The organism is Maricaulis sp. (assembly GCF_048270265.1).
Lineage (GTDB): Bacteria > Pseudomonadota > Alphaproteobacteria > Caulobacterales > Maricaulaceae > Maricaulis.
The window spans coordinates 1-94,559 of record NZ_JBLWTD010000012.1 but is presented as its reverse complement, the minus strand read 5'-3'; the positions used below and the strand labels follow the sequence as shown (position 1 = coordinate 94,559).

The window sequence follows — 94,559 nt, the reverse complement described above, 5'->3', positions numbered from 1 at the left end:
GGTTAGAGCATAGGCAGACGGCGGGAGTGCGCTGGGGGGCAGGAAACGGCCTGCTCGGACTCTCTTGGGAAGGGGCGTACCGTGCAGGCCCACTCCCGCCGTCTGATCCGCCCATCTGAATGGGCGAATTCCGGTCACAGCTCACGCGCCTATTGGGCGGCGTCGCGACTGTCTTCCTCATCTTCATCATCGAACGACAACAGGTCGCCCGGCTGACATCCGAGTTCGCGGCACAGCGCTTCCAGGGTCGAGAAGCGGACGGCCTTGGCCTTGCCTGTCTTGAGGATGGACAGGTTGGCCATTGTGATTCCGACGCGATCGCACAGCTCGGTGAGCGACATGCGGCGCTCCAGCAGCATCCGATCGAGGGTGACGCGAATTGGCATATCTGTCGCTCCCCCTAGATCGTCAATTTTTGTTCTTGGCGCATTTTCGCACCTTCGCGGAACACTTCCGCAAATACCAGCAGGGTTACCACAGCGAACCATGCGCCCAGGCTGATATTCGGCATCAGGCCGAGTTCCGCGCCGCCGATGACCGGCTCCTCCATATCCATCAGGGTGAGGATCATTGCGACCGCCCCCTGGGTGAGGTGCCGCAAGATCTGGTAGGCCGCGATCGCGATCGCAATCACCTGAAGATGACGGGCATTTTCAGGAACGAAGGGATCGCCGGCGATCAGGGTCGCGAACACCCGGCGCAGACGGTCGATGACGACCATCGCGGCCACGATCTCGGCAATCAAAAAGGGATAGATCCAGCCCAGTCTCTGCACAGCATCGAACACTTGCGATGCCGGGCCTGGCGAATACCCCAGAAAATCCATCAGAAAGGCAGCCGCTGCGGCCACCAGAACCAGTGAGGCAAAGGCCAGCAAGGCCCAGCCCAGATACCAGGCTCCGCCCAGTACCATTCGGAGAATCGATGTAATCGATCCGCGTCCCAGCGTCTTCATGCCCACCCCTTCCCAAGGTCATTGGGCGGGCCGGCGGCGGACTGTTCCGCTACCGGCCTCACCTGATGTCAACCATTACGCGACCATTGGCGCAATAGCGTAGAACGTACCGGCGGCGACTGAAATCAGCAGCACCATATTAATCGCGACGGATGCGAACATACGGAAGCCGGAATTCTCGGACCTGACCATCTGACTGTTTCCTTTGTGTTGAATCGAAACCATTACCGTTGTCATTTCTGCTACCAGGACGATGTCTCCCGTCCTTGTTGATTATCGATAAACGCGAACCGAAAAAGACGCAAGCAAAAAATATCGTTTTTCGATATTAATTTCTCGAAAGCCGATAAACTATCGGCAAGGATCAGGTGATGACCGAGCAAGAGACCTGGGTGTTGGCAAGCCACAACCCGGGAAAAATCAAAGAGTTGGAAGCTCTCCTGGCCCCCCGTGGCATTGCCCTGAAAGGGGCTGCAGGACTGGGGCTGGATGAACCGGAAGAAACCGAAACGACATTCGAGGGTAATGCTGCGCTGAAGGCGCGGGCGGCCTGGGCGGCGACCGGGCTGACTTCGCTCTCCGATGATTCCGGCCTGTCCGTGGATGCGCTGGGTGGTGCGCCCGGCGTGCTCTCGGCGCGCTGGGCCGGTGAGCCGCGCGATTTCGACGCCGCCATGCGCCGCGTGCACGAGGCGCTACTGGCGAGCGGCAGTGAGGACCGCGCGGCGCGCTTCGTTTGCGTTGTCGCCCTGTGCGGGGTGGATGGAGAGGTCCGCCACTATCGCGGCGAGGTCGAGGGAGAAATCGTCTGGCCGCCGCGCGGCGAGGGCGGTTTCGGCTATGACGCCATTTTCCAGCCTGCCGGCCATGACCGGACCTTTGCCGAGATGACGGCGGCCGAAAAACGCTCGATGAGCCATCGCGGCCGTGCACTGGCGGCGCTGCTGGCTGCGGAGTTCGGGCGATGACAGCGCTGGCCGACGCGCTCGGCCTCTATGTCCACTGGCCCTATTGCACGCGGATCTGCCCCTATTGTGATTTCAATGTCTACCGGCCCAAGGGCCAGGAAGACGCCCTGCTGGACGCCATCCTCGCCGACATGACCGGCTGGCGCGAGCACACCGGGCCCCGCAGGCTGGCGAGCATTCATTTCGGTGGCGGTACGCCATCCTTGATGACCGGCGCCCAGATCGGCCGCCTGATTGCCCATGCCGAACAGCTCTGGGGGCTGGCCGACGGGGCGGAGATCGGGCTCGAGGCCAATCCCAACAATATCGACAATTTTGCCGACATCATCGCGGCGGGCGTCAACCGGCTCTCGGTCGGGGTCCAGAGCCTGGAGGACGCTGCGCTGACCGCGCTCGGCCGTGATCATGATGGTGCCCTGGCCCGGCGGGCGATCGAGCGGGCCATGGCCCTGTGCGACCGCGTCTCCATCGACATGATCTATGCCCGCGCCGGTCAGACGGCGGCGTCCTGGGAAGCCGAACTGCTTGAAGTCCTCGCTTTCGGCGCCAGCCATCTCTCGCCCTATCAATTGACCATCGAGGCGCGGACCGCCTTTGGCCGCCGCGCCAGCCGGGGCGAGCAGCTCGACAGTCCGGTCGATCTCGCCGCCGATATGTTCGATCTCACACATGATATCTGCGGCGCCCATGGCCTGGCGGCCTATGAGATCTCCAACCATGCCCGCACCGTGGAAGACCAGTCACGCCATAACCGGCTGTACTGGGAGGGCGGCGACTGGATCGGTGTCGGTCCGGGCGCCCATGGCCGCATCGGCGATGCTGCAGCGACGGGGCGTCTGGCCTGCGAGGCGCGGGCGCAGCCCGGGGCCTATATCGACGCCGTGGCGCGGACCGGCAGCGGCTCCGGGGCAACCGAGGCGCTCAGTGCCGCGGATGAACGTGCCGAACGCATCCTGATGGGCATGCGGCTGGATGACGGGCTCGATCTGGAGGTCCTGCAGCGCAAAACCGGTCTGACGATCGATCTTGAAGCGCTGGAACGGCTCGGCTCCCAGGGTCTGGTCGAGCAGCGCGGCGCACGCGTGCGGCTATTGCCGGCCGGCCGCATCTTTGCCGACCGGATTTCCGGTGAACTGGTCCCCGATACGATCTGACGTCTAATAGGCCAGCGGGTCGAAGGTCTGCGGTGCCGGTTCGATTTCGCGGAAGCCGTTGGACTGGACTTCATAGATCGCCAGTCCTCGCTCGATCACGCCGGAATGGGAAAAGCGGAACAGGCCATCAATCCCGAGAAAGCCTTCCGGGTCCTCGATGGCTTCACGGCTGAAGCCAAGCTCGCCGCCCTCGAGATGGGCTGCCAGCGCCACCGCGTCATAGCCGAGGCTGGCGATATTGGAGGCCTCGCTGCCATAGGCGGCTTCATAGGAGTCCTCGAAGCGCTGGTGAGAGGCGCGATCCGGGCCGGCGAACCATCCGCCATGCAGCGCAGGCTCACGCAGCAAGTCCTCGTCATTCCACAGACCGGTACCGAGGAAGCGGACGATCAGCGGGTCCACGGCCTGGGAAATCAACAATGGTCCCAGGGTGCGAAGCCGCGTGCTGCCTTCCGGCAACATGACCGCCTGGAAGGGTGCATCGGCATTGGGAACCCATTCCGAGCGGCGCAGTTCAAGCGCTTCTTCCGGGGTGATCGGTTCGAACACGCCGCGCGCCAACCGTGAGGAGGCGCTGGCCATCGCTTCGACATCGCCGGTGTAGAAGGCTTCGCGTGTCAGGCTGGCGCCGGTCAGTTCGGCATTGGTGCGCAGGGCGTTGTTGACCGCCATGCCATAGCGGCTCTGGGGGCCGAGATAGGCAAAGCGCTCGACGCCGCGGCGCGAGGCATAGTCGACGACACGGGCAACTTCGAGCTCCGGCGGGAAGCTGAGCAGATAGACGCCATTGCCGGCGGTATCGGTATCGGTCGAAAATGCGATGACAGGGATACCGGCGCGGCGGGCGATCTGGCCGACCACGGTGACCGATTGCCCGAACAGCGGCCCGAGAATCAGGTCGGCGCCATCCTCGAAGGCGGCCATGGCAGCCGCGCGGGCGCCCTCAGTGGTGCCTTGTGTGTCCTTGGGGATCAGCAGGAGATTGCTTCCGGCGCGCTCGAACAGGGCCAGTTCGGCGGCGCGCAACAGGCGCAGGGATTCGGCGCGGGCGCCGGAATTTTCACTGGAAAACGGCAACAGGATCGCAACCCGGGCGGTCTGGCGGCCTTCCATGTGCGGGGGCACCAGGCCAACGGCCTCGTCGATAACGGGTTCCTCAACGGGGTCGACCGGCGGCGCGACCTGTGGCGGCAGATCGATCACCACCGGCGGCGGTGGCGGGGTCGATGTCGTGCCGCAGGCACTGAGCGTGGCCGCCGCGATGATCGCGAGCAGGCGCAGGCCGCTTTTTTGTGTCATTCTTCCTGCGGCGCCAAACACGCGCAGTGCTACATCTGATGTCATGACTCAATCACCCAAGGAATTTCAGCCCGAAGCTATCCGCCCAGCCCGCGGCGGGCAAGCTCTCGCGCCCGGTCTTTATCTGGTCGCGACCCCGATCGGCAATCTGCGTGACGTGACTTTGCGTTGCCTGGATGTGCTGGCCGGGGCCGATCGTGTTCTCGCCGAGGATACCCGGGTCACCCGGCGCCTGCTGGATGCCTATGGCATCGAGGCGAAGCTGCAGCCCTATCACGATCATAATGGTGACAAGGTCCGGCCCCGTGTGCTCGAGGCGATTGCCGCCGGCGAGATCATTGCCCTGGTGTCCGATGCCGGAACGCCACTGGTCTCCGATCCGGGCTACAAGCTGGCGCATGCCGTGATCGAGGCGGGGCTGATGGTGACCGCCATCCCCGGCGCTTCCGCCGTGCTCAGCGCCTTGTGTGTCGCCGGCCTGCCGACCGACTGCTTCACCTTCGCCGGCTTTCCGCCACCGAAGACGGCGGCACGCGAGGCCTGGATCAAACCTTTCCGGGAAATTCGCGGCTCGCTGGTGATCTATGAAGGTGCCTCGCGCCTGGCGGCGTCCCTCGCCAGCATGGCCAAAGTGCTCGGGCCCCGCCAGGCGGCGGTGTGCCGTGAGCTGACCAAATTCCACGAGGAAGTCCGGCGCGGCACGCTCGAGGAGCTCGCAGCGCATTACGAAGAGGCCGGTTCGCCGCGCGGGGAAATGGTGATCGTGGTCGGCCCCGGCCCCGAGGATCACTGGGACGAAGCGCGGATCGATGCAGCGCTGAGGCAGGTGATGGCCGAGATGCGCATCAAGGATGCGGCGGCCCGCATTGCCGATGTCTCCGGCTGGAGCAAGCGCGATGTCTATGCCCGCGCCCTCGCCCTGAAGGGAGATGCCCGGTCGGGAGAGGCATCGTGACGGCGCCGCGCCGAGCCGCCGAGGCGCGCGGCCGCTGGGCCGAATGGCTGGCCATGGTCTGGCTCAGCTGCAAGGGGTATCGCCTGCTCGATCATCGCGCCCGCACGGCGGCCGGCGAGATCGACCTGGTGGCGACGCGCGGCGAATATCTGGTCTTCGTCGAGGTCAAGGCGCGCCGGACGCTGGCCGCCGCGCTGGAATCCTTCGGTTCACGCCAGCGCCGCCGCATCATCCGGGCGGCCTCCCTGTGGCGGGCGCGGCATCGCGGCTTCGAAACCCTGCACATGCGCTATGACCTCTTCCTGGTCGCACCCGGCCGCTGGCCAGAGCATCGCCGGGCCGCGTGGGTCCCCGAGCATCGCGAAGCTCTCGATCTTCTCTAGGAAACAGCCTAGCTTGGTGACGTGCCCGGTCATGCCGGGTCAGAAATTGTCTGCGGATCTGCGGATTCGCCTTCCAGACCGACAGGAGTCTGCCGGATGACGGCCCGATTGAAAGCCAGCCTGCTTCTTCCCCTGCTCTGCATGTTCGCGACGCTCGCGGGCTGCGCGGCGATCCAGCCCGAGCGCTCGATCGGACGCGAACTCGACGACACCAATGCCTCGCTCTCGATCAAGGCGGCGATGCTGCGCAGCGAAGGCTTCGCGCTCGACGGTATTGATGTCGAGGTGACCGAAGGGATCGCACTCCTGACCGGCCGCGTGCCGCGCGAGGATGACCGGATGATGGCTGAATGCCTGGCTTGGTCATCGGTTGCGGTGCGATCGGTGGCCAATGAGATCGAGGTCGGTCCGTCTAATGGTTTCCGTGACCGCAGCCGCGACGCCTGGATCACCCAGCGGGTGCGCGGGCAACTCCTGTCCGACCGTGATGTGCGCAGCGTCAATTTCAATGTCGAGACCTATGCCGGAAAGGTCTATTTGCTCGGTGTCGCGCGTTCGCGCGGCGAGCTGGAGCGGGCCAGTGCCCATGCGGCCCTCGTGGGTGGTGTGGTTGAAGTGATCAGCTATGTCCGCATCGCCGGCGTGCCGAGTGATCTGCCGTCGCGCGGCGAGAGACGCGCCGAGGCCTGTGCCGGCGAATCCATGCCGGGCCTTGATTCCGAAGGCAATCTACCCAACTCCACACCACAATTGCTCGGTGCCGCGGGAGATCAGCAGTGAAAATGCGCGTAGCGGTCCAGATGGACCCGATCCAGACCGTCGATATCGATGGCGATACCAGTTTTGCCCTGATGGAAGAGGCGCAGGCCCGCGGGGCCTCGCTCTGGGTCTATCAGCCTGAACACCTGTCCTGGTGCGAGGGCCGGATCACGGCGCGGGCCCGGCCGGTGACCGTGCGGCATGTGCGCGGCGATCACGCCACGCTCGGTGACGAGGTCGAGCTCGACCTGGCCGAGGATATCGATGTCATCCTGATGCGTCAGGATCCGCCCTTCGACATGGCGTATCAGACGGCCGCCCATATCCTTGAAATGCTCAAGGGCCGCACCCTGGTGCTCAACGACCCGGCCTGGGTGCGTTCGAGCCCGGAAAAGATCGTGCCGCTGCTGTTTCCCGATCTGGTGCCGCCGACCCTGATCAGCCGCGATGCAAAAGCGATCGAGGCCTTCCGCGACAAATACCGGGACATCATCATCAAGCCGCTCTACGGCAATGGCGGTGCCGGTGTGTTCCGGCTCAAGCCCGGCGACGGCAATTTCAAGGCCCTGCTGGAGATGTTCTTCGAGAGCAATCGCGAGCCCGTCGTCACCCAGGCCTTCCTGCCGGCTGTGGAGCAGGGCGACAAGCGCGTCATCCTGATCGATGGCGAGGCGGTCGGCGCGATCAATCGCGTGCCCCAGAAGGGCGAAACCCGTTCCAACATGCATGTCGGCGGCAAGGCCGAGGCCTCCAATCTCGATGCCGATGATCTGCGCATCTGCGCCGCCATCGGGCCAATGCTCAAGGAGCGTGGCCTGGTGCTGGTCGGGATCGATGTCATTGGCGGACGGCTGACGGAGATCAATGTCACCTCCCCGACCGGCGTGCAGGAGCTGAAACGCTTCTCCGGGGTCGATTCCTGCGCCCTGTTCTGGGATGCGGCAGCGCGTCGACTCGCATCACAGGGCTGACACACGCTTGACTTGCAGGCGTTGTGGTTTCATTCTGCGTTCCTGCTTTGGACGTGGTTTGTTCTCATGCCTGTGGAAAACTCAATACTCGTAACCGTTTAGCGCAATGCCTGCCTTCGGGGCCGGCGTGAAGGCGGGATGCTATCCGGCTTTCAGTCGCCGATTGACCCCGAAACGGCACAAATCGAAGGGGTCGGCGCCATGGCTGCTCGCACCACATCGGTCGCTTTTGAGGGCGCAGAGGCGCGCATTGTCGATGTGCAGGTCCAGGTCGCGGGCGGGTCGCAACCGATTTTCTCGATTGTCGGGCTGGGCGACAAGGCGGTGACCGAAAGCCGTGAACGGGTCCGCGCCGCCTTTGCCGCGCTGGGGCTGTCGATGCCCTCGCAGCGCCTGATCGTTAATCTCGCGCCGGCTGACCGGCCCAAGGAGGGCTCGCATTTCGACCTGCCGATCGCGCTGAGCGTCCTCGCCGAGCTGGGCGTGGTGCCGCGTGATGTGGTCGAGGAAAATCTCGCTTTCGGCGAACTCGGCGTTGACGCCTCGATCGCCTCCGCACCCGGTGCCCTGCCCGCCGCTGTGGCGGCCCAGGCGGCAGGCCTGTCGCTGATCTGTCCCGAGGCCTGCGGGCCGGAAGCGGCCTGGGCCGGCGGCGATCTGCCGATCCTCGCACCGGCGACGTTGATCCAGCTGATCAATCACTTCAAGGGCACCCAGGTGCTCTCGCGCCCGGCGCCGGGCGAGCTGGTCGAGAGCACCACCATCCCCGATCTCAACCAGGTCAAGGGCCAGGAGAGCGCCAAGCGGGCGCTCGAGATCGCTGCCGCCGGCCACCACAATCTTTTGATGGTCGGCCCGCCCGGTTCCGGCAAGTCGATGATGGCCGAACGGCTTCCCGGCCTCCTGCCGCCACTCTCGGCGGCGGAATTGCTCGATGTCTCGATGATCCATTCTGTCGCCGGCCTGCTGGAGCGCGGCTGTCTCCGGCGCGATCGCCCCTTTCGCGCCCCCCACCATTCCGCCTCGATGGCGGCGATGGTCGGTGGGGGCACCAAGGCCCGGCCGGGTGAGGCGTCGCTGGCGCATCATGGTGTGCTCTTCCTTGATGAATTGCCGGAATTCCATCCGCAGGTCCTCGACAGCCTGCGCCAACCACTCGAGGCCGGGCGGATCACCGTCGCGCGGGCCAATGCGCATATCTCCTATCCGGCCCGCTTCCAGCTCGTCGCGGCGATGAATCCCTGCCGCTGCGGCGGTGGTGGCCAGGATGGCGCCGCCTGCCGCCGTGGCCCGCGCTGTGCCAGCGAATACCAGGCGCGGATTTCCGGCCCCATGCTCGACCGCATCGACCTGCAGATCCAGGTCCCGCCCGTCACACCCGCCGATCTCGCCCTGCCCACCCCGGCCGAGGGCACGGCGGAGGCCGCAGAGCGCGTTGCTGCGGCACGAGCGGTGCAGGCCGAGCGCGGCTGCCTCAATGCCCACCTGCCGCCCGACATACTGGAACACGCCGCCGCGCCAGACCGCGCCGGTGAGGCCCTGCTGAACCAGGCCGCCCAGCAACACAGCCTTACGGCGCGCAGCTATCACCGCGTCCTGCGCGTCGCCCGCACCATCGCCGATCTCGATGGCAGCGATGCCGTGCGCCGGGTGCATATCGCCGAAGCCCTGTCCTGCCGCCGGGGTCTGGCGCAGGCGGCGGCACCGGCACCTGCAGGCACCCGGGTGAGAGGTCTGGCGTGATGCGGGCGACCGGCCTGTCTGCTCGCCACAAACCCCCATCCCGTGACGACAGATCGTTAACCTCATCCCGCTAGCTTTCCCCCTGTCATGACACGCGAAACGCCGCCCGACAGCCGGGCCGGCCCCGAAGCGTCCAAGCCGGGGGCGGACGACGAGACTTTTGCGACTGCGCCCGGGCTGGACGCGGCGGAATTTCTCATATCTGCACTCGATGCCACCGGCGAGCTGATCCTGGTACGCGGCCGCGGCGGGCGTGTGGTTCACGTCAATACGGCCTTCATCGACGCCTTTGGCGGGGTGCGCAATGACTGGGTCGGGCGCTGGTTCTCGGTCGCGCCGCCGGTGACCACGGATGATCCGCGCCGCTACGAAATGCTGATGCGCACCCGCCGCGGCCCGCTCTGGATCGAATGGGATGAGCGGCTTCTGCCCGAGGGACGCGGGGTGATCTCGGTCGGGCGCGATGTCAGTTCGCGTCGTGAGGCCCATGATGATCTGGAGGCTTCGCAGCGCGCCAAATCCCTGTTCTTTGCCGCAGTTACCCATGAAATGCGCACGCCACTGGCCGGTGCACTGGGCATTGCGCGCCTGCTGGAGGCGACGCCCCTGCGCCCGGACCAGGCCGATTATGTCCGCACCCTGGCTCATTCCGCCGAGCATGCCCTGGCGATGGTGGATGATATTCTCGACCTGTCGCGCCTTGAGGCCGGCAAGCTGACCTTGCGGCCCGAGCCCGTCGATATCGCTGCCCTGGTCGGCGAGACCGTCGAGCTTGCTGCGCCGCGGGCCCATGAGAAGGGGCTGGAGATCGGCATCGTCCAGTCTGCCGCCGCGCCGGCACGCATCGAGGGCGACCCGGCCCGCCTGCGCCAGATCCTGTTCAACCTGATCGGCAATGCGGTCAAATTCACGCGCGAGGGCGGTATTCGCGTCGAGATCGGCTGCGCCCCCGCCGGTGACGGCCGGCCCCGCCTCTCGCTCTCGGTCAGCGATACCGGACCGGGGATTTCCGAGCGCGACCAGCAGAACCTGTTTGAACATTTCGAACGCGGTGCGGCCGAACGCGAAGGGGCCGAGGGCGGCGCCGGACTGGGGCTGGCCATGGTGCGCCGTCTGGCCGAGGCGATGAACTCATCGATGGGCGTGGAAAGCCGGCTGGGCGCCGGGGCGAAATTCTGGGTGATTTTCGATTTGCCGGTACTGGCAGGCGGGGTCGGCACACCGCTGGCCGGCCGCGAGCTGGCGGTCGCCAGCGCCGACCCGACCCTGCGCGGGACCCTGGCCGACCAGCTGCGTGAACTCGGCGGCGATGTGGTGGCGATCGACCGCATTGAAAGTCTCACAGCGGCTTCCGGGCGCGAATTGCTGCTCGACCATGCCTGGTCCGGCCATGCCCCGGCAGCAGGCGCGCGCCATGTCTGGCAATTGGTCACGCCGGCCGGCAAGGATGATGTCATCCAGGCCCGGCCCGCCGGTGTCGATGGCTGGCTGGTCAAGCCGGTGCGGCTCACCAGCCTGGTGGAACAGATTACCGGCGCGGTTCCGGCCCGCCGTCCGGCGGCGGCCCCGCAGGCTGACCCGGATCTGCCAGCCCTCGACGGCCTGCAGGTGCTGGTCGCCGAGGATGACCCGGTCAATGCCCTGATCGCCCGCCGCACGCTGGAAAGGCTCGGCGCGCATGTGACGATGGTGGACACCGGCCCGGCCGCCCTGCGTGCCCTCGAGGAGGGGCGTTTCGACGCCGCCCTGCTCGACCAGCGCATGCCCGGCATGAATGGTCCGGAAGTGGCGCGGATGGCGCGAATGAGCGGCCATGACCTGCCGCTGGTCGCCCTGACCGCCAACAGCAGCGAGGATGACCGGATCAATTGCCTCAAGGCCGGGATGAATGACTTCCTGTCCAAACCCGTCGACCCCGATCTCCTCGCCGACACCCTCGCGCGCTTGTGCGCCGCCGGGAAGCAGGCCAGCATGGCGCGAAATACGCCAATGGGCTGAGGAGTTTCAGACACATGACGCAGGCCGACATCGACCGGAAGAAATCCTGGCGCCAGGCGATTGCGGTCTATGGCCGCCCCATCATGCTGGCCATGCTGATCCTCGGCTTCGCCTCCGGCCTGCCCTTGATGATGGTCTTCTCCAAACTGTCCTACTGGCTGCGTGATGTCGGGATTGAACGCTCCACCATCGGCTTCTTCTACTGGATCACCATCTCCTACACGCTCAAACCGCTCTGGGCGCCGATGGTTGACCGCCTCTCCATCCCCTTCCTGACGACAGCGCTGGGCAAGCGCCGCTCCTGGATGATGGTGGCGATTCTGGGCACGATGGTTGGCCTGATCATCATCGCTTTCTCCGACCCGTCGCAGGGCCTGTGGCTGACCCTGGCGGGCGCTTTCATCCTCTCCTATTCCGGCGCCACGCTGGATATTTCCATCGATGCCTGGCGCATTGAATCGGGGCCGCGCGAGGAGCAGGCCAATATGGCCGCCGCCTATGTGCTCGGCTATCGCGGTGCCATCTTCTTCTCCGGCTTCGGCCTGGCGCTCTCCTCCTGGACCAACTGGACCGTCTCCTTCTCCGCCATGGCGCTGACAATGGGGATTTGCGGCCTGCTGGTGCTGGTGATGAAGGAACCGGCCCATGCCGTGCGCCTGCAATCGGTGGGCAGTTTCGGGCAACGCGTCGCTGAAGCGATCATCGAACCCTTCAAGCAATTCGCCACCCGTCTGGGCGTGTGGATCGTGCCGGTCTTCCTGCTGGTCGCCTTCTACCGCCTGAGCGATTTCACCATGGGTGTCATGGCCAGCCCGCTCTATTCCGATATCGGTTTCGACCGCGCCATTGTCGGCGGCATCCAGAGCGGCCCTGGCCTGATCGCCACCATCGCCGGCGGTTTTCTCGGCGGTCTGATTGCCTATAAATTCGGCGTGCTGCGCGCGATGTTCATCGGCGCCTTCATCACCTTCGCCACCAATGGCGCCTATGCCTGGCTCGCGGCCACCGGCACACCCGAAAGTATTGGCCTGCTCGGCCTGGTGATCAGCGGCGACAATATCGCCGCCGGCTTCGTCGGCACCGTCTTCATCGCCTATCTCTCCTCGCTGACCGACCCGATCAACGCCGCCACCCAATACGCCCTCCTGTCCTCGCTCTACGCCCTGATCAACAAATTCGTCGCCGGCTTCTCCGGCGTCATGGCGGATGCGCTGGGTTATGTGAACTTCTTCCTGCTGACGGCCGGGTATGCCCTGCCGGCGGCGGCGCTGGTGATGTTCATCATGATAAAGGGCTCGCCGGCGGCGAAGGGGCTCGTGCGCTATAACGGTGAAGAGGATGGAGCGGTCTAGTTCTCTCATTCCACGAGACTCCGCACCAAAATCTCCACGCGGCTCGCCGCTGGAGGTTTGAGGGTTCCTCCCAGGATTGGGAGGGTGCGGGACGCCGGCGAATGCCGGTAACCGGTAATTTTATTAGCGTGACATTCGAGACGTCCCGCACGTGCAGATTTCCCGGGCTGTCTCCACCCCGTTTCCAATCCAGAAAGGTACTCAGGTCGGTCGTTTAGTGCCATCGGACCTTAATGGACGCCCTGCCAGTGCTCGGGATGTCACCCCTCTGCCCGGACAGGCTGCACGCTCCCGACCGCCGCGAATGACTGAGCTCGTGCCTCCCGTGCGACCGGAACGAGGGGATTATGCGCCAGGCCCACGGGGGTGGGGATAAGTTTGATGATTTAACGTCATCCCGACGAAAGTCGGGACCTCGATAGACCGGGCTCCGCACTTGTCACGTCGAGGTCCTGACTTGCGTCAGGATGAGGTGGGATAATTGGCAGAGGGCGGGGATAAGGACCCGAAACCTGGCACCCGCTATCCAAATCGACCTTCCCCCGGAGGAGCGCAGCGAATTCCGGGAGAAGGGCGGTGCTGCTGATCGCAAGAGGAAACTACTCCCCCATCCCCTCAACCTCATGCTTTTCCGGATCATAGGCCGCCAGCGCTGCCAGCGTGGTGATCTCGCTCACGGATGCGCCGAGGCGGGCGATCTGGACCGGGTGTTCGAAGCCGAGCAGCATCGGGCCGATCACGGTGGCGCCGCCGCCGACGCGCAGGAGTTTGGTGGCGATCGAGGCGGTGTGGATGGCGGGCATCACCAGGACATTGGCGGGGCCGGACAGGCGCGAGAAGGGGTAGAGAAAGCGGTGGGCCGGGTCGAGCGCGACATCGACATTCATCTCGCCCTCGTATTCGAAGTCGACGCCGCGCCGGTCGAGAATATCGACCGCGGCCTGGAGTTTCTGCGAGCGCTCGCCGGCCGGATTGCCGAAGGTGGAATAGGACAGGAAGGCCACGCGCGGGGTGTAGCCGAAGCCCTTGGCCGAGGCGGCGGCCTCGGTGGCGATATCGGCGAGGGCCTCGCTGTCGGGGAATTCGGTGACATTGGTGTCGGCGATGAACAGGGTGCGGCTCTTGGCCAGGGTGATCGACATGCCGATCACGCGCTGTCCCGGCGCCGCATCGAGCACGAGTTTCACATCGCGCAGGGCGGCGTCATAGCTGCGGGTCGTGCCGGTGACGATGCCGTCGGCATCGCCCATCTTGACCATGCAGGCGGAGAAGACATTGCGGTCATTATTGACCAGACGCTGCACGTCACGGCGCAGATAGCCCTGGCGCTGCAGGCGCTTGTAGAGGAAATCGGCATAGTCGGAATTGTGTTCCGACAGGGCGGCATTGACGATTTCGATCGAGTCTTCAGGCACGCCGACCAGGCGCATATTGGCGCGGGTGATATCCTCGCGCCCGACCAGGATCGCCTTGCCAAGCTCCTGGTTCTGGAAGGCATAGGCGGCGCGGATCACGGCCGGTTCCTCGCCCTCGGCGAAGACGATACGGCGGCCCTGGCCCATCACCGCGCCCTGGATGCGCTGCAGCAGGGCGGCGGTCGGGTCGAGGCGGCGGGCCAGCGAGTGGCGATAGGCGGCCATGTCCGGGATCGGCTTGCGTGCGACGCCGGAATCCATCGCCGCCTGGGCGACATAGGGCGGCACATAGGAGATCAGGCGCGGATCGAAGGGCGAGGGGATGATATAGCCGCGGCCGAATTTCGGGCGGGCGCCATGATAGGCGGCGGCGACCTCGTCGGGCACGTCTTCCTTCGCCAGGGCGGCGATGGCGTGCGCCGCGGCGATCTTCATCTCTTCATTGATGGTGCGGGCGCGCACATCCAGCGCACCGCGGAAGATATAGGGGAAGCCGAGGACATTATTGACCTGGTTGGGATAGTCGGAGCGGCCGGTGGCGATGATGGCATCGGAGCGCACGGCCTCGACTTCTTCCGGGGTGATTTCCGGGTCGGGATTGGCCATGGCGAAAATGATCGGATTGTCCGCCATGGACTTGACCATCTCGCCGGTCAGCGCGCCGGCAATCGAAAGACCCAGCACGCAATCGGCACCGTCCAGCGCTTCGGCGAGCGTGCGCTTGTCGGTCTCGACCGCATGGGCGGCCTTCCACTGGTTGAGATCGGTGCGGCCCTTGTGGATGATGCCCTTGCTGTCGCACAGCACGGCGTTGTCGGCATCGACGCCCATCGCCTTGAGCAGTTCGAGCACGGCAATGCCCGCCGCGCCGGCGCCATTGACCACGACCTTGAGGTCGGCCATGCGGCGGCCGGTGATCTCGCAGGCATTGATGATGCCGGCGGCCGAGATGATGGCGGTGCCGTGCTGGTCGTCATGGAAGACCGGGATATCGAGCAGTTCGCGCAGGCGCTGTTCGATGATGAAGCTTTCCGGCGCCTTGATGTCTTCCAGATTGATGCCGCCGAATGTATTGCCGAAACGGCGCACGCACTCGACGAAGGCCTCGCCATCCTCTTCCTCGACCTCGATATCGATCGCGTCGATATCGGCGAAGCGCTTGAACAGGACGGCCTTGCCCTCCATCACCGGCTTCGAGGCCATGGCGCCGAGATTGCCGAGGCCGAGAATGGCGGTGCCATTGGTGATGACGGCGACCATGTTGCCCTTGGAGGTGTAGTCGTAGACCTTGTCCGGATCGGCGGCGATGGCCTTGACGGGCGCGGCAACACCGGGGCTGTAGGCGAGGGAAAGGTCGCGCTGGGTGGCCATCGGCTTGGTCGGTGCGAGGGCCAGTTTGCCCGGCGTCGGCTCGCGGTGGAAGGCCAGGGCTTCCTCGTCATCAACCTTGCTGATTCTGTCGCTCATCACTGCCATCCTTGCCCGCGCGGAATTTTCCCATAGAACTAGGCCTCTAGCCGCTTCGCCCCCTTGCACGCAAGGCGAAACCTCGTCACGGACCCGCCTCGATGAATGCGATGACACAAATGCCGGTTCCGGCCGACCGGCAATTTCCCGACCCGGAAGGCGCCACGCCGATGATGGCGCAATACCTCGCCCTGCGCGCCCAGGCGCCCGGCGATGCGCTGCTGTTTTACCGCATGGGCGACTTCTACGAGCTCTTCTTCGACGATGCCGTGCGCGCATCTGCCGCGCTCGATATCGCCCTGACCAAGCGCGGCGAACACCAGGGCGAGCCGATCCAGATGTGCGGTGTTCCCGCGGCTGCATCCGAGGCCTATCTCGCCCGCCTTATCAAGGCCGGGTTCAAGGTTGCCGTCGGCGAACAGACCGAAGACCCCAAGGCCGCCAAGGCGCGCGGTTCCAAATCCGTCGTCAATCGGGCGATCCGCCGGGTCGTCACGCCGGGCACGCTGACCGAGGACACGCTGCTCGATCCGCGCAGCTCCAACCGCATCGCGGCGCTGGCGCGTCTGGCGAGCGGCGAGAGCGCGATTGCCTGGGCCGAGGTCTCCACGGGCGAGTTTGCGGTGATGGCCGTTGCGCCTGAGAATATCGCCGCCGAGCTCGCCGCCATGAGCCCGGCCGAGCTGCTGGTCGAGGAGACGCGCTTCAAGGAGGGCGGCGAACTGGCGCCGCGCGCGACGGTCACCCCGCTCGCCCGCGCCAAGTTTGATGCGGCCTCGGCCGAGCGGCAATTGAAAGCGCATTTCGGGGTGCAGGAACTGACGGCCTATGGCGATTTCGCCCGCGCCGAACGGGCCGCGCTGGGCGCCCTGCTCGATTATCTTGCCTTGTCCCAGGCCGGCGCCCCGGCCAAGCTGGCGCCGCCGCGCCAGGTCGCCCAGGGCAGTGTGCTGGCGGTCGATCCGGCCACCCGCGCCAGCCTTGAAATCGAGCGCACGCTGAGCGGCCAGCGCAGCGGTTCCCTGCTCGATGCCATCGATCGTACCGTCACCGCACCGGGTGCGCGCTGCCTGGCGGAGCGTCTGGCGCGGCCGCTCACAGATGCGGCCCGGATCGAGCAGCGTCTCGATGCGATTGCCTTCTTCGAATCCGCGTCCGATCTGCGCCGCGAGACCCGCGAGCGGCTGAAATCGGCCGGCGATCCGGAACGCGCCCTGTCGCGCCTTCTGCTCGGCCGTGGCGGGCCGCGCGATCTCAAGGCGCTGTCGGCGGCTTTGGAAGAGGGCGAGGCGCTGGCCACCCGCATCGCCGCCGCCCCGCTCAGCGCCCCGCCGCCAATGATCGCCGCCAGCGTTGCCGCGCTCACCCTGGCCGACAAGCCGGAGCTGGCCGCCCTGATCGGTGATCTCGAGCGCGCCATTGTCGATGAACCGCCCCAGCTGGCCCGCGATGGCGGTTTCGTTGCGGCCGAATGGCGGCCCGAGCTCGACGAGGCGCGCAAGCTGCGTGATGCCTCGCGCCGCATCGTCGCCGGGCTGCAACAGACCTATGCCGAGGCGACCGGCGTTTCGGCCCTGAAGATCCGCCACAACAATGTGCTCGGCTATTTCGTCGAGGTGACGGCCAAGAATGGCGATGCGCTGATGGGGCGCGAGGATTTCATCCACCGCCAGACAATGGCGAATGTGGTGCGCTTCTCGACGGTCGAGCTGGCCGATCTGGAATCGCGCATTTCCAGCGCCGGCGAACGCGCCCTGGCGATGGAGATCGAGGTCTTCCAGGGGCTTTGCCAGCGCGTCGAGGCCCTGGCCGAGGCGATCCGCCAGGCGGCGCGCGCCCTGGCCGAGTTCGATGTCGCGGCCGGGCTCGCCGAATGGGCGGTCGAGACCGAGGCCTGCCGCCCGGTGGTCGAGGACAGTGCCGTCTTTGCCGTTGATGGCGGACGCCACCCGGTGGTCGAGCGGGCCCTGCAGCGCTCGGGCGAGGGCCGGTTCACGCCCAATGACTGCACGCTCGACGGCGCCGGGGCGGCCGGGGCGCGGCTGATGTTTGTCACCGGACCCAACATGGCCGGAAAATCAACCTATCTGCGCCAGAATGCACTGATCCTGATGCTGGCCCAGTCGGGATGTTACGTGCCGGCACGCTCGGCCCGGATCGGCATTGCCGACCGGCTCTATTCGCGTGTGGGTGCCGCCGATGACCTGGCGCGCGGCCGCTCGACCTTCATGGCCGAGATGATCGAGGCCTCGGCGATCCTCAACCAGGCGACGCCGCGCAGTTTCGTCATTCTCGACGAGATCGGCCGTGGCACTGCGACCTTTGACGGTCTGTCGATCGCCTGGGCGGCGGCGGAACATCTGCACGGCGTCAATCAGTGCCGGGCCCTGTTCGCCACCCATTATCACGAGCTGACGCGGCTGGCCGATGATCTCGAGGCGGCCGGCAATTGTTCGCTCAAGGCGCGCGAATGGAAGGGCGAGCTGGTCTTCCTGCACGAGGTCGGCCCCGGCGCGGCCGACCGGTCCTACGGCATCGAGGTTGCGCGCCGTGCCGGTCTGCCAGCGGTCGCGATCCGGCGGGCGAAGACGATCCTGTCGCGGCTGGAATCGGAAGGCGCTCCGGCGGCGGCGCTGGCCGATCTGCCGCTGTTCGCCGTCTCGGAACCGGTTGTCGAAGCACAGGAATCCGCCGTCGAACTGCGCCTTTGCGATATCGAACCGGATGGGCTGGCACCGCGCGAGGCGCTGGAAATCCTGTACGAGCTCAAGGCGATGCTGAAGAATGAGTAACGTGGCACCAGCCGGTGCATTAGGTTGAGACCCAGATGACCCATCCTGCGCTCCCCGCTTCGCTGAATGCCCTGACGCTGCGTGCGCAGCTTGCGGCGGCCATCGCCATCGCCGTTGAGGGCTGGGGCTCGCAGACGGCGCGCGCGACCGCGCTGGCCCATGTTCGCGCGGCGCTGGAACGTTTCCGCGGGCAGGCGGTCGATTGCCTGTCGAAGAGCGGCGGCGGCGCGCTGGCGGCCCAGGCGCTGTGCGACGGGATGAGTGTCAGCCTGCATGCCCTGTTCGATTCCATGGCGGCGGGCGATCCGGAGGGTGCGCGCGGGGTGACACTCTGCGCCCTGGGCGGTTTCGGGGCGGGCGAGCTGGCGCCTTTTTCAGATGTCGACCTGTTGCTGATCAAGCCCGATGATGGCGATGCCGCCACCGATGCCTTCCTGGAGCGCGTGCTCTACGCCCTGTGGGATATCAAGATCGATGTTGGCGGCGGTGCCTGCCGCACGATCGACGAGACCCTGGAAATCACGCGGGAAAACGCTTCCGAGCGGACCGCGCTGCTGAGTCTGCGCTTTCTGGCCGGCGATGAGGCACGGGCGACTGAACTGGCCAGCCGGTTCCGCGAGGAAGTGGTCGCCGGCGACAAGACCGGCTTCGTCGAGGCCAAGCTGCGCGAGCGCGATGCGCGGATCGAGAAGGCCGGGCGCTCGCGCTATACGGTCGAGCCGAATATCAAGTCGGGCAAGGGGGCGCTGCGCGATCTGCAGCTGATGCGCTGGCTGGCGCAATTTCTCTATGGCGCCGATGCCTTCGAACGCTGGGTCGGCAGCCGGCTGCTCTCCGTCGATGATGTGGTGAAATACGTCGCCGCCGATGATTTTCTCTGGACGATCCGCTTTCACCTTCATGACCTGGCCGGCGGCAAGGATGAGCGGCTGACCTTCGACCTGCAGCCGGAAATCGCGGCGCGGATGGGGTTTGAGGATGGCGAGGATGAAAGCGCGGTCGAGCGTTTCATGCGCGCCTATTTCCGGGCGGCGATGGATGTCGGGGCGCTGACGCGTCTGGTGTGCGCCAAGCTGGAGGCCGATGCCTGGAAGTCGAAACCGCGCGGACTGGCGCGCTTCCTGCCGGGGCACGACCCCGAGGAAGATCCCGATCTGGGCAAGTTTGTCCTGCGTGACGGCCGCCTCGACTTCGCCAATCCGACCCAGATCGCCGATGACCCGGTCTGCCTGATCCGCTTCTTCCATGTCGCGGCCTCGCGGCGTCTCGACCTGCATCCCGAAGCCGTGGCCCGGATCGGCCGCACGCTGCACCATGTCGACGAGACCTTCCGCAAGGATCCGCGCGCGGCGCGGGCCTTTTTCGCGGTGCTGCTGGATTCGCCGGCGCCGATGCCGGTGCTGCGCCTGATGACCGAGGCGGGCCTGCTCGGCCGCTATATCCCCGAATATGGCGACATCGTCGCGCGCACCCAGTTCAACATGTATCATCACTATACTGTCGATGAGCACACGCTTCAGGCGCTGGGTATCCTGCGGGAAATCGAGGATGGCCTGCATCCGCTCGATCACCCGCTGACGACGCGTCTGATGCCCCTGATCAAGCAGAGACGGGCCCTGCACCTCGCCGTGCTGTTGCACGATACCGGCAAGGGCGCGGGCGATCAGTGTATCGAGGGCGCCATCCGCGCCCGCACCGCCTGCACCCGTCTCGGGCTGGACGAGACCGAGACCGAACTGGTCGCCTGGCTGATCCAGACCCATTTGCTGCTGAGCGATACGGCGCAGCGGCGCGATCTCAGCGATCCGCAGACCGTGGCCGATTTCGCCGCCGCGGTCGGCTCGGTGGAGCGCCTGCGTCTGCTGACGGTACTCACCGTGGTTGATATCCGCGCGGTCGGGCCGGGTGTGTGGAATGGCTGGAAAGGCCAGCTGATCCGCGATCTCTACTCGGCGACCGAGCAGGTGCTCGAAAGCGAGGGCGGTGGCCTGGAACGGGCCCGCGACACCCTGGCCGAGCGCGCCCGGATATCACGCGACCGGGCGATCCCGCGCCTGGGTCGGGTCAATCCGGAATTTGCACAATGGTGGGCCGCCGAGCTCAATGATGCCTATTGGGTCGCCTTTTCCGAGGAAGACCGGTTCCGCCACGCCGCCTTTGCGCGCCATGTGTACGAGACAGGCCGGGCCTCGGCCGCGGCGGTCCGTGTCGACCGGCGGCGGGCGGCAACGGAAGTGATGATCTGGTCACCCGATCGCGAGCGCGTCTTCGCCGATATTGTCGCAGCCCTGGCCGATATGGGCGCCGATGTTGTTGGTGCAACGATCAATACGACGCGCTCGGGAAATGTATTCGACGTGTTCTATATCCAGGACGCGGCCGGTCAGCCCTATGGCCATCATGACACGCCCCAGCGCGACGCCCTGGTGGCCTATCTGCGTGTCGTGGCGACGGGCGAATTCCCGGCGCGCCGGCGGCGAGCGATCCCGATCAAGCACCGCGATGTCGCCTTCCAGGTGACGCCGCATGTCAGCATTTCCAACGAGCTGGCCGAACATGCCACGGTGATCGAGGCCTCGGGCCGTGACCGGCCGAGCCTGCTCGCCGATCTGGCGGATGTGATCGCGGACGAGAATCTGTCGCTCACCTCGGCCCAGATTGATGGTTATGGCGAACGCGCAACAGATGTGTTCTACGTCACGCATCTGGGCCACAAGCTGGAGGACGCCGCTGTGACAGAACGATTGCATGCGGGGCTGATGGCCGTGTTGAGCGAGAGTGAAACCGCTCTCGACGAGAAGGCCGCCGAGCGCGGCATCGCGCGCGCCCGCGCCAGTGTTCTGAGGTAGTCCATGCGTCTGTTGCGGTCGTCTGCCATCGTGGGCCTGTTCACGTCCGCGAGCCGGGTTCTCGGACTGGTCCGGGAAATGCTGCTGGCGGCGGCGCTCGGGGCCGGGGCCACGACAGACGTGTTCCTGACAGCCTTCCAGTTTCCCAACCTGTTCCGGCGGATTTTCGCCGAGGGTGCGTTCAACTCCGCCTTTGTGCCGCTGTATGCCGGCAAGCTGGAGGGCGACGGGCCGACCGAGGCCCAGCTGTTTGCCCGCCAGGTCCTGTCGCTGCTCTTCACCGCCATGTTTGTCTTCGTCATCGTGGCGCAGCTCGCCATGCCCTGGCTGATGTATCTGCTCGGTCCGGGCTTTGTCGAAGACCCGCAAACCTTTGAGCTCGCGGTCCTGCTGACGCAGATCACCATGCCCTATCTGCTGATGATGTCGCTCTCGGCGATGCTGAGTGGCATCCTCAATTCCCACGGCAAGTTTGCGGCCGCCGCCGCCGCGCCCGTCCTGCTCAACCTGACCCTGATCGGCATCATGCTGTTCTCCGGCGCCGGCGGTGAGGAAATGGCGCTCTATCTGTGCGTGGGCATCACACTGTCCGGCGTGTTGCAGACGGCCTGGCTGTGGTTTTCGGCGCGGCAGCTCGGCGTGCGGCTGAGCCTGCAATTGCCAAGGCTGACGCCGGATACGCGGCGCCTGATCGTGCTCGGGGTTCCCGGCGCGGTGGCGGCGGGGGTCACCCAGATCAATATTCTCGTCACCTCCTCCATTGCGACCCTCGAGGAGGGCGCGCGCTCCTGGCTGTATTATGCGGATCGCCTGTATCAATTCCCGCTCGGCGTGGTCGGTATTGCAATGGGTGTGGTGCTGCTGCCCACACTGTCCGGCCGCCTGCGCTCCGGCGACGTCACCGGCGCGGCCAATGTGATGAATCGCGGCCTCGAGGTCTCGATGGCGCTGACCCTGCCGGCTGCTGCCGCGCTGGCGGTTATCCCGCATTTCATCGTCACGGCGCTCTATCAGAACGGTGCCTTTACCGCCGACGCGGCCGACAAGGTCTCGATGGCCGTGATTGCCTTTGCGGCCGGCTTGCCGGCCTTCGTGCTGATCAAGGTGCTCTCGCCGGGATTCTTTGCCCGCCAGGACACGATGACGCCGATGCGGTTTGCCGCGGTTTCCGTGGCGGTCAATCTCGTGCTCGGCCTGATCCTGTTCTTCGGGCCGCTGAACTTTCTCGGCCTCGCGATCGCGACCACGGTGGCGGGCTGGGTCAATGCCATCCTTTTGGCACTCACCCTGCGCAAGCGCGGCCTGTTGCAGCCCGACGCCCGCCTGCTGAACCGGTTTCCGCGCATCGTCGGCGCCGTGATCCTGATGTCGGCCTTTCTGGCGCTGGCGAACCGGCATACTGCCTGGATCACGGCCCATACCTTTGACCTGCCGCTGCTGGCGCTGGCGCTCGTCTGCGGCGCGGGCGCCGGCGTCTTCGGGATCGCGGCGATCCTGACAGGGGCCCTGCGGGTCTCCGAGCTGCGTGACGCACTCAAGCGGCCTTGAGCGCCGTCGCCGCGCTCGCTAAGACCACCTCTCCCTTTCACCTCCTTCCACCCGAGGCACACCATGAGTGACACTCCGAGCGACTATAACGGCCCTCAGCGCATCTTTTCCGGCATGCAGCCGACCGGCCAGCTGCATCTGGGCAATTATCTCGGGGCGCTCAAGAACTGGGTCTCCCTGCAGGATGAGGGCAGCTGGGAGTGTTTCTATTGCGTGGTCGACATGCACGCGATCACCATGCCGCACGATCCCGCGGCCCTGCCCGGTGCGGTGCGTGGGGCTGCCGCGGCCTATCTCGCGGCCGGGGTCGATCCGGCCAAGAGCGCCGTTTTCGCGCAGTCGGCTGTGCCGGAACATGCCGAGCTGGCCTGGATCCTCAATTGTGTCGCGCGCATGGGCTGGCTCGAGCGCATGACCCAGTTCAAGGACAAGGCCGGCAAGGACAAGGAGCGCGCCTCGGTGGGGCTGTTCACCTATCCGGTGCTGATGGCGGCCGATATCCTGGTCTACAAGGCCACCCACGTGCCGGTCGGTGACGATCAGAAACAGCATCTCGAATTGTGCCGCGATGTCGCCGCTCGCTTCAACCGGGACTATTGCGACGGCAAGACGGTCTTCCCGATCACCGAGCCGGTGATCCAGGGGCCGGGCGCGCGCATCATGAGCCTGCGCGATGGTCTGTCGAAAATGTCCAAATCCGACGTCTCCGACAATTCGCGCATCAATCTGCACGATGATGCCGACACGATCGCCCGCAAGATCCGCAAGGCCAAGACCGATCCCGAGCCCCTGCCCGACACGCTCGAGGCCCTGGATGCGCGGCCGGAAGCGAGCAATCTGGTCGGGATCTACGCCGCGCTCTCCGGGCGCACCAAGGCCGATGTGCTGGCGGAATACGCCGGCCAGGGTTTCGGCGTGTTCAAGCCGGCCCTGGTTGATGTCGCCGTCCAGCATCTCGCACCGATCTCGGACGAGTTCCGCCGCCTGGTGGCCGACCGGGCCGAGATCGACCGCATCCTCACCGACGGGGCCGAGCGGGCACGCGCCGTGGCGGCGCCGGTGCTCAAGGAAGCCAAGCAGATCATCGGCTATTGGAGCTGATGCATCTGCCGGGACAGAAGGCCGCACTGACACGGCCTCTGTTTCAGGCCTAACTGCATCGAGTTTTCCGGAGACGCACCATGTTGAGATTATCCCTTGTCGCGGCCCTGGCCGGCCTGCTTGCCGCCTGCGGCGTGCAGGAAGATGCCGCGCCCGCGATGGATCATGATGGCGGTCATGACATGTCCGGCCATGCGATGAATGACGCGGCGGCTCCGGATGTGCCGGCGCCCCTGCCCGATGACGGCGTCGTGCCGGTGATCGCGGTCAGTGGCAGCTGGATGCGGCCGCACCCGCAGGGCCGCGATGTGACGGCTGCCTATTTCACCGCCCGCCTGGCGGACGGAGCGGCGGATCGCCTGCTGGCGGCACGGATCGACGGGGCTGAGCGCGTCGAGCTGCACGGGCACACCATGGATCCGGAAACCGGCATGATGCAGATGCGGCCGATCGGTCCCCAGGACATCCTGACGGGCGGCTCTCTCAATTTTGCTCCGGGCGGCCATCATCTGATGGTGTTCGGCCTCGCTCCGGTCGTCGAAGGCGCGAGCGTTGACGGTGTGCTGGTGTTTGAGCGTGCCGGCGAGGTGCCGGTGCAATTCGCGGTGCGCTCGACGGCGCCGGATCCGGCAACCGCCACCGAATAGCGGTTCAGCCGGTTTCGGACGGGGCCTTGTCGGGCGCGGTCAGGGGCGCGGCGAGCGCATAGCGGTCCGGGTCATAGGGTTTCGGTGCGCGCGGCCAGAACAGGCGCATCAGCCAGCCGCCGGCAAATACCCCCGCGAGCAGGAACAGGCCGGCCGCGTTTTCCTGCCAGAGGAAGAGCCAGGCAAAACCGGCCAGGCAGACAGCGCCGGTTATGCCGCCGAGCGCAAACATGGCCAGCATGAATCCCGGTTTCGGACCTTCGACAAAGCGGATTGAGTCGCGCCATGGGGTGAGCGCCTGGTGCAGCGCGATCAGCAGGGCGCGAAAAGTGTCGGCCCGCAATTCCCAGGCGCGCGGCCGCACCCAGCTCATCGAGCCGAACACGATTTCACGGCCGGCATCGTCGGTGACATGGCAGACAACCTGGCTCGACGGGCCCGCCATCTCGACATTGAGCCGGAGAGTACGGATGGTGGCAAAGGGCATCGATACCAGGATTTCACCGCTCTCATTCTCCTGAATGAGCGCCTCGGGACCCAGCCCTGTCTTGCGCAGGCCGCTTGTGCCGCTGCGCCGGTCTTGATGCTGAACCATAATCTCTCTCAGATCCCGGAAAACCAAATACTGGACGAGTCCGGTTGAACTCGCCAAACTCCGCCGCAATGTCAAATCGCACCCGAAAATTCCTCACCATCGCCGACGAAAGTCCAGAGTGCCGCAAGGCGCTCTACTTTGCTGCGCGCCGGGCCCATACGCTCGGTGCCAAGGTCGCTATTCTCGCGGCCTATCAGACCGGCGATTTCAATCACTGGATCGGCGTGGCCGAGACCGCCAAGCGCGAGGCCGAGGTTGCGGCCGAGGCTTTGCTGGAATCGCTGGCCGAGGACGCCGAGGCCGTCACCGGCGAGCGTCCGGAGCTGATCCTGCGCCAAGGCGAATGCCGCGCTGTCCTGGCGCAGGTGCTCGAGGAGGATCCGCTGATTTCCTTCCTCGTGCTGGGTGCATCGGTTTCGAGTGAGGGCCCCGGCCCGCTGGTGACCTCGCTGGCGCGTGGCAAGGGCCTGTTCAGTGGCCGCGCCGTGCCGGTGACAGTCGTGCCCGGCGATATGGAGAATTCGGAAATCGACGCCCTGTCCTGATAACCCTGCCGATGAAAGGGTTGAACCGGACCGGATTCAGCGCCAATTGAGGGGCAAGGAGATGCCCGATGTTCATCCAGACCGAATCCACACCCAATCCCAATACGCTCAAATTCCTGCCCGGCCGCGAAATCTCGCCGGACGGACCGCATGAATTCGAGAATGCCGATGCCGCCGAAGCCTCTCCGCTCGCAGCTGATCTCTTCCTGATCCAGGGTGTGACCGGCGTCTTCCTCGGCGAGGATTTTATCGCCATCACCAAGGAAGCCGCAGTCGAGTGGGACCATGTGAAACCCTTCCTGCTCGGCGCAATCATGGACGGGCTGCAATCGGGACGTCCGATCCTGGGCGATGCCGAGACCGAGAGTGGCCATGCGGCCTATGCCGGCGATGATGACGAGATCGTCAAGGAAATCATCGATCTGATCGATACACGTGTGCGTCCGGCCGTGGCCCAGGATGGCGGCGATATCCTGTTCCATTCCTTTATTGCCGAGAGCGGCACGGTGCGGCTGAAAATGCGCGGCGCCTGTTCCGGCTGTCCGTCCTCGACGATGACGCTGAAGGCCGGGATCGAAAACCTGCTCAAGCACTACATTCCGGAGATCCAGTCCGTTGAGGCTGTTGCCTGACGGACTGCGTCCGGGGCGAAGCAAGTCTTTTTCCAAAATGGCATATTAAAGTCGGCTCACCGTCTGTTTATGTCTGCCACAACATCAATTCACGCTGCGGAGACGACACATGTCAGGCGAAGTGACCAGCAAACCCACGAAGAATTCCGTCATTGATGAAGCGGCGATCGCGCAGCTTTTCCTTGATGCCCGCACCTATAATGATTTCGAGCCGACCCCGATTGCAGAAGAAACGCTGAAGCGTTTGTACGACATCACGAAAATGGGCCCGACCAGCGCCAACAACTCGCCGGCCCGCTTTGTGTTTGTCCAGTCTCCCGAGGCCAAGGCGCGCCTGAAACCGTTTCTCAGCGAAGGCAATGTCGAGAAGACGATGAAGGCCCCGGTGACGGTGATTTTCGCCTGGGACGAGAAATACTACGACAAGATTCCCCAACTCATGCCGCACAATCCCGGGGCACGCGAATGGTTTACCGGACCGGGTGCCGAGCTCAATGGCCGCCGCAATTCGGTGCTGCAGGCCGGGTATTTCCTGCTGGCGGCGCGTGCGCTGGGGCTGGATACCGGTCCGATGACGGGCTTTGACGCCGCCGGTGTCGACGCCGAGTTCTTCGCCGGCAAGCCGGGTACGGAAAACTGGAAGTCCGACATCCTGTTCAATCTCGGGGTCGGCACCACCCGGAACCTGTTCCCGCGGCTGCCGCGTCTGAGCTTCGACGAAGCGGCGCAAATCATCTAGACCGCAGACATGGCATTACTGGTGATCGACACGACCGGATCCGATTGCTCCGTGGCGCTGCGCGTCACGGGGCAGGCGGATCTGTGCCGCAGCGACGCCATCGGCCGCGGTCATGCCGAGCATCTGGCGCCCATGGTTGCCGGAATGCTGGAACAGGCCGGCCTCCATCCCTCACAGATTTCGCGCATCGGCGTCACGACCGGCCCGGGCAGCTTTGCCGGCAGCCGCGTCGGTGTTGCCTTTGCCCGCGGTCTGGCCCTGGCCAGTGGCGCCGAGGCGGTCGGGATCGGCAATCTGGCCGTCCTGGCGCAAGGCGCGGCGGTCTCCGGTCCGCTGGCGGTCCTGCATGATGCCAAGCGCGGCGATATTGTCCTGCAGGTCTGGGATGGCGGCACGGCCGATGCGCCCGAATTGCTGACCCTTGATGCTGTGGCCGGTCGCATTCTCCAGCTCGCCGGTTCCTGCGGGCATCTGGCCGGAAGCGGCGCGTCCCTGGTTGAGCTGGACGGTTTTGCGGATCTTGCGATGACGGCCATCAGCCTGCCGGCCCTGCTCGATCTGGCCGAGGGTGTGGATGCGGCAAGCGCGCCGCCCGTGCCTTTCTATGCGCGGCCCCCCGACGCCAAACTGCCCGGCGGTGTGCAGCCGTGAGTGCCTTGCGCATCGAGCGCACCGGCCCGGACTCGGCGGGGCGGATGTCGGACGTCCACGCCGTCTGCTTTCAACCCTTCTGGTCCGCCGGCGAGATCGCCGCGATGATGCAGATGCCGACCACGCTTGGCCTGCTGGCGCGCAAGGGCGATGCGGTGGTCGGGATGGCGCTTTGCCGGATTGCCGCTGACGAGGCCGAATTGCTCACTATCGGTGTCGTGCCGGAGCAGCGCGGCCAGGGTGTCGGCGAGCAGATCCTGGCCCGCGGCGAGACCGAGGCGGCTTCGCGCGGGGCCGGCCGGATGTTTCTTGAGGTTTCCACCCTCAACGCGGCCGGCAAATCATTGTATCTCAAGAGCGGTTATGCCCAGATCGGTTGCCGCCGTGGCTATTATGGCGATGGCAGCGACGCGCTGGTCCTCGAAAAAACGCTCTTCGGCGATGGACAGGGCAGCGGTTCCAAGCTTATCACTCCACTCAGCGAATAGGGGAATTCACATGCCGGACCGGATCGAGAAGCTTTGCGTCGACAAGGGCCTGCGGATGACCGATCAACGCCGGGTGATTGCCCGCGTTCTGTCCGATTCCGATGATCATCCCGATGCCGAGGAACTCCACCGCCGCGCTGTCGCGGAAGACCCGCGCATTTCGCTGGCCACCGTCTATCGCACCGTGCGCCTGTTCGAGGATGCCGGCATTATCGAACGCCATGATTTCCGCGATGGCCGCTCGCGCTATGAGGAAGTCGGCGAGGATCATCACGACCATCTGATCGATCTCAAATCGGGCGAAGTGATCGAATTCGTCAATGAGGAAATCGAACGGCTGCAGGAAGCCGTCGCGCGCAAGCTGGGCTACAAGCTTGTCGATCACCGTATGGAGTTATACGGCGTACCGCTGAAAAGCGCCGGGGAATAGGCGCCCCGATCGAGGAGCGGTCATGACCGCACGCGCACCCGGCAAACACGCCTTTGTCTTCATTTTCATCACCGTGCTGATCGACATGATCGGTTTCGGCATCATCATTCCGGTGATGCCGCAGCTGATCATGCAGCTGACTGGCCAGTCTGTCGAAACCGCTGCGGTGATGGGCGGTTTGCTGATGGGCACTTTCGCCTTCACGCAATTCATCTTCGCCCCGATCATTGGCGGGTTGAGCGACCGATATGGCCGCCGCGGCATCCTGCTGTTCGCCATGCTCGGTTTCACGCTCGACTATCTGATCATGGGCACGGCGACGACCTTTGCCGTCCTGTTCGTCGGCCGCCTGCTGTCGGGCGTGTTCGGGGCGACCTATACGACGGCCAATGCCTATATCGCCGACATCACCGACGCCAAGGATCGCGCCGGCCGTTTCGGGATGATGGGCGCGGCTTTCGGTCTCGGCTTCATTCTCGGCCCGGTGATCGGCGGCCTGCTCGGCGATGTCGATCCGCGCTATCCCTTCTTTGCCGCCGCGGCCCTGGCCGGGGCCAATTTCATCTATGGCTATTTCATCCTGCCCGAGACGCTGAGCGCGGAAAACCGGCGGCCCTTCAACATCCGCCGCGCCAATCCGTTCGGCTCGCTGATCCAGATGCACAAATATCCGGTCGTGTTTGCCATGCTGGCGGCAGCCTTTCTCTTTTTCCTGGGGCATGCCTCCTTCCCGGCGCTCTGGACCTATTTCTCGACCCTGCGCTTCGACTGGACGCCACGCGATATCGGCCTGTCGCTGATGGCGGTCGGACTGGCCTCGGCCATTGTGCAGGGTGGCCTGACCCGCATCATCGTGGCGAAGATCGGCGAGTGGAAATCCTATGCGATCGGTTTCTCGATCGCCGCGCTGGCCTATATCGGCTACGGCCTGGTCAGCGAAGTCTGGGCCTTTTACGTCATCATGGCCTTCGGATCCCTGTCGGGGATTGGCGGCCCGGCGATGCAATCGATCTGCTCGCGTCTCGTGCCGGCCAACAGCCAGGGTGAATTGCAGGGCGCGATGTCGAGCCTGCAGAGCCTGTCCATGGTGATCGGGCCGCTCACCCTGCCGCTGGTGTTTCGCTATTTCACCACCGATGACGCACCGGTCTATTTGCCCGGCGCCGCCTTCCTGCTGGCCGCGGTCCTGACGGTTCTGGCACTGATTGTCGGCCTGTCCTCGCGCAGCAAAGACACCACAACCCTCAAGAATGCAGTGCCTGCCGAGGCGGAGTGAGGCGGCAGGCCTTGCCTTGAGGGCGAGTTTCGCCCATAACCCGCGGCTTCCCCGGCATGGACCGGGACGGAAACAAGTCGACCGGTCGCGGTTGCCCCAGAGTGACGATGAGCTCGACGCGTAAACGCCTTTATATCAAGACCTATGGTTGCCAGATGAATGTCTATGATTCCGAGAGGATGAAGGACGTTCTGACGCCGCTTGGCTATGAGACCTCGGATCAGGCCGAAGGCTCCGATCTGGTCATCATCAATACCTGTCATATCCGCGAGAAGGCGGCGGAAAAACTGTATTCCGACCTCGGTCGCCTGCGCCCCTTCAAGGAGGCGAAGGCCGAGAGCGGCGGCATGACGATCGCCGTCGCCGGCTGTGTCGCCCAGGCCGAGGGTGCCGAGATCATGCGCCGCGCCCCGACGGTCGATCTCGTGGTCGGACCGCAGAGCTATCACAAGCTTCCCGAGCTGATCGCCCGCGCCCATCGCGCCCGCGGCGAGGCGCTCGACACGGAATTCGAGGTCGAGGACAAGTTCGACCTGCTGCCGGCCAAACGTCATGTCGAGGGCTATTCCGCCTTCGTGACGGTGCAGGAAGGTTGCGACAAGTTCTGCACCTTCTGCGTCGTGCCCTATACGCGCGGCGCCGAATGGTCGCGTCCGGTTGACCAGCTGGTCGACGAGATCCGCCGCCTGGCCGCCCAGGGCGTGCGCGAGATCACCTTGCTGGGCCAGAACGTCAATGCCTATCACGGCGCGCCGCCAGCCGGCCGCGAGGCCGACGGGCCGTGGGGTCTGGGCCAGTTGCTGCGCCACCTCGCCCTGATCGGCGGGATCGAGCGTATCCGCTATCTGACCAGCCATCCGCGCGATATGGATGAGACGCTGATCGCCGCCCATCGCGATGAGCCCCGGATCATGCCTTATCTGCACCTGCCGATTCAAAGCGGCTCGGACCGGATCCTGAAGGCGATGAACCGCCAGCACACCTATGCCGAATACGCCGAGATGATCGCCCGCATGCGTGAGGTGCGGCCCGATATCGCGATTTCCGGTGATTTCATTGTTGGTTTCCCCGGTGAAACCGATGCCGATTTCGAGGAGACGATGAATTGCGTCCGTGAAATCGGTTATGCCAGCGCCTTCTCGTTCAAGTATTCGCGCCGTCCCGGAACGCCGGGCGCGGCCATGCCGAACCAGATCGACGAAATCGTGAAGACGGAGCGGCTGCACGCGCTCCAGGCCCTGCTCGATGAGCAACAGACCGGTTTCAACCGCTCCCAGATCGGCCGCACCCTGCCGGTGCTGTTCGAGAAAGCCGGACGGATTGCCGGGCAGCTGCACGGCCGCAGCCCCTATCTCCAGTCGGTGCATGTCGATGGCCCGGCCGAATTGATCGGGCGCATCGGTATGGTCAGGATCGAGGACGCGTCGAGGAACTCCCTGTCAGGTCAGCTGGTGGGTGCGGAGCAAGACGTCGCGTGAAGCCGCCCAAATCCCCCTCGAAAACCCGCGCCGCCAAGCCACGCCGTGAAGTCTCCGAAGGCCTGCATTTCGATGATGTCGAACGGCTGCGCGCCATGGTCGGTGCCGGTGACCGCTTCCTGATCCTGATCGAGGAAGAGCTCGGCGTGCGTCTGAGCGCGCCCGGCGGCGGCCAGATCGTGATCGCGGCCGGCGACCCGCAGGCGCGTGACGATGCCAAACGCGTGCTCAAGGGGCTCTATGCCAGCCTCGCCCACGGCCTGACCTGCGACGAGGCGACGGTTCGCGCCGCCCTGCGCATGCTCGATGGCGGCGATGCTCCGGTCCAGCCCGATGATGGCGTCATCCGCGTGCCGCGCGGCGCCAGCCTGATCGCCCGCACCGAGGGCCAGCGCGCCTATGTCCGCGCGCTGAAAAATGAAAAGGCCTATGACCTGATCTTCGGTGTCGGCCCAGCCGGTACCGGCAAGACCCTGCTGGCCGTGGCCTATGGCGCCTCCATGCTGGTGCAGCGCAAGTTCGAGAAACTCATCATCACCCGCCCGGCCGTCGAGGCCGGCGAGAAGCTCGGCTTCCTGCCCGGCGATCTCAATGAGAAGGTCGACCCGTATCTTCTGCCTGTGTGGGATGCGCTGGCCGATACGCTGGGGCGCGCCGAGCTGGAACGCATGCGCGCCGATGGCCGTATCGAGGTCGCACCGATCGCCTTCATGCGCGGGCGCACGCTCAACCGTGCCTTTGTCATTGTTGACGAGGCCCAGAACACGTCCCGCGCCCAGATGCAGATGGTGCTGACCCGGCTTGGCGAGGGCTCGCGCATGGCGGTCACCGGCGATCCGAGCCAGTGTGACCTGCTGCCGCGCGATCCGTCCGGCCTGCCGCATGCGCTGGAAATTCTCGCCGAGACCAAGGGTGTGGCGGCGATCCGCTTTACCCGGGACGATGTTGTGCGCCATGACCTCGTGGCCCGCATTGTCGCGGCCTATGAAGACGATCTGAACAAGCGAGGCGGAGCCTGAGCGCGATGAATGCTGTCGATGTCATCGTTGAAGACGAGGCCTGGAATGCAATCGAGGGCAAGACCCGTCTGGTCGAACAGGCCATCGCAGCCGCCGGTGCGGAAATCAACGATGCCTTGCCCGGCGTCATTGCGGTGCTGCTGACCGATGATGCGGCGATGAGCGAGCTCAATGGCCGTTTCCGGCAAAAGCCGAACCCTACGAATGTGCTGTCCTTTCCGGCCTCGGAACACACGGTCAACCATCTCGGCGATATCGCCCTGGCCTCCGGTGTGGTCATGCGCGAGGCCGGTGACCGTGCGCTGTCTCCATCCGATCATCTGCGTCATCTGATCGTGCATGGATTCCTGCATCTTCAGGGTTATGATCACCAGGATGATGACGAGGCCCAGGTAATGGAAGAGATCGAGCGCCGGGCTCTGGCGCGGTTGGGTATTGCCGACCCCTATCTCGACACCACGGGCGGCGGGATGGATGCCGATGAGTAGTGTGGACGACAATGCCGACGACGATACCCGGTCATGGTTCGGGCGGATTTTCGGCGGGCCTGATGCCCCGGCCAAGCCGGATGCGCCCACGGATCCGGTCAAACTGCCCACGGCTCCAGCCTTCAAGATCGATCCGGATGCCCTTGATGACCTGCGCGTTGTCGATGTGATGGTGCCGCGCGCCGACATCACCGGGGTCGAGGTTTCCACCCCGCTTGGCGAGCTGGTGCGAACCTTCGCCAAGGCGGCGCATTCACGCCTGCCGGTCTATCGCGAAACCCTCGATGACCCGATCGGCGTCGTGCACATCAAGGACCTCATCGTCCATCTTGCCCCCGATGAAGCGGGCGAGCGCGAGCCGGGCTGGGCTGATCGCCAGGTTCTGCCGGCGATGACGCGGCCGCTGCTGTTCGCTCCGCCTTCGATGCGCGCCACCGATCTGCTGCGCCGCATGCAGGGGCGCCGCATGCATCTGGCCCTGGTTGTCGATGAATATGGCGGCACGGACGGGCTGGTGACCTTCGAGGATCTGATCGAGCCCATCGTCGGTGATATCGAGGATGAGCATGATGACGAGGATGCCCCGGCGATCCGCGCCCGCGGACCGGGCGTCTGGGATGTCGAGGCCCGCGCCGAGATCGACGCCTTCGAACAGGTGGTCGGCGAAGAGATTGCCGGCCCCGACGAGGACGAGGATGTCGACAGTCTCGGCGGTCTCGTCTTTACGCTGACGGGCCGGGTGCCTGAACGCGGCGAGGTGATCCGACACCCCAAGGGTTATGAATTCGAGGTGCTGGAGGCCGATCCGCGCCGGATCAAGCGGATGCGGGTCCGTGCGACACACTGGACCCACGCTGCGGCGGCGATGCCGGACGAGGGAGCCGACCAGTCTTGACCCGCCATGCCTGGTATTCGCCCGGGCGGCTTCGCGCAGGGATCGCCGCCGCAAGTGGCTGGCGATTGGCATTGATACTGTTTGTGGCCGGCGCAATGTCGGCCCTGGCCATGGCGCCGGTCTATGTCTGGCCAATCCTGATCCCGGGCCTGGCGATCCTGCTCTGGACCGTTGATGGCGCCCGCCGCAAGGCCCTGCCATTGCGCAGCGCCTTCTGGCGCGGCTTCCTGTTCGGCTTCGGCTATTTCATCGCAGGCATGTTCTGGCTGGCCTATGCCTTCATCAACCGGGGCCCGGAATACATCCCGTTGATCCCCTTCGCCGTCCCGGCCCTCGCCGCCCTGCTGGCTGCTTTCTGGGGTGGGGCCATGGCAAGCTATGCGTTGCTGGCACAACGTTCCGAGTGGCGGGTGCTGGTGTTTGCCGTATGCCTGGCGGTGTTCGAATGGCTGCGGGGCCACCTGTTCGGCGGCCTGCCGTGGAATCTCCCGGCCTATGCCTGGCCTGCCGGTGGTGCGATCAGCCAGACAGCGTCCTGGTTCGGCGTTTACGGGCTCAGCCTGCTCACGCTTCTGGTCCTGGTCTCGCCCGCCGTTGCGGTCGGGCCGGTGCTGCGGATGAAACGCCTGATGCCCGCCATGGCCGGAGCGGCAATCCTGCTGATCCTGTTCAGTTTCGGTGCCCTGCGGCTGCAGGAGCCCGATCCGGGCGTTGAACCCGGGGTGCGTTTGCGGATCGTGCATGCCGCGATCACCCAGGCCGAGAAATGGGGGGCGAACGGTGCCCTTCTGGCCCGTGATCGCTATCTCGGTCTGACCGCCGCGCCCGGTCTCGACGAGGTCACGCACGTCTTGTGGCCGGAAGGCGCCCTGCCGATCTACATGCTCGAGGATGGTGCTACCCTGAGCCTGATCGGCGAGCTGTTTGCCAATGACCAGATCCTGATGTCCGGTATCAGCCGGCGCGTGGGCGGGCTGGAGGACGACGAGACCTATTACAATTCGCTGGCCGTGCTGCGCTATCAGGGCGGCGCGCCGCGCGATGTCGGCCTCTATGACAAGACATTGCTCGCCCCGTTCGGCGAGAGCATTCCGCTGTCGGGCCTGTTGTCGGCGATCGGTTTTTCCGAGTTCGCCCGATTGCAGTACACGCCCGGCGACGGGCCGATCGTGATGGATGTGCCGGAGGCGCCGCCGATGATGCCGCTCATTTGTTATGAGGGCATCTTCCCCGGTTTCGTCCATGCCGGCACACCGCGGCCATCCTGGTTGTTCAATCTGTCCAACGATGCCTGGTTCGGTGAAACCAGTGGCCCGCAGCAGCATGTCAACCAGACCCGCTACCGCTCGATCGAGACCGGCTTGCCGATGATTCGCTCGGCATCACGCGGTGTTTCGGGCGTTATCGACGCCTTCGGGCGCATGCCGGTCGCGATCGAACCCGCGAGCGAAGGCGCCTATGATGTCGACCTGCCGCGGCCGATCGCCGCCCCGCTTTATGCCTTCTGGGGGGACTGGTTGTTCTGGATTGTGAACGGGTTCGTGATTGCAGGCATCATTTTGCACCGACGTAAAGTGGTAGAAAAATATTTAAACTTCACCCGGTGACCAGATAGTGATGGTGCCGTGCAGCCCTGCCCATGTTAGTTTCTGGCTGCAATCGACGGGCACGAGGCCCGCAAATGAGGTGAATAAATGCAGAAAGTGAACCCCCGCGTCCCGAATCCGGTCGACATGCATGTGGGGTCAAGAATTCGGCTGCGCCGTCAGTTGATGAAAATGAGCCAGGAAAAACTGGGCGATGAGCTGGGCGTGACATTCCAGCAGGTCCAGAAATACGAACGCGGCGCCAACCGCGTCGGTGCAAGCCGGCTCTATCGTCTTTCGCGCGTGCTTGAAGTGCCGGTCCAGTTTTTCTTCGAGGACCTGGCCGACAAGCCGATGGTGTCCGGCATGGCCGAAGGCGACCAGACCCCGATTGTCTACAATTTCATCCAGAGCTCAGATGGTGTTTCGCTTGCCGAGGCGTTTTCCCGGATCAGCGATGCCAAGGTCCGGCGGCGCGTGCTTGAGCTTGTTCGCACGCTCGCGGCTGAAGAAGACGAGCTGGCGCACTGACGTTGCGCGTGCAGGCGGCGAAACAATTCGCTATGCCGTGCGTATGACTGACCAACTCAATGCATCCGGAGATTTCCGGCTGTTCGGACGGGCCAAGGGCAAACCGCTCTCGGCGCGCCAGCAGGCCCTGATTGACAATCTTCTGCCGGCGCTTGATCTGCCGGCGGAGGGTGAAGTCGTGCCAGCCCGGCTGGTCCCCGGAAAGCAGGGCCATGTGCTGGAGATCGGTTTCGGCAGCGGCGAGCATCTCGTCGCCCAGGCCACGGCCCATCCGCAAAACCTCTATATCGGGATCGAACCCTTCCTCAACGGGGTGGCGAAGGCTCTGGCCGGCGTCGATGAGGGCGGCCTGACCAATGTGCGTCTCCATCGCGGTGATGCGCGTGACGCGCTGCCGCGCTTTGCCGATACCTCGATCGACCGGATTTTCCTGCTCTTCCCGGATCCCTGGCACAAGAAACGTCACGCCAAACGCCGTTTCATCCAGCAGTCGACCCGCGACGAGTTTGCCCGCATCCTCAAGCCCGGCGGGCAATTGCGGATTGCGACCGATGTGAAGTCCTATGCCGACCACGTCATGGCCGAATTTGCCGGCGATGACCGCTTCGACTGGACGGCCCGGCAGGCCGATGACTGGCGTATCGCCCCGGGCGATCATGTCCGCACGCGCTACGAGACCAAGAATCTGGGTGATTGCGCGCCGGTCTTCATGGACTTCGTCTGCCGCGGCGGCGCTGTCTTGCCAAACCCGGCCCGGGCGTCTATATAAGCGCCATACACAAGTTCGATCGCATTGGATGATGCTATCGAGCGGTCGCCTAACGGCGGCCGCTCTTTTTGTTACTGCAAACGGAGCCGCTGGCTTGAAGACGAAGACACCACAGGATATCCGCATCCTCAATCTGGCCGAGCCGGTTGCTGCCGAACTCGGGCTGGAGATTGTCCGCGTGCGCGTCCTGTCCGGCAAACGCGCCCGGCTGCAGATCATGGCTGACCGTCCCGAAAGTTCCATTGGCGTTGAGGATTGCGCGCGTCTGTCGCGCGGCATTTCCGGCGCCCTGGAAACCGAAGACCCGATTTCCGGAGAGTATGATCTCGAGGTCTCCTCACCGGGTATCGACCGGCCCCTGACCACCCTGCCGCATTTCGCGCGCTGGGAAGGCAATGAGGCCAAGATCGAGCTCGACCGCCTCGCCGATGGGCGCAAGCGCTTCAGGGGCATGCTGGCCGGTATCGAGGGCGAGAATGTCCTGCTCGATGTCGAGGGCGAAGAAGATACGACGCTGATCCCGTTTGACTGGATCATCGACGCCAAACTGGTTTTGACGGACGCCTTGATCGAGGCGAATTTGAAAGCGCGCGCCGAGGCGCCCGCGACGACCGAAGGAGACGAATGATGTCGCAGTCCATCGTAACGGGGAACTTCCGATGAGCATTGGTGTCAGCGCCAACAGGCTTGAATTGCTGCAGATCGCGCGTGCCGTTGCGGCCGAGAAGTCGATCAGCGAAACGATCGTGATCGAAGCGATTGAAGAAGCGATTCAAAAGGCTGCTAAATCCCGCTACGGCGCCGAAAACGATATCCGGGCCAAGATCGATCCGAAGACCGGCGAGCTGTCGCTGACCCGTTGCATGACGGTCGCCGAAGAAGTCGAGAATGACAGCCAGGAAATCTCTCTCGCCGAAGCGCGCAAGATCGACAAGACCGCCGAGATTGGCACCGTCTTCTCTGATGAGCTGCCTCCGATCGAGTTCGGCCGTGTCGCCTCGCAGACCGCCAAGCAGGTCATCACGCAGAAAGTGCGTGAAGCCGAGCGTGCGCGCCAGTTCGAGGAATACAAGGACCGTGTCGGCGAGATCATCAATGGTATCGTCAAGCGCGTCGAATACGGCAATGTGATCATGGATCTCGGCCGCGCCGAGGGCATTATCCGCCGCGCCGACGGCATCCCGCGCGAGAATTTGCAGACGAATGAGCGCGTGCGTGCCTATATCTATGATGTGCGTGAGGAAGTCCGCGGTCCGCAGATCTTCCTGTCGCGCGCCCATCCGGACTTCATGGCCGCCCTGTTCGCGCAGGAAGTGCCGGAAGTCTACGAAGGCATTATCGAGATCTCGGCTGTTGCCCGTGATCCCGGCAGCCGCGCCAAGATCGCCGTCATCTCCAATGACGCGTCGATCGACCCGGTCGGCGCCTGTGTCGGTATGCGCGGTTCGCGCGTCCAGGCCGTGGTGTCCGAACTGGCTGGCGAAAAGATCGATATCATCCCGTGGTCTGACGATCCGGCGACCTTTATCGTCAACGCGCTGCAGCCGGCCGAAGTGTCCAAGGTCGTCCTCGACGAGGAGGACCGCCGCATTGAAGTCGTGGTGCCTGACGAGCAGCTCTCGCTCGCCATCGGCCGCCGCGGCCAGAATGTCCGCCTGGCGTCGCAACTGACCGGCTGGTCGATCGACATCCTCACCGAGGAAGAAGAATCGGAACGCCGTCAGCGTGAGTTCGCTGAACGCACCGCCCTGTTCACCGGCGCGCTGGATGTCGATGAAGTCATCGCGCAGCTGCTGGCGACCGAAGGCTTCACCGATGTCGCCGACATCGCCTATGTCGGTCTTGGCGAAATCGCCGCGATCGAAGGCTTTGACGACGACACCGCCGAGGAAATCCAGGCGCGTGCCCGTGATTATCTCGAGCGTCTTGCCGGCGAGCAGGATGCGAAGCGCAAGGAGCTCGGCGTCGAGGACGCCCTGCTGGAAGTCGAAGGCATTGATTTGCCGATGGCTGTTGCGCTCGGCGAGAATGACATCAAGACGGTCGAGGATCTGGCCGGTCTCGTGACCGACGATCTGCGCGGCTGGTTTGAAACCGTCAATGGCGAACGTGTTCGTCAGCCCGGCGTGCTGGAGGCTTTCGAGCTTTCCGCGGACGATGCCGAGATGCTGATCATGCGCGCCCGCGTCGTCGCCGGCTGGATCTCCGAGGAGGACCTGCCGGTGCGTGAAGTCGAGGAAGTCGAGGATGAAGATCCTGACGCCCACGTCTTCGACGTCGAGAATATGGATCTGGCAGAGCTGGAAGCCGAGGCCGCGGCATTGGGCCTCGACCTTGACGAGGCTGCTGCCGACGAGGAGGAACAGAAGGCTGACTAATCCGAAGGCGGCGACACAGGCGATCCGGGAGAAGCGTTGTATCGCTTCCGGAGAGGTCAAGGACGAGGCGGAACTTATCCGGCTGGTGGTTGGCCCGGGAGACGAGGTCTTCCCCGACATCGCCGCCAAATTGCCCGGCCGCGGCATCTGGATCAGTGCCGACCGGGCTTCGGTTGAAACGGCCGCCCGCAAGGGTCTGTTCAACCGGTCAGCAGGACGGGCCGTCAAGGTTCCCGACGGGCTGGCCGACACGATTGAGGCGCAGCTTGCCGCCCGTGCATTGAGCCTTCTGGGCCTGGCGCGGCGGGCCGGTGAAGTGGCGCTGGGATTTGATGCGGCTCGCATCGCCCTGAAGGCCGGACGGCCGGCCTGGCGGATCGAGGCGGTCGACGGTGCCGAGGATGGACGGGTCAAACTGGACCGTCTGACCCAGGCAGCCTGGGGTGAGGTTCCGGTTGCCGGCGGTTTTACCGCCGAGCAATTGGGTGAGGCACTCGGGCGCGGCACGGTCGTGCATGGAGTGCTTACCGGTGGTTCGCAGGTGCGGGCTTTCGGGGTGACAATGAGGAAGCTTGAGGGCTTCCGGCCGCCCGCTTCCTGAACCGGGAGCTGCGGCGCATGCCGCAACAGCGGTTGAATACGGGGTGGAGGTCGCTAGGTTAGCGATCCTTCACACCGGAACAGGTATGAACAGCGCGGATTTCCGGCACTCGGCTACCGGAAAAGCCCGTCAAACGATAGCCGAACTTGGAAGGCTCGCATGAGCGACGCAGACGACAATAATTCCTCCGGCCGCCGGCCGCTCTCTCTGAAACGACCCGGTTCGGGCACCGTGCAGCAAAGTTTTGCGCGCGGACGTTCGAAGGCCGTGGTGGTCGAGAAGAAGCGCAAACGTGTGGTAACGCCAGGCAAGGACTCCGGTCCGGCCGGCGGGAGGGGCCCTGGTGGCGCCGGCGCCAGCAAGGGTGAGTCCGCGCTGGCCGCGAAAGCCAGGCAGCTCGGTTTGTCCGAAGAAGAACTCGTATCGCGTCAGCGCGCGATCGCCCGGGCTCGGGCTGAATCGGCTGAACGCGAAGCCAAAAAGAAACAGGAAGAGGCAGAACGCGCCGCACGGGCTGACGCCGAGCGTCAGAATCTTGACGAGCTGAAAGCCCGCGAGGCCGATCAGGCCAAGGAAGCGCAGCGCGAAGCCGAGGCCGCCGCCGAGGCGCGTCGCCTGGCCGAAGCCGATGCCTCCCGCGATACCAGTGATGGCCCGAAAAAGGGTGATGGCGAAGTTCGCCGCAAGCCGGTCGCCGAAAAGCGCCCGCAGCGCCCGCTGGATGGTGCCGATCTGCCGGATCCGGCTGCGACGCTCGACGCTATGGGCGGCCGTGTCAAACGCAAGGGGCCGCCGGTCAGTGCCGGTCCGGTCAAGCCAGGCCAGCAACAGCCGGCCCGCGCCAAGGCTGACAGCCGCCGTCGTGGCAAGCTGACGATCCAGAACATCCTCGAGGGTGATGAAGAGCGTCAACGTTCGCTCGCTTCGGTCCGCCGGGCCCGTGAACGTGAGAAACAACGCCGCAGCGATGGCACGAGCGCACGCGAGAAAATTTCCCGCGAAGTCGTTATCCCGGAATCGATCACCGTGGCCGATCTGGCCAACCGGATGGCCGAGCGTTCCATGGACGTCATCAAATATCTGATGAAGCAGGGCCAGATGGTCCGCATGGATGATGTGCTTGAAGCCGATGATGCGGAACTGATCGTGGAAGACTTCGGTCACACGGTGAAACGCGTCTCCGAATCCGATGTCGAGACCGGCTTTATTGCCAGCGATGATCCGGAAGAGAGCAAGGTCAAGCGCGCGCCGGTCGTGGCCATCATGGGCCATGTCGATCACGGCAAGACCTCGCTGCTTGACGCCCTGCGTTCGACCGATGTTGTCTCGGGCGAAGCCGGTGGCATCACCCAGCATATCGGGGCCTATCAGGTGCAGTTGAAGTCGGGTGAGAAGATCACCTTCCTCGACACGCCGGGCCACGCCGCGTTCTCCGCCATGCGTTCGCGCGGTGCGGAAGCGACCGATATCGTCATCCTTGTGGTCGCTGCCGACGATTCCGTGAAGCCGCAGACCATCGAGGCGATCAAGTTCGCCAAGGCGGCCGGCACACCGATCATCGTTGCGGTCAACAAGATCGACAAGCACGAAGCCGATCCGCAAAAAGTCATCACCGACCTGCTGCAGCAGGACATCGTCGTTGAGGCCATGTCCGGTGACGTTCAGTCCGTCAATGTCTCCGCCAAGAAGCGGATGGGCCTAGATGACCTGACCGACGCCATCCTCCTGCAGGCCGAACTGCTGGACCTGAAAGCCAATCCGGACCGCGATGCCGAAGGCGTCGTGATCGAGAGCAAGATCGACAAGGGCCGCGGCTCTGTCGCGACGGTTCTGGTGCGCCGCGGCACGCTGAAGCGTGGCGATCTGGTTGTGGCGGGTGGCCAGTGGGGCCGTGTCCGCGCCCTGACCAATGAGCGGGGCCAGACGCTGGCCGAGGCCGGACCTTCGGTTCCGGTCGAGGTGCTCGGTCTCGATGGTGCGCCGGATCCGGGCGAGATCTTTGCCGTGGTCGAGAATGAAGGCCGGGCTCGCGAGATTGCGATGTACCGCCAGCGCAAGACCCGCTCTGCGTCGGGCAGCCAGAATGTCGGCCTGGGCACTTCGCTCGAGCAGATGATGGCGCGTCTGCAGGAAAACCAGACCAAGGAAATGCCGCTGCTGATCAAGGCAGACGTGCAAGGTTCCGCCGAGGCCATCAAGCAATCGCTTGAGCGTCTGGGGAATGATGAAGTGCAGGCCAAGATCGTGCTGGCAGCGGCAGGCGGCGTCAATGAAGGCGATGTCCTGCTGGCCAAATCGTCCGGTGCCCCGATCTTCGCCTTCAATGTCCGCGCCAACAAGCAGGCCCGTGACCTGGCCGAGCGTGAGAAAGTCGAAATTCGCTATTACTCGGTGATCTATGATGTCATCGATGATGTGCGCAATACGATGGAAGGCATGCTGGCCCCGGAGAAGCGCGAAAACTTCATCGGTTACGCCGACATCCTGGAAGTCTTCAACATCACCCGCTTCGGCAAGGCTGCCGGTTGCCGCGTGACCGAAGGCGTCGTCAAGCGCGGCTGTGGTGTTCGCCTGCTGCGCAACGACACCGTCGTCCACGAAGGCCATCTCTCGACACTGAAACGCTTCAAGGAAGAAGTGAAGGAAGTGAAAGCCGGCACCGAGTGCGGTATGGGCTTCATCGAGTACCAGGACATCCAGAAGGGCGACAAGATCGAGTGCTTCGAGATCATCGAAGTGCCTCGCAAGCTTGAGAGCAACGGCTAGTCCGGACTTTCTGATGCAGAATATGAAAAGGGCGGCTCCAACGGGCCGCCCTTTTTGCTTTTGTGGTGGCCCGCGGGCCGGTGCGTCCGGGTCTATTGCGCCGGCATCAGGCCCTGCTCGGGCGCGGCGTAGTTGGCGAAATCCTGGTGGTGGACCACCAGCCCGTCGCGCACTGTGATCACGCTGACCTGGTCAGCCCGCCAGCGGAAGACCTGGCCCTCGGTCTCGGTCGGGTAGAGGGCATTGACGTGACCGGTGAAGACGACCCGGTCATTGCTCGCGAAGACGGTATCCCACACGAAGCCGAGCTCGATCGGGTTATAGGTGCCGATGAAGTCTCGCAGCATGGCCAGGCTGGCATCGCGGCCCTCGCGATGAATCCCCTCCGGGCCGAGACCTTCGCCCATCGCCGTCGGGTCATCGAACACCATGTCTTGAGCCATCATGGGCTCCATGGCATCGATATTCGCCGCCGAATAGGCGTCCATATAGGCCCGGGCGATGCTTTCAGCGTCGGGAGCGTCCTGCGCTCCGGCGCCGGCCGACAGGGTGATGATCGCGGCCAGGGCCACCAGAGTGCGTTTCATTTTTCTCTCCTGGTTTGACGGGATGGGGGTGCCGGCAGCTCGCGCGCGCCGGCGAAGTCGGTGTAGTCACGATGCTCGACGACCTTGCCGTCCTGCACGGTGATGATCGTGATGATCGGGTAGATGAAGCGCCTCTCGCCGATCGCGGTCTCATAGCTCACCACTGTGCGGCCATCGAAGATGACGGCGTCCGAGGATTCATAGCTGCGCTCGACCGTGTAATTCAGATGATCGATGCCCCAGCTGGAGATGCCGGCGATGATGGCGTCGGCCCCGCGCCAGTCGATCGGCGCGGTGATCTGTGGGATCGCCAGTGAGGTTGGATCGATGAAGCGCGCGTTTTCGGCATAGAGCGCCCGCATCGCATCATGGTCCTGGCGCTGATACGCCGCGAGATAGGCCTCGGCGATCTCGCGTGAATTGCCCGTTATGCCGGTCGCCATGGCCGGGCCGGCCAAGGTCAGGCAGGCGAGCAGGGAGAGGACAAGTCGGTTCATGGCGGGGCTCCGGCCGGGATGGCAGTGTTCAGGTCGTTTCGCTCCACCCTGTGTGCAGCCTGAGGCCGGTTGATCGCAAGACACGAGCCTGCACGCGGGGGTCACATTTTCGCGTGCTTCTTGAACACGCTGTAATCCGGCCTTCATTGAGGGTGTCGATCCCGGGCTCTTGCATCCCCCGCGCAACCGGCGTACACCCGCGCGCCTTGCCGGTGCAGCGATTTGACGCCTGTGCCGCCGACCTCGGAGAGGTGTTATGGCCCGTAGACCAACCCGCGAACCGAAGACAGCCACGCAGCGCCAACTCCGCGCTGGCGAGATTATCCGGCATGCGCTGGTGACCTTGCTGGCGCGCGGAGACCTGCGCGATCCCGAGCTTGAAAAAGCCCTGATCACGGTCAGCGAAGTGCGCATGAGTTCCGATTTGCGCGTCGCGAAAGTCTATGTCGCACCGCTGGGCCCGGGCGAGCCTGCTGCGCTGGCCAAGGCGCTCAATCGCGGCGCCAGCTTCCTGCGCGGGCGGCTGGGTCGCGAGATCGAGCTGAAATTCACGCCGGAACTGCATTTTCACGCCGACAACAGTTATGAGACCGCCAGCCATGTCGACCGGCTGCTGGCGCGGCCCCAGGTCCAGCGCGACCTGCATTCCGACGATGAGGACGGCAGCGAGGACTGAGACGCCGGGTCCCGGCGGTATCGGGGCCGGCGTCCGGCCATGCCCCGCCTTTGCGAACAGATTTGAGAGACAGACATGGCCCGCAAGAACAAGGGCCAGGACATCCATGGCTGGGTGATCCTGGACAAGCCTTTCGACATGACCTCGACCCAGGCTGTTTCGGCCGTTCGCCGGATCTTCGATGCGAAGAAGGCGGGCCATGCCGGCACGCTGGACCCGCTCGCCACCGGCGTGTTGCCGATCGCCCTCGGCGAGGCGACGAAGACAGTGCCCTTCGCAATGGAGGGCGCCAAGCTCTACCGCTTCACGGTCAGATGGGGTGAGCGCACGGATACGCTCGATTCCGAAGGCAAGCTGGTCGCCTCCTCCGATGTGCGTCCGGAGCGTGCGGCAATCGAGGCTGTCCTGCCGCGCTTTACCGGCGAGATCCAGCAGGTTCCGCCGATCTTTTCCGCGATCCGCGTCAATGGCGAGCGCGCCTATGACCTCGCCCGCGATGGCGAGGAAGTCGAGCTCGAGGCGCGCACGATCCGGATCGATGACCTCACGCTCACCGATTGCCCCGATGCCGATCATGCCGTGTTTGAAATGCGTTGCGGCAAGGGTTCCTATGTCCGCTCCATGGCGCGCGACCTCGCTCACGCCCTGGGTACGGAAGGTCATGTCGTGGCCTTGCGGCGTCTGGTCGTCGGGAGCTTCGCCGAGGCAGAATCCACAACGCTGGACGGATTGCGAGAAATGGCTCATAAGGGCGCCGCTTCGGAAGCTTTGCTCCCGGTACAGACCGCGCTGGACGACATCCCGGCGATGGCCATCACCGAAGAGGAAACATCCAATCTGAAGCTAGGACGGTCGATCGTCCTGCTCCCGCGTCAAGCGCAAGAGCTGAAAGCCAGTCGTCGCCCCCTCACCATTGCGGGCAAGGATTGTAGTTTCATGGCTCTGGCGACCCTGGACGGGCAGGCAGTGGCAATCGGCGAGGCACGGGCCGGAAAGTTCCAGCCTGTGCGTGTTTTCAACTTGCCCCGGTAAGGGGTCGACAGAGTTTAGGAGAACCCGATGTCGATTACGCAAGAGCGCAAATCCGCGCTCATCTCAGAGCATGCCCGTGGTAGCGCAGATACTGGCTCGCCGGAGGTCCAAGTGGCCATCCTGACCGAGCGGATCGCGAACCTCACGGAGCACTTCAAGACCCATAAGAAGGACAACCACTCGCGTCGCGGCCTTCTGAAAATGGTCTCCCAGCGCCGCCGTCTTCTCGATTACGTGAAGAATAAAGACGATGCTCGTTACCGGGCAATCATCGAGAAGCTTGGCTTGCGCCGCTGATCCGCGACCGCATCCGTACGAAAGACGATATGTTCGATATTCAAAAAGAAACGATCGAGTGGGAGGGCCGCCCTCTCACTTTCGAAACCGGGCGAGTAGCCCGTCAGGCCAATGGCTCGGTCATGGTGACCTATGGCGAGACGACTGTTCTCGCCACCGCCGTTGGCGTCAAGACCGTCAAGGAAGGGGCCGACTTCTTCCCTCTCACGGTCAATTACCAGGAAAAAACCTTTGCCGCCGGCAAGATCCCGGGTGGGTTCTTCAAGCGCGAAGGCCGTCCGTCGGAAAAAGAGACGCTGACCTCGCGCCTCATTGACCGCCCGATCCGTCCGCTCTTCCCCAAAGGCTTCAAGAACGAAGTCCAGGTGATGCTGACCGTGCTCTCGCACGACATGGAAAACGATCCTGACATTGTTGGCCTGATCGGCGCTTCTGCCGCCCTGGTCCTGTCGGGTCTGCCCTTCATGGGTCCGATCGGCGCGGCTCGCGTCGGTTATTTCGATGGCGAATACGTCATCAACCCGCCTGTCTATGAAATGGCTGACAGCGCCCTGGACCTCGTGGTCGCGGGCACCGGCGATGCCGTCATGATGGTTGAATCGGAAGCGAAAGAGCTTTCCGAGGAAATCATGCTTGGCGCCGTCATGGCCGGTCACAAGGCTTTCCAGCCGGTGATCGATGCGATCATCCGTCTGGCCGAAAAAGCCGCGAAAGAGCCTTGGGATTACGAGCCGGAAGATCATTCCGCCGTTGAAGCCAAGGTTCGTGAGCTGATTGGTGACGAGCTGGCTACTGCCTATACCAATGTCGACAAGACCGAGCGTTATGCGGCTGTCAACGCAGCCAAGGCCAAGGCTGTCGCAGCCCTGGCCCGTTCCGACGACAATCCTGACGGCATTGCCGGCACGGTTCTCAAGGACGTGATGAAATCGGTTGAAGCCTCCATCGTTCGTGGCGGCATCATCAAGACCGGCAAGCGTATCGATGGCCGTGCCCTCGACCAGGTCCGTCCGATCGTGTCCGAGGCGGGTATCCTGCCTCGCACCCACGGTTCGGCCCTCTTCACCCGGGGTGAAACCCAGGCGATGGTCGTGGCTACGCTCGGCACCGGCGAAGACGAGCAATTCGTCGACGATCTGACGGGGACCTATAAGGAGCGCTTCATGCTCCATTATAACTTCCCGCCATATTCGGTCGGTGAAACCTCCTTCCGCCTGGCTCCGGGCCGTCGCGAAATCGGCCATGGCAAGCTTGCCTGGCGCGCTGTTCGTGCGGTTCTGCCGTCGCATGCCGACTTCCCGTACACGATCCGTCTCGTGTCCGAGATCACCGAATCCAATGGTTCGTCCTCGATGGCCACCGTGTGTGGTGCTTCGCTGGCGATGATGGATGCCGGTGTGCCTCTGACGCGTCCGGTTTCGGGTATCGCCATGGGCCTGATCAAGGATCCTGAAGGCGTTGCCGTGTTGTCCGACATCCTGGGTGATGAAGATCACCTCGGCGATATGGACTTCAAGGTTGCCGGGACGGCCGAAGGTGTCACATCGCTCCAGATGGACATCAAGATCGCCGGTATCGACGAGAAGATCATGCACACAGCCCTCGATCAGGCGAAGGGTGGCCGTATGCACATCCTCGCCGAGATGGCCAAGGCTCTCGACACCTCGCGCTCCGAGCTCGGCGAATTTGCGCCGCGCATCGAAACCATCACCATCCCGACCGACAAGATCCGTGACGTTATCGGAACCGGCGGCAAGGTGATCCGTGAGATCGTCGAAAAGACCGGTGCCAAGGTCGACGTCAATGATGAAGGCGTGATCAAGGTCTCGTCTTCGGATGCGTCCTCGATCAAGGCTGCGCTCGACTGGATCATCGGCCTCACCGCCGAGCCTGAAGAAGGCAAGATCTACAAGGGCAAGGTCGTCAAGGTCATGGATTTTGGTGCCTTCGTGAATTTCTTCGGCCCGAAAGACGGCCTGGTCCACGTTTCCCAGCTCCGCAATGAGCGCGTGAACCACCCGTCCGACCTGCTGAAGGAAGGCGATGAAGTCTACGTCAAACTCCTCGGCTTCGATGATCGCGGCAAGGTTCGCCTGTCGATGAAAGTCGTCGACCAGGAAACCGGTCTCGAAATCGCCAAGGATGCTGCAGAGGCGTAAGCCTCTCCGGTCCTGGTGATCAGATCTGAATGAAGATCCCGCCGGAGCAATCCGGCGGGTTTTTCTATGCCGCGAGCCGGTCGCGATAGCGGCGGCTGCCGGGGACGGTCTCGCCATTGGACAGGGTAATCGTCACATCGCCCTCGCCGGTAGGGACGGTTTGCGCGATCATGTCGCGATTGACCAGCCAGGAGCGGTGAACGCGAACCGAGTCTACTCCCGCCTCGCGCAGGAGCTGGTCCAGTTGATTCAGCGTCATGCGCGCCAGATGTTCACGCGCGCCGAAACGCGCCTCGACATAATTGCCGGCCGCGCGGGCTGTGCTGAAATCGGACGCGGCAAGGTGCATGACACGGCCGCCGCATTTGAGATTGACCCGGTGATGGGTGCGCGCCTCCGTCCGGGCAGCGGCGGCTTCCAGCCGGTGCCATTCAATGGTGCGAAAACCGGTCAGGGTCAGCAGGACCGAGATGTAGCTCAGCACATCCTTGCGCAATTCATAGATGAAGGTCTGCAGCGGGTTCTCGAAGAACTGATAGTCCGTGTTGAACAGGACCGGATACAGCGCGTCGCGCGTGACGCCCATGGCAGTAACGTGCAGGAGCGAGAACACCAGGGCGCCGCCGATATGCGCGGGTAGCCAGCGCGTCCAGCTGGCACCGCCGAGAGGGAAGCGGCGCTCCCACGGTCCCACCGCTGTCCAGCACAGGATCAGCAGGTAAACCGTGCTGCTGCCCTCGAGAAACCACGCTTTCCAGGCATTGAAGCTCTCTCCGTCGCGCGCCTCCTCCATGATGATGGAGGTGGCGTTGACGACCCAGAAGGCCAGCGCCATGGCCGAAAAGGCGAGCAGGGCGTGCAGTGTGGCGCGGCGCTCGGCGTCCTGTTCATTTTGAAAATCGACCGTGTTCATCGCCTGATCATGCCACTGCTACCCGCTGAGGCAAGCCGGGCACTGCGCCGCTTGGCCCCGTTTGCCGCCGCTTGTCCCCGCGCTGCAGCCGCCTGTCACGGCGGGCCGCTATCGATACCGGGGCACTGGCCATCCTGGCGGGCGCTGGCGATGAAGGTGGCCATTCTTCTCTATCCGGGAGTCCAGGAAAATGACCAACCCTGCCAAGGCCATCACGCCCAGCCCCCGCCGCTTCGATCTCGACTGGCTTCGGATCGGTGTGTTCGGACTGCTGATCTTTTATCACATCGGCATGTTCTTCAACACGGAGGGCTGGCACGCCAAGAGCACGCATGTGAATGACGCGATGGAGCCCTTGATGTGGCTCTCCAGCCCGTGGCGGCTGCCCTTGCTGTTCTTCATCTCCGGGGTCGCGATCCGCTTCCTGTCCGACAAGCTCGGCGCAGCGAGTTTTGCCCGCGACCGGTTTGTACGGCTCTTCCCGGTGATCCTGTTCGGCATGTATGTGATCGTCGCGCCACAAACCTGGGTGCAATTGCAGGAGGCTGGCGAGATCGGGCCGGATTTCTGGACCTTCTATCAGGGCTACGCCTTCATCTGGGACGGCCCCTGGTCGGTCGAGACGCCAACCTGGAACCATCTCTGGTATGTCGCCTATCTGTTCGTTTATTGCATGCTGCTGGCGCCGGTGATCCCGGCCTTGCGGGCGGTGGCCGACAGCAAGGCCCTCAGGGCAGTCGGCGGCTTGTTCGAGCGCCCGGTGCTGGGACCGGTCCTGATGATCATTCTGCCGCTCCTGCCCTTTGTGGCGATCCGTTTCACCCTGGTCGAGCATTTCCCGACCACCCATAACCTCACCTGGGACTGGGCCAATCATGCCAACAGCTTCCTGATCCTGCTCTATGGCTATTTCTTCGCCCGCAATGAGGCGCTCTGGCGCGCGATTGACCGGGTCCTGCCCTGGGCCGGAACGCTCACAGTGTCCTCTTTCATCTTCCTCTATGCCTGCTATTCAACCTGGCCGGCGATCGAGAACAATATGCCTCTCGTCTGGACCGCTCGCTTCGACCGCATCTTCTTTGCATGGGCCATTATCCTGACCCTGCTGGGGCTCGCGCGTCGTTTCTTCAATCACGACAATGCCGCCCGCCGCTATCTCACCGAAGCCGTCTTTCCCTATTATATTCTGCACCAGACCATCATCGTGGTCGGTGGTTTCTGGATCGGCTCGATGGGCTTCGGCGTCTGGACCGAGTTCTGGATTCTTGTCGCGATGACGGTGATCGGCTGCGGCCTCGGCTATGAGCTGGTGAAGCGGGTGCCGCTGCTGCGGCCGGTGATGGGGCTGAAATGGAAGGCTACCCCGCGCAGTGGCCGCGCTGTGAGTGCGACCGTGTAATCCAGAGCAATATTACAAACTTGTCAGACTCGCTGGCCGCAATCTCATTTACCTTCCCGGCACAATCCGGGGCCGTCTTGGCGGCCAGCGCGCAAGGGGAATGAATGATGATGACAGTCCAGGCATGGTGGAGAGCAGGGGCCTGCGTGGCGGCCGTGGTGCTGACCGGTTGGGGCGCACTGGCCCCGGCGCAGGAGCCCTACCGGCTGCCACCGCAGGAGATTGTCGACATCGTCGATGCCCAGCCAACGCCCTGGACATCGGCATCCCCGGCGCGTGACACCATCGCCCTGCTGCAGCGCGAGAGCCTGCCACCGGTCTCCCAGCTGGCGCGCCCGATGGAGCGGCTGGCCGGGCTGCGGCTGGACGCCGAGACCAATGGCCGTCACGGGCCGCGCTCGGTGGTCGGGTTGAGCCTGCTCGATATCGAAACCGGCCAGGAACGGCCTGTGGCCCTGCCGGACAATGTCGGCCTCTCGCATATCAGCTGGTCCCATGACGGTTCGAAAATCGCCATGATCGTGACCCGCGACGGCGAACTGAGCCTCTGGGTCGTCGACGTCGCCCGTGCCCGGGCGCGCCAGATCATCGCGTCGGGCATCAATGCCGTCTTCTCGCCGGTCAGCTGGATGCCCGATGGCGAAACCCTTCTGGTCAGCCTGGTCTCGCCGGAGCGTGGGCCCCGGCCGGAACGGGCGCGCGTGCCTGCGGGCCCGGTGATCCAGGAAGCCAGCGGCCAGGAATCGCCCGTGCGAACCTATCAGGACCTGTTGCAGGATATTGATGATGCGAACCTGTTTGCCTGGCTGGCCAGCAGCCAGCTTGTGCTGATCGATGCCGATGGCCGCAATCAGCGCCGGATCGGCGAGCCCGGCCTCTATTACAGCGCCAGCCCGGCTCCGGGCGGCGAATATATCCTCGCTGAATCGCTGCGGCGGCCCTTCTCCTTCCTGCAGCCCTGGTACCGGCTGGCGGATCGAAGTGAAGTGCTCGATCTGCGCGGCCGCGTGGTCGCGCGCATTGCCGAGCAACCGATTGCGGACGGGATTCCCATCGGCGGCGTGATAACCGGACGGCGCAATATTGGCTGGCAGGCCTCGCATCCGGCACGTCTTATCTGGGCCGAGGCGCTTGATGGCGGTGATCCGCGGGTCGAGATCGATCAGCGTGACAGCGTCTGGGCACTCGAAGCCCCCTTTGATGGCGAGCCGCGTGAAATCCTGCGCACCGAAGACCGCTATTACGGCACCCAGTTCACCAATGTCGGCGAAACCGGTTTTGCGGTGGAGTATGACCGCGATACCCGGATCATCCGGCGCTGGCTGGTCGATTTCGCCGACCCGGACGTCGCACCGCGCCTGGCCGAGGAACGCAATAACCAGGACGCCTATGCCGATCCCGGCAATCCGCTGACCGTGCGCAATGCGTTCGGCCAGAGTGTTATCGGTGTCGAGGACGGCTTCATGTATTTCGCCGGCGATGGCGCCACCCCCGAGGGCAATCGCCCCTTCCTGCGCCGGGTGGATTTCGAGACCTTCGAGGCCGAGGAGATCTGGCGCAATAGCGGCGAGGTCTATGAGAGCGTGGTCAGCCTGGTCGCCCCCGACGCGTCCTCCTTCCTGATCTCGCGCGAGGATCCGGTGACGCCGGCCAATCTCTATCTGCATCGCCAGGATGGTGCGGAGACGGCGCTGACCCAATTCGTCAGCCCGCACCCGCAGCTCAACGCCATCTCGCGCCGCCTGATCACCTATGAACGGTCCGATGGCGTCCCGCTTTCCGCGACACTCTACCTGCCGGCCGACTATGAGGAGGGTGACCAGCTGCCGGTGCTGATCTGGGCCTATCCGCTGGAATACAATGATGCCGCCACGGCGGGCCAGGTGCGCGGTTCGCCCTGGCAGTTCACCCGCATCAGCGGCACCAGCCCGCGCTTTCTCGTCACCCAGGGCTATGCCCTGCTCGAGAACGCCACCATGCCGGTGGTCGGCGATGATCCGCTGACGGTCAATGACACCTTCATCGAGCAATTGGTGCTCTCTGCCCAGGCCGCCATCGACGAGACGGTCGCGCTCGGCTTTGGCGATGGCGAACGGGTCGCGATTGCCGGGCACAGCTATGGCGCCTTTATGACCGCCCACCTGCTCGCCGCGAGCGATCAGTTCCGCACCGGCATTGCCCGTTCCGGTGCCTATAACCGAACCCTGACGCCGTTTGGCTTCCAGTCCGAGCGGCGTACCTTCTGGGAAGCGCCGGAGGTCTATTTCGAGCTCAGCCCCTTCATGCATGCCGACGAAATCAATGAGCCCATGCTGATGATCCATGGCGAGATGGACAATAATTCAGGCACATTCCCGATCCAGTCCGAGCGCATGTTTGCCGCGATCAAGGGCAATGGCGGCACGGCGCGCCTGGTCATGCTGCCCTATGAGAGCCACGGTTATCGTGGCCGCGAAAGCGTGCTCCACGTCCTCGCCGAGAGCATTGACTGGCTCGACCGCTGGGTGAAACCGGTGGAGGACCCGCGCGGCGGTGATAACGCCGTGGAGGATGAGGATTCGATGGAGTGAAGGGCTGATAGCTCTGATTCAATGAAAAACCCCGCCAGAGCGAGCTGGCGGGGGGCTCTGTGATTGGACATCGGGCTGCTAGGCGACGAGGAAGTCGATCCACAGCTATCGAAGGTCGATATCAGACAACAAGGTGAGTGTTATGGAACGAATCGTGATTCATCATCAGGCAATTATCGCTGGCCAAACAGAACAAAACGAGATCTAATAGCGCCATGGATGCGAACGCAAACATCTTGAAACCACTCAACGGGCAGAAGTTTGGAACGATCTTGGCCGACCCGCCATGGCAGTTCGCGAACCGAACGGGTAAAATCGCTCCTGAACATAAGCGACTTACTCGCTATTCAACGATGCACCTGGACGAGATCTGCGCCCTGCCCGTTTCTGAAGTGGCGGCGGACCCTGCGCATTTATACCTTTGGGTGCCCAATGCGTTGTTGCCCGACGGCCTTCGAGTGATGAAGGAATGGGGTTTTGAATATAAGTCGAATATCGTTTGGGAAAAAATTCGTAAAGATGGTGGCCCCGATGGCCGTGGAGTGGGATTCTATTTTAGAAATGTGACCGAGCTTTTGCTGTTTGGAATTCGGGGCAAAAATGCGCGGACGCTTGCTCCTGGTCGTAGCCAAGTAAACTTTATTGCGACTCGGAAGCGCGAACACTCACGTAAGCCCGATGAGCAATACCCTTTGATTGAGTCTTGTAGTCGCGGTCCCTATTTGGAGATGTTTTCGCGGGGCACGCGACCTAATTGGACTTGTTGGGGTAATGAGGCTACCGATGCCTATGAGCCGAGTTGGAATACCTATGCCTATAATTCTCGGGCAGATGCGGCAGAGTGACTAATCCTCAATAATGACGCTGCTTGGGATTCCAATCGCGACCAATGGACAGGGATTCCCCACCCCGCGCCGCATTCTATCTTCAAGCTTCGCCCAATTAGTTGTCGAGCTAGCATATTTGTCGGAGACGAAGGCGGCGGCCCAACCGGTAGCGAAATCTCCGGCTCGGGTGACGGCTTTAGTAATATCGTTCTGTTGCCGGCGCGTTGGCTCTAGGCCGTGGTCCATCAGGGCAGCGAGAGAGGTGAGGTCATGGTTCTCCGCGTAGCGCTTCACAAACGCCGTAATATTGTCCTCAAATGATTGGCCGCGTGTAATAAGGATTCCGATATTCGCTGCCCCGTCGGCATGAAGGCGCTTGAAGTTCTCCAAATCTCTATCAAAAAACGGATCCTTATTGTTCCATTCAATCTCGAGCAAAATTGTCCCAGCTTCAAAACTCTTTACGTGATCAATCTCGTGAGAAAGTGAAGCAACAGTCGCCCGATCCAGCTCCGTGTAGCTTTTCTTTCCTGCGGTGCCCTCGAACGTAACAACCGTCTTTTCGACCTGTATCGTCCGCTTTACCCAGCCGCGCGCGCTGAGCTCTCGTCGCAGCCGCTGCGTGCCTTCAGTTTCGCCGCCACCACTACCGACTAGCGACGACATCGGAAGCTTAAATGCTGCGAGCGTGTCTTCAATTTCTTCCACTGCACCAGGAAAAGCACCGCTCAAAAGGGCATCGGCGTGGTGATAGCAGCCCACATCGAATCCGATCTTACGGAGCTCATCGAGCATTAGTCATCCCCGTCCATGCTTGGCACGGCCACAGCGTGGAAGCCGGCATCGACATGGAGTGTCTCGCCGGTGCAGGACAGGCCGAGATCGGAGAGCAGGTAGAGGGCGGCGCCGGCGACGCCTTCCATCTTGGTGTCTTCCTTCATCATCGACCATTCGCGGCCGGTACGCATCAGCGCCTTGCCACCGGAAATCCCGGCCATGGCGAGGGTGCGCATCGGTCCGGCCGAGAGCGCATTGACGCGAATGCCGACGGGGCCGAGATCGCGCGCCATATAGCGCGTCGAGGCTTCCAGGGCCGCCTTGGCGACGCCCATGACATTGTAGGACGGCACGACCCGCTCGGAACCGAGATAGGTCAGGGTGATCATGGCGCCGCCATTGGGCATCATGTGCGAGGCCCGCTTGCCGGCATCGACAAAGGAGAAGGCGGAGATTTCCATCGCCCGGCGCCAGCCCTCGCGGGTGGTGTTCTCGGTGAAGGATCCGACCAGCTCGTCCTTGCCGGCAAAGGCGATGGCGTGAACGAGGAAATCGATCGTGCCCCATTTTTCCTTGAGTGCCGCAAAACAGGCATCCATCGAGGCTTCGTCGGTGACGTCGGCTGCGACCATGAAAGGATCGCCGCCGAGGCTTTCGACCAGCGGACGGACACGGCGTTCGAGTTCCTGGCCCTGATAGGAAAAGGCCAGCTCGGCGCCCTGGGCAGCCAATTGCTGGGAAATGCCCCAGGCGATGGAATTCTTGTTGGCGACGCCCATGACAAGCCCGCGCTTGCCCTTCATCAAGGTCCCGGCCGGGAACTGGATATCACTCATCTTGTGTCTCCTCGCCTGTAATCACAGGAATTTTGGATCAGACTTTCTGGAATACCACGGTGCCATTGGTACCGCCGAAGCCGAAGGAATTCGACATCGCGGTCTGGATATCGGCATCGCGGGTCTCGGTGACGATCGGCAGATTGAGGGCCGCAATTTCCGGATCCATCTCGAAAATATTGATCGAGGGGGCCACGAAATTGTGCTTCATCATCAGCAGCGTATAGATGGCCTCATGCACGCCGGCCGCGCCGAGCGAGTGCCCGGTCATGGATTTCGTGCCGGAGATCATCGGTGCGTTGTCGCCAAAGACTTCCTTGACCGCGCCCATCTCCTTGATGTCGCCCACCGGCGTCGCCGTGGCGTGGGGATTGAGATAGTCGATCGGCTTGTTGACGGTTTCCATCGCCAGTTTCATCGAGCGCACGGCACCCTCGCCGGACGGTGCGACCATGTCATAGCCGTCCGAAGTGGCGCCATAGCCGGTGACTTCGGCATAGATATGGGCGCCGCGCTTCTTGGCGCGTTCGTATTCTTCCAGAACGACAACGCCGGCGCCTGCACCGCCGACAAAACCGTCACGGTCCTTGTCGAAAGCGCGTGAGGCGAGCTCCGGCGTGTCATTGTATTTCGTGGACATGGCGCCCATGGCGTCGAACAGGTTGGAGAGGGCCCAGTGGATCTCCTCGCAACCGCCGGCGAACATGACGTCCTGCTTGCCCCATTGAATCTGCTCGGTGGCCGCGCCGATACAATGCAGCGAGGTCGTGCAGGCCGAGGTGATGGTGTAGTTCACGCCCAGGATCTTGAACGGGGTGGCCAGCGTTGCCGAGGCCGTCGAGCTCATGGCCTTGGGCACAGCGAACGGACCCACGCGCTTGGGGCCCTTTTCGCGGGTGATGTCGGCAGCGGCGACGATCGTGCCGGCCGAAGGACCACCGGAGCCCATGATGATGCCTGAGCGCACATTGGAGATGTCGGATTCGGGCAGGCCCGCATCGGCGATCGCCTGCTCCATCGCCATATAGTTCCAGCCGGCACCTTCCGACATGAAGCGATAGACCCGCTTGTCGACATGCTCGGCCGGATCGACCGTCGGCTTGCCGCCAACCTGGCAACGGAAATTGTATTGCGCAAAGCTTTCCATACGGCGGATGCCGCTTTTGCCTTCGCGCAGGGATTGGGTGACGTCGGCAGCATTATTCCCGATGGGAGAAATTATGCCGAGACCGGTGATGACAACACGGCGCATCGCGAACTCCTGGATCAGTCTTCTTGAGTTTCGGCGGGCTGGAACAGGCCCACTCGCAGGTCTTTGGCCGTATAGATGATCTTGCCATCGGCTTCGACATGACCGTCGCCGATTGCCATGATCAGACGGCGTTGAATGACCCGCTTCAGGTCGATCACATAACGGACCTTCTTCGTTTCCGGTGTGATCTCGCCGGTGAATTTGACTTCGCCGACGCCGAGGGCACGGCCCTTGCCGGGATTGCCCTTCCAGCACAGGAAGAAACCGACCAGTTGCCACATGGCGTCAAGCCCGAGGCAGCCCGGCATCACCGGGTCGCCCTTGAAGTGGCAGGCGAAGAACCAGAGGTCGGGATTGATGTCGAGTTCAGCAACGATATGGCCCTTGCCGTGCTCGCCCGTATCGTCATCGATATGGAGAATGCGGTCCATCATCAGCATGGGCGGGGCGGGCAGCCGCGACCGGTCGGGGCCCCACAGGCCACCCTCGCCGGCGGCGATCAGATCTTCGTAGCTAAATGAGCTTTGGCGTTCAGTCATGTAACCGATCAGCTGCGCCACAGACCGGGCAGCATGAGCTGCCGGTAACCGGGCTGGGAATGGGGACCCGGTCTTGCGTGAAAACCGGGCGGATCAGGGCAGAGCGGTATCACGCGCAAGAGAGCCGCTCAAGGCGGGGCTGCCGTCATTCTCGTCGTCCGGGGCGTCGCCGCGTTCACTGGCATAGACCCCCCATAGCGCGTCGGCCCTTGCCCAGCCGCGATATCCCTGGCCTTCAACCCGGCACCAGCCTGTGCGGCAGCGTTCCAGGGCGAGAATTACGCCGCGCTCGGCAATCGCCTCGGCGGGCGCATCTTCATCGGCGCGGGCGCGTAGCGGGGTCTCGTCCAGCGTGACGACCGTGCGCCGGCCGGAAAGGATCGAGCGGTGCATCCAGGTCAGTTCGCCATCGGGATCGCGGACGCGGCGCCAGTCCGGTGTCTCGGCGACGACTTCCATCGGCAGGCCGGCGCGGACATAGCGCCAGGCCACGGGGTGGGAGCGGCTGGGGCCCGAGCGGCCATTGGCGACATCGAATTTCAGGCTGACAAAGCGCGGCACTTCCTGGCCTGAAGGCGTCGGCTGCCCGGTTTCCTGCGCCTGAACGGGCGCAGTCAGGACGATGAGAGCGATCAGAACAGCGAGGCGGTGCATGGGAAACTCCTTGAATCACCACTCTTGGATCAACAGGGTGAAGACGGCGTAAACCCTATGACGACCGAGACGGAACCGGTCGGCGGCTCGCGATAAATTGAACCCTCCGGGGGTGCAATCGGGGCCGGACGCCCCATATCGTGCTTTCAAGCGCCGGAGCGGCGCCAATCGCGAGGGGACAAGATGCGTTTTCGTTTGGCCATAACCACGGCAGCAGCATTGCTGGCCGCCAATTCACTGCCTGCGCTGGCGCTCGCCGCCCAGGACGAGCAGCCGCAGGTTTCCGTAGACAGCACCGATCTCGGTGACGGGATCTATATGTTGTCCACCGGCATTGCCGGCAATCTGGCGCTCCTCAACGGTCCCGACGGTGTGGTGATGGTCGACGACCAGCTTCCCAATACCACCGAGGTGATTGAAGGTGCCGTGGTCGAGATCGCCGGCGAGCAATCGCCCCGCTTCATCGTCAACACCCACTGGCATGGCGATCATACCGGGGGCAATGCGCATTTTGCCCAGCAGGGCACGACGATCGCCGCCCACCACAATATCCGCACCCGGCTTGAAGCGGCCGAGGATGAGTGGGCCCAGGCACCGGGCACGCTGCCGATCCTGACTTTCGGCCAGGACCTGACCTTTCACATGAACGGGCAGACCGTCGAGGCTGTGCATATTCCGCGCGCGCATACCGATGGCGACGCCATGGTCTATTTTCGCCAAGCCGATGTGCTCCACATGGGCGACACCTTCTTTTCGGGAATCTTCCCCTTCATCGATCTTTCCGCCGGAGGTTCTGTTGACGGCTATATCGCCGCGATGGAGCGCGGGCTGGAAATAGCCGGTGATGAAACCCGCATCATCCCGGGGCATGGCCCGTTGTCCACGCGTGTGGAACTGCAGGCCTCGCTCGACATGTTGCGCGAGGCGGCCTTCCGCGTCCGCACCCTGGTGGAGGGCGGTGCCGATCTCGAGGCCGTCCGGGCGGCAGAGCCCCTGGCGGATTTCCACGATGATTGGAACTGGGGGTTCATCACCACTGATCGCATGGTGCAGACGCTGTACAATGATGCGGCCGGCAATGCGGTCTCCTACGAATAGGGCGGTCATTTTCTGAGCGGGGGCGGGTTTCTGACCAGGAATTAAACTCGCCCCCAGCTTCCCGAGAGGTCTGGTTCTCCATATTGGCCGTATGAGCCCTCTCGAGAAAAACCCTGTCTTGCCGCCCCCGCCGCGGTTGCACAAACCCCTGGGCTTCGCAGCCGGCCTTGGCGCGGGTCTCCTGCTCTGGCTGATTATTGGCCTGAGTACGGGAAATGCCTGGCTGGGCATCCTGTTCGGCCTGGCTCCGGGAGTGGCCATCGGGTTGGGCCTGTTATTGACCGCCCGGTCCTGAAGCCGGGTTCCCGCCGCAGCCCGGGCAGCCGGGATCGCGTTTGAGCTTCACCGTCCGGCTGTCCATGTTCAGCCCGTCAAACAGCAGGATGCGGCCAACCAAAGTCTCGCCGGCGCCGCAGACATGCTTGATCGCCTCAAGCGCCATGATCGACCCAATCACGCCGGTCAGGGCACCCACGACGCCGACGCGGGCGCAGGTCTCTGCATCGGGCGGAATTTCCGGCACCCAGCAGCGATAGCAGGGAGCGTCAGGCCCGGCATTGAACAGCGAGACCTGGCCGTCCCAACGGCCGATGGCGCCGGAGACCAGCGGGATGCCGAGCGCCCGGCTGGCGGCATTGACGGCAAAACGGGTCGCGAAATTATCGCAACCATCGAGGATGAGATCGGCACCGGTCAGGAGCTCGCGCGCATTGCCGGAGTCCAGCAGGGTCTGGATGGCGCTCACCTGCGTTCCCGGATTGAGCGCCCGCAGCGCCGCCGCTCCCGTCTCGACCTTGGAGGCGCCGACATCATCGGTGCGAAACAGGATTTGCCGTTGCAGATTATCGAGGCTGACCGTGTCGGGATCGATCAGGGTGATCTCACCCACCCCGGCGGCCGCCAGATACAGGCTTGCAGGCGCGCCCAGCCCGCCCGCACCGATAATCGTCACCCGCGCGCGGCCCAGCGCCTGCTGGCCGGGGCCGCCAATTTCGCGTAGCACGATGTGGCGCGCGAAGCGTTCGATATCGATCTCGGTGCTCATGGGTCCACAGGTGGCCGAGAAGCTGCCGCTGATCAAGTGCATTCCGGTTGGCTTGAGCCGCGAACAGACGCAGTTTGCTGCCATGTCCGACACCCCACTCACCACCCGCACCGAACCCACGCTGTCCGAAACCCAGGTCAATCTCCTGGGCTGGTTGCGGCGCGACAAGCCGAATATTTTCCTCACCGGCCGTGCCGGCACCGGCAAGACGACGCTGATGCGCGAGCTGCTGCGTCAGGCCGGCAACAAGGCCGCTGTGCTGGCGCCGACGGGCGTTGCCGCGATGCAGGCTGGCGGGCAGACAATCCACAGCTTCTTCCACCTCCCGCCGCGCGTGATTACCGGCCGCGATATCCGCAAGGTGCGCCATAGCCGTGTCGTCAAGGCGCTGGAGACGCTGGTGATCGACGAGATCTCCATGGTGCGCTCGGACATGATGTGGGCGATCGACCAGTCCCTGCGCCTCAACCGCGAGTGCAATGAGCCGTTTGGCGGCGTCCAGATGGTGATTGTCGGCGATCTGGCGCAATTGCCGCCGGTGGTGCAGGGCGGCGAGGCGGAATATCTCGAAAACACCCATGGCGGACCCTTCTTCTTCAACCCGCAATGCTTCCGAGAGGCCGGTTTCGCGCTGGTCGAGCTCGAAGAGGTCTTCCGCCAGACCGATGAGGATTTCATCCACCTGCTCAATGCCGTGCGCGAGGGCGATGTGCGGGCCGACGAGGCCGAACGGCTCAATGAGCGCGTCACCGGCCGCTCCGGTCTGGAGGCGAGCCTGAGCCATGTCGTGCTGACGGCGACCAATGAGACCGCCTTCCGCATCAATAATGCCCGCCTCGAGGGCCTGCCGACCACGCCGCATGCCTTCAACGCCAAGGTCGAGGGCCAGTTCGACCAGCGCCTCTTCCCGGCCGAGGAGCCTCTGGTGCTCAAGATTGGTGCCCGCGTGATGATGACGCGCAATGATCCGCAGGGGCGCTGGGTCAATGGCACGCTGGCCGAAGTCGAGGGTTTTGACGAGAAGGCCGTGCGCGTGCGTATCGGCGAGAATGTCTGGTCGATCGAGCCGGCCAAGTGGGAGCGCAATGCCTATGCCTTTGACGAGGCGACGCGGGCGCTGACCAAGACGACCGCCGGCGCCTTCACGCAATACCCGCTGCGTCTGGCCTGGGCGATGACCATCCACAAGGCCCAGGGCCTCACCCTCGACAAGGTCTATCTCGACCTCGCCCGCCGCCTCTTCGCTCATGGGCAGGCCTATGTGGCCCTGTCACGGGCGCGCACGCTGGAAGGGCTGGAGCTCTCGAGGCCGCTGACGCCGGGCGATATCATCTGCGATGAGCGGATCTTCGACGTGAAGAGCTTTTGCGATCCGGTGCCGATGAGTTTGCGGGGCTAATCCTCGAACAGCGCCGTCGACAGATAGCGCTCGGCCGAGCTCGCCAGCACCACGACAATCGTCTTGTCCGCCATGTCGTCGCGCCTGGCGACGTCCAGTGCCGCTTGGATGGCGGCGCCTGAAGAAATGCCGGCCGGCACGCCCTCGCTGCGTGCCGCTTCCCGCGCCATGGCGAAGGCCTGGTCATTGGTGACCTGGATGGTTTCGTCGATCAGGCTCACATCGAGATTGTCGGGGATGAAGCCGGCGCCGATGCCCTGGATCTTGTGCGGGCCAGGCTTGCCGCCGGAGATGACCGGGCTGTCGGTCGGTTCGACCGCGATGATGTGGACGCCGGGCTTTTTCGCTTTCAGCACCGAGGCAACGCCGGTCAGCGTGCCGCCGGTACCGACGCCGGCGATGAAGACATCGACTTCGCCCGCCGTATCATTCCAGATTTCCAGCGCCGTGGTCTTGCGGTGGATGTCCGGATTGGCGGGATTGGTGAACTGGCTGGGCATTACCGCGCCGGGAGTGGCATCAATCAATTCCCGGGCCTTGGCGATGGCGCCATTCATGCCCTTGGCGGGATCGGTGAGCACCAGCTCGGCACCGAGATGGGCCAGAAGTTTGCGGCGCTCGATCGACATGCTTTCCGGCATGGTCAGGATCAGGCGATGGCCGCGTGCGGCAGCAACGAAGGCGAGGCCGATGCCGGTATTGCCCGAGGTCGGCTCGATCATGACGCTGCCCTCGCCGAGCTTGCCGGCGGCCTCGAGCGCATCGATCATGGCGACGCCGATCCGGTCCTTGACGCTGGAGAGCGGGTTGAAGAATTCCAGCTTGGCGAGGATGCGCGCCTTGGCGCCGTGTGCAGCAGCGAGCTTGGACAGCTCGACCAGCGGCGTATTGCCAACGGTGTCGGCGATGGAGCTGTAGATACGGCCGCGGCCCGGAGTGTCGGTCATGGGGAAATCCTCAATGGAAACTGGTGGCTATGTAGGTGGCCGGCACGCATGTGTCACCGCGCGCAGCGATCACGCTTTCTCGATCACACGCCGGTGGAGCCGAAACCGCCCGTGCCGCGCTGGGTTTCGTTCAGCTCGGCAGTGACCAGCCACAAGGCCTGCATCACCGGCGCGATCACCATTTGCGCGATACGGTCACCGCGATTGATGACGAAGTCTTCCTTGCCGTGATTGATCAGATTGACCCGGATCTCGCCGCGATAATCGGCATCGACCGTGCCGGGTGAATTGACGCAGGAAATCCCTTTTTTGGCGGCCAGTCCGGAGCGGGGGCGCACCTGCGCCTCGAAACCGTCGGGCAGGGCAATGGCGATGCCGACCGGCACCAGGCGCCATTCGCCATGGGGGATGATGATGGGCTCGTCGGCCGGGATGGCGGCGCGCAGATCCATGCCGGCCGATTGCGGCGTCTCATAGGCCGGCAGGGCCAGGCCCTCATAATGCGGCAGCGGTTTGATCTGGACGTGGATGGTTTTCATCGGGTCGGGTCCGGCGCAGTGGCTGAAGGGTTTGATTGAAGCCCGCCAGCGCCTGGCTGGCCAGTGCTGTCGGCAGGCCCGCTGGGGAAAACTAGAGCGCTTCGGCGATGCGGGACGCCAGCCGGGCCGCGATCTCGCCCTTGGGCGCGCGCGGCCAGTGCTCGCTGTCCTGCGCCGTGACCAGGGTGACCGCATTCTCGGCCCCGCCCATCACATCGCCGGAGACGTCATTGGCGACGATCCAGTCGCAGCCCTTGCGGATGCGCTTGGCGGTGGCGAGCGCCTCGACATCATGGGTCTCGGCGGCAAAGCCGACCACCAGGCCGGGGCGCCCGCTGGCGAGTTGGCTGATGGTTTTGAGAATGTCCGGGTTTTCGACCAGCGGCAGGGTGGCAAAGCTCGACTTGTCGGCCTTGATCTTGGTGTCGGAGGGGGCGGCAGGGCGCCAGTCGGCGACGGCAGCGACGGCGATGAAGACATCGGCCGGCATGGCGGTCTCGACGGCGGCGAGCATGTCCAGCGCGGTCTCGATCCGCACCACGGTCATGCCGTCAGGGTCTGGCAGGGCTGTCGGGCCGGAGACAAGCGTTACGCGCGCGCCGAGTGCGGCGCAGGCCGCCGCGATGGCATAGCCCTGCTGGCCGGAGGAATGGTTGGAGATATAGCGGACCGGATCGATCGGTTCACGGGTCGGGCCGGCGGTGATCAGCACGTGCCGTCTGGCGAGCGGCTCAGCCATGCAGCAGGCCCTCGACGGCTTCGGCAATCGCGACCGGTTCGGCCATGCGGCCGGGTCCGAATTCGCCGCAGGCCATCTCGCCCTCATCAGGACCGACAAAGTGGATGCCGTCCTGTTTCAGCGTCGCCAGATTGCGCTGGGTCGCCTTGTGCTCCCACATCCGCACATTCATCGCCGGCGCCATCAGCACCGGCTTGTCGGTGGCCAGCAGGGTGGTTGAAGCGAGATCATTGGCCAGACCCTGGGCCGCCTTGGCCATCAGGTCGGCGGTGGCCGGCGCGACGACGACGAGATCGGCCGAGCGCGACAATTCGATATGGCCCATGTCGGATTCGTCGGTGAGGTCGAACAGCTCGCTGAAAACGCGTTCGCCCGACAGCGCCGAGACACTGAGCGGGGTGACGAATTCGGCGCCGGCCGAGGTGAGGATGCAGCGCGAGCCGATGCCGCGCCGCTGCAATTCGCGGATCAGCAGCAGGCTTTTATAGGCGGCGATCCCGCCACCAATGATCAAGAGGATCCGCTTGTCGGACACGGCCGTGCTCCCAGTTCGCTACGCGAAGTAACTAGCGGTTTGCGAGTGGAATCCCAAGCCTCTTGTCGGGGCCGGGCGGCGTCTCAGCTGGCGAGGCGCTGCTGGGTCATCATATCGCGCACTTTTTCCGTATCGGCATAGAGCGCGGCCTGCTTGTCCAGCTGGTGGCGGAAGAAGGCGGCGATGGTCAGTTCCATGTCGTAGATCGAAACGCGCGTGATGGCGGCCATATCCTCGGCATTGAGCTTCGGGCCCGTCTCCAAACCTTGCCGGAAAATACCGGCCATCAGGTTGGCATAGGCGGAGGAATAGGCGTGCGAGGGATAGTCCAGCTTGCTGTGGCGCAGGCCCATCTGGTCGACGGCGTCATAATATTTCGGGTCGAAACGGGCCGAAAAGACCAGCTCGCAATGGGCCAGCATGCCGTCGCGCAGATAGCGGGTATTGTCCGATATCTCGAAATAGTCCCCGACCTCGGGATTCGAGGCGAGGTGGTCAAACAGGGTTTCAAGCGTTTCGGCAGCATAGGCCATGAGGCGCGGTTTCAGCTTGCGGATACGCGCGACGGTCGCGGCGTCGATCCGGAAAAACTCGCGCTGGAGCTCGAAATGTTCGGGGGTCGGTTTGGTGCTTAATGTCATGGGTGCATTGAAGCACGAAGATATTACCGGACCGTGTTTGGTATGTGGGCGTTTTTATGCAAGCCACAGGGCCAGCGCAGCGCCGGCAGCAGCTGCCACACCCAGCCAGGCGAGGCGGACGGCCCAGGGGCGTGGCGGCGGCGGAGTCGAGAGGCGAAGCTCGCCCGACTTGAGCCTGGCGCCAATATCCGCCCAGTCCTCGATGGCGTCGGGCAGATGCCGCATGGCTCCGTAGAACCGCTCCAGATCCTCGGCAAAGTCGCGAATCCGCCCTTCCGGGCCCAGCTCGCGTTTCATCCAGGCCTCGACGACAGGCGTGGCCGCGGCCCACATATTGTGCTGCGGGTCGAGAGAGCGCGCCACGCCCTCACACTGGACCATGGTCTTTTGCAACATCACCAGTTCGGGGCGCAGGCGCATGTCGAACAGATCGGTGATCTCGAACAATTGCATCAGCACGCGCGACATCGGCACCTCGTCGGCGCGCTTGCCGAAAATCGGTTCGCCGACAGCCCTCAGCGCGCTGGCGAAATCGGCGACGGTATGCTCGTCGGGCACATAGCCTGCCGCAAAGTGGGCCCGTGCCGCAGCTGTATAGTCGCGGGTCAGGAAGCCATGCAGGATAAGCGCGAGGAACCGGCGTTCGGGCCGGCCGATCCGCCCCATGATTCCGAAATCCACCGCCCAGAGGTCGCCATTGGCAGCGGCGAAAAGATTGCCGGCATGCATGTCGGCGTGAAACACGCCGCGATCAAGCGCCGTGCCGAGAAAGGCCCGCGTCAATGTCGTGGCCAGTGCGGCCTGGTCGAGGTTCAGCCCGGCAAGCCGCTCCGGATCGCTCAGGGGTGCGCCGGTGACCCATCGCGTCGTCAGGATGCGCTTGGACGACAGGGTCCATTCAACCTCGGGGATGCGGTAGTGTTCAACGGCAGTGGCCGCTTCGGCCAGCTCTGACGCGGCGGCGGCTTCAAGCCGCAAATCGGTCTCGAAGCTGAGCGAGCGGGCAACTGTGGCAACGAATTTGCGCGGCTCCAGACGGCGGCTGGCTGGCGCCAGTCTCTCGGCCAGAGCGGCGCCCAGGGAGAGGGTGCGGATATCGCGCGCGATGCGCAGTTCGATATCGGGCCGCAGGACCTTTACCGCCACCTCAACATCATCCTGCGTGGTGGCGCGGTGAACCTGCGCGATCGAGGCGGCGGCGATGGCCGGCCCGAAGGTCTTGAACAGGCTCTCTACGGGCGCGCCCAGTTCGGCGGCGATGATGGCGCGGGCCTCGGTGTCGTCGAAGGGCGGCATCCGGTCTTGCAGCCGGGCCAGGCCGCGCGCGAAGCGTTCGCCGATGACATCGCCGCGGGTCGCCAGAATCTGGCCGAATTTGACATAGGAGGGGCCGAGCCTTTCCAGCGCCCGGGCCAGGCGTTCGCCGGGATTGCCGGCATTGTCGCGGCGGGCAAACAGCCGCGCGATGCGGCCGGCCACCCGCGCCGGTGCCGGATAGAGCGACTGGTATTCTGCAGGCAGGATGGCGTCATGGCGCGCCAGCGTGAGCAGGGCGCGCAGCAGGCGCAGGAAGGAGGCAAGGGTCGCAAACATATTCGCAGCTGTTTAGAGGGCGCAGCCCCGCTTGGCGAGGGCGGTGTGAAGTCGCAGCGCGCGCCGCCGTTTCACTCGCTTGCATCGGCCCCCCCGCAGGTTAGTCTTCCTCAGGAGTTGGATATGTCCATGCGCCACACGATCGAGTTCGATTACGAAAACCGGTGGGCTGTGACCGCCTTCCATGGTCCTGTGAGCATCCCGGAGGCCGCCGCGCTTTTGCGGCAGGCTGTCTCATTGCCCGAATGGACGCCCGAATGGGACCGGATCATCGATTATAGCGACGGCATGCTCGGCGATCTCGATATCGAGGCGATCAAGGCGGGCAAGGCCGTGCTCGGACAGATCCTGCATGAGGCCTATGGCGACAAGCCGACCCTGAGCGCGCAGGTCTGCGCCGATCCGATGAAGCTCCCCCTGGTGGAATACTGGATCGGGCTGGGCGAGGCCGATTATCCCGCCAGCCTGCAATTATTCGATACGCTCGCCGCAGCGAAGGCCTGGCTGATCGCCACCCGCAAGGCGCAGGGGCGCGGCGGTGATCAGGCCCAGCCCGTGTGAAGGGCGGCGATGCCGCCGGAGAAATTGGTGTAGCTCACCTGCCGGAAGCCGGCCTGACGCAATTCGCCGGCGAAGCTTTCCTGGTCGGGGAAGCGCCGGATCGATTCCACCAGATACTGGTAGCTGGCCCGGTCCCGCGCGACATGCTCGCCCAGTTCGGGCATCACATTGAATGACCAGGCGTCATAGAGCTTCTCCCATCCCCGGCTGGTCGGCCGGGAGAACTCCAGGCACAGGAAGCGCCCGCCCGGCTTCAGCACACGGCGCATGTCGGCGAGGGCTGCGGCCCGGTCGGTGACATTGCGAATGCCGGTCGAGATGGTGACGCAGTCGACGCAGTGACTGGACAGCGGCAGGCATTCGGCATTGCCGGTGACCCACTGGATCCGCCCGGCCTGGGTGGCATCGACGCCGCGCTTGATGCCGGCGCGCAACATCTGCTCATTGATATCCAGCACGATGGCTTCGGCCTGCTGCGGGCTGCCGCGGCGCTTGCCGGCGCGGTCGGCCTTGGTCAGGAAGCTGCGTGCCAGATCGCCGGTCCCGCCCGCCACATCGAGCAGGCGCTCGCCGGGCTGCGGATTGGCCCGTGTCATTACCATGTCTTTCCAGGCGCGATGCACGCCCAGCGACATCAGGTCGTTCATCAGGTCGTAGCGGCGTGCCGAACGGTCGAAAACGCCGCGGACAAGCCCGGCCTTGCGGGTACGGTCCACATCCTCGAAGCCGAAGGGGACGGTGTTTTCGGGGTCAGCCTGTTTGAATGTCTCGGTCATGCGCCGACAATAAGCCACCGCGGCCCTGCCGCAAAGCCGTCAGGGCGGTGATGATGCCGCAGGCCCGGCAGTCCCCCGCAATCGCGGTTCAGGCTTTGGCAAACGCGCGGCGGAGTGCGATATGAGGAACTCATGTCAGCGGCCATGCCCGTGCGCGCCTGGCAGTCACAAGGAGCATGCGGTGCCTGAGCTTCCCGAAGTCGAAACCGTCCGTGCCGGCCTGATCCCGGCCATGCAAGGACGCCTGATCGAGCGCGTGACGCTCAATCGCGCCAATCTGCGCTTTCCCTTCCCGGAGGATATGGCGCGCCGTCTGGGCGGCCGGCGGATCGAGCAGATCGACCGGCGAGCGAAATACCTCCTGTTGCGTCTGGCGGAGGAGGAGACCCTGCTGGTCCATCTCGGGATGTCCGGCCGCTTCTCGATCGAGGCTGGCGAGGATGCCGCGCAGCCGGGTGATTTTGTCCATGCCGCGCCGGCCAATCCGAAACATGATCATGTCGTGTTCGAGATCGAGGGCGGTGTGACGGTTCGCTATAATGACCCCCGCCGCTTTGGTTTCATGCTCATCTTTCCGACGGACGCCGAGGACGAGCAGCCCAACCTGGCCGGGCTTGGTCCCGAACCGACGTCCAACGCGTTCTCCGGCGCAGCGCTGGGGGAGGCGCTGGCCGGCAAGCGCACACCGGTCAAATCGGCGCTGCTCGACCAGCGTGTCGTCGCCGGACTGGGCAATATCTATGTCTGTGAGGCGCTGCATCGCAGCGGGATCAGTCCGCGGCGCGAGGCGCGGACCATCCCGGGCGTTCGCGCGGAGCGCCTGGCCCGGTCGGTTCGCGAAGTGATCGAGGAGGCAATTGCTGCCGGCGGTTCGACCCTGAAGGATTTCGCGGGGGCGGATGGCGCCCTGGGCTATTTCCAGCACCGGTTCAGCGCCTATGGCCGCGAAGGCGTGCCCTGCTCGACGCCGGACTGCAGCGGCGAGATCCAGCGGATCGTCCAGGCGGGCCGCTCGACCTTCTACTGCCCCGCCTGCCAGCGCTGATTCCGGACAGCGGGACGCGGGCGCAGTCAGTCCCTGCCGCAATTCGTGCAAAGCCGGATAGTATCCCTTGCTTGTCCTCGACCTGATCCGGAGTTTCCCTATGCGTCGTTCCAAACCTTTCTACTCCCGGCTGACCTCGGCCGCTGGCGCCCTGCTCGGCGCTGCCGGCCTTGCATTCGCCGGCGCCCTCAGCCCGGCCCAGGCGCAACTGGTCGACTATTCGGGGCTCGAGGCTAGGCCGGCCATGTGGCACCTCTCGGACGCGGATTCCGATATCTACCTGTTCGGCACATTCCACCTTCTTCCCCCCAGCCTTGACTGGCAGACCGACACGATGCGCGAGCATCTGGCGAACGCCGACGCCCTGTATCTCGAAGCCGATGTGCAGGGTGCCGAGGCGCAGGCCCGGATGCAGGCGCTGGTCGTTGAACTGGGACTGAACCCGCAAGGTGTGACCCTGTCCTCGATGCTGGATGCCGAGGCCCGGGCCTTGCTGGCCCGCGTGGCGCCGACCGTCGGTGCGACGCCGGAAATGCTAGAGCCGATGCGGCCCTGGCTGGCGCAGATCGTTCTCTCGGTCGCGCAGATGCAGGTGCTGGGGCTTGATCCCGAGGCCGGGGCCGAGAAAGCCCTGCTCGCAGCTGTTGCCGGCACAGACGTCGAGCTCGGCTATTTCGAAACCGCCGAGCAGCAGGTTCGCGTTCTCGCCGACCTCCCGGACTCGGTGCAGGTCGCCGGTTTTGCCGAAGGTCTGCGCGAAATGGAGCGCACGCCGGCCATGCTCGACGAGATGGTGCGGGCCTGGGCTGCGGGCGATATCGAGACGATCGACCGGATCGTGAACGCGGATATGCGCGAGCAAACACCGGAGATGTATGAGGCTTTGATCGTTCAGCGCAATCGCGACTGGGTGCCTCAGATCCAGGCTCTGCTCGACGGCGAAGGCACTGTTTTTGTGGCTGTGGGGGCTGCGCACCTCAGCGGCGATAACGGTGTTGTCGAATTGTTGCGGGAATCCGGCATTATCGTGACCCGCCAATAGCTTGGCATCCGCCGCCTGACTCTCGGCCTGTTACCGGTATCGACCGCCGGTCCGGTCTGCGTTATAGCGGCGCGGTTTTTTCAGCGCGGACCCCCGCGCCGCATACGGAGCGCCGACATGGCTTACAAGACGATTCAGGTAAAGACCGAGGGTCGCGTCGGGGTAATTACCTTCTCGCGCCCGGAAGCTCTCAACGCCCTGTGCGATGAGCTGACGACAGAACTTGCGACGGTACTGGCCGCCTTCGAGAAGGATGCCGGTATCGGCTGTGTCGTGTTGACCGGCTCGAAGAAAGCCTTCGCAGCCGGCGCCGACATCAAGGAATTGCAGGCTCGCGATTTCGTCGGCCTCTACATGCACGACCCCTTCGCCGAGACCTGGGAGTCGGTGGCCCGCTTCCGCAAGCCGATCATCGCTGCGGTTTCCGGCTATGCCCTCGGCGGCGGCTGCGAGATCGCCATGATGTGTGATTTCATCATTGCCTCGCAGACAGCCAAATTCGGTCAGCCCGAGATCAATCTCGGCGTCATGCCCGGTTCCGGTGGCACCCAGCGGCTGCCACGTGCCGTCGGCAAGGCCAAGGCAATGGATATGTGCCTGACGGGCCGCATGATGGATGCCGAAGAGGCTGAGCGTGCCGGACTGGTCTCGCGCGTCGTGCCGGCCGAGGATCTGCTCGACGTCGCCATGGAAGCTGCCGAGGCGATTGCGGTCAAATCCCTGCCGGTCGCCATGATGACGAAGGAAGCGGTCAACCGTGCCTTCGAGATCGGCCTGACGGAAGGCGTGCGCTTCGAGCGCCGGGTGTTCCAGTCGCAATTTGCCCTGGAAGATCAGAGTGAGGGCATGGCAGCCTTCGCCGAGAAGCGCGCTGCACATTTCAAGCATCGTTAGTCGAACTGGCGGCAGGGGCAGTTGACGCCCCGGCTTCTAGGGCCTATACGCCGCCGCTCACGGATTTAATCGGGCTCCGGTCCCGGTCGCATGAAGAGGTTAGAACCCATGGCCAATACAAGCTCGGCCAAGAAAATGGTCCGCAAGATCGCGCGCCGCACTGCTGTTAACAAAGCCCGGCGTTCGCGCGTCCGGACCTATGTTAAAAAGGTCGAACTTGCGATCGCCGCCGGCGATCAGGCTGTTGCCCGCGCGGCACTGGTCACCGCGGAATCAGAAATGATGCGTGCGGTCAGCAAGGGCGTGTTCCACAAGAACACGAGCTCGCGCAAGGTTTCGCGCCTGTCGGCCCGGATCAAGGCGATGGCCGCCTGATTTCGAACGACAGTTGAATGCAATCAATACGCCCGGGACTCGCGTCCCGGGCGTATTTTTTTTGGCACTGCTTTCCGGCTGGCGATGTGATCGGGGCCCCGATGGTGCGTCCGCTGCTCATACGCTGCTCATATAATATTCCTGATACGGAGCTGTTGCCGCAGCCGTTTTCATGCCAACCCGTGCCCGGTTTCCAGGGGGCTTTTCGTGGTGAAATTGAACCATCCGACGTCATAAAAATATATCGCATTTGCCAAGCTTCGCTCCGGTCAAGGATTTCCCGTGTCAAGCGAAGAATCTCAAAATCCGGGCGTTGAATCCTGTTGACCGTTTTTACGGAAGCGGTAACCTTTGAGGCTCTGAGGGCGATCAATCCTATACGGATAATATTCCGGTTTCGACACGGCAGGGCGGCGTGTCGTTGAGGGGGGATTGTGCCATAATAACAAACACCTAGCTCTCACCTCGACGTGGGGCAAATCACAAGTGTGGCGAACAATGGCATATAAAAAACTTGCAGTTTCCGATACCAAGGCAGCCTCATTCGAGACCCAGGCTGCAGCCGAAATTGCAGCCATTTGGCGCGCCGTTCGCGCCCGCCTGCGCGTTGAGCTTGGTGATGCCCTTTACTCTCAGGAAATAGCCCGTTTGCGCGTCCGCATGTCGGACGCCGGCATGATCATCATTGTCGCGCCGAGCACCTTCAATCGTGACTGGATCGAGGATCATGCCGGTGCCCGAATTCGTGCCATCTGGGCAGAGCTGGATTCCGTTCGCCGCGATCTTCTCGTGCTGGCCGATGGTGAGGTTGAGCCGCAAGTGGACGTTGTGCGCGAACCCGTGCCTCAGCCGAAGTCTGCAGGCAAGCCGGCCGAAACGGCTGCGAAGCGCGAAGATGTGATCGAGCCGCGCTTCAGCTTCGATTCCTTCCGGGTCGGCCCGGCCAATGAAGTCGCCGCCGCCGCCGCGCGGAGCATCGTCTCTGCAGCGCGCCCGCCCTTCAATCCGGTTTTCTTCTACGGCGATTACGGCGTCGGCAAGACGCACCTCATGCACGCCGTGGCGAGTGCCGTCGCCCAGGCGCCCAAGCCGCGCAAGGCGCTCTACCTGACCGCCGAGGAATTCCTCTCGGGATTTGTGACCGCGATGCGGGCGCGCGACACCATCACCTTCAAGGAGACGGTCCGCGGTGTGGACTACCTCCTGATCGATGATGTGCATTTCATCGCCGGCAAGCCGAAGACCGAGGATGAATTCCTCCACACGATTGCGGCACTGATCGCCGAGAACAAGCAGGTCGTTCTGGCCTCGCATCGTCCGCCTGCCGAGCTGGCGATCGCCGATGACCGTCTGCGCTCGCTGTTGACCGGTGGCCTGGCCTGCCCGTTGAGCAAGCCGGATCTCGATCTGCGGCGCCAGATTCTCGATTGCAAGATCGCCCAGGCGAAATGCCACTATCCGGTGCTGAACGTGTCGGAGCCGGTGCGCGATTTTCTCGCGGCCCGCATCACGACCGGCCCGCGCGAGCTGGAAGGTGTGCTCAACAACGTGATCTGCCGCACAGCGCTGCTGGGGCTGCCGGTGACGATGGAGGCGGTTTCGACTGCCCTGCGCGACCTGTCGCTGAGCGCGGAAAAACGTCTGACCGTTGACGAGATCCAGAAGGCCGTCGCGACACATTTCGGCGTGACCACGACGGATATCTGCTCCAAGCGCCGGACCCAGAGTGTTGTCCGCCCGCGCCATGTCGCGATGTATCTGGCCAAGACGCTGACCACGCGTTCCCTGCCCGATATCGGACGCCGTTTTGGCGGCCGCGATCACTCGACGGTAATCCACGCCGTCAACAAGATCACCGCGATGATCGAAGCCGGGGACCCGATCGGCCAGGATGTTGATTGCCTGACCCGGGAGCTGCGGGACTGATTTCCGCTGGAAAATGCGTCCGCGGCTGGATAATTCTCTTGCGGTTGTGTTTTTTCATGTATCCTCTTTTACCCACCCTTTTCGGTGCCAGCTGATTTGCCAGCCGGCACCGGCTCATGAAGACGTCAAAGCGGAACGCGAGATATGAAGCTGACGATCGAGCGCGCTACGCTCCTCAAGGCCCTTGGCCATGTTCAGGCCGTGGTCGAAAAGCGCAACACCATTCCAATTCTGTCGAATGTGCTGATTTCAGCCGGGCCCAATGGCGCAAGTTTCGCGGCCACGGATCTCGACATCGAAATCCTTGAGACGGCCGAGGCGCGCTGTGAAGGTGAAGGCATGGTCACGGCACCGGCCCACACCCTCTATGACATTACGCGCAAAATCCCTGACGGCGCTGACGTGACGCTGGAAATGAGCGGCGAGGATCCGCGTCTGACCCTCAAGGCCGGACGGTCGAACTTCTCGCTGCCCTCGCTTCCGCCGGGTGATTTCCCGGTCATGCCGACCGAGGATCTCGAGCATAGTTTCTCGCTGCCGGCTGCGGCCCTGGCGCGTTTGATCGACAAGACCAAGTTCGCGATCTCGACCGAGGAAACGCGGTATTATCTCAACGGCATCCATTTCCATGCCGCTGACGAGGCTGGCCGCAAGACCTTGCGTGCCGTTGCTACCGACGGCGTCCGGCTCGCCCTGGCAGAGGTTGATCTGCCCGATGGTGCAGCCGGCATGCCCGGCGTGATCGTCCCGCGCAAGACCGTGCAGGAAATCCGCCGCCTGATCGAGGATGCCAGCGACGATGTCGAGATTTCGGTGTCCGAGGGCAAGATCCGCTTCCGTCTCGGCCGGGCCGTGCTGACCTCGAAACTCATCGATGGCGCCTTCCCGGATTATGAGCGCGTCATTCCGCGCGGCAATACCCGCATGATGTCGGTCGAGAACAAGCGTTTCGCCGAGGCCGTTGATCGTGTTGCCACCATCTCGATGGAAAAATCACGTTCGGTGAAGCTGTCGCTGGGTCAGGACACGCTGACCCTGGCGGTCAACAATCCCGAGAGCGGACAGGCCGAGGAAGAACTGGCCGTGTCCTATAGCGATGAAGGCTTCGCGATCGGTTTTAACGCCCGCTACATGCTGGACGTGGCCTCGCAGATCGAGGGCGACCAGGCGCAGTTCCACTTCGCCGATGCCGCCTCTCCGGCCCTGGTCACCGATAGCGGTGATCCTGATGCGCTTTATGTGTTGATGCCGCTGCGGGTGTGAGCAAACCGGCTGGCACAGACGACATGAATTCACCGCCGCCGGTTGTCCCGGCGGCGGTTCGTCGTTTGCGGCTTACCGATTTTCGTTGCTATGCCGCGCTCGACCTGGAAGTCGATGCGCGGCCAGTGGTCCTGTTTGGCGAGAACGGATCGGGCAAGACCAATCTGCTTGAGGCCCTGTCATTCCTGGCTCCGGGACGCGGCATGCGTTCGGCCGGGGCTGACGGTGTCGCCCGCAAGCAGGATGGCGTTGCCGCGGACGCCTGGGCCGTGTTCGCGGAAATCGATACCTATGATGGCCGTTTCAGGATCGGCGTTGGCGCCCGTGCCGGCGGACGGCGTGAAACCCGTATCGACGGCGACCCGGTACAGCAGGCTGAATTGTCGCGACTGGTCCCGATGATCTGGCTGACCCCGGCCCAGGACCGGCTGTTCGCCGGGCCGCGCGCCGATCGTCTGAAATTTCTCGACCGTCTCGTCTATGCAGCGGATCCGGCCCATGCCGAGGCTGCGACGGCCTATGAGAAGGCCCGGGTGCGGCGGCAGAGACTGCTCGATGATGGCCGCGCCGATCCGGCCTGGGTCGCGGCGCTCGAAACCGAGATGGCCGGCCATGGTGTGGCCGTGGCGGCGGCGCGGCTGGAAGCCCTGATCCGGCTGCAGGCGGAAATCGACGCCCGCCCGGAAGGCGCCTTCCCGCAGGCCGATCTGGCGCTGGACGGCGCCGTTGAGGCAGACCTCGCGGCCGGCGCCGCGGCCTCGGAGGCCGAGGACAATTTCGCCCAGGCTCTGCGCGAAGGGCGCGGCCGTGACGGCGCCGTCGGCCGGACCCTGACCCGGGGCCCCCATCGCACCGAGCTTGTGACCCGCCATCGCGACAAGGATCAGCCAGCCGGTGATTGTTCGACCGGCGAGCAGAAGGCGCTGATCCTCACCCTGGCGCTGGCCCAGGCCCGCGTTCTCGCGGCCCGGAACTCGATCGCGCCCCTGCTTCTTTTCGACGAGGCCTGCGCCCATCTGGATGCGTCGCGCCGGGAAGGGCTGGCGCGCGAAATTCTCGCCACCGGGTCCCAGGCCTGGCTGACGGGCGTCGAGCGAGTCCTGTTCGAACCCTTCGCGGGACAGGCGCAATTCCTGCGAGTGCGGGAGGCGGGTCTGTTCCCCGACGAATCCGGCGGGACTGCCTGACCGGCCAGCTCTTGCCTGAAAACAACAGACACGGTAGTAATTTGCTACGCCTCGGGGGTGAGGGGAGACCGGTATGAAAATGCCGGAAAAATCAGCCCCGTTTGCGTCAAGCCAGCGCGTTGGGAATGCAGGCCACCGATTTGCCGTCACCAGACGCCGCGCCATGAACGCGGCTTGACCGGCGGTCGCAAGTCAGCCTCTTCGCGGCAAGAATTGGCGTCGTCACAGTCAGATCCGGCATGTCGCCGGCCCGATCGGGCCGTTGCGCGCGCGTGCTGAAACCGGGAGACATCGCTTGTTCTTCGATGAAATGCTTGATGGCAACGGTGCACCGCACGAGCCCTATGCCGAATACGCCGCCTGGATGAATACGGTCGACCGCTCGGCCTTGCGTCGCAAGGCCCGCGAGGCCGAGGCGTTTTTCCGCCGGACCGGGATCACCTTCAATGTCTATGGCCAGGAGGCCGCCGATGAGCGCCTGATCCCCTTCGACCTGGTGCCGCGCATCATCTCGGCGCGCGAATGGAACCGGTTGACCAAGGGGATCGAGCAGCGCGTGCGCGCGATCAACGCCTTCCTGCACGATATCTATCATGGCCAGGAGATCATTCGCGCCGGCCGCATCCCCGCCAGCCTGATCGCCCGCAATGATGCCTTCCTGCCCAAGATGCTCGGCGTGAATCCGCCCGGTGGCGTCTATACCCACATCGTCGGCGTCGATCTGGTGCGCACCGGCAAGGATGATTTCTTCGTGCTCGAGGACAATGCCCGCACCCCGTCGGGCGTTTCCTACATGCTGGAAAACCGCGAAACCATGCTCAACATGTTCCCGGAGCTGTTTTCCCGGATCCGGGTGCGCTCCGTCAGCGATTATCCGATGACTCTGCGGCGATCTCTGTCCAAGAGTGCGCCGCCCGCCTGCACCGGCCGGCCGGTGATCGCGGTGCTGACGCCGGGTTTGCACAACTCGGCCTATTTCGAACACGCTTTCCTGGCCGAGCAGATGGGTGCGGAGCTGGTGGAGGGTCATGACCTCCGGGTGGTCAATGGCCGCGTCGCCATGCGCACCACGCGCGGCTATGAGCCCATCGATGTGCTCTACCGGCGGGTGGATGACGACTATCTCGACCCGCTGAATTTCCGGCCCGATTCCATGCTGGGTGTGCCGGGGATCATGGATGTCTACCGTGCCGGCGGCATCACCATCGTCAATGCGCCGGGCACCGGGGTTGCCGATGACAAGGCGGTTTATTCCTACATGCCGGACATCATCGAATTCTACACCGGCGAGACCGCCATTCTCAAGAATGTGCCGACCTGGCGCTGTTCCGAGCCCGATGCCCTTGCCTATGTGCTCGAGCATCTTGCAGAACTGGTGGTCAAGGAGGTCCATGGCTCGGGCGGCTATGGCATGCTGGTTGGCCCGGCCGCGAGCAAGGCCGAGCTGGCGGCGTTCAGGCGCAAGCTTCAGGCCCGTCCAGGGGCCTATATCGCCCAACCGACCCTGGCCCTGTCGACTGTGCCGATCCTGACCAATTCGGGTCTGGCGCCGCGCCATGTCGACCTGCGCCCCTTCGTGATGGTCTCTCCGGACCGGATCGATATCACCCCGGGCGGGCTGACCCGCGTGGCGATGAAGGCGGGCTCGCTGGTCGTCAATTCCAGCCAGGGCGGCGGCACCAAAGACACCTGGATTCTGGAGGACTGAGCATGCTTGGAAAAACAGCCTCCGGCCTGTTCTGGATGTTCCGCCATCTCGAGCGCAGCGAGAATACCGCGCGGCTGGTTGAGGCCGGCTTTCGTATGTCGCTGACGCGCACCAGTTCCAATGCGACGGAATGGGCCTCGATTGTCACCACAGCCGGGTGTTCCCAGGCCTATTGCGAACAGTATGAGAGCTATGAGACCGAGCAGGTGACGGACTTCCTGCTGCGCGACTCCGGCAATCCCTCAAGCGTGATGTCCTCGATCGAGGCGGCGCGGAACAATGCCCGCATGGTACGCACCGCGCTGACGCGGGAAGTCTGGGAGGCGATGAACGGAGCCTGGCTCGTGTTGAAGCAGGTTCTCGAAAACCCTGTGCCGGCGGCGGCCTTGCCCAATGTTCTGGCCAGCATCCGGCAACAGGGCGCGCTGGTTCGCGCCGCCCTGCATGGCACCATGTTGCGCAATGATATCTTCCGCTTTGCGCGGCTGGGAAGTTTCATCGAGCGCGCCGACAATATGGCTCGCATCCTCGACGTGAAATATTATGTCCTGCTCCCGTCCACCTCCTATGTCGGCTCCTCGCTCGACAATGTGCAGTGGGAGACCATCCTTCGCTCTGCCTCGGCCGAGCGCGCCTTCAACTGGATTCATGGTGGCGAGACCACGCCCCGAGACATCGCCGATTTCTTGATCCTCGACCGGCAAATGCCGCGCTCGCTGATCTATTGCGTCGAAAAATTCACCCATAACCTGCGCGCCCTCTGTCCTGATGCCGAAGCATCGAAACCGAGCCAGGTGATGGCGGAAACCATGATGACCCGTTTGCGCGGGCAAACGATTGAACAGGTTTTCCAGACGGGCCTGCATGAATTCCTGGTCGATTTCCGCGAGAGCAATGACGCGCTCGCGGCCCAGATCGAGATCGATTTCCGGTTCTACGAGTAAATCAATGCGTCTCAAGATTTGCCACAATACCCGCTATGATTATCGCGAGCCGGTGCCCTACGGGCTGCAGCAGATCCGCCTGCGGCCGGTCAACACATCGACCCAGACAGTCCACGACTGGTCGGTTCGGATCGCCGGCGGGCGCGAGGAGGTGATGTTCCACGATCAGCACCTCAATCTGGTGGATCTGATCAGTGTCGACCCCGATGCCCATTTTGTCAGCATCACCTGCGAGGGCGAGGTCGAGACGCGCGACACCGCCGGTGTGCTCGGCCCGCACAATGGTCCGGCCCCGCTGTGGTATTTCCTGCGCCAGACCGAGCTCACACGTCCCGGAGCGGGCGTTGCGGCCTTGTTGGCACCGTTGGCCAATGATGGCCGCGAACCGCTCGACAAACTGCACGCGCTGTCGCAACTGATCGCCGGTGCCATGCCCTACCAGACGGCTGGAACCCATGCCGCCACCACGGTCGAGCAATCGATCGCCATGGGTTATGGCGTCTGCCAGGACCATGCCCAGGTCTTCATATCGGTGGCGCGGGAGCTCGGCTTTCCGGCCCGCTATGTCAGCGGCTATCTGATGATGAATGACCGGATCGACCAGGAGGCGAGCCATGCCTGGGCCGAGGCGCATATCGAGGGGCTGGGTTGGGTTGGCTTCGATGTCTCCAATTGCATCGCGCCGGATGAACGCTATGTCCGCATTGCGACCGGGCTTGATTATCGCGAGGCGGCACCGGTTTCCGGCGTGGTTTTCGGTGGCGGGACGGAATCGATGATTGTGTCGCTGCAAGTGCAGCAGTAACGCTGGCGCAGTCTCGTTCCGGAGGGTGATTCCATGACCTATTGCGTTGGCATGCGGCTTGATCGCGGGCTGATCTTCATGTCGGACTCGCGGACCAATGCCGGCATCGACAATGTTTCCGTCTTCCGCAAGATGTTCACTTGGTCGACACCGGGCGAGCGGGTGATCACCATCATGACGGCCGGCAATCTGGCGACGACCCAGGCGGTCGTCAGCCTGCTTGACGAGCGTTCCAAGGTGCCCGCAGATCGCAAGCCGAGCATTCTGGAAGCCCCGACCATGTTCCAGGTCGCGACCCTGATCGGCGAGACCCTGCGCGAACAGGTCCGCGTCCATGCCGGTGAGGCGCCGGAGGCGGAAACCAAATTCGGCGCGACGATGATTGTCGGTGGCCAGATTGCCGGCATGGAGCCGAGGCTTTTCCTCGTCTATCCGGAAGGCAATTTCATTGAGGCGAGCGAGGACACGCCTTTCTTCCAGACCGGCGAGACCAAGTATGGCCGCCCGATCCTGCTGCGCGCCTATGACAGCGACATGTCGTTCGAGGATGCGGTGAAACTGCTGATTCTGTCCTTCGACTCGACGCTGAAAGCAAACCTCTCGGTCGGCATGCCGCTCGATCTTCAAGTGTATGAAATCGACAGTCTGCAGGTCGGCGAGGAACGGCGGATCGAGCAGGATGATGCCTATTACACCGAGATATCCTCAGGCTGGAGCGAGGCCCTGCGCACCGCGTTTCATTCGCTGCCGAAATTCAAGTTCTGACCGGGTAGCCCTCTATGGGCTCGCCGCCGCAATCCCGGCCTCGGCATCGGCGTCGGCGAACTGATCGCTGATACGGAACAACAGGCCGGCGACCACATCGACGACGATGTGCAGAGCGATAGCGGGCCATATTGAATCGCCAACAACATAGACGAGGGTGAGAATGCCAGTGATCGGCAGGAGGCCGACCATGCCCTGCACACCCTGATAGGCGTGTCCGAGAATGAAGATGCCCGCGGCGAGAAGGGCTGCCAGCCAGAGCGGAACAATCAGGCTCAGCACCCCAATCAGGAAACCGCGGAACAGGATTTCCTCGGTGATGCCGGCGGTGACGGCCAGCCAGATGAAACGCCTGTGCTCACGCGGCGTCTCCGGATGGATGAGGCCGTAATCGCCGGGCTGACTCAATTGCTCGCGCAGCCTGGTCCGCGCCGTGCGGGAAAACCGGGCCTGCAGGAGAGAGGCAACCATATAGGCAGAGATCGCCCCGACGATTGCCCAGCTGAGGAGGGTTCGCCAGCCTCCGCCGGCGCGCAGGCCAAGCTCCGGCAGCGTTGTCCCCGAGCGTAGCCAGAGCACCATGCAGGCAATGGCGAGAAGCCAGAGCGAGATCATGGCCTTGTTGTAGATGCGCAGGCGGGCGTCTGGCTGTGCCGGGTCCCGGATCGCGGCTTTTCCGGCCTCTTCTGTGAGCGCATTCCACGCCAGCAGCGCCAGGATGAGGCCGATGCCGATGGTGTGTTCGATCGCCAGACTTGAGAAATCCATCTTGCCCATCCTCTCGCAAATTGCGACTTGACCCGTTCGGACCATCAGTGTCCGATGTTATAAAGCGGAATGCGAATTCACATTCACATAATGGACAAGGCGCAGATGAGTCAAGGGGAGAGGCCGGCCAAGCAGTCGCGGTCGAAATTGACGCGGGACAAGCTGGTTGCCGCGCTGGAGCATTTGCTGCGCCAGCGCAGTTTCGAGGATATCTCGATCGCCGATCTGGCGGCCGAGGCCGGCCTGTCGGTCGGGACCGTCTATCGCCGTTTCGAAAATCGCGATGCCCTGATCCCGGTCATTTTCGAACTTTACGCCGCGCGGGTGACGCAATTTGCCGCCAGCCCGTCGGGGAAGCTGGCGCTGGAGCCGGAGGACGGGCTGCGCACCGCCTTGCGGCAGATGGTGTCGCAGGGCTGGAAGTTCCTTACCGCTGAAGCCCATCTCGTCCGCGCGGCGCATCTCTATGCCCGCCTGCGACCGGATCTGGTCGGTGATGAGTGGGAGGCTTTTCTCGAGATGGCGGTTGCATCCTCCCTGGCATTGATCGAGCATTTCGGCGACGAGGTCTCGATCTCCGGCCGGCGCGAGGCGGCGGAAATCGTCACCTATCTCCTCAACACCTCGCTGATCGAGCGCGCGCTCTATCCCCAGGACGGTCCGGCCTTCGCCCTGACCATGTCCGACGAGGAGTTCACCGCAGCGATGGCCGATGCGATTTACGGCTATCTGACCGCTCCACCCGTACAGGCGCCGGCATGAGCGCTGAAAACCTTTTCCTGTTCGCTGGAGCATTATTGATCCTTTTCGTGACGCCCGGCCCGGGTATTGCGGCCATGGTCGCGCGCACGCTGGATGCAGGCCCGTGGCATGCGGCGATGTACGGGGTCGGGATTCTGACGGGGGATATTTTCTGGTTCACGCTGGCGGTGACCGGGCTGTCCGCGGCGGCGCAACAGCTGGGCGCGGTCTGGCTCGTGGCCAAGCTGGTCGGGGCTGGATATCTGTTGTGGATGGCCGGCACGGCATATTGGAGCGCCTGGACGGGCGCGCGCCCGAAGCCGGTGTTTGCGGCGGGCTCGAAACGGGGCTGGGCCGGCACCTATCTCGCCGGACTGGCGATGCCGTTGTCCAATCCCAAACCGATCGTTTTCTATCTCACCCTGGTGCCGGCCTTCATTCCGCTCGAAGCGATCACACCGTCGGTTTACGTCCTGATGGTGCTGATCATGTTCGCCCTCGCCGTGCCGACGGCCGGGGCCTATATCGGCGCGGCGCACAAGGCGCGTGACTGGCTGAAAACACCTTCCGTGCGCCGCGGTGCCGACGTGCTGACCGGCACCGTCATGCTGGCGATTGCGGTCGTGCTGCTGTTGCGCTGACAGATAGACTCGCGCGTGCGCGCGCGTATGGCCATGGGACTCCGTGTGCGGTACAAACAAGCCATGAGCGAACAACCGAATCACGAGTATGACGCAGAGTCGATCAAGGTCCTCAAGGGTCTCGACGCCGTCCGCAAACGCCCCGGCATGTATATCGGTGACACCGATGACGGCTCGGGCCTGCACCACATGGTCTATGAAGTCGTCGACAATGCGATCGATGAAGCCCTGGCCGGCCATTGCTCCGAAGTCCTGGTGACGCTGCACGCCGACGGTTCGGCCAGCGTGCGCGATGACGGACGCGGCATTCCGACGGACTTCCACAAGGGCGAAGGCATGTCGGCGGCCCAGGTCATCATGACCCAGCTGCACGCCGGCGGTAAGTTCGACCAGAATTCCTACAAGGTCTCCGGCGGTCTGCACGGGGTTGGCGTTTCGGTCGTCAACGCCCTGTCGGTCTGGATGGATCTGACCATCTGGCGCAATGGCAAGGAGCACTATATGCGCTTCCGCCATGGTGTTGCCGATGAGGACCTGAAAGTGGTCGGCGATGTCGAGGCCGGCAAGACGGGCACGGAAGTGCGCTTCATGCCGTCCGAAGAAACCTTCACCATGACCGAGTTCGACCGGCCCACGCTGCAGCACCGTCTGCGCGAGCTGGCCTTCCTCAATTCGGGCGTCAAGATCACCCTGCGCGACGAGCGCGAGGACGAGGTCTGGTCCGACACCATGGTCTATGAGGGCGGCGTTGCGGCCTTTGTCTCCCACCTCGATCGCACCAAGACCCCGATCTTCCCCGAGCCGGTCCTGATCCAGGGCGAGCGCGATGGCGTGATGGTCGAGGCGGCGCTGGAGTGGAATGACAGCTATCACGAGAATGTTCTCTGCTTCACCAACAACATCCCGCAGCGCGATGGCGGTACCCACCTGGCCGGTTTCCGCGGTGCGCTGACGCGTATTGTCAATAATTACGCGGCCTCTTCCGGCCTGGCGGCGAAGGCAAAGATCTCCATCACCGGCGATGATGCCCGCGAAGGCCTGACCTGCGTGCTCTCGGCCAAGGTGCCGGATCCGAAATTCTCCTCCCAGACCAAGGACAAGCTGGTTTCGTCGGAAGTTCGCCCGGCCGTCGAGGGCATTGTCGGCGAGGCGCTTTCGGAATGGTTCGAGGAACACCCGATCGAGGCCAAGCAGATCGTGGCCAAGATCATCGAGGCGGCCGCGGCCCGCGAAGCAGCGCGCAAGGCGCGCGAGCTGACGCGGCGCAAGTCGGCGCTGGAAATCTCCTCCCTGCCCGGCAAGCTTGCCGATTGCCAGGAGAAGGATCCGGCGAAGTCTGAAATCTTCATCGTCGAGGGTGATTCCGCCGGCGGCTCTGCGAAACAGGGCCGGCATCGGGGCAATCAGGCCGTGCTGCCGCTGCGAGGCAAGATCCTCAATGTCGAGCGCGCGCGGTTTGATCGCATGCTCGGTTCGGAACAGGTCGGAACCCTGATCACGGCGCTCGGCACCGGGATCGGCCGCGACCAGATCAATTACGACAAGCTGCGCTATCACAAGGTCATCATCATGACCGATGCTGATGTCGACGGCGCGCATATCCGCACGCTCTTGCTGACCTTCTTCTATCGGCAGATGCCCGAACTGATCGAGCGCGGCCACCTCTACATCGCCCAGCCGCCGCTGTATAAAATCACCAAGGGCCGCTCGGAACGCTATGTCAAAGACCAGGCCGAAATGGATGCCTATCTGATCGAGGAAGGCACCAGCGAAGCCGATCTGCGCCTGGCCAATGGCGAGGTCATCACCGGCGCCGATCTGGCCGACCGGGTTGGTACCGCACGCGCGGTCAAGGCATCGGTCGACCGTCTTCTGGCACGCGCGCCCGGCTTTGCGCTGGAAGCGGCGGCGCTGTCCGGCGCCCTGGTTCCCGAGCCGACGCCCGAGGCTGTGCAATCGGCCGCCGAGCGTCTCAATGGCTTTGCCGATGAAGGCGAAAACACCTGGGTCGGCGAGCTGAACGCCGACAATAACCTGGTCTTCACCCGCGATGTCCGCGGCGTCACCGAGACGGTGGTGCTCAATGCACCGCTGCGTGAAAGCCCCGATGCCCGGCGCCTGTCGGAACGGGCGCTGGCGATTTCCGATGTCTATATCGGCCCGGCCGTCTTCAGCACGAAGAGCGGCCCCGTCACCACCTACAGCCCGACCCAGCTGGTTGATGCTGTCGTGACCGCCGGCTCCAAGGGCATGAAAGTCCAGCGCTACAAGGGTCTGGGCGAGATGAATCCGGAGCAGCTCTGGGAGACCACACTCGATCCGAATGTGCGCACCCTGCTGCAGGTCTCGGTCACTCATGCCGACACCGCCGACGAGCTTTTCACCAAGCTGATGGGCGATGTCGTCGAGCCGCGGCGTGAATTCATCCAGGAACATGCGCTCGAGGCCGAGGTCGACGCCTGATCGGATCAGGTGTTGCCCTAAGGGCCCTTTGAGCCTCCCCGGATGTGGCCTTCATTGGTCCGGATATGTCCCGGATCTGCCCCTGGTGTACCCGAATATCCGGCGTGGTGCGCGCCAGGTGCCTGTTTTTACAGGCGCTTGGATTGGATTTGGGTCCTTGTGACGCTCCGGTCAATCGATGCTGTCCTCCTCGGGTCGCTGCCGGGCCCAATCCGGGCTGACGGCGTTTTGAATCCCGGGGATTATAGTTGAACCGGTCGCGAGGGGGACAAGCGGTCCGCCTCAATCGCTCCGGCGCGCGCCGATACCACTGTGATCGCCGGCCAGCACAGGGTTCAGCGCCGCTGCCGCCGCGTGTGGATCGAGACAGGCCGGCATTCCCAGACCGGACGCCGCCTCAAGCTCGATCGCATCATCGATCTCGCCCATGGCGTTGACATGCCAGGCGCCGGCGACAAAACCCGAGGCGCTGGTTGTGACGACCAGGATTCCCCCGTCCGCCGCTGCGGTCAGCGTCGCCATCGGCGCCCGGAAGCCGCGTATCGCCAGCCCGCCATCCGGCAGCACCGCGCTCTCGTAGTATTCCAGCCAGTCCACGCCCTCGACACGGGAGTGCCGGAACTCGGCATCGCCATCGAGCAAGCCCATGTGGCCCTGACAGGCAGCAAATACCGGCAGTATGGGGGTTCCAAAACTCAGCTCATCATCGAGCACGGTCTCGAACATGGACGCTTGGGCCGGGGTGATGAGGGGAGTGTGATCCACAATGGGATCGGGAGCGGCGGCTTCGGGGGGCGCTACCACGGGCGCCGCCGACGGCCAGTGCCCGCCGGCCCGCAGCTTGTCGGTCACATTCACCGAAAAGACCGCCAGGGTGATCGCCACCGCCAGCGCGGCTCCCGCCGTTATCGCTTCACCCTTCAATGACATCCCGGTCCCCGCCGCTTGCTGGCTGAGCTGTTGCCATTCAACACCTGTGCCAGCGTCCGGGGTGAGCAGTATCTGGCGTCAGCGCAGCGTCATTCGTCGGTGCTCTGGAAAACAAAACTCGCCATCGCCCCGAGGCAGGCCTGGTGGGGCTGGAAGAACCAACGGTCAACCGCGCGCACTACGCTCGTTTCAACAAGACTATTGTCCGCCGTCGCTTCAACGATGCGCGTCTCACCGCTGGGCAAGATATCGTATCGGACCAGGGCTTCTGTCGAGAATACTCGTTCGAGGTCCGCGGCTTCACACCCGCCCGCCAGGCAAGGCAGTTGCGGCTCAACCCGCACCAGCGGGATCGGAGCAGGGACGGGGCAATCTGCCTCCCAGGGCGCAATCCACATCCCGTTCTTGTGTTCCAGGACTATGACCACATCCTCGCGGGCATGTCCGGGTGCGAAGGTCCATTGCTGCACGGCGGCCTCGATGGCCAGGGCGGTGTCGTGATCGGTGATGTTGGCGTGAACCCCATAGGGATAACCCTGGCGCGACACCGAGTACACGACCGGCACCCCGCCCTCCGGCAGGACTTGATCCGCAGCGGTCGCAGGCGCGATGAATTCGCACGGCCAGGCTTCGTCAGCCCAGCAGGGTGGGTCGAGCATCAGGGCGAGGGCGGCGAGCAGGATCATGGGGTCATGAAAACCCTGAAGTGTGGCCTTGGCAAGGAGGGCGGCCCTAAAGCCCTTCGGCCTTCGCCTTGCGCCAGAAAATCACACCCAGCACCGTGGTCACCGCCGGCATCATCAACCCGTATTCGCCGGTCCACAGGCTGGTATGGCCGGTATCGATGGTGAGCGGATTGAACAGCTTGTCGAAATAGACATTGTGGGCGGCATGGAAGAAGACGGCCGGCCACAGGCTGCCGGACTTGAAGGTGAAATAGGTCATCATCACCGACATGCCGGCGATCATCACGGTGAAGGCCGACATTTGCAGCCAGGCCTCGCCGCCGCCATAGAAGACCACGATCGGCCAGTGCCAGAAGGCCCAGATGACGCCGCTGAACAGGGCGACGGCGCCGAAGGGCATCACCTTGCGCAATTCCCAGACGAAAAAGCCGCGCCAGCCGATCTCCTCGCCGACAATCGTGCTCGCGGCGCGGATGCAGCCAATCGTGCCGGTCAACACCACCATCACCGCGATCAGCACCGGCGTGGAGACCTCCAGCCCGGTCTCGCCGGCCCATTCGGCCAGGGTTTCCGGATCGGGGAAGCCGCCGAGCCCGAGGCCCCAGATCAGCCCGTAGGCAATCGCGACATAGAGGATGGGCATGGCAAAGGCGCCCAGATTGAACCGCCATTTCCCCCATCGCCATGGCAGTGAGGAAAGCTTGCGCCCGCGGATCGCCAGCGTCGCAAACGCCGCCAGCGCCGGACACCACATCAGGGGGCCGACATAGAGGCTGGTCGGGTTGAGATTGACGATGGCGTAGTGAAAGACGGCGCTCAACGCCGTGACGATGACCAGGAAAATCGCAATCGTGGTCCAGGCCTTGCGGCGTTCTACTGTGTCGGTGCTCATGTGGCGTGTCCCCGCGCTGATGATCGGGGCGGTTTAGGCGCGAGTGTGCGACGGCGATAGCGGGATGGTTTGGGGTGGCGTCCCGGGTGGGACCAATGGCCAGTTCGTGGGGGGGGGGCAAGCAGTGTGTCCACCCCGCATCAAGAACGATATGCGCGGGCGTGACATCACCTAAAGTCGTTGAAGGCTTTCAGCAATTTCATAATTGCGCTGTGCGTCAGTTCATCACCCGAGTATCTGCACTCATAGAGGCCCTGCAAATTTGACGGAAGTGATATGCCTTCCTCCACAAGCAGGATAAAATTCTTTCCGTAGAGTGCCATCGCAGCCCCAATTTCGATCAGAACATTCGGATTGATGCACGGTGAAGTCTGGCCGTCTGGCTCAAGAAGCATCCCTTCCGCACTGACATGGATCACCGCTGCTTGGCAGCTTCTCATGTCCCCCAAAACCTTTTCCGGGACAGGCTTTGCCAGGGATTCATGTTCCTGAGCGACGACAGGGTCAAATTTTCCATAAGCCACGAGTTCTTTGACCTGATTCAGAATCTTTTGGTTTTTGCCATGGGTTAGAAACACCCTCCGAACACCTTGCTCTTCGCGCGCTTTGACGGAAGTGAGTTCGTCCTGTGGCCGCTCGTCGATCTCGTCCAGCCCAGATTGTTCGTCTGCGTCGTCAAGATCGCAGGGGTCGTAATTTTCAGAGGAGACAGCCTCATCCAAACTGGCCGCATTCTCAGGATGAAACTCGAAGCGTGTGGGGTTTCCTTTACGCCCAACTATTAGGGCCCCCAAATCTGCGGCCTGAGCGATGTGAAAAAAGCATATCGCTTGATCGTTCAGTATCTTATCGCTTTCAGATGCGTCACTCTTGAAGTGTTCATGCCAGTGCGCCGCAACCTCGGTTGCTGTGAGAGTGCTCTCGCCGCGATGAACGGCGCGCTCCACGATTGCCCGATATGGCCTTATCCCTTGAACGGCCTGTCTCAGCGCTTGTGCGAGGTGGGCAGACTTCTCTCGGACGCAGTCTCGTCCGCGTTGTGTCAATTTATACTTGTCCCCGTTGTCCTCGATGAGGCCCCAGTAGCGAAGTGCGTTGAGCTTTCGCGCATCAAGCGTTTTCGGGTCCAGGACCGACTTCGCTTCCGCGATGGTCGCTCCAGTAGGTTTGGTGGCCAAATACCGGCAAACGGTCTCGACATCTTCGATGGTGGTGCGAATCGGAAGCGCCATAGAAATCTCCTAAGATTGCCGCTTATATAACCCGCAGCCATAACAGTGTCAATGTTCTACTAATGTCCATAACCCGGATGTTGGTTCGAGGGGGGACATCAAAGAAATTCACTACCTTCAGAGAAACTGCCCGCAGAACTCGAAACACTGCTCAGCAACGTGGTGCCGCTCATAGGACGCGACCAGCGTCAAGAATCGAGCCGCCTCGAACCAGGATTCGCACCGATTCGCGAAAGAAGAAGACCAGGGGTATGCCCTAGTGCGCCTCACCCCACGTCTTCCCCGCATTCGCATCCACATCCAGCGGCACGCTAAGCTCCAGCGCCGGTCGGCAGGCCTCGCTCATTACCTTCTTCGACAGCGCAATCATGTCATCGGCCTGTCCTTCAGGCACTTCGAAGATGAGTTCGTCGTGGACCTGGAGCAGCATGCGGGCGTCGAGTTTGGCGCGCTGAATAGCGTCGGGCATGCGGATCATGGCGCGGCGGATGATGTCGGCGGCGGCGCCCTGTAGCGGGGCGTTGATGGCCTGGCGCTCGGCGAACTGGCGCATATTGGGGTTCTTGTCGGCAATGCCGGGGAAGTGGCAGCGGCGGCCGAAAATGGTTTCGACATAGCCCTTCGCTTTCACCTCGTCCTTCATCTTGTCCATATAGGCCATGATGCCGGGGAATTTCTCGAAATAGGCGTTGATGAAATTCTTCGCCTCCTCGCGGCTGACATCGATCTGCTTGGCGAGGCCGAAGGCGGAAATGCCGTAGATGACGCCGAAATTGATCGCCTTGGCCTTGCGTCGCACCATCGGGTCCATGCCCTCGATCGGCACACCGAACACTTCCGAGGCCGTCATGGCGTGGATATCGGCACCGTGGCGGAAGGCGTCTTTCAGGGTCTCGACATTGGCGATTTCGGCCAGCAGGCGCAGCTCGATCTGGGAGTAATCGGCGGCGACCAGGACATTGCCCGGCTCGGCGATGAAAACCTCGCGGATGCGGCGGCCTTCTTCGGTGCGGATCGGGATATTTTGCAGATTGGGCTCGTTGGAGGAAAGACGGCCCGTCGTCGTCGCGGCCAGCGAGAAGGAGGTGTGCACCCGGCCGGTCCTGGGATTGATCGCGGCGAACAGCGCGTCGGCATAGGTCGATTTCAGCTTGGCGAACTGGCGGTATTCCAGCAGCGCCACCGGCAGGGCATGGCCCTCGGCGGCGAGATCGTCGAGCATGGCGGCATCGGTCGACCAGGCACCGGTCTTGGTCTTCTTGCCGCCGGGCAGGCCCATTTCGTCAAACAGGATCTCGCCCAATTGCTTGGGGCTGGCGACATTGAATGTGCGGCCCGCCGCTTCATGCGCCGCGGCCTCGGCGCCGGCCATTTTCTGGGCGAATTCCGAGGACAGGCGCTTGAGCTGGTCGGGATCGACCTTGATGCCGCAATTTTCCATCGCGGAGAGCACGGCCGGCATCGGCCGTTCGAGGGTTTCGTAGACGGTGGCCTTGTGCTTGGCGACCATGGCGGGCTTGAGGATCTCCCACAGGCGCAGGGTCACATCGGCGTCTTCGGCGGCATATTCCGTCGCCTTGTCGAGCGGCACCTTGTCGAAGCTGATCTGGTTCTTGCCGGAGCCGCACACTTCCTTGAAGGGGACGCAGGTGTGGCCGAGATGCAGTTCGGCGAGCGCGTCCATGCCATGGCCGTGCAGGCCGGCATCCATCACATAGGAGATCAGCATGGTGTCGTCGATCGGCGCGACATCGATGCCATAGCGGGTCAGCACGCCGAGATCATATTTGAAATTCTGGCCGATCTTGAGCACGGCCGGGGACTCAAACAGCGGCTTGAGCGCCGCGAGCGCCGCATCCATCGGCAATTGCTCCGGCGCCTTGCCAGTGTCGAACATATCGCCGGTCGCCGCCGGATCGATATGGGCGAGCGGGATATAGCAGGCCTTGCCGGGCGCTGTGGCCATCGAGATGCCGACCAGGCCGGCGGCATTGGAGGAGAGCGCATCGGTTTCGGTATCAACCGCGATGACGCCGGCGGTGTAGCAGCGCTCAATCCAGTCCTCAAGCTGCGCCATGGTGGTGACGCACTCGTATTGTGAACGGTCGATCGGCGCTGTTGCCGAGCCGGTCTCGTCGGCGGCGGGCCCGCCCAGGGTTTCCTCGACCTTGCGGGTAAAGGTGCGGAATTCCATTTTTTTGAGGAAGGTGACCAGCGGCTCGGCGTCGGGATCGGTGATGCCGAATTCATCGAGCTGGGCATTGAGCGGGCTGTCGCAATCGAGGGTGACCAGCTGGCGCGACATGCGGGCATCATCGGCGTGGGCGATGAGCTTTTCGCGGCGGGCATTCTGCTTGATCTCGCCGGCGCGCTCGAGCAGCGTGTCGAGATCGCCATATTCATTGATCAAGAGCGCCGCCGTCTTGACGCCGATGCCGGGCACGCCGGGCACATTGTCGGCACTGTCGCCGGCCAGGGCCTGGACATCGATCACCCGGTCGGGTCCGACACCGAATTTCTCGAACACGCCGTCGGCATCGATGCGCTTGTTCTTCATGGTGTCGAGCAGGGTGATCTTGTCGGACACCAGCTGCATCAGATCCTTGTCCGAGGAGACAATCGAGACCCGCGCACCCTTGGCCTCGGCCTGGCGGGCATAGGTGGCGATGAGATCATCGGCCTCGTAATTCTCGACCTCGACGCAAGGCGCCCCGAAGGCGCGCGTCGCTTCGCGGATCAGCGCGAATTGCGGCACCAGATCCTCCGGCGCCGGTGGGCGGTGGGCCTTGTAGAGCGGGTAGAGATCATTGCGGAAGGTCTTGCCGGAATAATCGAAAATCACCGCCATATGGGTCGGTTTCTCGCCGTGATTGATGTCTTCCAGCAGCTTCCACAACATGTTGCAAAAGCCCTGCACCGCCCCGACCGGCGTCCCGTCGGACCGGGTCAGCGGCGGCAGGGCATGATAGGCACGGAAAATATAGCCCGATCCGTCGATCAGATAGACATGGCTGGAGGCATCGACGGGTCTGTGAACGGCCATGGGAGAATCCTCGGGATTTCGGTTTGGCGCAGACTAGCGCGCTGCGGCGCGCAGGTCATGGGGGAGTTGCGGCGGGACGGAGTGCTGACTTTCTGCGCAGACGCGTGCAAACTGGGAGTGTGACAATCTGGAGGTGGCCAATGAAGCATGTCGGACGCGTGATCCTGGTCTTGCTGGCCGTCTGGCTGATTGCGGCCTACGCCATTCCCGAACGTTACAAGGCGGAATCGACCGCACGCTGGCTTGTCGGCACCCACCCCGTCAGCCTGGCCTACGGCATCAGCACACGCTGCGCAGGAGACATCAGGTCCGATATTGCCGGAGATTTTGGCTATCGGGGTCGCGGCGGTGCGGAGCGGCGCGCACGGGCCGGGCGTTGCCTGTTTGTGACCCGGTTTCTGCCCGCCACCAATAGCGCTCAGCGAGTCTCCAACGGGATAGAACGCGGCTGGCTGCTGTTTGCCGAGGGCGAGTATGCTCGCGCCCGCGACCAATTCTTGCAGCTGGCCAGGCTGGACCCGCTCGGCAACAGCTTCGCCTTCAATGCGCAAGATGAGGCGTGGGTCACGGCGATGCAGGCGGCGGAGCGTCTGGGCGGCGCGGAGGCTGCCCTGCCGATCGCCGAGGAGGCCCTGGCACGCTATGAGAGCCCCGCCTTTCACGACGCCTCGTTTCGGGGCGGAGGCATCTGGCTCGCGCAGTTTGCGGACATCACGGAACAGACCGAATTCAGCATCAATGCGATGCGCATCATGGTCGCTCATATCATGATCAGCGCGGGCGAACCTGACCGCGCCTCCGAGGTGCTTGAACGGGCGCGCCATCCCGAATGGCCCCAGCGTGACAGGAGCGGCTGGTCACAGATGCAGCTGAACTTGCTGGATTATCGGCTTGCCAAACAGCGCGGTGATGCGAGCGCGGCCAATGCGGCACTTGATAGCGTGGTGGCCTGGTATCGTGACGGTCAGTCGGCCATGTCCCATCCGGTATGGGGGCAATCCATGTCGTGGCGCGAGCTCTGGTCCGAGCTGGACGATGCGGGCCGTTGTGATGATATCGCCGAATTGATCCAGCTATCGCGGGCACAGGGTGAAGCCTGGCCGGCCGATCCGTCCGCATCGGCGATGCACCGCTATCTCGGTGCGCGCGATGGCTGCGTCTATGCATCGCTGCTGGGACAGACCAGCCTCGCCGACGAGATTTGCGCCGCCCGGGACGAGGCCTGGGTGACTCTGTTGCAGGATGAGAGTTTTGAATTCCACTGGGCCCTGCCGGACGAGCTCTCACCGCGGCCCGAGCCACTGGCGTGCTTCGCCGCTGGCGCGGCCGTTCAGCTTGGAGATGATTTGTGATAATAATTATCTATCCGCCACAGCGATGGAGAATCCGCCATGCCCAGCAGCTATGCCCTTGGTCCGCGTTTCGAGGCGTTGATGACCGAGTTGATCAAGTCGGGGCGCTATAATTCCAAGAGCGAAATCCTGCGCGACGGGTTGCGCATGGTCGAGGAAAGAGAGGCGAAATTTCTCTCCGAGCTGGAGGAGTTGCGCGAGGCCGTGCGGCTGGGGTCAGAGAGTGGGCCGGGGATACCTGTCGAGGAGGTGCGCGCGCATCTCAAGGCGCATGTGCGGGAGATTGCCGGGGATCAGCATTCCCCCGACTAAACCCACACCTTGTCATCCCGGCCGAATGCCCGGCCTTGAGCCGGGCGCAGAGCCGGGACCTACCCGCCATTCCAGCTGGAGCCACGGGTAGGTCCCTGATCTGCGCCCCGCATTCGCGGGGCATCCGTCAGGGATGACAAGGGTTTTCTCTGTGTGGGTGGTAACTCGCGGTCGACCCCGGACTAACCCCCGAACTCCAGCTGCCCCGCCACAATCCCGATCGCCGTGATGATCAGGATGGCCGCGATGTTGAGCCGGAAACCGGCCTTGATCATCTGGCCCTGGGTGACGGCGCCCGAGGCGTAGACGATGGCGTTGGGTGCTGTTGCGACGGGGAGCATAAAGGCGGTCGAGGCGGCAATCGCGACCGGCAGGACGAGTTGTTCCGGCGGCACGCCAGCGCTCACGGCCAGCACGCCGAGCACGGGCAGGAAGGCGGTCGTGGTGGCGACATTCGAGGTCAGCTCCGTCAGGAAGACGACGGTGGCGACCATCACCAGGATCAGCAGCGGGATCGGCCAGTCCGAGACGAAGGAGAGCTGGGCGCCGAGCCAGCCGGCCAGGCCCGTCGAGGACAGGGCGGCTGCCAGCGAGAGGCCGCCGCCGAACAGGATCACGACATTCCACGGCAGGCGGGCCAGCCCGTCCCAGTTCATCAGCGCTTCGCCGCGCGCCTCGCCCTTGTCGCCGGCCGGGATCAGGAAGGTGGCCAGGGCGCCCATCACGGCGATCTGGGTATCGGTCATCTGGATCGCGACGGGAATGCCGAGCGTGCCGGTGAGCCAGGCGAGCAGCGGGTTCCAGCCCCAGTGCCAGCCCTCGCCGGAGAAGAAGGGCATCCAGGTCAGAAGTTCGGCCGGCAGGGAGCGGCCCATCCATAACAGGGCGACAGTGCCGAACAGGGTGGCGACGCGGATTTCCGGGGTCGTCATCTTGCCCAGGCCGGTCAGTTCACGCCTGACCAGGTTCTCGGCGGCATCGCTTTCCCGGGCGCCCTTGAGATTGAAGGCCAGGCGCGTCAGCACGAACCAGCCGACCGGGATCAGCAGCAGGACGGCGGGCAGGCCCATCCCCATCCAGGTCGCAAAATCGAGCGAATGGCCGAATTCATTGCGCAGATAGCCGATGGCGATGAGATTGGTCGGCGTGCCGACGGGCGTGCCCATGCCGCCAATCGAGGCCGCATAGGCGACGCCGAGCGCCAGGGCCGGGGCGAAGAATTTCGAGCTGACGCCCTCGCGCTCGACCTCTTGCGCCACGCGCAGGGCGATGGGGATCATCATCAGTGTCGTCGCGGTATTGGAGATCCACATCGACAGCAGCGCCGAGGCGAGCATGAAGCCGCCGATCAGGGCGGCCGGATGGCCGCCGAACCGGGCGACGATATTCAGCGCGATACGGGTGTGGAGATTCCATTTCTCGATCGACAGGGCGACGATGAAACCGCCCAGCAGCAGCATCACGATCGGGCTGGCATAGGGCGAGGTGGCGGCGCCGGTGGTGGTGATCCCCAGCAGCGGGAAGATGGCGATCGGGATCAGCGCGGTGGCGGCGATGGGTATCGCCTCGGTCGCCCACCAGCTGGCCATCAACAGGCCGAGCGAGGCGAGCAGCCAGGCCTCGCGGTTGAGGCCTTCGGGCAGGGGAATGAATTGCAGCCCGATCGCGAGCACGATGCCCGTGATCAGTCCCGTCTTCTGGCTCGAAATTCCGGACATGCAGCGCCTCCCCAGACGATTACGTCTCACTCACGCGGCAATGTCAGGTCAGGCTTTTGGATCCTGCGCCGAGCCGGCCTTGACGTAGCGGCGGTCGCAATAGGGGCATTCGACGAAATCATCCTGGCCCATTTCCAGGAAAACCCGCGGATGGCCCAGGGCGCCACCGCCGCCATCACAGGCGATACGGTGTCCGGTGACCGGGATGATTTCGGACGGTGGAATTGTGTTTGCGGCGTCGGCCATGCATCAGCCCTCATGGACAGGGGATCGGAGGATGCCTAGTTATGGCGTTCCCAAGCTGGCCGTCAATTCCGAGGCGACATGTCCGACACATCAAAATTGCCCGAATATGCCCTTGAAGCGATCGATTTGCGCAAGACCTATCGCGGTGGCGGCGGCACGCCGGACAAGGAAGCGCTCAAGGGGATCGACCTGAAGGTCAAGCGGGGCTCGTTCTTCGGCCTGCTGGGGCCAAACGGTGCCGGCAAGTCGACCTTCATCAATATCTTCGCCGGCCTGACCAACAAGACCAGCGGCACGGCCCGCACCTGGGGCATTGATATCGACCGCGACAGCCGCGCCGCGCGCGCCGCCATCGGTGGCGACGCAGCCGCGGGCGCGGCCATCGCGCATTGCCTGCAGGGCCGAGGTGCGGTCCTCCTGGCTCAGCTCGCCGGACAGGGCGACGACGGCAAAGCCGCGATTGCCGAAGC

The 94,559-nt window shown here is 63.8% G+C and carries 85 protein-coding genes and 3 pseudogenes; 59 read left to right on the top strand and 29 right to left on the bottom strand.

Annotated features, from left to right (window positions below):
- Window positions 1-149 precede the first annotated feature (149 nt).
- Together ACN0YF_RS08605 and ACN0YF_RS08600 are read right to left on the bottom strand one after the other, a co-directional pair.
- The gene (locus ACN0YF_RS08605) at window positions 150-386 is read right to left on the bottom strand and encodes a helix-turn-helix domain-containing protein (RefSeq protein ID WP_417481284.1); all 237 of its coding nucleotides are present in this window, start codon (window positions 384-386) and stop codon (window positions 150-152) included.
- A 14-nt stretch (window positions 387-400) separates the two neighbouring features.
- Window positions 401-955, bottom strand: coding sequence for a DUF2975 domain-containing protein (locus tag ACN0YF_RS08600; protein ID WP_417481285.1), 555 nt, complete (start codon window positions 953-955; stop codon window positions 401-403).
- 371 nt (window positions 956-1,326) lie between these two features.
- On the opposite strand from ACN0YF_RS08600, the gene rdgB reads away from it, so the two are divergent.
- Window positions 1,327-1,923, top strand: a complete 597-nt coding sequence (gene rdgB / locus ACN0YF_RS08595; RefSeq protein WP_417494062.1) for an RdgB/HAM1 family non-canonical purine NTP pyrophosphatase — start codon at window positions 1,327-1,329, stop codon at window positions 1,921-1,923.
- Window positions 1,920-3,077 carry a radical SAM family heme chaperone HemW gene (hemW, locus tag ACN0YF_RS08590; RefSeq protein ID WP_417494061.1) on the top strand — a complete coding sequence of 386 codons (1,158 nt, stop codon included), beginning with the start codon at window positions 1,920-1,922 and terminating at the stop codon, window positions 3,075-3,077. The genes rdgB and hemW overlap by 4 nt, the downstream gene beginning before the upstream one ends.
- Window positions 3,078-3,080: 3 nt before the next feature.
- Here hemW and ACN0YF_RS08585 read toward each other — a convergent pair whose 3' ends face one another.
- Window positions 3,081-4,376: a penicillin-binding protein activator gene (locus ACN0YF_RS08585; RefSeq protein WP_417494060.1), complete on the bottom strand. Its 1,296-nt coding sequence runs from the start codon at window positions 4,374-4,376 to the stop codon at window positions 3,081-3,083.
- A gap of 43 nt (window positions 4,377-4,419) precedes the next feature.
- Between ACN0YF_RS08585 and rsmI the strand changes: the two genes are divergently transcribed.
- From rsmI to ACN0YF_RS08550, 7 genes are all read left to right on the top strand, one after another.
- Window positions 4,420-5,331: a 16S rRNA (cytidine(1402)-2'-O)-methyltransferase gene (gene rsmI / locus ACN0YF_RS08580; protein ID WP_417494059.1), complete on the top strand. Its 912-nt coding sequence runs from the start codon at window positions 4,420-4,422 to the stop codon at window positions 5,329-5,331.
- The gene (locus tag ACN0YF_RS08575; protein WP_417481290.1) at window positions 5,328-5,714 is read left to right on the top strand and encodes a YraN family protein; all 387 of its coding nucleotides are present in this window, start codon (window positions 5,328-5,330) and stop codon (window positions 5,712-5,714) included. Before rsmI ends, ACN0YF_RS08575 begins: the two co-directional genes overlap by 4 nt.
- Before the next feature lie 96 nt (window positions 5,715-5,810).
- Entirely contained in the window at window positions 5,811-6,494 is a 684-nt protein-coding gene (locus ACN0YF_RS08570; protein ID WP_417494058.1) for a BON domain-containing protein, read from the top strand.
- 2 nt (window positions 6,495-6,496) lie between these two features.
- Window positions 6,497-7,444, top strand: coding sequence for a glutathione synthase (gene gshB / locus ACN0YF_RS08565; RefSeq protein WP_417494064.1), 948 nt, complete (start codon window positions 6,497-6,499; stop codon window positions 7,442-7,444).
- Between the two features lie 201 nt (window positions 7,445-7,645).
- Window positions 7,646-9,187: a YifB family Mg chelatase-like AAA ATPase gene (locus ACN0YF_RS08560; protein ID WP_417494057.1), complete on the top strand. Its 1,542-nt coding sequence runs from the start codon at window positions 7,646-7,648 to the stop codon at window positions 9,185-9,187.
- 87 nt (window positions 9,188-9,274) lie between these two features.
- The gene (locus ACN0YF_RS08555; protein WP_417494056.1) at window positions 9,275-11,185 is read left to right on the top strand and encodes a response regulator; all 1,911 of its coding nucleotides are present in this window, start codon (window positions 9,275-9,277) and stop codon (window positions 11,183-11,185) included.
- Between the two features lie 14 nt (window positions 11,186-11,199).
- Entirely contained in the window at window positions 11,200-12,537 is a 1,338-nt protein-coding gene (locus ACN0YF_RS08550; RefSeq protein ID WP_417494055.1) for an AmpG family muropeptide MFS transporter, read from the top strand.
- 599 nt (window positions 12,538-13,136) lie between these two features.
- Here ACN0YF_RS08550 and ACN0YF_RS08545 read toward each other — a convergent pair.
- Window positions 13,137-15,419 carry an NADP-dependent malic enzyme gene (locus ACN0YF_RS08545; RefSeq protein ID WP_417481296.1) on the bottom strand — a complete coding sequence of 761 codons (2,283 nt, stop codon included), beginning with the start codon at window positions 15,417-15,419 and terminating at the stop codon, window positions 13,137-13,139.
- A gap of 101 nt (window positions 15,420-15,520) precedes the next feature.
- On the opposite strand from ACN0YF_RS08545, the gene mutS reads away from it, so the two are divergent.
- From mutS to ACN0YF_RS08520, 5 genes are all read left to right on the top strand, one after another.
- The gene (gene mutS, locus ACN0YF_RS08540; protein WP_417494054.1) at window positions 15,521-18,211 is read left to right on the top strand and encodes a DNA mismatch repair protein MutS; all 2,691 of its coding nucleotides are present in this window, start codon (window positions 15,521-15,523) and stop codon (window positions 18,209-18,211) included.
- A gap of 35 nt (window positions 18,212-18,246) precedes the next feature.
- A complete protein-coding gene (glnD, locus tag ACN0YF_RS08535) occupies window positions 18,247-21,060 on the top strand; it encodes a [protein-PII] uridylyltransferase (RefSeq protein WP_417494053.1) in 2,814 nt (937 codons plus the stop codon).
- Between the two features lie 3 nt (window positions 21,061-21,063).
- Entirely contained in the window at window positions 21,064-22,608 is a 1,545-nt protein-coding gene (gene murJ, locus ACN0YF_RS08530) for a murein biosynthesis integral membrane protein MurJ (RefSeq protein WP_417481299.1), read from the top strand.
- 63 nt (window positions 22,609-22,671) lie between these two features.
- Window positions 22,672-23,709 (top strand): tryptophan--tRNA ligase, encoded by a 1,038-nt coding sequence (trpS, locus tag ACN0YF_RS08525; RefSeq protein ID WP_417494052.1) that lies wholly within the window; start codon window positions 22,672-22,674, stop codon window positions 23,707-23,709.
- An 80-nt stretch (window positions 23,710-23,789) separates the two neighbouring features.
- Window positions 23,790-24,356 (top strand): copper chaperone PCu(A)C, encoded by a 567-nt coding sequence (locus tag ACN0YF_RS08520; protein WP_417494051.1) that lies wholly within the window; start codon window positions 23,790-23,792, stop codon window positions 24,354-24,356.
- Between the two features lie 4 nt (window positions 24,357-24,360).
- On the opposite strand, the gene ACN0YF_RS08515 is transcribed toward ACN0YF_RS08520, so the two are convergent.
- A complete protein-coding gene (locus tag ACN0YF_RS08515; RefSeq protein ID WP_417494050.1) occupies window positions 24,361-24,951 on the bottom strand; it encodes a hypothetical protein in 591 nt (196 codons plus the stop codon).
- Window positions 24,952-25,019: 68 nt separating this feature from the next.
- On the opposite strand from ACN0YF_RS08515, the gene ACN0YF_RS08510 reads away from it, so the two are divergent.
- From ACN0YF_RS08510 to infB, 18 genes are all read left to right on the top strand, one after another.
- Window positions 25,020-25,496 (top strand): universal stress protein, encoded by a 477-nt coding sequence (locus tag ACN0YF_RS08510; protein ID WP_417481303.1) that lies wholly within the window; start codon window positions 25,020-25,022, stop codon window positions 25,494-25,496.
- Between the two features lie 68 nt (window positions 25,497-25,564).
- Window positions 25,565-26,128 (top strand): NifU family protein, encoded by a 564-nt coding sequence (locus ACN0YF_RS08505; protein ID WP_417481304.1) that lies wholly within the window; start codon window positions 25,565-25,567, stop codon window positions 26,126-26,128.
- 109 nt (window positions 26,129-26,237) lie between these two features.
- Complete coding sequence (locus ACN0YF_RS08500) at window positions 26,238-26,867, top strand: malonic semialdehyde reductase (RefSeq protein ID WP_417494049.1); 630 nt, start codon at window positions 26,238-26,240, stop codon at window positions 26,865-26,867.
- 9 nt (window positions 26,868-26,876) lie between these two features.
- Window positions 26,877-27,518 carry a tRNA (adenosine(37)-N6)-threonylcarbamoyltransferase complex dimerization subunit type 1 TsaB gene (gene tsaB / locus ACN0YF_RS08495; RefSeq protein WP_417494048.1) on the top strand — a complete coding sequence of 214 codons (642 nt, stop codon included), beginning with the start codon at window positions 26,877-26,879 and terminating at the stop codon, window positions 27,516-27,518.
- Window positions 27,515-28,006 (top strand): GNAT family N-acetyltransferase, encoded by a 492-nt coding sequence (locus ACN0YF_RS08490; RefSeq protein ID WP_417494047.1) that lies wholly within the window; start codon window positions 27,515-27,517, stop codon window positions 28,004-28,006. The genes tsaB and ACN0YF_RS08490 overlap by 4 nt, the downstream gene beginning before the upstream one ends.
- A 10-nt stretch (window positions 28,007-28,016) precedes the next feature.
- Window positions 28,017-28,436, top strand: coding sequence for a Fur family transcriptional regulator (locus ACN0YF_RS08485; protein WP_417481308.1), 420 nt, complete (start codon window positions 28,017-28,019; stop codon window positions 28,434-28,436).
- A 22-nt stretch (window positions 28,437-28,458) separates the two neighbouring features.
- A complete protein-coding gene (locus tag ACN0YF_RS08480) occupies window positions 28,459-29,712 on the top strand; it encodes a TCR/Tet family MFS transporter (protein ID WP_417481309.1) in 1,254 nt (417 codons plus the stop codon).
- A gap of 107 nt (window positions 29,713-29,819) precedes the next feature.
- Window positions 29,820-31,190, top strand: coding sequence for a tRNA (N6-isopentenyl adenosine(37)-C2)-methylthiotransferase MiaB (gene miaB / locus ACN0YF_RS08475; RefSeq protein WP_417494046.1), 1,371 nt, complete (start codon window positions 29,820-29,822; stop codon window positions 31,188-31,190).
- Window positions 31,191-31,285: 95 nt separating this feature from the next.
- Entirely contained in the window at window positions 31,286-32,209 is a 924-nt protein-coding gene (locus ACN0YF_RS08470; RefSeq protein ID WP_417481376.1) for a PhoH family protein, read from the top strand.
- Between the two features lie 5 nt (window positions 32,210-32,214).
- Window positions 32,215-32,697, top strand: a complete 483-nt coding sequence (gene ybeY / locus ACN0YF_RS08465; protein ID WP_417494045.1) for an rRNA maturation RNase YbeY — start codon at window positions 32,215-32,217, stop codon at window positions 32,695-32,697.
- Window positions 32,690-33,592: a hemolysin family protein gene (locus ACN0YF_RS08460; RefSeq protein ID WP_417481312.1), complete on the top strand. Its 903-nt coding sequence runs from the start codon at window positions 32,690-32,692 to the stop codon at window positions 33,590-33,592. Before ybeY ends, ACN0YF_RS08460 begins: the two co-directional genes overlap by 8 nt.
- A gap of 95 nt (window positions 33,593-33,687) precedes the next feature.
- Window positions 33,688-35,199, top strand: coding sequence for an apolipoprotein N-acyltransferase (gene lnt / locus ACN0YF_RS08455; RefSeq protein ID WP_417494044.1), 1,512 nt, complete (start codon window positions 33,688-33,690; stop codon window positions 35,197-35,199).
- 87 nt (window positions 35,200-35,286) lie between these two features.
- A complete protein-coding gene (locus ACN0YF_RS08450; protein WP_417481314.1) occupies window positions 35,287-35,709 on the top strand; it encodes a helix-turn-helix domain-containing protein in 423 nt (140 codons plus the stop codon).
- Window positions 35,710-35,752: 43 nt separating this feature from the next.
- On the top strand, window positions 35,753-36,478 hold the full coding sequence (gene trmB, locus ACN0YF_RS08445) for a tRNA (guanosine(46)-N7)-methyltransferase TrmB (RefSeq protein WP_417494043.1): 726 nt from the start codon (window positions 35,753-35,755) through the stop codon (window positions 36,476-36,478).
- Between the two features lie 94 nt (window positions 36,479-36,572).
- Window positions 36,573-37,106: a ribosome maturation factor RimP gene (gene rimP, locus ACN0YF_RS08440; RefSeq protein WP_417481316.1), complete on the top strand. Its 534-nt coding sequence runs from the start codon at window positions 36,573-36,575 to the stop codon at window positions 37,104-37,106.
- A 31-nt stretch (window positions 37,107-37,137) separates the two neighbouring features.
- Window positions 37,138-38,856, top strand: coding sequence for a transcription termination factor NusA (gene nusA, locus ACN0YF_RS08435; protein ID WP_417481317.1), 1,719 nt, complete (start codon window positions 37,138-37,140; stop codon window positions 38,854-38,856).
- Entirely contained in the window at window positions 38,813-39,457 is a 645-nt protein-coding gene (locus tag ACN0YF_RS08430; RefSeq protein WP_417481318.1) for an RNA-binding protein, read from the top strand. Before nusA ends, ACN0YF_RS08430 begins: the two co-directional genes overlap by 44 nt.
- 159 nt (window positions 39,458-39,616) lie before the next feature.
- Complete coding sequence (gene infB, locus ACN0YF_RS08425) at window positions 39,617-42,223, top strand: translation initiation factor IF-2 (RefSeq protein ID WP_417481319.1); 2,607 nt, start codon at window positions 39,617-39,619, stop codon at window positions 42,221-42,223.
- Between the two features lie 92 nt (window positions 42,224-42,315).
- Here infB and ACN0YF_RS08420 read toward each other — a convergent pair whose 3' ends face one another.
- Together ACN0YF_RS08420 and ACN0YF_RS08415 are read right to left on the bottom strand one after the other, a co-directional pair.
- Window positions 42,316-42,810 (bottom strand): nuclear transport factor 2 family protein, encoded by a 495-nt coding sequence (locus ACN0YF_RS08420; RefSeq protein WP_417494042.1) that lies wholly within the window; start codon window positions 42,808-42,810, stop codon window positions 42,316-42,318.
- The gene (locus ACN0YF_RS08415; protein WP_417494041.1) at window positions 42,807-43,307 is read right to left on the bottom strand and encodes a nuclear transport factor 2 family protein; all 501 of its coding nucleotides are present in this window, start codon (window positions 43,305-43,307) and stop codon (window positions 42,807-42,809) included. Before ACN0YF_RS08415 ends, ACN0YF_RS08420 begins: the two co-directional genes overlap by 4 nt.
- 256 nt (window positions 43,308-43,563) lie before the next feature.
- On the opposite strand from ACN0YF_RS08415, the gene rbfA reads away from it, so the two are divergent.
- The 4 genes from rbfA (at window position 43,564) to pnp (ending at window position 47,471) form a co-directional block, all read left to right on the top strand.
- Entirely contained in the window at window positions 43,564-43,983 is a 420-nt protein-coding gene (gene rbfA, locus ACN0YF_RS08410; RefSeq protein WP_417481322.1) for a 30S ribosome-binding factor RbfA, read from the top strand.
- A 75-nt stretch (window positions 43,984-44,058) separates the two neighbouring features.
- The gene (gene truB, locus ACN0YF_RS08405) at window positions 44,059-45,015 is read left to right on the top strand and encodes a tRNA pseudouridine(55) synthase TruB (protein ID WP_417494040.1); all 957 of its coding nucleotides are present in this window, start codon (window positions 44,059-44,061) and stop codon (window positions 45,013-45,015) included.
- Window positions 45,016-45,042: 27 nt separating this feature from the next.
- The gene (gene rpsO, locus ACN0YF_RS08400) at window positions 45,043-45,312 is read left to right on the top strand and encodes a 30S ribosomal protein S15 (RefSeq protein WP_417467960.1); all 270 of its coding nucleotides are present in this window, start codon (window positions 45,043-45,045) and stop codon (window positions 45,310-45,312) included.
- A 29-nt stretch (window positions 45,313-45,341) separates the two neighbouring features.
- Complete coding sequence (gene pnp / locus ACN0YF_RS08395) at window positions 45,342-47,471, top strand: polyribonucleotide nucleotidyltransferase (protein WP_417494039.1); 2,130 nt, start codon at window positions 45,342-45,344, stop codon at window positions 47,469-47,471.
- 64 nt (window positions 47,472-47,535) lie between these two features.
- On the opposite strand, the gene ACN0YF_RS08390 is transcribed toward pnp, so the two are convergent.
- Window positions 47,536-48,384: a LytTR family DNA-binding domain-containing protein gene (locus tag ACN0YF_RS08390; protein ID WP_417481325.1), complete on the bottom strand. Its 849-nt coding sequence runs from the start codon at window positions 48,382-48,384 to the stop codon at window positions 47,536-47,538.
- Between the two features lie 190 nt (window positions 48,385-48,574).
- Here ACN0YF_RS08390 and ACN0YF_RS08385 point away from each other — a divergent pair, with 190 nt between their 5' ends.
- The 3 genes from ACN0YF_RS08385 (at window position 48,575) to ACN0YF_RS08375 (ending at window position 53,198) form a co-directional block, all read left to right on the top strand.
- The gene (locus tag ACN0YF_RS08385; RefSeq protein WP_417494038.1) at window positions 48,575-49,783 is read left to right on the top strand and encodes an acyltransferase family protein; all 1,209 of its coding nucleotides are present in this window, start codon (window positions 48,575-48,577) and stop codon (window positions 49,781-49,783) included.
- Between the two features lie 104 nt (window positions 49,784-49,887).
- The gene (locus tag ACN0YF_RS08380; protein ID WP_417494037.1) at window positions 49,888-52,353 is read left to right on the top strand and encodes a S9 family peptidase; all 2,466 of its coding nucleotides are present in this window, start codon (window positions 49,888-49,890) and stop codon (window positions 52,351-52,353) included.
- Between the two features lie 215 nt (window positions 52,354-52,568).
- On the top strand, window positions 52,569-53,198 hold the full coding sequence (locus ACN0YF_RS08375) for an MT-A70 family methyltransferase (protein ID WP_417494036.1): 630 nt from the start codon (window positions 52,569-52,571) through the stop codon (window positions 53,196-53,198).
- On the opposite strand, the gene ACN0YF_RS08370 is transcribed toward ACN0YF_RS08375, so the two are convergent.
- From ACN0YF_RS08370 to ACN0YF_RS08350, 5 genes are all read right to left on the bottom strand, one after another.
- Complete coding sequence (locus ACN0YF_RS08370) at window positions 53,199-53,975, bottom strand: BglII/BstYI family type II restriction endonuclease (RefSeq protein ID WP_417494035.1); 777 nt, start codon at window positions 53,973-53,975, stop codon at window positions 53,199-53,201.
- Window positions 53,975-54,793 carry an enoyl-ACP reductase FabI gene (locus ACN0YF_RS08365; protein ID WP_417481330.1) on the bottom strand — a complete coding sequence of 273 codons (819 nt, stop codon included), beginning with the start codon at window positions 54,791-54,793 and terminating at the stop codon, window positions 53,975-53,977. The genes ACN0YF_RS08370 and ACN0YF_RS08365 overlap by 1 nt, the downstream gene beginning before the upstream one ends.
- Before the next feature lie 37 nt (window positions 54,794-54,830).
- Window positions 54,831-56,045 (bottom strand): beta-ketoacyl-ACP synthase I, encoded by a 1,215-nt coding sequence (gene fabB, locus ACN0YF_RS08360; RefSeq protein WP_417481331.1) that lies wholly within the window; start codon window positions 56,043-56,045, stop codon window positions 54,831-54,833.
- A gap of 14 nt (window positions 56,046-56,059) precedes the next feature.
- On the bottom strand, window positions 56,060-56,584 hold the full coding sequence (gene fabA / locus ACN0YF_RS08355; RefSeq protein ID WP_417481332.1) for a bifunctional 3-hydroxydecanoyl-ACP dehydratase/trans-2-decenoyl-ACP isomerase: 525 nt from the start codon (window positions 56,582-56,584) through the stop codon (window positions 56,060-56,062).
- A 93-nt stretch (window positions 56,585-56,677) separates the two neighbouring features.
- Window positions 56,678-57,238 (bottom strand): SH3 domain-containing protein, encoded by a 561-nt coding sequence (locus ACN0YF_RS08350; RefSeq protein WP_417494034.1) that lies wholly within the window; start codon window positions 57,236-57,238, stop codon window positions 56,678-56,680.
- A 183-nt stretch (window positions 57,239-57,421) separates the two neighbouring features.
- Here ACN0YF_RS08350 and ACN0YF_RS08345 point away from each other — a divergent pair, with 183 nt between their 5' ends.
- Window positions 57,422-58,336 (top strand): MBL fold metallo-hydrolase, encoded by a 915-nt coding sequence (locus ACN0YF_RS08345; protein WP_417494033.1) that lies wholly within the window; start codon window positions 57,422-57,424, stop codon window positions 58,334-58,336.
- A gap of 274 nt (window positions 58,337-58,610) precedes the next feature.
- Here the strand turns inward: ACN0YF_RS08345 and ACN0YF_RS08340 are convergent, their stop codons facing one another.
- Entirely contained in the window at window positions 58,611-59,381 is a 771-nt protein-coding gene (locus ACN0YF_RS08340; RefSeq protein ID WP_417494032.1) for a HesA/MoeB/ThiF family protein, read from the bottom strand.
- 82 nt (window positions 59,382-59,463) lie between these two features.
- Between ACN0YF_RS08340 and ACN0YF_RS08335 the strand changes: the two genes are divergently transcribed.
- Window positions 59,464-60,780, top strand: coding sequence for an ATP-dependent DNA helicase (locus tag ACN0YF_RS08335; RefSeq protein WP_417494031.1), 1,317 nt, complete (start codon window positions 59,464-59,466; stop codon window positions 60,778-60,780).
- Here the strand turns inward: ACN0YF_RS08335 and cysK are convergent.
- The 5 genes and pseudogenes from cysK to ubiB all read right to left on the bottom strand — a co-directional run bounded on the left by cysK (window position 60,777) and on the right by ubiB (window position 65,774).
- On the bottom strand, window positions 60,777-61,727 hold the full coding sequence (cysK, locus tag ACN0YF_RS08330) for a cysteine synthase A (RefSeq protein WP_417494030.1): 951 nt from the start codon (window positions 61,725-61,727) through the stop codon (window positions 60,777-60,779). The genes ACN0YF_RS08335 and cysK overlap by 4 nt on opposite strands.
- A gap of 83 nt (window positions 61,728-61,810) precedes the next feature.
- Window positions 61,811-62,266, bottom strand: coding sequence for a dUTP diphosphatase (dut, locus tag ACN0YF_RS08325; protein WP_417494029.1), 456 nt, complete (start codon window positions 62,264-62,266; stop codon window positions 61,811-61,813).
- Window positions 62,267-62,357: 91 nt separating this feature from the next.
- A pseudogene (gene coaBC / locus ACN0YF_RS08320) lies at window positions 62,358-63,540 on the bottom strand (bifunctional phosphopantothenoylcysteine decarboxylase/phosphopantothenate--cysteine ligase CoaBC).
- Between the two features lie 83 nt (window positions 63,541-63,623).
- Window positions 63,624-64,181 carry a protoglobin domain-containing protein gene (locus ACN0YF_RS08315; protein ID WP_417481339.1) on the bottom strand — a complete coding sequence of 186 codons (558 nt, stop codon included), beginning with the start codon at window positions 64,179-64,181 and terminating at the stop codon, window positions 63,624-63,626.
- A gap of 54 nt (window positions 64,182-64,235) precedes the next feature.
- Complete coding sequence (gene ubiB / locus ACN0YF_RS08310; protein ID WP_417494028.1) at window positions 64,236-65,774, bottom strand: 2-polyprenylphenol 6-hydroxylase; 1,539 nt, start codon at window positions 65,772-65,774, stop codon at window positions 64,236-64,238.
- 123 nt (window positions 65,775-65,897) lie between these two features.
- Between ubiB and ACN0YF_RS08305 the strand changes: the two genes are divergently transcribed.
- Complete coding sequence (locus tag ACN0YF_RS08305; protein WP_417494027.1) at window positions 65,898-66,335, top strand: hypothetical protein; 438 nt, start codon at window positions 65,898-65,900, stop codon at window positions 66,333-66,335.
- Here ACN0YF_RS08305 and ACN0YF_RS08300 read toward each other — a convergent pair.
- The gene (locus ACN0YF_RS08300; protein WP_417494026.1) at window positions 66,317-67,111 is read right to left on the bottom strand and encodes a class I SAM-dependent methyltransferase; all 795 of its coding nucleotides are present in this window, start codon (window positions 67,109-67,111) and stop codon (window positions 66,317-66,319) included. The genes ACN0YF_RS08305 and ACN0YF_RS08300 overlap by 19 nt on opposite strands.
- Before the next feature lie 181 nt (window positions 67,112-67,292).
- Between ACN0YF_RS08300 and mutM the strand changes: the two genes are divergently transcribed.
- From mutM to ACN0YF_RS08245, 11 genes are all read left to right on the top strand, one after another.
- Window positions 67,293-68,156, top strand: a complete 864-nt coding sequence (gene mutM / locus ACN0YF_RS08295) for a bifunctional DNA-formamidopyrimidine glycosylase/DNA-(apurinic or apyrimidinic site) lyase (protein WP_417494025.1) — start codon at window positions 67,293-67,295, stop codon at window positions 68,154-68,156.
- A gap of 100 nt (window positions 68,157-68,256) precedes the next feature.
- Complete coding sequence (locus tag ACN0YF_RS08290; protein ID WP_417494024.1) at window positions 68,257-69,198, top strand: TraB/GumN family protein; 942 nt, start codon at window positions 68,257-68,259, stop codon at window positions 69,196-69,198.
- Window positions 69,199-69,315: 117 nt separating this feature from the next.
- The gene (locus ACN0YF_RS08285; RefSeq protein WP_417494023.1) at window positions 69,316-70,092 is read left to right on the top strand and encodes an enoyl-CoA hydratase; all 777 of its coding nucleotides are present in this window, start codon (window positions 69,316-69,318) and stop codon (window positions 70,090-70,092) included.
- Between the two features lie 108 nt (window positions 70,093-70,200).
- Entirely contained in the window at window positions 70,201-70,467 is a 267-nt protein-coding gene (gene rpsT, locus ACN0YF_RS08280) for a 30S ribosomal protein S20 (RefSeq protein WP_417481346.1), read from the top strand.
- 498 nt (window positions 70,468-70,965) lie between these two features.
- Complete coding sequence (gene dnaA / locus ACN0YF_RS08275) at window positions 70,966-72,393, top strand: chromosomal replication initiator protein DnaA (protein WP_417494022.1); 1,428 nt, start codon at window positions 70,966-70,968, stop codon at window positions 72,391-72,393.
- A 144-nt stretch (window positions 72,394-72,537) separates the two neighbouring features.
- Window positions 72,538-73,656: a DNA polymerase III subunit beta gene (dnaN, locus tag ACN0YF_RS08270; RefSeq protein WP_417481348.1), complete on the top strand. Its 1,119-nt coding sequence runs from the start codon at window positions 72,538-72,540 to the stop codon at window positions 73,654-73,656.
- Window positions 73,653-74,843 (top strand): DNA replication/repair protein RecF, encoded by a 1,191-nt coding sequence (gene recF / locus ACN0YF_RS08265; protein ID WP_417494021.1) that lies wholly within the window; start codon window positions 73,653-73,655, stop codon window positions 74,841-74,843. The genes dnaN and recF overlap by 4 nt, the downstream gene beginning before the upstream one ends.
- Window positions 74,844-75,153: 310 nt before the next feature.
- The gene (locus tag ACN0YF_RS08260) at window positions 75,154-76,551 is read left to right on the top strand and encodes a circularly permuted type 2 ATP-grasp protein (RefSeq protein WP_417494063.1); all 1,398 of its coding nucleotides are present in this window, start codon (window positions 75,154-75,156) and stop codon (window positions 76,549-76,551) included.
- 2 nt (window positions 76,552-76,553) lie between these two features.
- Window positions 76,554-77,495, top strand: a complete 942-nt coding sequence (locus ACN0YF_RS08255; RefSeq protein WP_417494020.1) for an alpha-E domain-containing protein — start codon at window positions 76,554-76,556, stop codon at window positions 77,493-77,495.
- Window positions 77,496-77,499: 4 nt separating this feature from the next.
- Complete coding sequence (locus ACN0YF_RS08250; protein WP_417494019.1) at window positions 77,500-78,300, top strand: transglutaminase family protein; 801 nt, start codon at window positions 77,500-77,502, stop codon at window positions 78,298-78,300.
- Window positions 78,301-78,333: 33 nt separating this feature from the next.
- A complete protein-coding gene (locus tag ACN0YF_RS08245) occupies window positions 78,334-79,065 on the top strand; it encodes a peptidase (RefSeq protein WP_417494018.1) in 732 nt (243 codons plus the stop codon).
- Window positions 79,066-79,077: 12 nt separating this feature from the next.
- Here the strand turns inward: ACN0YF_RS08245 and ACN0YF_RS08240 are convergent, their stop codons facing one another.
- Window positions 79,078-79,833: a CPBP family intramembrane glutamic endopeptidase gene (locus tag ACN0YF_RS08240; protein WP_417494017.1), complete on the bottom strand. Its 756-nt coding sequence runs from the start codon at window positions 79,831-79,833 to the stop codon at window positions 79,078-79,080.
- A 105-nt stretch (window positions 79,834-79,938) separates the two neighbouring features.
- Here ACN0YF_RS08240 and ACN0YF_RS08235 point away from each other — a divergent pair, with 105 nt between their 5' ends.
- The 3 genes from ACN0YF_RS08235 to gyrB all read left to right on the top strand — a co-directional run bounded on the left by ACN0YF_RS08235 (window position 79,939) and on the right by gyrB (window position 83,678).
- Window positions 79,939-80,595: a TetR/AcrR family transcriptional regulator gene (locus tag ACN0YF_RS08235; RefSeq protein WP_417494016.1), complete on the top strand. Its 657-nt coding sequence runs from the start codon at window positions 79,939-79,941 to the stop codon at window positions 80,593-80,595.
- Complete coding sequence (locus ACN0YF_RS08230) at window positions 80,592-81,215, top strand: LysE family translocator (RefSeq protein WP_417494015.1); 624 nt, start codon at window positions 80,592-80,594, stop codon at window positions 81,213-81,215. The genes ACN0YF_RS08235 and ACN0YF_RS08230 overlap by 4 nt, the downstream gene beginning before the upstream one ends.
- A 63-nt stretch (window positions 81,216-81,278) precedes the next feature.
- Window positions 81,279-83,678, top strand: coding sequence for a DNA topoisomerase (ATP-hydrolyzing) subunit B (gene gyrB / locus ACN0YF_RS08225; RefSeq protein ID WP_417481353.1), 2,400 nt, complete (start codon window positions 81,279-81,281; stop codon window positions 83,676-83,678).
- Between the two features lie 282 nt (window positions 83,679-83,960).
- Here gyrB and ACN0YF_RS08220 read toward each other — a convergent pair whose 3' ends face one another.
- The 5 genes from ACN0YF_RS08220 to polA form a co-directional block, all read right to left on the bottom strand.
- A complete protein-coding gene (locus ACN0YF_RS08220) occupies window positions 83,961-84,608 on the bottom strand; it encodes a hypothetical protein (protein WP_417481354.1) in 648 nt (215 codons plus the stop codon).
- An 89-nt stretch (window positions 84,609-84,697) separates the two neighbouring features.
- Window positions 84,698-85,294: a hypothetical protein gene (locus ACN0YF_RS08215; protein ID WP_417494014.1), complete on the bottom strand. Its 597-nt coding sequence runs from the start codon at window positions 85,292-85,294 to the stop codon at window positions 84,698-84,700.
- Window positions 85,295-85,340: 46 nt separating this feature from the next.
- Window positions 85,341-86,186 (bottom strand): CPBP family intramembrane glutamic endopeptidase, encoded by an 846-nt coding sequence (locus tag ACN0YF_RS08210; RefSeq protein WP_417494013.1) that lies wholly within the window; start codon window positions 86,184-86,186, stop codon window positions 85,341-85,343.
- A gap of 167 nt (window positions 86,187-86,353) precedes the next feature.
- Entirely contained in the window at window positions 86,354-87,418 is a 1,065-nt protein-coding gene (locus ACN0YF_RS08205; protein WP_417494012.1) for a TIR domain-containing protein, read from the bottom strand.
- Between the two features lie 256 nt (window positions 87,419-87,674).
- Window positions 87,675-90,461 carry a DNA polymerase I gene (gene polA / locus ACN0YF_RS08200; RefSeq protein WP_417494011.1) on the bottom strand — a complete coding sequence of 929 codons (2,787 nt, stop codon included), beginning with the start codon at window positions 90,459-90,461 and terminating at the stop codon, window positions 87,675-87,677.
- Window positions 90,462-90,601: 140 nt separating this feature from the next.
- On the opposite strand from polA, the gene ACN0YF_RS08195 reads away from it, so the two are divergent.
- Together ACN0YF_RS08195 and ACN0YF_RS08190 are read left to right on the top strand one after the other, a co-directional pair.
- A complete protein-coding gene (locus ACN0YF_RS08195) occupies window positions 90,602-91,813 on the top strand; it encodes a hypothetical protein (protein ID WP_417494010.1) in 1,212 nt (403 codons plus the stop codon).
- A gap of 39 nt (window positions 91,814-91,852) precedes the next feature.
- Entirely contained in the window at window positions 91,853-92,125 is a 273-nt protein-coding gene (locus ACN0YF_RS08190) for a type II toxin-antitoxin system ParD family antitoxin (RefSeq protein ID WP_417494009.1), read from the top strand.
- Window positions 92,126-92,307: 182 nt separating this feature from the next.
- On the opposite strand, the gene ACN0YF_RS08185 is transcribed toward ACN0YF_RS08190, so the two are convergent.
- Entirely contained in the window at window positions 92,308-93,843 is a 1,536-nt protein-coding gene (locus ACN0YF_RS08185; protein WP_417494008.1) for an SLC13 family permease, read from the bottom strand.
- A gap of 48 nt (window positions 93,844-93,891) precedes the next feature.
- The gene (locus ACN0YF_RS08180) at window positions 93,892-94,089 is read right to left on the bottom strand and encodes a zinc-finger domain-containing protein (RefSeq protein ID WP_417467894.1); all 198 of its coding nucleotides are present in this window, start codon (window positions 94,087-94,089) and stop codon (window positions 93,892-93,894) included.
- A gap of 78 nt (window positions 94,090-94,167) precedes the next feature.
- Between ACN0YF_RS08180 and ACN0YF_RS08175 the strand changes: the two are divergent.
- A pseudogene (locus ACN0YF_RS08175) lies at window positions 94,168-94,446 on the top strand (ATP-binding cassette domain-containing protein); the annotation flags it as partial.
- On the opposite strand, the pseudogene ACN0YF_RS08170 reads toward ACN0YF_RS08175, so the two are convergent.
- A pseudogene (locus ACN0YF_RS08170) lies at window positions 94,426-94,559 on the bottom strand (helicase-related protein); the annotation flags it as partial. The pseudogenes ACN0YF_RS08175 and ACN0YF_RS08170 overlap by 21 nt on opposite strands.

Bases quoted from the DNA above. Each gene is read 5' to 3' on its own strand.
- ACN0YF_RS08345 (WP_417494033.1), top strand. From the start codon at position 57,422: ATGCGTTTTCGTTTGGCCATAACCACGGCAGCAGCATTGCTGGCCGCC.
- fabA (WP_417481332.1), bottom strand. From the start codon at position 56,584: ATGACTGAACGCCAAAGCTCATTTAGCTACGAAGATCTGATCGCCGCC.
- dut (WP_417494029.1), bottom strand. From the start codon at position 62,266: ATGAAAACCATCCACGTCCAGATCAAACCGCTGCCGCATTATGAGGGC.
- ACN0YF_RS08515 (WP_417494050.1), bottom strand. From the start codon at position 24,951: ATGGTTCAGCATCAAGACCGGCGCAGCGGCACAAGCGGCCTGCGCAAG.
- ACN0YF_RS08550 (WP_417494055.1), top strand. From the start codon at position 11,200: ATGACGCAGGCCGACATCGACCGGAAGAAATCCTGGCGCCAGGCGATT.
- trmB (WP_417494043.1), top strand. From the start codon at position 35,753: ATGACTGACCAACTCAATGCATCCGGAGATTTCCGGCTGTTCGGACGG.
- ACN0YF_RS08390 (WP_417481325.1), bottom strand. From the start codon at position 48,384: ATGAACACGGTCGATTTTCAAAATGAACAGGACGCCGAGCGCCGCGCC.
- ACN0YF_RS08605 (WP_417481284.1), bottom strand. From the start codon at position 386: ATGCCAATTCGCGTCACCCTCGATCGGATGCTGCTGGAGCGCCGCATG.
- rsmI (WP_417494059.1), top strand. From the start codon at position 4,420: ATGACTCAATCACCCAAGGAATTTCAGCCCGAAGCTATCCGCCCAGCC.
- ACN0YF_RS08315 (WP_417481339.1), bottom strand. From the start codon at position 64,181: ATGACATTAAGCACCAAACCGACCCCCGAACATTTCGAGCTCCAGCGC.
- ACN0YF_RS08235 (WP_417494016.1), top strand. From the start codon at position 79,939: ATGAGTCAAGGGGAGAGGCCGGCCAAGCAGTCGCGGTCGAAATTGACG.
- ACN0YF_RS08190 (WP_417494009.1), top strand. From the start codon at position 91,853: ATGCCCAGCAGCTATGCCCTTGGTCCGCGTTTCGAGGCGTTGATGACC.
- gyrB (WP_417481353.1), top strand. From the start codon at position 81,279: ATGAGCGAACAACCGAATCACGAGTATGACGCAGAGTCGATCAAGGTC.
- ACN0YF_RS08240 (WP_417494017.1), bottom strand. From the start codon at position 79,833: ATGGATTTCTCAAGTCTGGCGATCGAACACACCATCGGCATCGGCCTC.
- ACN0YF_RS08520 (WP_417494051.1), top strand. From the start codon at position 23,790: ATGTTGAGATTATCCCTTGTCGCGGCCCTGGCCGGCCTGCTTGCCGCC.
- cysK (WP_417494030.1), bottom strand. From the start codon at position 61,727: ATGACCGACACTCCGGGCCGCGGCCGTATCTACAGCTCCATCGCCGAC.
- ACN0YF_RS08585 (WP_417494060.1), bottom strand. From the start codon at position 4,376: ATGACACAAAAAAGCGGCCTGCGCCTGCTCGCGATCATCGCGGCGGCC.
- ACN0YF_RS08285 (WP_417494023.1), top strand. From the start codon at position 69,316: ATGGCTTACAAGACGATTCAGGTAAAGACCGAGGGTCGCGTCGGGGTA.
- ACN0YF_RS08260 (WP_417494063.1), top strand. From the start codon at position 75,154: ATGCTTGATGGCAACGGTGCACCGCACGAGCCCTATGCCGAATACGCC.
- ACN0YF_RS08420 (WP_417494042.1), bottom strand. From the start codon at position 42,810: ATGAAACGCACTCTGGTGGCCCTGGCCGCGATCATCACCCTGTCGGCC.
- ACN0YF_RS08305 (WP_417494027.1), top strand. From the start codon at position 65,898: ATGTCCATGCGCCACACGATCGAGTTCGATTACGAAAACCGGTGGGCT.
- ACN0YF_RS08230 (WP_417494015.1), top strand. From the start codon at position 80,592: ATGAGCGCTGAAAACCTTTTCCTGTTCGCTGGAGCATTATTGATCCTT.
- rbfA (WP_417481322.1), top strand. From the start codon at position 43,564: ATGGCCCGTAGACCAACCCGCGAACCGAAGACAGCCACGCAGCGCCAA.
- ACN0YF_RS08470 (WP_417481376.1), top strand. From the start codon at position 31,286: ATGGTCGGTGCCGGTGACCGCTTCCTGATCCTGATCGAGGAAGAGCTC.
- fabB (WP_417481331.1), bottom strand. From the start codon at position 56,045: ATGCGCCGTGTTGTCATCACCGGTCTCGGCATAATTTCTCCCATCGGG.
- ACN0YF_RS08555 (WP_417494056.1), top strand. From the start codon at position 9,275: ATGACACGCGAAACGCCGCCCGACAGCCGGGCCGGCCCCGAAGCGTCC.
- mutS (WP_417494054.1), top strand. From the start codon at position 15,521: ATGAATGCGATGACACAAATGCCGGTTCCGGCCGACCGGCAATTTCCC.
- ACN0YF_RS08365 (WP_417481330.1), bottom strand. From the start codon at position 54,793: ATGAGTGATATCCAGTTCCCGGCCGGGACCTTGATGAAGGGCAAGCGC.
- ACN0YF_RS08500 (WP_417494049.1), top strand. From the start codon at position 26,238: ATGTCAGGCGAAGTGACCAGCAAACCCACGAAGAATTCCGTCATTGAT.
- ACN0YF_RS08185 (WP_417494008.1), bottom strand. From the start codon at position 93,843: ATGTCCGGAATTTCGAGCCAGAAGACGGGACTGATCACGGGCATCGTG.
- glnD (WP_417494053.1), top strand. From the start codon at position 18,247: ATGACCCATCCTGCGCTCCCCGCTTCGCTGAATGCCCTGACGCTGCGT.
- ACN0YF_RS08180 (WP_417467894.1), bottom strand. From the start codon at position 94,089: ATGGCCGACGCCGCAAACACAATTCCACCGTCCGAAATCATCCCGGTC.
- ACN0YF_RS08210 (WP_417494013.1), bottom strand. From the start codon at position 86,186: ATGAGCACCGACACAGTAGAACGCCGCAAGGCCTGGACCACGATTGCG.
- ACN0YF_RS08255 (WP_417494020.1), top strand. From the start codon at position 76,554: ATGCTTGGAAAAACAGCCTCCGGCCTGTTCTGGATGTTCCGCCATCTC.
- ACN0YF_RS08215 (WP_417494014.1), bottom strand. From the start codon at position 85,294: ATGATCCTGCTCGCCGCCCTCGCCCTGATGCTCGACCCACCCTGCTGG.
- rpsT (WP_417481346.1), top strand. From the start codon at position 70,201: ATGGCCAATACAAGCTCGGCCAAGAAAATGGTCCGCAAGATCGCGCGC.
- murJ (WP_417481299.1), top strand. From the start codon at position 21,064: ATGCGTCTGTTGCGGTCGTCTGCCATCGTGGGCCTGTTCACGTCCGCG.
- trpS (WP_417494052.1), top strand. From the start codon at position 22,672: ATGAGTGACACTCCGAGCGACTATAACGGCCCTCAGCGCATCTTTTCC.
- rpsO (WP_417467960.1), top strand. From the start codon at position 45,043: ATGTCGATTACGCAAGAGCGCAAATCCGCGCTCATCTCAGAGCATGCC.
- ACN0YF_RS08450 (WP_417481314.1), top strand. From the start codon at position 35,287: ATGCAGAAAGTGAACCCCCGCGTCCCGAATCCGGTCGACATGCATGTG.
- polA (WP_417494011.1), bottom strand. From the start codon at position 90,461: ATGGCCGTTCACAGACCCGTCGATGCCTCCAGCCATGTCTATCTGATC.
- lnt (WP_417494044.1), top strand. From the start codon at position 33,688: ATGTCGGCCCTGGCCATGGCGCCGGTCTATGTCTGGCCAATCCTGATC.
- infB (WP_417481319.1), top strand. From the start codon at position 39,617: ATGAGCGACGCAGACGACAATAATTCCTCCGGCCGCCGGCCGCTCTCT.
- ACN0YF_RS08385 (WP_417494038.1), top strand. From the start codon at position 48,575: ATGACCAACCCTGCCAAGGCCATCACGCCCAGCCCCCGCCGCTTCGAT.
- ACN0YF_RS08570 (WP_417494058.1), top strand. From the start codon at position 5,811: ATGACGGCCCGATTGAAAGCCAGCCTGCTTCTTCCCCTGCTCTGCATG.
- pnp (WP_417494039.1), top strand. From the start codon at position 45,342: ATGTTCGATATTCAAAAAGAAACGATCGAGTGGGAGGGCCGCCCTCTC.
- ubiB (WP_417494028.1), bottom strand. From the start codon at position 65,774: ATGTTTGCGACCCTTGCCTCCTTCCTGCGCCTGCTGCGCGCCCTGCTC.
- ACN0YF_RS08505 (WP_417481304.1), top strand. From the start codon at position 25,565: ATGTTCATCCAGACCGAATCCACACCCAATCCCAATACGCTCAAATTC.
- ACN0YF_RS08545 (WP_417481296.1), bottom strand. From the start codon at position 15,419: ATGAGCGACAGAATCAGCAAGGTTGATGACGAGGAAGCCCTGGCCTTC.
- ACN0YF_RS08205 (WP_417494012.1), bottom strand. From the start codon at position 87,418: ATGGCGCTTCCGATTCGCACCACCATCGAAGATGTCGAGACCGTTTGC.
- ACN0YF_RS08380 (WP_417494037.1), top strand. From the start codon at position 49,888: ATGATGATGACAGTCCAGGCATGGTGGAGAGCAGGGGCCTGCGTGGCG.
- ACN0YF_RS08335 (WP_417494031.1), top strand. From the start codon at position 59,464: ATGTCCGACACCCCACTCACCACCCGCACCGAACCCACGCTGTCCGAA.
- tsaB (WP_417494048.1), top strand. From the start codon at position 26,877: ATGGCATTACTGGTGATCGACACGACCGGATCCGATTGCTCCGTGGCG.
- nusA (WP_417481317.1), top strand. From the start codon at position 37,138: ATGAGCATTGGTGTCAGCGCCAACAGGCTTGAATTGCTGCAGATCGCG.
- ACN0YF_RS08370 (WP_417494035.1), bottom strand. From the start codon at position 53,975: ATGCTCGATGAGCTCCGTAAGATCGGATTCGATGTGGGCTGCTATCAC.
- ACN0YF_RS08245 (WP_417494018.1), top strand. From the start codon at position 78,334: ATGACCTATTGCGTTGGCATGCGGCTTGATCGCGGGCTGATCTTCATG.
- ACN0YF_RS08560 (WP_417494057.1), top strand. From the start codon at position 7,646: ATGGCTGCTCGCACCACATCGGTCGCTTTTGAGGGCGCAGAGGCGCGC.
- hemW (WP_417494061.1), top strand. From the start codon at position 1,920: ATGACAGCGCTGGCCGACGCGCTCGGCCTCTATGTCCACTGGCCCTAT.
- ACN0YF_RS08375 (WP_417494036.1), top strand. From the start codon at position 52,569: ATGGATGCGAACGCAAACATCTTGAAACCACTCAACGGGCAGAAGTTT.
- ACN0YF_RS08340 (WP_417494032.1), bottom strand. From the start codon at position 59,381: ATGAGCACCGAGATCGATATCGAACGCTTCGCGCGCCACATCGTGCTA.
- miaB (WP_417494046.1), top strand. From the start codon at position 29,820: ATGAGCTCGACGCGTAAACGCCTTTATATCAAGACCTATGGTTGCCAG.
- dnaN (WP_417481348.1), top strand. From the start codon at position 72,538: ATGAAGCTGACGATCGAGCGCGCTACGCTCCTCAAGGCCCTTGGCCAT.
- ACN0YF_RS08480 (WP_417481309.1), top strand. From the start codon at position 28,459: ATGACCGCACGCGCACCCGGCAAACACGCCTTTGTCTTCATTTTCATC.
- ACN0YF_RS08485 (WP_417481308.1), top strand. From the start codon at position 28,017: ATGCCGGACCGGATCGAGAAGCTTTGCGTCGACAAGGGCCTGCGGATG.
- ACN0YF_RS08220 (WP_417481354.1), bottom strand. From the start codon at position 84,608: ATGTCATTGAAGGGTGAAGCGATAACGGCGGGAGCCGCGCTGGCGGTG.
- ACN0YF_RS08300 (WP_417494026.1), bottom strand. From the start codon at position 67,111: ATGACCGAGACATTCAAACAGGCTGACCCCGAAAACACCGTCCCCTTC.
- ACN0YF_RS08510 (WP_417481303.1), top strand. From the start codon at position 25,020: ATGTCAAATCGCACCCGAAAATTCCTCACCATCGCCGACGAAAGTCCA.
- truB (WP_417494040.1), top strand. From the start codon at position 44,059: ATGGCCCGCAAGAACAAGGGCCAGGACATCCATGGCTGGGTGATCCTG.
- ybeY (WP_417494045.1), top strand. From the start codon at position 32,215: ATGAATGCTGTCGATGTCATCGTTGAAGACGAGGCCTGGAATGCAATC.
- ACN0YF_RS08415 (WP_417494041.1), bottom strand. From the start codon at position 43,307: ATGAACCGACTTGTCCTCTCCCTGCTCGCCTGCCTGACCTTGGCCGGC.
- ACN0YF_RS08290 (WP_417494024.1), top strand. From the start codon at position 68,257: ATGCGTCGTTCCAAACCTTTCTACTCCCGGCTGACCTCGGCCGCTGGC.
- ACN0YF_RS08350 (WP_417494034.1), bottom strand. From the start codon at position 57,238: ATGCACCGCCTCGCTGTTCTGATCGCTCTCATCGTCCTGACTGCGCCC.
- ACN0YF_RS08460 (WP_417481312.1), top strand. From the start codon at position 32,690: ATGAGTAGTGTGGACGACAATGCCGACGACGATACCCGGTCATGGTTC.
- ACN0YF_RS08195 (WP_417494010.1), top strand. From the start codon at position 90,602: ATGAAGCATGTCGGACGCGTGATCCTGGTCTTGCTGGCCGTCTGGCTG.
- gshB (WP_417494064.1), top strand. From the start codon at position 6,497: ATGCGCGTAGCGGTCCAGATGGACCCGATCCAGACCGTCGATATCGAT.
- rdgB (WP_417494062.1), top strand. From the start codon at position 1,327: ATGACCGAGCAAGAGACCTGGGTGTTGGCAAGCCACAACCCGGGAAAA.
- ACN0YF_RS08600 (WP_417481285.1), bottom strand. From the start codon at position 955: ATGAAGACGCTGGGACGCGGATCGATTACATCGATTCTCCGAATGGTA.
- dnaA (WP_417494022.1), top strand. From the start codon at position 70,966: ATGGCATATAAAAAACTTGCAGTTTCCGATACCAAGGCAGCCTCATTC.
- ACN0YF_RS08250 (WP_417494019.1), top strand. From the start codon at position 77,500: ATGCGTCTCAAGATTTGCCACAATACCCGCTATGATTATCGCGAGCCG.